Source organism: Luteibacter sp. dw_328, from assembly GCF_018449605.1.
Lineage (GTDB): Bacteria > Pseudomonadota > Gammaproteobacteria > Xanthomonadales > Rhodanobacteraceae > Luteibacter.
The window spans coordinates 346,030-458,514 of the sequence record NZ_JAAVUW010000001.1 but is presented as its reverse complement, the minus strand read 5'-3'; the positions used below and the strand labels follow the sequence as shown (position 1 = coordinate 458,514).

At 64.3% G+C, this 112,485-nt stretch carries 110 protein-coding genes and 1 pseudogene (1 of these 111 only partly in view); 49 read left to right on the top strand and 62 right to left on the bottom strand.

Annotated features, from left to right (window positions below; all coding sequences use genetic code 11):
- Positions 1-5: 5 nt before the first annotated feature.
- Together cyoB and cyoA are read right to left on the bottom strand one after the other, a co-directional pair.
- Entirely contained in the window at positions 6-2,015 is a 2,010-nt protein-coding gene (gene cyoB, locus HB634_RS02085) for a cytochrome o ubiquinol oxidase subunit I (RefSeq protein WP_213947329.1), read from the bottom strand.
- A 5-nt stretch (positions 2,016-2,020) separates the two neighbouring features.
- The gene (gene cyoA, locus HB634_RS02080) at positions 2,021-2,986 is read right to left on the bottom strand and encodes a ubiquinol oxidase subunit II (protein WP_255548317.1); all 966 of its coding nucleotides are present in this window, start codon (positions 2,984-2,986) and stop codon (positions 2,021-2,023) included.
- Positions 2,987-3,051: 65 nt separating this feature from the next.
- On the opposite strand from cyoA, the gene HB634_RS02075 reads away from it, so the two are divergent.
- The gene (locus HB634_RS02075; protein ID WP_345777450.1) at positions 3,052-4,458 is read left to right on the top strand and encodes a PLP-dependent aminotransferase family protein; all 1,407 of its coding nucleotides are present in this window, start codon (positions 3,052-3,054) and stop codon (positions 4,456-4,458) included.
- Positions 4,459-4,475: 17 nt separating this feature from the next.
- Here HB634_RS02075 and zwf read toward each other — a convergent pair whose 3' ends face one another.
- Positions 4,476-5,963, bottom strand: a complete 1,488-nt coding sequence (gene zwf, locus HB634_RS02070) for a glucose-6-phosphate dehydrogenase (RefSeq protein ID WP_213947327.1) — start codon at positions 5,961-5,963, stop codon at positions 4,476-4,478.
- A gap of 220 nt (positions 5,964-6,183) precedes the next feature.
- On the opposite strand from zwf, the gene HB634_RS02065 reads away from it, so the two are divergent.
- The gene (locus HB634_RS02065) at positions 6,184-6,930 is read left to right on the top strand and encodes a glucose 1-dehydrogenase (RefSeq protein ID WP_213947326.1); all 747 of its coding nucleotides are present in this window, start codon (positions 6,184-6,186) and stop codon (positions 6,928-6,930) included.
- 159 nt (positions 6,931-7,089) lie between these two features.
- On the opposite strand, the gene yjjX is transcribed toward HB634_RS02065, so the two are convergent.
- From yjjX to HB634_RS02045, 4 genes are all read right to left on the bottom strand, one after another.
- Positions 7,090-7,656, bottom strand: coding sequence for an inosine/xanthosine triphosphatase (gene yjjX / locus HB634_RS02060; protein ID WP_213947325.1), 567 nt, complete (start codon positions 7,654-7,656; stop codon positions 7,090-7,092).
- Positions 7,657-7,708: 52 nt separating this feature from the next.
- Positions 7,709-9,619: a methyl-accepting chemotaxis protein gene (locus tag HB634_RS23005; RefSeq protein WP_345777449.1), complete on the bottom strand. Its 1,911-nt coding sequence runs from the start codon at positions 9,617-9,619 to the stop codon at positions 7,709-7,711.
- 71 nt (positions 9,620-9,690) lie between these two features.
- On the bottom strand, positions 9,691-11,331 hold the full coding sequence (pgm, locus tag HB634_RS02050) for a phosphoglucomutase (alpha-D-glucose-1,6-bisphosphate-dependent) (protein ID WP_213947324.1): 1,641 nt from the start codon (positions 11,329-11,331) through the stop codon (positions 9,691-9,693).
- Positions 11,332-11,482: 151 nt separating this feature from the next.
- Positions 11,483-12,121 (bottom strand): response regulator transcription factor, encoded by a 639-nt coding sequence (locus HB634_RS02045; protein WP_063573082.1) that lies wholly within the window; start codon positions 12,119-12,121, stop codon positions 11,483-11,485.
- Positions 12,122-12,193: 72 nt separating this feature from the next.
- Between HB634_RS02045 and HB634_RS02040 the strand changes: the two genes are divergently transcribed.
- Together HB634_RS02040 and HB634_RS02035 are read left to right on the top strand one after the other, a co-directional pair.
- Positions 12,194-13,048 carry a hypothetical protein gene (locus HB634_RS02040; RefSeq protein ID WP_213947323.1) on the top strand — a complete coding sequence of 285 codons (855 nt, stop codon included), beginning with the start codon at positions 12,194-12,196 and terminating at the stop codon, positions 13,046-13,048.
- A 19-nt stretch (positions 13,049-13,067) separates the two neighbouring features.
- Positions 13,068-13,886, top strand: coding sequence for an NAD-dependent protein deacetylase (locus HB634_RS02035; RefSeq protein ID WP_345777462.1), 819 nt, complete (start codon positions 13,068-13,070; stop codon positions 13,884-13,886).
- Here the strand turns inward: HB634_RS02035 and tadA are convergent.
- Together tadA and HB634_RS02025 are read right to left on the bottom strand one after the other, a co-directional pair.
- Positions 13,883-14,374 (bottom strand): tRNA adenosine(34) deaminase TadA, encoded by a 492-nt coding sequence (tadA, locus tag HB634_RS02030; protein ID WP_345777461.1) that lies wholly within the window; start codon positions 14,372-14,374, stop codon positions 13,883-13,885. The two genes, HB634_RS02035 and tadA, sit on opposite strands and share 4 nt — an antisense overlap.
- A 35-nt stretch (positions 14,375-14,409) precedes the next feature.
- Positions 14,410-15,816 carry a PLP-dependent aminotransferase family protein gene (locus HB634_RS02025; RefSeq protein ID WP_213947321.1) on the bottom strand — a complete coding sequence of 469 codons (1,407 nt, stop codon included), beginning with the start codon at positions 15,814-15,816 and terminating at the stop codon, positions 14,410-14,412.
- Between the two features lie 109 nt (positions 15,817-15,925).
- On the opposite strand from HB634_RS02025, the gene HB634_RS02020 reads away from it, so the two are divergent.
- From HB634_RS02020 to HB634_RS02010, 3 genes are all read left to right on the top strand, one after another.
- Positions 15,926-16,393 (top strand): carboxymuconolactone decarboxylase family protein, encoded by a 468-nt coding sequence (locus HB634_RS02020; protein ID WP_063571905.1) that lies wholly within the window; start codon positions 15,926-15,928, stop codon positions 16,391-16,393.
- 188 nt (positions 16,394-16,581) lie between these two features.
- Positions 16,582-17,538 carry a cupin domain-containing protein gene (locus HB634_RS02015; RefSeq protein ID WP_213947320.1) on the top strand — a complete coding sequence of 319 codons (957 nt, stop codon included), beginning with the start codon at positions 16,582-16,584 and terminating at the stop codon, positions 17,536-17,538.
- Between the two features lie 438 nt (positions 17,539-17,976).
- Complete coding sequence (locus tag HB634_RS02010; protein WP_213947319.1) at positions 17,977-20,766, top strand: TonB-dependent receptor; 2,790 nt, start codon at positions 17,977-17,979, stop codon at positions 20,764-20,766.
- Between the two features lie 92 nt (positions 20,767-20,858).
- On the opposite strand, the gene HB634_RS02005 is transcribed toward HB634_RS02010, so the two are convergent.
- The 5 genes and pseudogenes from HB634_RS02005 to HB634_RS01985 all read right to left on the bottom strand — a co-directional run bounded on the left by HB634_RS02005 (position 20,859) and on the right by HB634_RS01985 (position 24,801).
- Positions 20,859-21,410 (bottom strand): DNA-3-methyladenine glycosylase I, encoded by a 552-nt coding sequence (locus HB634_RS02005; RefSeq protein ID WP_063571902.1) that lies wholly within the window; start codon positions 21,408-21,410, stop codon positions 20,859-20,861.
- An 18-nt stretch (positions 21,411-21,428) separates the two neighbouring features.
- The gene (locus HB634_RS02000) at positions 21,429-22,001 is read right to left on the bottom strand and encodes a TetR/AcrR family transcriptional regulator (RefSeq protein ID WP_063571901.1); all 573 of its coding nucleotides are present in this window, start codon (positions 21,999-22,001) and stop codon (positions 21,429-21,431) included.
- A complete protein-coding gene (locus HB634_RS01995; RefSeq protein WP_063571900.1) occupies positions 22,001-22,462 on the bottom strand; it encodes a nuclear transport factor 2 family protein in 462 nt (153 codons plus the stop codon). Before HB634_RS01995 ends, HB634_RS02000 begins: the two co-directional genes overlap by 1 nt.
- A gap of 154 nt (positions 22,463-22,616) precedes the next feature.
- Positions 22,617-23,717 (bottom strand): annotated as a pseudogene (locus HB634_RS01990) (NADH:flavin oxidoreductase/NADH oxidase); the annotation flags it as partial.
- Between the two features lie 70 nt (positions 23,718-23,787).
- Complete coding sequence (locus tag HB634_RS01985) at positions 23,788-24,801, bottom strand: aldo/keto reductase (protein WP_213947317.1); 1,014 nt, start codon at positions 24,799-24,801, stop codon at positions 23,788-23,790.
- 233 nt (positions 24,802-25,034) lie between these two features.
- Here HB634_RS01985 and HB634_RS01980 point away from each other — a divergent pair, with 233 nt between their 5' ends.
- Positions 25,035-25,925: a LysR family transcriptional regulator gene (locus HB634_RS01980; RefSeq protein ID WP_255548315.1), complete on the top strand. Its 891-nt coding sequence runs from the start codon at positions 25,035-25,037 to the stop codon at positions 25,923-25,925.
- A 14-nt stretch (positions 25,926-25,939) separates the two neighbouring features.
- Here the strand turns inward: HB634_RS01980 and HB634_RS01975 are convergent, their stop codons facing one another.
- A complete protein-coding gene (locus HB634_RS01975) occupies positions 25,940-26,386 on the bottom strand; it encodes a helix-turn-helix domain-containing protein (protein WP_345777448.1) in 447 nt (148 codons plus the stop codon).
- 100 nt (positions 26,387-26,486) lie between these two features.
- On the opposite strand from HB634_RS01975, the gene HB634_RS01970 reads away from it, so the two are divergent.
- From HB634_RS01970 to HB634_RS01960, 3 genes are read left to right on the top strand one after another with little or no spacing between them, the layout of a single operon-like run.
- Positions 26,487-27,695, top strand: coding sequence for an MFS transporter (locus HB634_RS01970; RefSeq protein WP_213947315.1), 1,209 nt, complete (start codon positions 26,487-26,489; stop codon positions 27,693-27,695).
- Positions 27,661-28,146, top strand: coding sequence for a thioredoxin TrxC (gene trxC / locus HB634_RS01965; RefSeq protein WP_345777447.1), 486 nt, complete (start codon positions 27,661-27,663; stop codon positions 28,144-28,146). Before HB634_RS01970 ends, trxC begins: the two co-directional genes overlap by 35 nt.
- Positions 28,143-29,024 carry a hypothetical protein gene (locus tag HB634_RS01960; protein ID WP_213947314.1) on the top strand — a complete coding sequence of 294 codons (882 nt, stop codon included), beginning with the start codon at positions 28,143-28,145 and terminating at the stop codon, positions 29,022-29,024. The genes trxC and HB634_RS01960 overlap by 4 nt, the downstream gene beginning before the upstream one ends.
- A 17-nt stretch (positions 29,025-29,041) precedes the next feature.
- Here HB634_RS01960 and HB634_RS01955 read toward each other — a convergent pair whose 3' ends face one another.
- Complete coding sequence (locus tag HB634_RS01955) at positions 29,042-30,367, bottom strand: type II toxin-antitoxin system HipA family toxin (protein ID WP_213947313.1); 1,326 nt, start codon at positions 30,365-30,367, stop codon at positions 29,042-29,044.
- Entirely contained in the window at positions 30,367-30,642 is a 276-nt protein-coding gene (locus tag HB634_RS01950; RefSeq protein ID WP_213947312.1) for a helix-turn-helix domain-containing protein, read from the bottom strand. Before HB634_RS01950 ends, HB634_RS01955 begins: the two co-directional genes overlap by 1 nt.
- 124 nt (positions 30,643-30,766) lie before the next feature.
- Between HB634_RS01950 and maiA the strand changes: the two genes are divergently transcribed.
- Positions 30,767-31,426, top strand: coding sequence for a maleylacetoacetate isomerase (gene maiA, locus HB634_RS01945; RefSeq protein WP_213947311.1), 660 nt, complete (start codon positions 30,767-30,769; stop codon positions 31,424-31,426).
- Positions 31,427-31,434: 8 nt separating this feature from the next.
- Here the strand turns inward: maiA and HB634_RS01940 are convergent, their stop codons facing one another.
- The 5 genes from HB634_RS01940 to folD form a co-directional block, all read right to left on the bottom strand.
- A complete protein-coding gene (locus HB634_RS01940) occupies positions 31,435-32,388 on the bottom strand; it encodes a HipA domain-containing protein (protein WP_345777446.1) in 954 nt (317 codons plus the stop codon).
- A gap of 286 nt (positions 32,389-32,674) precedes the next feature.
- Positions 32,675-33,004 (bottom strand): helix-turn-helix domain-containing protein, encoded by a 330-nt coding sequence (locus HB634_RS01935; protein WP_213947309.1) that lies wholly within the window; start codon positions 33,002-33,004, stop codon positions 32,675-32,677.
- A gap of 297 nt (positions 33,005-33,301) precedes the next feature.
- On the bottom strand, positions 33,302-34,858 hold the full coding sequence (guaA, locus tag HB634_RS01930) for a glutamine-hydrolyzing GMP synthase (RefSeq protein WP_213947308.1): 1,557 nt from the start codon (positions 34,856-34,858) through the stop codon (positions 33,302-33,304).
- A gap of 82 nt (positions 34,859-34,940) precedes the next feature.
- Entirely contained in the window at positions 34,941-36,401 is a 1,461-nt protein-coding gene (gene guaB, locus HB634_RS01925) for an IMP dehydrogenase (RefSeq protein WP_063571355.1), read from the bottom strand.
- Positions 36,402-36,459: 58 nt separating this feature from the next.
- On the bottom strand, positions 36,460-37,314 hold the full coding sequence (gene folD, locus HB634_RS01920) for a bifunctional methylenetetrahydrofolate dehydrogenase/methenyltetrahydrofolate cyclohydrolase FolD (RefSeq protein WP_213947307.1): 855 nt from the start codon (positions 37,312-37,314) through the stop codon (positions 36,460-36,462).
- 95 nt (positions 37,315-37,409) lie between these two features.
- Here folD and HB634_RS01915 point away from each other — a divergent pair, with 95 nt between their 5' ends.
- Positions 37,410-37,979, top strand: a complete 570-nt coding sequence (locus HB634_RS01915; RefSeq protein WP_213947306.1) for a GNAT family protein — start codon at positions 37,410-37,412, stop codon at positions 37,977-37,979.
- Between the two features lie 18 nt (positions 37,980-37,997).
- Here the strand turns inward: HB634_RS01915 and moeB are convergent, their stop codons facing one another.
- The 8 genes from moeB to ndk form a co-directional block, all read right to left on the bottom strand.
- Positions 37,998-39,167, bottom strand: a complete 1,170-nt coding sequence (gene moeB, locus HB634_RS01910) for a molybdopterin-synthase adenylyltransferase MoeB (RefSeq protein WP_213947305.1) — start codon at positions 39,165-39,167, stop codon at positions 37,998-38,000.
- Positions 39,168-39,193: 26 nt separating this feature from the next.
- Positions 39,194-40,591: a ribosome biogenesis GTPase Der gene (gene der / locus HB634_RS01905; RefSeq protein WP_213947304.1), complete on the bottom strand. Its 1,398-nt coding sequence runs from the start codon at positions 40,589-40,591 to the stop codon at positions 39,194-39,196.
- A gap of 23 nt (positions 40,592-40,614) precedes the next feature.
- Positions 40,615-41,814 carry an outer membrane protein assembly factor BamB gene (gene bamB / locus HB634_RS01900; RefSeq protein WP_063573538.1) on the bottom strand — a complete coding sequence of 400 codons (1,200 nt, stop codon included), beginning with the start codon at positions 41,812-41,814 and terminating at the stop codon, positions 40,615-40,617.
- A complete protein-coding gene (locus HB634_RS01895; protein WP_063573539.1) occupies positions 41,811-42,461 on the bottom strand; it encodes a tetratricopeptide repeat protein in 651 nt (216 codons plus the stop codon). Before HB634_RS01895 ends, bamB begins: the two co-directional genes overlap by 4 nt.
- Positions 42,462-42,613: 152 nt before the next feature.
- Complete coding sequence (locus HB634_RS01890; protein WP_213947303.1) at positions 42,614-43,588, bottom strand: helix-turn-helix domain-containing protein; 975 nt, start codon at positions 43,586-43,588, stop codon at positions 42,614-42,616.
- An 89-nt stretch (positions 43,589-43,677) separates the two neighbouring features.
- Positions 43,678-44,448 (bottom strand): type IV pilus biogenesis/stability protein PilW, encoded by a 771-nt coding sequence (pilW, locus tag HB634_RS01885; RefSeq protein ID WP_213947302.1) that lies wholly within the window; start codon positions 44,446-44,448, stop codon positions 43,678-43,680.
- Complete coding sequence (gene rlmN, locus HB634_RS01880) at positions 44,438-45,568, bottom strand: 23S rRNA (adenine(2503)-C(2))-methyltransferase RlmN (RefSeq protein ID WP_345777460.1); 1,131 nt, start codon at positions 45,566-45,568, stop codon at positions 44,438-44,440. The genes pilW and rlmN overlap by 11 nt, the downstream gene beginning before the upstream one ends.
- Before the next feature lie 2 nt (positions 45,569-45,570).
- A complete protein-coding gene (gene ndk / locus HB634_RS01875) occupies positions 45,571-45,996 on the bottom strand; it encodes a nucleoside-diphosphate kinase (RefSeq protein WP_063573468.1) in 426 nt (141 codons plus the stop codon).
- 242 nt (positions 45,997-46,238) lie between these two features.
- Between ndk and HB634_RS01870 the strand changes: the two genes are divergently transcribed.
- The 4 genes from HB634_RS01870 to HB634_RS01855 all read left to right on the top strand — a co-directional run bounded on the left by HB634_RS01870 (position 46,239) and on the right by HB634_RS01855 (position 52,054).
- Positions 46,239-46,901, top strand: coding sequence for a TetR/AcrR family transcriptional regulator (locus tag HB634_RS01870; RefSeq protein ID WP_063573469.1), 663 nt, complete (start codon positions 46,239-46,241; stop codon positions 46,899-46,901).
- Positions 46,902-46,935: 34 nt separating this feature from the next.
- Positions 46,936-49,305: a 3-hydroxyacyl-CoA dehydrogenase/enoyl-CoA hydratase family protein gene (locus HB634_RS01865; RefSeq protein ID WP_213947301.1), complete on the top strand. Its 2,370-nt coding sequence runs from the start codon at positions 46,936-46,938 to the stop codon at positions 49,303-49,305.
- A 52-nt stretch (positions 49,306-49,357) separates the two neighbouring features.
- Positions 49,358-50,566, top strand: coding sequence for an acetyl-CoA C-acyltransferase (locus HB634_RS01860; protein ID WP_213947300.1), 1,209 nt, complete (start codon positions 49,358-49,360; stop codon positions 50,564-50,566).
- Positions 50,567-51,130: 564 nt separating this feature from the next.
- Positions 51,131-52,054, top strand: coding sequence for an MBL fold metallo-hydrolase (locus tag HB634_RS01855; RefSeq protein ID WP_213947299.1), 924 nt, complete (start codon positions 51,131-51,133; stop codon positions 52,052-52,054).
- Between the two features lie 23 nt (positions 52,055-52,077).
- On the opposite strand, the gene HB634_RS01850 is transcribed toward HB634_RS01855, so the two are convergent.
- Positions 52,078-53,352 carry an FAD-binding oxidoreductase gene (locus HB634_RS01850; RefSeq protein WP_213947298.1) on the bottom strand — a complete coding sequence of 425 codons (1,275 nt, stop codon included), beginning with the start codon at positions 53,350-53,352 and terminating at the stop codon, positions 52,078-52,080.
- A 244-nt stretch (positions 53,353-53,596) separates the two neighbouring features.
- Between HB634_RS01850 and HB634_RS01845 the strand changes: the two genes are divergently transcribed.
- Complete coding sequence (locus HB634_RS01845) at positions 53,597-54,121, top strand: 3-hydroxyanthranilate 3,4-dioxygenase (RefSeq protein WP_063574378.1); 525 nt, start codon at positions 53,597-53,599, stop codon at positions 54,119-54,121.
- A gap of 91 nt (positions 54,122-54,212) precedes the next feature.
- On the opposite strand, the gene HB634_RS01840 is transcribed toward HB634_RS01845, so the two are convergent.
- Positions 54,213-54,782 (bottom strand): NUDIX hydrolase, encoded by a 570-nt coding sequence (locus HB634_RS01840; RefSeq protein WP_213947297.1) that lies wholly within the window; start codon positions 54,780-54,782, stop codon positions 54,213-54,215.
- A 154-nt stretch (positions 54,783-54,936) separates the two neighbouring features.
- On the opposite strand from HB634_RS01840, the gene HB634_RS01835 reads away from it, so the two are divergent.
- The 3 genes from HB634_RS01835 to HB634_RS01825 all read left to right on the top strand — a co-directional run bounded on the left by HB634_RS01835 (position 54,937) and on the right by HB634_RS01825 (position 59,131).
- Positions 54,937-55,893 (top strand): transporter, encoded by a 957-nt coding sequence (locus HB634_RS01835; RefSeq protein WP_213947296.1) that lies wholly within the window; start codon positions 54,937-54,939, stop codon positions 55,891-55,893.
- A gap of 216 nt (positions 55,894-56,109) precedes the next feature.
- The gene (locus HB634_RS01830) at positions 56,110-57,603 is read left to right on the top strand and encodes an amino acid permease (protein WP_213947295.1); all 1,494 of its coding nucleotides are present in this window, start codon (positions 56,110-56,112) and stop codon (positions 57,601-57,603) included.
- Positions 57,604-57,691: 88 nt separating this feature from the next.
- Positions 57,692-59,131: an amino acid permease gene (locus HB634_RS01825; RefSeq protein ID WP_063572904.1), complete on the top strand. Its 1,440-nt coding sequence runs from the start codon at positions 57,692-57,694 to the stop codon at positions 59,129-59,131.
- Positions 59,132-59,493: 362 nt separating this feature from the next.
- On the opposite strand, the gene HB634_RS01820 is transcribed toward HB634_RS01825, so the two are convergent.
- Entirely contained in the window at positions 59,494-59,826 is a 333-nt protein-coding gene (locus HB634_RS01820) for a high-potential iron-sulfur protein (RefSeq protein WP_213947294.1), read from the bottom strand.
- Between the two features lie 155 nt (positions 59,827-59,981).
- On the opposite strand from HB634_RS01820, the gene HB634_RS01815 reads away from it, so the two are divergent.
- Together HB634_RS01815 and HB634_RS01810 are read left to right on the top strand one after the other, a co-directional pair.
- Positions 59,982-60,626, top strand: coding sequence for a methylthioribulose 1-phosphate dehydratase (locus HB634_RS01815; RefSeq protein ID WP_213947293.1), 645 nt, complete (start codon positions 59,982-59,984; stop codon positions 60,624-60,626).
- The gene (locus tag HB634_RS01810) at positions 60,623-61,198 is read left to right on the top strand and encodes an acireductone dioxygenase (protein ID WP_213947292.1); all 576 of its coding nucleotides are present in this window, start codon (positions 60,623-60,625) and stop codon (positions 61,196-61,198) included. The genes HB634_RS01815 and HB634_RS01810 overlap by 4 nt, the downstream gene beginning before the upstream one ends.
- Before the next feature lie 15 nt (positions 61,199-61,213).
- Here HB634_RS01810 and HB634_RS01805 read toward each other — a convergent pair whose 3' ends face one another.
- Positions 61,214-61,393 (bottom strand): hypothetical protein, encoded by a 180-nt coding sequence (locus HB634_RS01805; RefSeq protein WP_213947291.1) that lies wholly within the window; start codon positions 61,391-61,393, stop codon positions 61,214-61,216.
- A gap of 315 nt (positions 61,394-61,708) precedes the next feature.
- Between HB634_RS01805 and mtnC the strand changes: the two genes are divergently transcribed.
- Together mtnC and HB634_RS01795 are read left to right on the top strand one after the other, a co-directional pair.
- A complete protein-coding gene (mtnC, locus tag HB634_RS01800; RefSeq protein WP_213947290.1) occupies positions 61,709-62,392 on the top strand; it encodes an acireductone synthase in 684 nt (227 codons plus the stop codon).
- Positions 62,376-63,425, top strand: coding sequence for a C13 family peptidase (locus tag HB634_RS01795; RefSeq protein ID WP_213947289.1), 1,050 nt, complete (start codon positions 62,376-62,378; stop codon positions 63,423-63,425). The genes mtnC and HB634_RS01795 overlap by 17 nt, the downstream gene beginning before the upstream one ends.
- Before the next feature lie 111 nt (positions 63,426-63,536).
- Here HB634_RS01795 and HB634_RS01790 read toward each other — a convergent pair whose 3' ends face one another.
- The 3 genes from HB634_RS01790 to HB634_RS01780 are packed head-to-tail and all read right to left on the bottom strand — an operon-like array spanning position 63,537 to position 66,511.
- The gene (locus HB634_RS01790; RefSeq protein WP_063573726.1) at positions 63,537-64,340 is read right to left on the bottom strand and encodes an amidohydrolase; all 804 of its coding nucleotides are present in this window, start codon (positions 64,338-64,340) and stop codon (positions 63,537-63,539) included.
- The gene (locus tag HB634_RS01785) at positions 64,328-65,473 is read right to left on the bottom strand and encodes a pyridoxal phosphate-dependent aminotransferase (protein WP_063573727.1); all 1,146 of its coding nucleotides are present in this window, start codon (positions 65,471-65,473) and stop codon (positions 64,328-64,330) included. Before HB634_RS01785 ends, HB634_RS01790 begins: the two co-directional genes overlap by 13 nt.
- Positions 65,474-65,482: 9 nt before the next feature.
- Positions 65,483-66,511 carry a LysR substrate-binding domain-containing protein gene (locus HB634_RS01780; protein ID WP_213947288.1) on the bottom strand — a complete coding sequence of 343 codons (1,029 nt, stop codon included), beginning with the start codon at positions 66,509-66,511 and terminating at the stop codon, positions 65,483-65,485.
- Between the two features lie 121 nt (positions 66,512-66,632).
- On the opposite strand from HB634_RS01780, the gene HB634_RS01775 reads away from it, so the two are divergent.
- Positions 66,633-67,220 (top strand): FMN-dependent NADH-azoreductase, encoded by a 588-nt coding sequence (locus tag HB634_RS01775; RefSeq protein WP_063573818.1) that lies wholly within the window; start codon positions 66,633-66,635, stop codon positions 67,218-67,220.
- A 121-nt stretch (positions 67,221-67,341) separates the two neighbouring features.
- On the opposite strand, the gene HB634_RS01770 is transcribed toward HB634_RS01775, so the two are convergent.
- The 6 genes from HB634_RS01770 to HB634_RS01745 form a co-directional block, all read right to left on the bottom strand.
- Positions 67,342-67,488, bottom strand: coding sequence for a hypothetical protein (locus tag HB634_RS01770; RefSeq protein ID WP_157504460.1), 147 nt, complete (start codon positions 67,486-67,488; stop codon positions 67,342-67,344).
- Between the two features lie 239 nt (positions 67,489-67,727).
- Positions 67,728-68,540, bottom strand: a complete 813-nt coding sequence (locus tag HB634_RS01765; RefSeq protein WP_255548313.1) for a ribonuclease H-like domain-containing protein — start codon at positions 68,538-68,540, stop codon at positions 67,728-67,730.
- A gap of 137 nt (positions 68,541-68,677) precedes the next feature.
- On the bottom strand, positions 68,678-71,095 hold the full coding sequence (locus tag HB634_RS01760; protein WP_213947286.1) for a DEAD/DEAH box helicase: 2,418 nt from the start codon (positions 71,093-71,095) through the stop codon (positions 68,678-68,680).
- Positions 71,096-71,184: 89 nt separating this feature from the next.
- Entirely contained in the window at positions 71,185-71,409 is a 225-nt protein-coding gene (locus HB634_RS01755; protein WP_063572613.1) for a hypothetical protein, read from the bottom strand.
- A gap of 101 nt (positions 71,410-71,510) precedes the next feature.
- Positions 71,511-71,750: a hypothetical protein gene (locus HB634_RS01750; protein ID WP_063572612.1), complete on the bottom strand. Its 240-nt coding sequence runs from the start codon at positions 71,748-71,750 to the stop codon at positions 71,511-71,513.
- A gap of 72 nt (positions 71,751-71,822) precedes the next feature.
- Positions 71,823-72,227 (bottom strand): hypothetical protein, encoded by a 405-nt coding sequence (locus tag HB634_RS01745; protein WP_213947285.1) that lies wholly within the window; start codon positions 72,225-72,227, stop codon positions 71,823-71,825.
- A 142-nt stretch (positions 72,228-72,369) separates the two neighbouring features.
- Here HB634_RS01745 and HB634_RS01740 point away from each other — a divergent pair, with 142 nt between their 5' ends.
- Genes HB634_RS01740 through HB634_RS01730 form a run of 3 tightly spaced genes read left to right on the top strand, consistent with a single transcriptional unit; the run spans position 72,370 to position 73,931 of the window.
- The gene (locus HB634_RS01740; protein ID WP_063572610.1) at positions 72,370-72,774 is read left to right on the top strand and encodes a hypothetical protein; all 405 of its coding nucleotides are present in this window, start codon (positions 72,370-72,372) and stop codon (positions 72,772-72,774) included.
- A gap of 37 nt (positions 72,775-72,811) precedes the next feature.
- The gene (locus HB634_RS01735; protein ID WP_213947284.1) at positions 72,812-73,201 is read left to right on the top strand and encodes a hypothetical protein; all 390 of its coding nucleotides are present in this window, start codon (positions 72,812-72,814) and stop codon (positions 73,199-73,201) included.
- Positions 73,158-73,931 carry an SOS response-associated peptidase gene (locus HB634_RS01730; RefSeq protein WP_213947283.1) on the top strand — a complete coding sequence of 258 codons (774 nt, stop codon included), beginning with the start codon at positions 73,158-73,160 and terminating at the stop codon, positions 73,929-73,931. The genes HB634_RS01735 and HB634_RS01730 overlap by 44 nt, the downstream gene beginning before the upstream one ends.
- Here the strand turns inward: HB634_RS01730 and HB634_RS01725 are convergent.
- Positions 73,912-74,343, bottom strand: a complete 432-nt coding sequence (locus HB634_RS01725; protein ID WP_213947282.1) for a hypothetical protein — start codon at positions 74,341-74,343, stop codon at positions 73,912-73,914. The two genes, HB634_RS01730 and HB634_RS01725, sit on opposite strands and share 20 nt — an antisense overlap.
- 52 nt (positions 74,344-74,395) lie before the next feature.
- On the bottom strand, positions 74,396-75,118 hold the full coding sequence (locus HB634_RS01720; RefSeq protein WP_213947281.1) for a murein L,D-transpeptidase catalytic domain family protein: 723 nt from the start codon (positions 75,116-75,118) through the stop codon (positions 74,396-74,398).
- Between the two features lie 134 nt (positions 75,119-75,252).
- Between HB634_RS01720 and HB634_RS01715 the strand changes: the two genes are divergently transcribed.
- The 4 genes from HB634_RS01715 to HB634_RS01700 all read left to right on the top strand — a co-directional run bounded on the left by HB634_RS01715 (position 75,253) and on the right by HB634_RS01700 (position 78,753).
- A complete protein-coding gene (locus HB634_RS01715; protein ID WP_255548312.1) occupies positions 75,253-76,989 on the top strand; it encodes a L,D-transpeptidase family protein in 1,737 nt (578 codons plus the stop codon).
- Between the two features lie 52 nt (positions 76,990-77,041).
- Positions 77,042-77,773, top strand: a complete 732-nt coding sequence (locus HB634_RS01710; protein WP_213947280.1) for a 2OG-Fe dioxygenase family protein — start codon at positions 77,042-77,044, stop codon at positions 77,771-77,773.
- A gap of 74 nt (positions 77,774-77,847) precedes the next feature.
- The gene (locus tag HB634_RS01705) at positions 77,848-78,216 is read left to right on the top strand and encodes a BON domain-containing protein (protein ID WP_197478427.1); all 369 of its coding nucleotides are present in this window, start codon (positions 77,848-77,850) and stop codon (positions 78,214-78,216) included.
- A gap of 15 nt (positions 78,217-78,231) precedes the next feature.
- Positions 78,232-78,753, top strand: coding sequence for a hypothetical protein (locus tag HB634_RS01700; protein WP_063573314.1), 522 nt, complete (start codon positions 78,232-78,234; stop codon positions 78,751-78,753).
- Positions 78,754-78,875: 122 nt separating this feature from the next.
- Here the strand turns inward: HB634_RS01700 and HB634_RS01695 are convergent, their stop codons facing one another.
- Positions 78,876-79,949 carry a dienelactone hydrolase family protein gene (locus tag HB634_RS01695; RefSeq protein ID WP_255548311.1) on the bottom strand — a complete coding sequence of 358 codons (1,074 nt, stop codon included), beginning with the start codon at positions 79,947-79,949 and terminating at the stop codon, positions 78,876-78,878.
- 35 nt (positions 79,950-79,984) lie between these two features.
- Complete coding sequence (locus HB634_RS01690; protein ID WP_213947279.1) at positions 79,985-80,812, bottom strand: AraC family transcriptional regulator; 828 nt, start codon at positions 80,810-80,812, stop codon at positions 79,985-79,987.
- A gap of 139 nt (positions 80,813-80,951) precedes the next feature.
- Here HB634_RS01690 and HB634_RS01685 point away from each other — a divergent pair, with 139 nt between their 5' ends.
- A complete protein-coding gene (locus HB634_RS01685; protein ID WP_213947278.1) occupies positions 80,952-81,323 on the top strand; it encodes a 2-hydroxyacyl-CoA dehydratase in 372 nt (123 codons plus the stop codon).
- Between the two features lie 11 nt (positions 81,324-81,334).
- Complete coding sequence (locus tag HB634_RS01680) at positions 81,335-82,231, top strand: bestrophin family protein (RefSeq protein WP_213947277.1); 897 nt, start codon at positions 81,335-81,337, stop codon at positions 82,229-82,231.
- A gap of 114 nt (positions 82,232-82,345) precedes the next feature.
- On the opposite strand, the gene HB634_RS01675 is transcribed toward HB634_RS01680, so the two are convergent.
- The 3 genes from HB634_RS01675 to HB634_RS01665 all read right to left on the bottom strand — a co-directional run bounded on the left by HB634_RS01675 (position 82,346) and on the right by HB634_RS01665 (position 85,796).
- The gene (locus HB634_RS01675) at positions 82,346-83,932 is read right to left on the bottom strand and encodes an inorganic phosphate transporter (protein WP_213947276.1); all 1,587 of its coding nucleotides are present in this window, start codon (positions 83,930-83,932) and stop codon (positions 82,346-82,348) included.
- Between the two features lie 60 nt (positions 83,933-83,992).
- Positions 83,993-84,499 carry a hypothetical protein gene (locus HB634_RS01670; RefSeq protein ID WP_213947275.1) on the bottom strand — a complete coding sequence of 169 codons (507 nt, stop codon included), beginning with the start codon at positions 84,497-84,499 and terminating at the stop codon, positions 83,993-83,995.
- A 763-nt stretch (positions 84,500-85,262) separates the two neighbouring features.
- Positions 85,263-85,796, bottom strand: a complete 534-nt coding sequence (locus HB634_RS01665; protein ID WP_213947274.1) for a hypothetical protein — start codon at positions 85,794-85,796, stop codon at positions 85,263-85,265.
- 139 nt (positions 85,797-85,935) lie between these two features.
- Here HB634_RS01665 and HB634_RS01660 point away from each other — a divergent pair, with 139 nt between their 5' ends.
- Both HB634_RS01660 and HB634_RS01655 read left to right on the top strand, forming a co-directional pair.
- A complete protein-coding gene (locus HB634_RS01660; RefSeq protein ID WP_213947273.1) occupies positions 85,936-86,748 on the top strand; it encodes a CHAD domain-containing protein in 813 nt (270 codons plus the stop codon).
- A gap of 29 nt (positions 86,749-86,777) precedes the next feature.
- Positions 86,778-87,104, top strand: coding sequence for a hypothetical protein (locus HB634_RS01655; RefSeq protein WP_213947272.1), 327 nt, complete (start codon positions 86,778-86,780; stop codon positions 87,102-87,104).
- Positions 87,105-87,134: 30 nt separating this feature from the next.
- Here HB634_RS01655 and HB634_RS01650 read toward each other — a convergent pair whose 3' ends face one another.
- Positions 87,135-87,635 carry a hypothetical protein gene (locus tag HB634_RS01650; RefSeq protein WP_213947271.1) on the bottom strand — a complete coding sequence of 167 codons (501 nt, stop codon included), beginning with the start codon at positions 87,633-87,635 and terminating at the stop codon, positions 87,135-87,137.
- Positions 87,636-87,973: 338 nt separating this feature from the next.
- On the opposite strand from HB634_RS01650, the gene HB634_RS01645 reads away from it, so the two are divergent.
- The 4 genes from HB634_RS01645 to HB634_RS01630 all read left to right on the top strand — a co-directional run bounded on the left by HB634_RS01645 (position 87,974) and on the right by HB634_RS01630 (position 93,487).
- Positions 87,974-89,278: a carbohydrate-binding protein gene (locus tag HB634_RS01645; protein WP_213947270.1), complete on the top strand. Its 1,305-nt coding sequence runs from the start codon at positions 87,974-87,976 to the stop codon at positions 89,276-89,278.
- A gap of 189 nt (positions 89,279-89,467) precedes the next feature.
- A complete protein-coding gene (locus HB634_RS01640; protein WP_213947269.1) occupies positions 89,468-90,457 on the top strand; it encodes a zinc-dependent alcohol dehydrogenase family protein in 990 nt (329 codons plus the stop codon).
- Positions 90,458-90,552: 95 nt separating this feature from the next.
- Positions 90,553-91,137: a fasciclin domain-containing protein gene (locus HB634_RS01635; RefSeq protein ID WP_063571648.1), complete on the top strand. Its 585-nt coding sequence runs from the start codon at positions 90,553-90,555 to the stop codon at positions 91,135-91,137.
- 124 nt (positions 91,138-91,261) lie between these two features.
- Positions 91,262-93,487, top strand: coding sequence for a TonB-dependent siderophore receptor (locus HB634_RS01630; protein WP_213947268.1), 2,226 nt, complete (start codon positions 91,262-91,264; stop codon positions 93,485-93,487).
- A 100-nt stretch (positions 93,488-93,587) separates the two neighbouring features.
- Here the strand turns inward: HB634_RS01630 and HB634_RS01625 are convergent, their stop codons facing one another.
- From HB634_RS01625 to HB634_RS01615, 3 genes are all read right to left on the bottom strand, one after another.
- Entirely contained in the window at positions 93,588-94,469 is an 882-nt protein-coding gene (locus tag HB634_RS01625; protein ID WP_213947267.1) for a glyoxalase, read from the bottom strand.
- Positions 94,470-94,524: 55 nt separating this feature from the next.
- On the bottom strand, positions 94,525-95,703 hold the full coding sequence (locus HB634_RS01620; RefSeq protein WP_213947266.1) for an MFS transporter: 1,179 nt from the start codon (positions 95,701-95,703) through the stop codon (positions 94,525-94,527).
- Positions 95,704-95,800: 97 nt separating this feature from the next.
- On the bottom strand, positions 95,801-96,148 hold the full coding sequence (locus HB634_RS01615; protein ID WP_063572530.1) for a hypothetical protein: 348 nt from the start codon (positions 96,146-96,148) through the stop codon (positions 95,801-95,803).
- Positions 96,149-96,318: 170 nt separating this feature from the next.
- Between HB634_RS01615 and HB634_RS01610 the strand changes: the two genes are divergently transcribed.
- From HB634_RS01610 to HB634_RS01585, 6 genes are all read left to right on the top strand, one after another.
- Complete coding sequence (locus HB634_RS01610) at positions 96,319-97,740, top strand: cytochrome ubiquinol oxidase subunit I (RefSeq protein WP_063572531.1); 1,422 nt, start codon at positions 96,319-96,321, stop codon at positions 97,738-97,740.
- Between the two features lie 7 nt (positions 97,741-97,747).
- Positions 97,748-98,755 (top strand): cytochrome d ubiquinol oxidase subunit II, encoded by a 1,008-nt coding sequence (gene cydB, locus HB634_RS01605; RefSeq protein WP_213947263.1) that lies wholly within the window; start codon positions 97,748-97,750, stop codon positions 98,753-98,755.
- Positions 98,755-98,868, top strand: a complete 114-nt coding sequence (locus HB634_RS01600; RefSeq protein ID WP_213947262.1) for a DUF2474 family protein — start codon at positions 98,755-98,757, stop codon at positions 98,866-98,868. Before cydB ends, HB634_RS01600 begins: the two co-directional genes overlap by 1 nt.
- A 19-nt stretch (positions 98,869-98,887) precedes the next feature.
- Entirely contained in the window at positions 98,888-99,649 is a 762-nt protein-coding gene (locus tag HB634_RS01595; RefSeq protein ID WP_063573353.1) for an AraC family transcriptional regulator, read from the top strand.
- 63 nt (positions 99,650-99,712) lie between these two features.
- On the top strand, positions 99,713-101,545 hold the full coding sequence (locus HB634_RS01590; RefSeq protein ID WP_213947260.1) for a M3 family metallopeptidase: 1,833 nt from the start codon (positions 99,713-99,715) through the stop codon (positions 101,543-101,545).
- Between the two features lie 89 nt (positions 101,546-101,634).
- The gene (locus tag HB634_RS01585) at positions 101,635-101,913 is read left to right on the top strand and encodes a hypothetical protein (RefSeq protein ID WP_063573355.1); all 279 of its coding nucleotides are present in this window, start codon (positions 101,635-101,637) and stop codon (positions 101,911-101,913) included.
- Positions 101,914-101,923: 10 nt separating this feature from the next.
- Here the strand turns inward: HB634_RS01585 and HB634_RS01580 are convergent, their stop codons facing one another.
- The 4 genes from HB634_RS01580 to HB634_RS01565 all read right to left on the bottom strand — a co-directional run bounded on the left by HB634_RS01580 (position 101,924) and on the right by HB634_RS01565 (position 107,053).
- On the bottom strand, positions 101,924-102,379 hold the full coding sequence (locus HB634_RS01580; protein ID WP_213947258.1) for a nuclear transport factor 2 family protein: 456 nt from the start codon (positions 102,377-102,379) through the stop codon (positions 101,924-101,926).
- A gap of 73 nt (positions 102,380-102,452) precedes the next feature.
- Positions 102,453-104,561: a catalase gene (locus HB634_RS01575; protein ID WP_213947256.1), complete on the bottom strand. Its 2,109-nt coding sequence runs from the start codon at positions 104,559-104,561 to the stop codon at positions 102,453-102,455.
- Between the two features lie 84 nt (positions 104,562-104,645).
- Positions 104,646-106,076: a GGDEF domain-containing protein gene (locus HB634_RS01570; RefSeq protein ID WP_213947254.1), complete on the bottom strand. Its 1,431-nt coding sequence runs from the start codon at positions 106,074-106,076 to the stop codon at positions 104,646-104,648.
- 23 nt (positions 106,077-106,099) lie between these two features.
- The gene (locus tag HB634_RS01565; protein WP_063573171.1) at positions 106,100-107,053 is read right to left on the bottom strand and encodes a quinone oxidoreductase; all 954 of its coding nucleotides are present in this window, start codon (positions 107,051-107,053) and stop codon (positions 106,100-106,102) included.
- A gap of 119 nt (positions 107,054-107,172) precedes the next feature.
- Here HB634_RS01565 and HB634_RS01560 point away from each other — a divergent pair, with 119 nt between their 5' ends.
- Complete coding sequence (locus tag HB634_RS01560) at positions 107,173-107,586, top strand: DUF3224 domain-containing protein (protein WP_213947252.1); 414 nt, start codon at positions 107,173-107,175, stop codon at positions 107,584-107,586.
- Here HB634_RS01560 and HB634_RS01555 read toward each other — a convergent pair.
- The 3 genes from HB634_RS01555 to HB634_RS01545 all read right to left on the bottom strand — a co-directional run bounded on the left by HB634_RS01555 (position 107,583) and on the right by HB634_RS01545 (position 110,823).
- Entirely contained in the window at positions 107,583-108,776 is a 1,194-nt protein-coding gene (locus tag HB634_RS01555; protein WP_213947250.1) for a DUF2252 family protein, read from the bottom strand. The two genes, HB634_RS01560 and HB634_RS01555, sit on opposite strands and share 4 nt — an antisense overlap.
- A 143-nt stretch (positions 108,777-108,919) precedes the next feature.
- Positions 108,920-109,705 carry a response regulator gene (locus HB634_RS01550; RefSeq protein ID WP_213947248.1) on the bottom strand — a complete coding sequence of 262 codons (786 nt, stop codon included), beginning with the start codon at positions 109,703-109,705 and terminating at the stop codon, positions 108,920-108,922.
- Positions 109,702-110,823, bottom strand: a complete 1,122-nt coding sequence (locus HB634_RS01545; protein ID WP_213947247.1) for a histidine kinase — start codon at positions 110,821-110,823, stop codon at positions 109,702-109,704. The genes HB634_RS01550 and HB634_RS01545 overlap by 4 nt, the downstream gene beginning before the upstream one ends.
- Before the next feature lie 175 nt (positions 110,824-110,998).
- Between HB634_RS01545 and HB634_RS01540 the strand changes: the two genes are divergently transcribed.
- The gene (locus tag HB634_RS01540; RefSeq protein WP_213947245.1) at positions 110,999-111,376 is read left to right on the top strand and encodes a hypothetical protein; all 378 of its coding nucleotides are present in this window, start codon (positions 110,999-111,001) and stop codon (positions 111,374-111,376) included.
- Here the strand turns inward: HB634_RS01540 and HB634_RS01535 are convergent.
- On the bottom strand, positions 111,359-112,485 hold the 3' portion of the coding sequence (locus HB634_RS01535; RefSeq protein WP_213947243.1) for a hypothetical protein. 1 nt of this gene lie beyond the right edge of the window; the window shows 1,127 of its 1,128 coding nt (coding positions 2-1,128); the start codon is cut by the window's right edge — 2 of its three bases fall inside, at positions 112,484-112,485; the stop codon is at positions 111,359-111,361. The two genes, HB634_RS01540 and HB634_RS01535, sit on opposite strands and share 18 nt — an antisense overlap.

The following is a 112,485-nucleotide window of genomic DNA, read 5'->3' as shown; positions in this document are numbered from 1 at the left end:
CATGCTCAGGCGGCCTCGTCGTAGCGTGTGGCGGCGGTAGGATGGGTCTTCGGCAGACGCGCATAGCGTGCCCGTTCGATCGCAGCGACCTCGGCGGCAGGCACGTAGTAATCCACGTCGCGGTCGTAGGTCCGCACGATGAAGGCAGCGATCATGCCGAGCAGCGAAGCGATCGCCAGCGGCCAGATGTGCCAGACCAGTGCGAAGCACAACGCGAGCGAGATGGCGGCGATGATGAAGCCCGCACCCGTGTTCCGCGGCATGTGGATGTCTTCGTACGCCGCCGGCTCGACGTACGCGGTACCCGCCTTCTTCGCATCCCAGTGCGGTTCCAGCGAGGTGATCACCGGTACGTGGGCGAAGTTGTAGAACGGCGCCGGCGAGGCGGTGGACCATTCCAGGCTACGGCCGTCCCAGGGGTCGCCCGTCATGTCGAGGTTGGCGTTCCGGTTGCGGATGCTGACGACCAGCTGGATGCCGAGCGCGGCGATGCCACAGGCAATCACCAGTGCGCCGATGAGCGCGACGACCAGCCATGGCTGCCAGGTGGGATCGTCATAGTGGTTCATGCGCCGCGTCATGCCATCCAGGCCAAGCACGTAAAGCGGCATGAAGGCGAGATAGAAACCGACCAGCCAGCACCAGAACGACACCTTGCCCCAGAGCTCGTTCAGCGTGAACCCGAACACTTTGGGGAACCAGAAGCCGATCGCGGCCAGGCAGCCGAACAGCACGCCACCGATGATCACGTTATGGAAATGCGCCACGAGGAACAGGCTGTTGTGCAGTACGAAGTCCGCGCCGGGCACGGCCAGGAGCACACCCGTCATGCCACCGATGGCGAACGTGACCATGAAGCCGATCGTCCACCAGACCGAGGAGTGGTAACGGATGCGTCCGCGGAACATGGTGAACAACCAGTTGAACAGCTTCACGCCCGTGGGTATGGAGATGATCGACGTCATGATGCCGAAGAAGGCGTTGACGTTCGCTCCCGAACCCATGGTGAAGAAGTGGTGCAGCCAGACGAAGAACGACAGCACGCCGATGGACGAGGTGGCGTATACCATCGATTTATAGCCGAACAACGGCTTGCCGGAAAACGTCGAGATGATTTCGGAGAAGGCACCGAAGCAAGGCAGGATGAGGATATAGACCTCGGGATGACCCCACACCCAGATCAGGTTGATGTACATCATCGCGTTCCCACCAAGCTCGTTGGTGAAGAAGTGCATGTCCAGGTAGCGGTCGGCGCTGAGCAGCGCGAGCGTGGCGGTCAACACGGGAAACACACCAATGATGAGGATATTGGTGATCAACGCCGTCCACGTGAATACCGGCATGCGCATCAAGGTCATGCCCGGTGCGCGCATGCGCAGGATGGTCACGACCAGGTTGATGCCGGTCAGCAGGGTGCCGAGCCCTGAAACCTGCAGCGACCATATGTAGTAATCCACACCCACCGTAGGGCTGTAACCGAGTTCCGACAGGGGCGGATACGCCACCCAGCCCGTCGCGGCGAAATCGCCCACGAACATGGACATCATCACCAGCACGGCGCCCACCGCGGACAGCCAGAAGCTAAGCGAGTTGACGAACGGAAACGCGACATCGCGCGCGCCGATCTGCAGCGGCACCACCACGTTCATCAGACCGAGGATGAGCGGCGTGGCGACGAAGAAGATCATGATCACGCCGTGGGCAGTGAAGATCTGGTCGTAATGGTGAGGTGGCAAATAGCCTGCGGAGCCGTTGGCAGCGATCGCTTGCTGTGCGCGCATCATCAGCGCGTCGGCGAAGCCGCGAAGAAGCATGACCAGCGCCAGGATGATGTACATCACCCCGATGCGCTTGTGGTCGACCGACGTCAGCCACTCGCGCCAGAGATAGGTCCACTTGCGATAGTAAGTCACGGCGGCGAGCAGGGCCGCGCCACCGAGCATCACGATAACCAGGGTACCCATGATGATGGGCTCGTGGAACGGGATGGCGGATAGATCGAGTTTGCCGAACATGGTGTTCAGTCCTTCGCCGGCGACGTTAAGGGAAGCGTTTCCGCATGCTGCGGATCGAGTACGGAGGGAATGCGGGCCACGGTGTCAGACGGGCCGCAGATTTCGCCACCGGCGGCCTTCGGCATGTATTGGTCGACCACGTGTTCGAACAAGCCGGGTTCGACCTTGCCGAACTTCCGCGCTGGCTCATGCTCGCTGGGTGCGGTGAGTGCGTGGTAGCCATCGGCAGTCAGCGCTGGCGACGACGTACGCGTGCGCTTGATCCAGTCCGCGAAGTCCGCATCGTTCACGGCGATCGTGTCGAAGCGCATGCCCGAGAAGCCGGCACCGCTATACGCTGACGACCGGCCCGCATACGTACCCACCTCATCAGCGATCAGGTGAAGCCGCGTTTCCATGCCGGCCATCGCGTAGACCTGGCTACCGAGGCGTGGAATGAAAAACGAGTTCATCAACGAGTCGGCGGTCAGGTGGAACTCGATCGGCGTGTGCGCCGGGATGACCAGTTCGTTCACCGTCGCAATGCCGTAGTCGGGATAGATGAAAAGCCACTTCCAGTTGAGCGCGACCACCTCGACCTTCACGGGCGGGCGGTCCGAAGCGAGCGCTTTGTACGGATCGAGGGCGTGCGTGCTCCGCCAGATCAGCACGGCGAGCACGGCGACGATCACGCACGGAATGGTCCACACGACCACCTCGATCGTCGTGGAGTGCGACCACTCAGGCGCATAGGTAGCCTCGGTGTTCGTCGCGCGGTATCGCCAGAAGAAGTACAGGGTCAGCGCGATCACCGGAATCACCACGAGCAACATCAGGCCCGTCGAAAGCAGGATGAGGTGACGTTCCTGGTTGCCGATGTCGCCTTTGGGATCGAACAGGGCGAGACGGCAGCCCTGAAGGAGCAGCGCGCTGCCTACGGCGGCAAGGCGCAGCGCGGGCCGGTGGATTCGGTGGAGCAGCGACGCAAACATGTATGCATCCATATAGGGATGCATCGCATACTATGCGTCTACAATATCCATACATCGGTGGCATTGTGACGCGGACAACCTCCATACAAGGGCTCGACTGGGCGGCGGCGCTCGACGAAGAGGGCCCGCGCTACCTGCAGGTGGTTCGCTTCATGGAAAGGGCCATCACCGACGGACGGCTGCGGCCGGGGGATCGCCTTCCGCCCCAACGCCAGCTGGCGACGGCACTCGGCATGGACCTGACCACGGTGACCCGGGCGTACGCGGAAGCCCGCCAACGCAAATTGCTGCACGCCAACGGCGCCATGGGAACCTTCGTCTCCGCGCCACGGTTCGATACCGCCCAGGTCGTGGACCTTGGCATGAATATCCCGCCCCCGCCCCGGGGCGTGGACCTCACGGCCTTGCTCAAGCGCGGCGTGGACCAGGTACTGACCCATACCGATTCGCACCTGTTGATGAGCTACCACCCAGGCGGCGGCAGTGATGTCGATCGCGCCGCCGGCGTCGCGTGGCTCGCCCCGATGCTGGGACGGCTGGAGAACGCGCGCGTCGTGACCTGCCCCGGCGCACAGGCGGCCCTTGCGGGGCTGCTTCTGGCCCTGAGCGATGCTGGCGACACCGTACTGACCGAACCGGTGTTGTACCCGGGCATGATCAGCGCCGCCGCGCATCTGGGCCGACGACTCGTTGCCGTGGAAAGCGACGCCGAGGGCATGCTTCCCGATGCCCTTGACGAGGCGACCCTCGCGCATAAGGCACGCGTCATCTATCTCAACCCTACCCTGCGCAATCCGACGGCGACGAGCATGCCTGCGACACGCCGCGAACAGCTCGTCGCGGTAGCGCGAAAGCGCGACCTGCGCATCATCGAAGATGACCCCTATTGGCCTTTGTGCCGGGCGGCGCCGCCACCGATCGCACGCCTCGCGCCGGAGCGGACCTGTTACATCGCCACCCTGTCGAAAGCGTTGACGCCCGGCCTGCGCACCGCTTACGTCGTGACGCCGGATGCCTCGTCGCGCTCGGCGTTCCTGGGTAGCCTGCGCGCGGTAACCCTGATGTCGACGCCGGTCATGACGTCACTGGCGACCCAATGGATTCACGACGGCACGGCTGCGACCTTGCTCGATGGCGTGCGTGCCGAAGCAGGCGAGCGGCAGTCCATGGCGGCGCGGATACTCCGCCCGGCGAACCTGCTCACCGGTGCGGAAGCCCCCGCCGCCGAAGGCATTCATCTTTGGCTACCACTGCCGGGACGGTGGACGGCACGTGCGCTGACGATGACAGCGCGCCTGGAAGGCCTCGCTGTCACACCGTCGGATGCGTTCTCGTCGGGTGCCCCGCAGGAGCAGGCGATCCGCATTTCGCTGGGCGGCGTGAAAGATCGCGTGCGTCTGAAGCAAGGGCTCGATCGGCTGATGCAGTTGATGGAGAGCGGTGATGAGGGCGCTGATTCGGTCGTTATTTAGCCGATTACATGAACCCGTCAGGCAGCGATATCCTCAACCCACACATGCCCCGCCTGCTGCAAAAGCGCACGCGCCGACTCCGGACCCCACGTGCCCGCCTCATAGCTGTCCGGACCCTTCGTATCCTGGCTCCAACCCTCGAGGATCGGCGTGACCCACTGCCAGGCGGCTTCGGTCTCGTCCTTGCGCACGAACAACGCCGGGCTACCCTTGACCGCATCGAGCATCAGGCCCTCATACGAGTCGCGGTAACGAATCCGTTCCGGCTGACCGAGCTTCGATAGCGCATCGACTTCGTCCAGGCCGAAGCTGTTGCCCGGGTGCTTGACGAACAGCGGCAGGGTGACGCTCTCGTTCGGCTGCACCCGGATGACCAGGCGGCTGCCCGGACGCGCCTCACCGAACAGACCGGGCTCACCGGCGCGGAACTGCACCACCACCTCGGTTACCTTCTCCGGCATGCGCTTGCCCGAGCGCAGATAGAACGGCACGCCCTGCCAACGCTCGTTATCGATCTCCGCCTTGAGCGCAACGAAGGTTTCCGTGTTGCTCTCGGTCTCGCCCGGCAGTTCCTCACGATATGCGGGCACCGACTTGCCGCCGGCCGTGCCCTGCACGTACTGGCCACGAGCGACATTGGCGCGCAGGTTGTTGCGATCGAGCGGCTTGAGCGACTTCAACACGCGCACCTTCTCGTCGCGCAGGGCGTCGGCATCGAGCGAGCCCGGGCGCTCCATGGCCACCACGGTCAGCACCTGCAGCAGGTGGTTCTGGATCATGTCGCGCAGGGCGCCAGAGCCGTCGTAGTAGCCGCCGCGACCCTCGAGGCCCACGGTCTCCGCGGCGGTGATCTGCACGTAGTCGATCGACTCGCGGTCCCACATGCGCTCGAGCATCGGGTTGGCGAAGCGGAGCGCGATGATGTTCTGCACCGCTTCCTTGCCCAGGTAATGATCGATGCGGAAGATGCTGTTTTCCGGGAAGTAGCGGCCGACGTTCTCGTTGACCTTGCGCGCGGTGTCCAGGTCGGTGCCGATCGGCTTCTCCAGCACGATGCGCGAGGTCTCACTGCGCAGGCCTTTCTCGGAGACATTGCGGGCGATGTCGCCGTAGAGATCCGGCGCGGTCGCCAGGTAAAACACGCGGACGCGATCGGCGCTGGCGTTGGACTCGAGAAGGCTCTTCAGGCCGTCCCAGTTACCGGTCGATTCCGCGCCATTGAGGCTTACATAGTGAACCAGGCGGAGGAACCGGTTTACCGTCGCGTCGATCAACTCGTCGGCGCGGACATGTTCACTCAACGCTTTGCGGGCGCGCTCACGGTAGGTCTCGTCATCCAGCGGCGAACGCGCCGTGCCGACGATACGCGAGTCCGCGGTGATCTGGCCTTCGGCGAAACGGCGGTACAGCGCGGGCAGCAGCTTGCGCATGGTGAGATCGCCGGTGGCGCCGAAGATCACGTAATCGAAGGAAGCGACGGGTTCGAGCTGGGTTGAAGCGGTCATGGCGAAAGATTTCCGGGGAGGCTGGAGATGGGGCGGCGCACTCGCCGTCACGGGACGGATGAATGATGCGGTGCCGCAGCGCCCTTTCAAGTGCCTCGATCTAAATGAATCTTGCGTGGGCGGCATAAGTGTTATGACCGGCCACGTATGACAGGTGGTGACATAGCGTCCCCATGCATGGCTGGAGCTATTTCATCCAACCACCAGGGAACACCGAACCATGAGCAAGCTGAAAGAGAAAGTCGCGGTCGTCACGGGCGCTTCCAAGGGCATCGGCGCCGCCATTGCCAAGTCGCTGGCTGCCGAGGGCGCCGCCGTCGTCGTCAACTACGCCTCGAGCAAGGCCGGTGCCGACAAGGTCGTCGCCGAGATCCAGGCCGCGGGTGGCAAGGCCATCGCCGTCGGTGGCGACGTGTCCAAGCAGAAAGATGCCGAGGGCATCGTCAATGCCGCCATCGAACACTTTGGCCGTCTGGACATCCTTGTGAACAACTCGGGCGTCTACGAGTTCGCCTCGATCGACACGACGACCGAAGAACTGTTCCACCGCACCTTCAACGTCAACGTGCTCGGCGTGATCCAGGTCAGCCAGGCTGCTTCGAAGCACCTCGGCAAGGGCGGCAGCATCATCAACATCGGTTCGGCCGTGACTCGCATCACGCCCGCCGAGAGCGCCGTCTACACGGGTACCAAGGGCGCCGTCGACGCTATCACCGGCGTGCTTTCCCGCGAACTGGGTCCGCGCGGCATCCGTGTGAACTCGGTCAACCCGGGCATGGTGCAGACCGAAGGCACCGAGACGGCCGGCTTCATCGGTTCGGACTTCGAGGCCTGGGCCGCCGGCCAGACCCCGCTCGGCCGCATTGGCCAGGTAGGCGACATCGCGCCGATCGTCACCTTCCTTGCCTCGGACGACGCAGGCTGGCTGACCGGCGAGCTGATCGTCGCGTCGGGTGGCATGCGCTAAGCGTCAAAAGCATCGCCGATAAATCGGCACCTACCGAGCGGGGTGTCGTTCCCCGCTTGGGTTGCGCCCCGCCTGGGCCGTGCCCTGCTTGGGCCGTGCCTGCCCGGTAGGAGCCGATTCATCGGCGAAGCTCTTCGCCTCAATCCACCTCAACCCACCTCAATCCGCCGAATCCCCCAGCCCATAAAGCTCCGGGTGCAGAAACGGAGCCATCGCCAGCACCAAGGCCTGCGTGTACGCGCCTTCGCGCGTCGCATGCCCGTTGGTGACCAGGCCGATCGCCCCGCCCTGCTGCTTGATGTTGACCGTGCCGAACAACCGGTCCATGACATGGCCGAGTTCTTCGCCGTCGAGCAAGGCTTCATACACGGCCGGTGGCAGCGGCAACCATGCGCTACAGCCGACCGACACATAGCCAAGGCTGGCTATCGCGACATAGCCGAACGTGCCGGGGCCATCCTCGGTCACATCCACGCCGCCCTCAAGGGCGACGTAGAAATCCGCGTCTCCGTGTTGCCGGCAGAAGTTCATCCGGTTGACCGCACCTTGGCGAGTCTCTGCGGCGGTCATCGGCTGGTCGGGCACGCCGGACGGTGCGTGCATACCCTCGCATTCCAATAGCCTGCCGGGAAACAGCGGCGCCAGTGCATTGCGCACAGCGCCGATCTTGACGGGGTTGCGCGAACCGACGAGTACGCGGATCGGCGCCGTAGTGTTGGCGGACATCGACGGAAACCTGTTGGGGACGGCTGCGATACTACCAGCCGCACCCAGCACTTTAGAGCCGGAAACCGCCGACTACCTCTTCCAGCCTATGCGTCTGTTCTTCCATCGCCTTGGCTGCCGCGGCAGCTTCTTCAACAAGGGCCGCGTTCTGCTGCGTCATGTCGTCCAGCTGGGTCACCGTGCGGCTGACCTCATCGATGCCCTGGCTCTGCTCCTGGCTGGCAGCCATGATCTCTTCCATGAAGGCGGCAACACGGGTGACGTTGCCCGTGAGCTCACTCATGCTCGCACCGGTGCGCTTGACCAGCTCGGCGCCAAGTGACACGTCGTCCGCCGACCCGGCAATCAGCGCCTTGATGTCACGCGCTGCCGATGCCGAACTCTGCGCGAGGCTGCGCACTTCACCGGCGACCACCGCAAAACCACGCCCCTGCTCGCCAGCGCGTGCCGCTTCCACCGCCGCGTTCAGTGCGAGCAGGTTGGTCTGGAAGGCGATGCCATCGATGACGCTGACGATATCGGCGATCTTCGCCGACGAGTCGCTGATCGCGCCCATCGTCGTGACCACCTGGGCGACGACATCGCTGCCACGATGCGCCGCGGCGGCGGCGGCGCGCGCCAGTGTATTGGCCTGCTTGGCGTTCTCGGCGTTCTGTCGCACCGTAGCGGTGAGCTCTTCCATCGAGGCCGCGGTTTCTTCCAGCGAGCTGGCCTGCTCCTCGGTGCGCTGCGAGAGATCCATGTTGCCGCTGGCGATCTGGGTGGCCGCCGACGAGATCGCCGTCGAGCTCGATTGCACGCGGCGCATCATGTCCTGCAGGCGGGCAATGAAACGGTTGAAGCTGTCGACCACGGCGTTGTACTCGCTACCGCTGCCCGCAGGCAGGCGACGTGCGAGGTCGGCTTCGCCCGAATTGAGCTCTTCGATGTTGTCCTTCAACGTGTCCAGCTGTTTCATCAGCAGGCGAATACCGAAGATGAGCGCCGCCAGCAGCAGAAGGGCGAGCGGTAGCTGCACTTCGGCCAGCTTGGTCATGATCCGGCTGCTGTCCTGTGTGAGCAGGCGCGTGGGCAGGCTCGTCGCAAGCACCCATGGTGTCCCCACGATCGGTCGCAGGAACAGCGTCTGCGATTCGCCGTCCACGTAGTCGCGCTCGACCTGCTTTGCCTTGCCCAGCTCGGGCATGGCGTCCTTGACCTGCGCGATCATCGGCGACGTCGCCGCGAGGTCGGCCAGCTTTTTCAGGACGATCTCGTCCTTGATATAGGTGGTGTTACTGACGATCGTACCGTTCGGCTCGACGATCAGGATCTGGCCATGCACCTTGCCTTCCATGTCGGCGACGAGACGATTGAAGAAGCCCAACGTGACATCCACCGTGGAGACGCCGAAGATCTCGTCGCCCTGGTAGATGGCCATGGCGCAATTCGTGCGCGGCTGCGCACTGGCGGCGTCCTTATAGGCGTCCGCCCAGAGGCAATGTCCGCGCGGCGCGGTCAGGCCGTTCTTGTACCAGCTCTGCTCCCAGTACTTCAGGGCATCGGGCTGGTTCCAGTGGGTGTTGACGACAAGCTTGCCGGTGGCGGCATCGCGCGCGAAGAACGTGCTGTCACGCTCCTTCGTGGCCTCGCGCTTGAACGGCAACGGCCAGATACCGCCGCCAAATACGTCCTGGTCGCCGTACTGGTCGACAAGGCCAGGCTGCAACCGGTCGATCGAGGCGCTGTCCATCAGCGCCACGCTCTGCGTGATGCTGCGCTGCTGCGCCTCGACCTGGTGCAGCTTGTTGGTGATGGCAAGACCAATCTCGTCCACATTGCGACCGACCAGTTCGGCCTCGCTGCGACGAAGGTCGGGCGTCACGTACAGCCGGATCACAACGAAGGTCAGGACGACGAGCGCAAGAAAATACGCCAGGACGAAGGCGGTATACCTTGTCTGGGTGGAACGAAAAAGATTCACGAAGGCGGCCGGATCGGGGATGTGGAACACCCATTTCGGCGCGACTTCGCGTTTCTTTAGGCCGAAAGCACCTAGCCGAGCGCGCCGTCGACCATCGCCTGGGCCTCTTCAAGCACCTTGGCCAGATGTTCCTTGCCACGGAAGCTCTCGCCGTAGACCTTGTAGATGTCCTCGGTTCCTGACGGCCGGGCCGCAAACCAGGCCTGATCCGACATGACCTTGATGCCGCCGATCGCCTGCCCGTTGGCCTGGTTCACGATCGCGACGATGGGGTCGCCGGCCAGCGTCTTCGAGGTGACCTGCTCGGGGGCCAACTTGGACAGGCGGCTCTTCTGGGCATGGGTGGCGGGCGCATCGATACGCGCGTTGGCGGGATCGCCCAGCGTGTCGGTGATCTGGCGGTATATCAGGCCGGGATCGCGCCCCAGCTTCGCCGTCATTTCACCCGCCAACAGTGCCGCGGCGATGCCGTCCTTGTCGGTCGACCAGGCCGCCGCGTTTCGAGTCAGGAACGAGGCACCCGCGCTTTCTTCGCAGCCGAAGCCCAGGCTGCCGTCGTAGAGGCCTGAAACGAAATACTTGAAGCCCACGGGCACCTCGAGCAACGGCCGGCGCAGATGCTTCGCGATACGATCGAGCAGCCCCGTACTCACGGCGGTCTTGCCCACGGCGGCGTCATCGCGCCAGCCCGGACGGTTCTGGAACAGGTACCACGCCGCCGTGGCGAGGTAGCTGTTCGCCTGCATGAGCCCTGCGCTGGGTGCGACGACACCGTGGCGGTCGTGGTCGGTGTCACAGGCGAAGGCGACGTCGAACTTGTCCTTGAGCCCGATGAGGCGCTGCATGGCGTACGACGACGACGGATCCATGCGAACGCGTCCGTCCCAGTCCAGCGACATGAAGGAGAACGTGGGGTCGACCACGTCACTGACGACCGTGAGATCCAGCCCGTAGCGCTCGCCGATCATCCCCCAGTAGTGCACACCGGCGCCGCCGAGTGGATCCACCCCCATGCGAACGCCGCTGCCGCGGATCACCTCGAGGTCGAGCACGTCGCCCAGGTCTTCTACGTAGCGCTCGCGGAAATCGTACTCGCGCGTCGTGGCGGCCTGCCGCGCCTGTGCGAACGTAAAGCGCTTCACGTCGCGAATATCGCCCTCGATCAGCACGTTCGCACGCGCAGCGATCCATGAGGTGGCATCGGTGTCCGCGGGACCGCCATGGGGAGGGTTGTATTTGATGCCGCCGCTTTCGGGCGGGTTATGTGACGGCGTGATCACGATGCCATCGGCCTTGCCGCGGTCGCGCCCATGATTGAACGCAAGAATGGCATGCGACACGGCAGGCGTCGGCGTGAACTCGCCGGCCGTCGACACAAGCGCCTGGACGCCGTTCGCGGCAAGCACCTCGAGGGTGCTCTCGTAGGCGGGCCCGGACAGCGCGTGGGTGTCGATGCCGACGAAGAGAGGACCGTCGATACCCGCCTGCGCCCGGTACTCGCAGATAGCCTGCACCACGGCCCAGACGTGCCACTCGTTGAACGAGCGATCGAAGGAGGAACCTCGGTGACCGGACGTTCCGAACACCACGCGCTGCTCGGGGACCGAAGGGTCCGGCCGCAGATCGTGGTAGGCGGCAAGGAGCGCAGCGATGTCGACCGACGGAACTTCTGTTGCGGGCTTGCCCGCGAACGGACTGATCTTGGCGCTCACCGATGCTATCTCCTTGGACGGTGCCCACGCGGCACCTCGACCCGACATTGTAGGCCGCGTCATGTGATGGGTTGTCAACGTTTTCAGAATTCTTCCATGGTCCGGGCGTTGTCCTGCCGCTATCGTCACGGCGGTCCCTCGCCCAGGCGTCTTAGAGTCGCAACCGATCGATGTACTCGAAGATCTCCGCGTCCGTCTCGAGTCCGAGCTTGCGCATCGCATTGGTCTTCTGCTGGCTGATGGTCGACAGGCCCCGCCCGGTTTCCCGGGCGATGTCCGTCACGCTGTTGCCGCCGGCGAACAGGCGAAGGATGGTCAACTCTCGTGGTGACAGGTCTGCCAGGGTTCCCGACTTTCCCATCGGCGTGCCCGGCGGTGCACCGAGTAACGCCCGTACCGATGATCCGAGGTAGACATGGTTCGACACGATCTCCACCAGCGCCTCCGGAATTTCCCGTGCATCGCCGGATTTGCCGATCAAGCCGCGGACACCCGTCGCAAGGATTTCGCGGTAAAGAGCCGGGTTGGCAAGCGTCGTGATGACCATCACCGGCATCTCGGGAAAGCGCGCGCGCACGTCGGCGAGCAGCGCCAGGCCGTCGCGACCCGGCGCGGGCATGCTGAAGTCGGTGATCAGTGCATCGCAAGCCACTTCACCAAGCAGCGCGAGCAGTTCGTCGGGCGATTGCGCTTCGCCGACAATGGTCGCGAGACCGTCTTTTGCCAACGCCAGGCTGAGGCCTTTAAGCACGACGGGGTGATCGTCGGCCAGGATAACGCGGTACACCATGAGTGATCCTTTCCCGATGTGCGGTCCCTACCGTGGCAAGCGTTTCCGGGGCGCCACCTACGGGGCGCGAAGTTGAGCACATCGCACCCGCGTACGCCAAGCTCGCGACACGCGTTCGCGTGCCTCTCGCGACGACTCGGACGCCTTGTTTCCCGATTCCGTCGGCACCGCGCGATCGATGACCTGCCCGCGCTACTCGCCCACCTCGGTCGTCGCTATGCCCCCCTGGCCCGCGCCCGCCAAACGACACTGGAACTGGACGTGGACCCTGCCGTGGCGCCCGATCTGACGGGTGCGATGGATGAACTGGGAGGCGTCGTCGGTTACCTGCTGGAGCGTGCGATCGATGTCGCCGCAGGTGGCTACGCCGCCCTGCAGGTCGACCTCGTGGGCGAGACGCGGACCAGCCAGACGGTGCATCTCACCGTCGCCGATGATGGCGAAGCCACGACGGCCAGCGATCCGAAATTCCTCATACCCGCCGCCACCCTCGCGCACCTTGGCGGTCGGCTCCAGATCGAGTCGGGCGCCGACTTCGGTACGCGCGTCATCGTCGAAATGACCTTTTCGATGCCACGACGCGTGCCGCACGTCGACATCGAGGCGCTCAGGTGCACCCTCGGAGGCCAGGCGGCACTGGCCGAAGTGATCGCATCGCTGGACCATGCGCTTAGCCGCGACCTCGCCGATCTCGACGGCCTGCTGGCGAAGGCTGGCAGCGACCATCTCCAGGCCTGGCTACATCGCGTGGCGGGCGTGCTCGGTATGGCCGAAGCCAGCGGCCTGGCGCAGGTCGGGTTGCTGTTGGAGCGTGATCTCGCCAACGGCCGCCACGAAGCGATCGACCGTTCGGTCCGTGACTTCGGCGATGACGCCGCGGCCATCCTGGACCTGCTACGCGAACACCGCGACAGCGATCGGCTATAGTTTCACGGCCGTGAATACCCTGCCCGCCCAAGAGACCGACGACCCGCTTCGCGCGTTCCTGCAGACGTACTCGCGCCTGTTCGTCGTCACGGGTGCGGGCATCAGCACGGACTCAGGCATTCCCGACTACCGCGATGTCCAGGGCGCCTGGAAACGCAGCCCGCCGATGACCCTGCAGATGTTCATGAGCGGTCCGCCCGCGCGGGCACGGTACTGGGCGCGGGGCATGATCGGCTGGCGACACTTTGGTAGCGTGCAGCCGAACGTGGCCCATCGAGCCCTTGCCGCCATGGAGCACACCGGGCGCATCGAGCTGTTGCTCACGCAGAATGTCGACGGCCTGCATGAGGCCGCCGGGAGCATCAACGTCGTGGATCTGCACGGGCGGCTCGACCGCGTGCGCTGCATGCAATGCGGGGATATCACCCGTCGCGACACCATGCAGTCACGACTTGAAGCCGCCAACCCAACGTGGCTGGACCTTCATGCCACCATCGCACCCGACGGCGACGCCGATCTCGACGGGGTGGACTTCTCCCACTTCGAGATTCCCGCATGCACAGTGTGTGGCGGGATCCTCAAGCCCGATGTCGTGTACTTCGGCGAGAACGTGCCGCGCGCACGTGTCGACACCGCGTGGGCTCATCTGGGCCGGGCAGATGCCATGCTCGTGGTGGGCTCATCGCTGATGGTCTATTCGGGTTACCGCTTCGTGCTCGAAGCCTCCCGGCGCGGGCTACCCATCGCGTCGGTCAACCTCGGTGTGACACGCGCCGATGCACTGCTGACGCTGAAGATCGAGCAATCGTGCGCGGAAGCGCTCGCGCCTTACGCTTAGCGTCGCGCGCGAAAGAACTGGCGCAGCATGTCACTGGCGGGTCCGGCTTCCAGACCACCCTGTACGTCCACCCGGTGGTTGTGCCGATCGGAAACCAGCGTATCGAACACACTGCCCGCCGCGCCTGTCTTGGGGTCTGTTGCCCCGAACACGACACGGCCGACGCGGGCATGCACCATGGCCATGGCACACATGGCGCAAGGCTCCAGCGTCACATACAGCGTGGACCCCGGAAAACGATAGTTCGACACCGCCTGCCCCGCCGCTCGCAAGGCCTGGATCTCCGCGTGCGCGGTCGGATCGTTGAGCGTGATATTCCGGTTCCAGCCTTCGCCGACCGCCACGCCATCCATGACCAGCACGGCGCCCACGGGCACCTCACCTTCGGCGTCGCGCGCGTGCTCGGCCAGCGCGAGTGCGCGCGCCATCCACGCACGGTCGGCGTCGGTGAAGGAGTCGGTCGGAACCGGCAGGATGTCGGGGATGATGGACAAACGATGTTTCCGTTGAAAGCGTGATTATCTCACGCGCCCTGGCGTTGCACGATCCGCCAGAGACGCTCGGCGAACGCTGCCGCGTGTTCGGGCGGCACATTGGTGACACCCAGAAGCAATCCGCTTCGCGACTCAACCCCACCCGCGTACCAGGGGGACACCGGAATCGGTGAAAGGTATTCGGCCAGTGCGTCGCGGGCCACGCTGACATCGTCCATGCCCTCGGGCAAGCGGATGTGGATCGCGAGGCCAGCGGACTCATGATCGATCCCCAACCCGTTCAACGCCGTCACCAGGGCATCCCGCCGCTCGGCATAGGCACGCTTCATACGGCGCAGGTGACGCAGGTAATGGCCGTCGCGCATGTACGCCTCCAGCGCCAGCTGGACGGAAGGGGGCGGCGCGGGATCCAGCGTGCCCACCACCTCGGTCACCTGACCGACCAGATCGAGCGGCACGACCAGATAGCCCACCCGTAGCGCGGGCGACATCGTTTTGCTGAAGGTGCCGATATGGACGACCCGCCTGGCGTCCATCGATGCCAGTGCGGGTGCCGCACGCCGGGCCAGTTGGAGCTCGCCGAGGTAGTCGTCCTCGACAATCCAGCGGTCGCCCGCGTGGGCCCAGTCCAGCAGGGCATGCCGTCGATCCAGGGAAAGCGTCACGCCCAGCGGGGCCTGCTGACCTGGCGTGACCAGGGCCACGCGCGCATCCGGGGCGCGTGCCATGCCAGCGGCCACGTCCAGGCCCTCGCCGTCCACAGGCACCGGCACGCAGGTGAGTCCGGCCCAGGCGAGGGCTGTCCGTGCGAAGGGGTAGCCGGGATCTTCGACCCACGCGTGCGCACCGTGCAGCTTGAGCGCGCGCAGGGTGATGCTCAGGGCGCCCGCGTAACCGTTGGTGACGAACACCTGGGAAGGCTGACAGGCGAAGCCACGCGCCACCGCGAGGTAACCCGCTATCTCCGCACGCAGCTTCGGCTCGCCACGTGGATCGGGATAGCCAGCCGGCATCATCGCGGCATCGCGCGCCGCCTGGGCGAGCATGCGCGACCACAACGCCGCCGGGAAAAGATCCGCCGCGGGCACCCCCACCTGAAACGGCGCCGGCAACGTCGGGCCGGACGCGAAGGCGCCGAAAGCCCGACGGGGCCGGGGAGCCTCCGGCTCCGGCCGCATGGCGGGCGGACGCCGCGCGACACGCGTTCCAGCAGCGCCCGCTGCAACGATGAACTGGCCATCGGCCAGCCGTTCGTAGGCCGTGCGCACGGTGCCCCGGGCCACGCCGAGCTGGATGGCGAGGTCGTTCCACGAAGGCAACCGCGCGCCGGGCGCCAGCCGCCCCTCGCGGATGGCCGCGCGGATACCGTCCGCGATCTGCTCGGACAGCGAGAGCCGTCCTGCGCGGTCGAGGGAAATGCCGAAGGAACCGTCCATCGCCGGATGGTACATCGAAGAAGAACATTCTTGGCTCTTTCGGATGGCCCGTTCCGATCGCAAGCTATACCCATACCGACCATCCATTTCCTCTGCCGGAGTACGCACCATGAGCAACCGCATCGACTACATGAAGATCGCTCCCGACGCCATGAAGGGCTTTGTCGCCGTCTACGGCTACCTCTCGCAGAGCGGCCTGGACAAGAACCTCGTCGACCTCGTTTTCCTTCGTGTCTCGCAGATCAACGGCTGTGCCTACTGCATCGACATGCACTCGCAAGACATGCACAAGCATGGCGTCCCCTTCGAGAAGCTGATCCTGACCGCCGCCTGGCGTGAATCAGGCGATGTCTTCAGCACGCGCGAACAGGCCGCGCTGGCCTGGGCGGAGTCGGTTGCCCTGGTCGCCGACACCGGCGTGCCGGATGCCGACTACGCTGCCGCCGCCGCTGAGTTCGGCGAAAAAGAGCTCGCCGATCTCTCCACCGCGATTGCGCTGATGAGCGCCTTCAACCGGATGGGGGTGGCCTTTCGTAATAAGCCGGTGACGGCTTCGAGGCTTGCCAGGGCGGCGTGACACCTATTCGGACATGAACAAAGGGGCCTTCGGGCCCCTTTCCGTTTTCGTGCCGGAGGCAGATCACTCCGTAGATTTACGCAATACCTTGCGGTTAGACCGTGCGCCCGATAGCGAAGCCCGCAAGTTAGTACGACGCTTCTCCTATGCCTGGCAGGGCGGCTCTGGCCATCAGGGGAGCGATCAACATGGGCGTACAGCCTCTCGACCCACAGGGATTCTCGACGCACCGGATCAACCGGCTGCGCCACGATTTCGATAAACATCCCCTGTTCCAGTTACCGGCGCTCGCACGGCTGGCGAAGGAACTCATGCCGCTGGAGAAGTGCCGGTTCGTCAAGCCCGGCATGACCCAGGCCTCGGCGTTCCGCCACGACGCACGGCATCCGGACGGACGCGATATCGACGACGTCTTCGAGCGAATCGAAGAGACCGGCTCGTGGATTGCGCTCTATAACGTGGAGGCGATACCGCGATACCGCGCGCTGCTCGAAGCCATCATCGACGGCGTACGGGCAACGATCGAGCGCGAGCAGCCGGGCATTTTCAACGTCACCGGATTCATCTTTATCTCCGCGCCGCCGTCGGTCACGCCCTTCCACATCGATCGCGAGAACAATTTCTGGCTCCAGTTGCATGGCAGGAAGGTGCTTAGCGTCTGGGAGCCAACCGACCGCGATGCCGTTACCGCCGCCCACGTCGAAGACTTCATCGTGAGCCACACGCTGCGCGATGTGAAGCTCAAGGATTCCTCGCTCGCATCGAGCCATGAGTTCGATAGCGGGCCCGGCGACGGCGTGTACTTCCCGACCACCTCCCCCCACATGACCCGAACCACCACGGACTGGGCGACACCGGGCGACGGCGTGTCCGTCTCCATCGGTGTCACCTTCTATACGAAGCACACGGTGCATCTCGCCCGTGTGCATCAGTTCAACCGCGTATGCAGGAAATACCTGCGCGTCACGCCGACGTATCCGGGTGTGTCGCCTCTACGCGATGCCCTGAAAGTGCCGCTGGGACTTGCCCTGGCGATCAGCCGGCAATGGACGCTGCGCGCGCTGACCTTCTGGCAGGGACTGAAAGCGCACAAGCGCCCCGAGGAAGGCTGGCTCGGCGAGAAGGCCCCGCCCGGCTCTTACTGAGTCACCGCCTGAATTGACCGAGCGCGTGGTCATCGACGATGTCCACTTCCTGCATTTACGCGCAGGTGACATTCGTGTCTCAGTTCAACGCCCCGTTGCCAACCATTCATTTAGCCGAAATGAAAACGAAACCAACGTGGGATTTCGAGGCGGCGGAAAAATTACATATTACGAGACGCATCGGTAACGCACGGATAAGGCTGCTGATTCGCCATCCGCTCATTCGCACACCCCTGCGATCTGCATAAAAACGAGCACTCAGCCGCAAGTCTTAGCGCGCGTGTTAATTGCTTGTATACGCCTGGTGATGATGAAAGACTCGATCTCAGACGAGGCCTTCCCCTACTAACGACCTCGTTATTACCAATGCCTTCAGCCACCTGACCACCGTGTCGGGGCGAGCTCGCATTGCCTGAAATAAGCATAAGGGTCGTGATCATGAAACGTAACAAGCTCGCGTGCGCCTTGGCCACGCTCCTTCTCACTCCGGTCGCAAGTACCGCGTGGGCACAGGCCGCCAGCACTGATGCGGCCCCGCAGGACACCAGCACCAACCCCAGCACCCTGCAGACCATTACGGTGACCGGCTCGGCCATTCCGCGTATCGATACGGAAACCGCTTCGCCGGTGACCACGATCTCGGCCAAGGACATCGCCCGCAGCGGCTACACCACCATTTCCGACGTGGTGCGTTCTATCTCCGCCGACAACAGTGGTTCCATTCCGAACGCCTTCACCAACGGCTTTGCCGCAGGCTCGTCGGGTGTGGCCCTGCGTGGCCTGACGGTGAACTCCACCCTGGTACTGATCGACGGCCATCGTGCCGCCAACTATGCCGTCGCCGACGATGGCGAGCGCTCCTTCGTCGATCTGAATACGATCCCGCTGGCCGCGGTCGACCGCATTGAAGTGCTGAAGGACGGCGCCTCCTCGCTGTACGGCGCCGATGCCATCGCCGGTGTGGTCAACGTGATCCTCAAACCTGGCTACCAGGGTGTGGAAGCGTCGGCTGACGTCGGCAACTCTGCCCACGGTGGTGGCTTTACGCGCAAGGGTACCTTCCTTGCTGGCGGCGGCGATCTGAACAAGGACGGTTACAACGCTTACTTCAGCGCGCAGTTTGAAGAGGACAACGCGATCCAGGCGGGTGACCGCAGTTTTCCTTACAACACCGAGGACCTGAGTCGCATCGGCGGCGCCAATCTCCAGGCGGGTCAGCCGGCCAACGGCTCAGGTTCGATCTACGGTTCGGTGACGCCCGGCACGCTGGGTACGCCAGGCGACGTCACGACGGGTATTCCGAACGACGGTGCCACCGCCAGCCTGCTGACGGGTGGCTGCGGCGCCAAAGGCACCCTTACCACCGATAAGTCGGGTACCTACTGCCAGCAGAACACGACGGCGCAGTACACCCAGATCCAGGCCAAGACGAAGGAAGGCGGCGTCTATGGCCGCTTCACCGTGAAGATCAACGACACCACCAAAGCGTACGTGTCGCTCAGCTACATGGAGACGAAAACGGATGCGGTCGCCGCCCCGGCCCAGATCCAGAGTTCGACGCCAAACAACACCAACAATATTGCCTTGCCGGTGTATCTGAGCAATGGCAGCCTCAACCCGAACAATCCGTTCGCGTCGAGTGGCCAGGCGGCGCTGCTCAACTACGCGTTCGGCGATATCCCCCGCGGTGGCACCTACGATAATCACAACCTTCGCATTGTTGGCGATGTCGCAGGCACATGGGGCGAATGGAACTACGACGCGGCACTCGTCCTCAACCACACCAGCCTGGATACCCAGCTGTACGGTTACCTGCAGTACGCCGGCCTGATCAACGCGATCAACACCGGCAGTTACAATTTCCTCAATCCGGCGTCGAACAGTTCGGCGGTACGTAACTCCCTGGCGCCGGGCTACAACAAGACCTCGACCTCGGACCTTGATGCCGTCGACCTCGCCGCCAATCGCAGCTTGTTCGACTTGCCCGGTGGCGCGCTGGGTGTGGCAGCGGGTATCCAACTGCGCCACGAAGCACAGAACGATCCCTCACTGAATCCGGGTAACGAGTTCCAGGGCCTGGGCAATGCGCAGACCAAGGGTAGCCGCGATGTCGAAGGCGCGTACCTCGAGTTCGACGCGCCCTTGCTCGAATCGCTGGAGGCGGACTTGTCCGGCCGCGTCGATCATTATTCGGATATCGGCACCGAGTTCGCGCCCAAGCTGGGTCTGAAGTGGAAGCCGCTCGACTGGCTGGCGGTGCGCGGCACGTTCTCCAAGGGTGTGCGTGCGCCGAGCTTCTCCGAGAACGGTTCGAGCTCCAACGAAGGTTTCGTCACGTACAACCCGCCGGCATCCTTCGCTGCGGAACATGGCAACAACGGCTACGTGCAGGCGTACCAGCTGGCCCAGTTCACCGACGCCAACAAGGCCATCAAGCCGGAGCGGGCGAAGAGCTATACGTTGGGCGTCGTCTTGCAGCCGACCTCATGGCTGAATGCGTCGTTCGACTACTATCACATCAAGAAAACCGATGTGATTACATCGACCGATCCGAGCTCGATTCTGGATGCGTACTATGCGGGGCAGGCCTTGCCCGCGGGCACGCAGGTGATCGCCGATAAGCCCGATCCGCTCAATCCCAACGCCCTGGCACGTCCGATCGAAGTGATCGGAAGCTACATCAATGCCAACTCCCTGAAGACCGATGGCCTGGATGTCGACCTGCAGGCGCATTTCACCTTCGGTAACGGTATCCAGTACATCTCCGACTTCAGCGGTACGGATATCTTTTCCTGGAGGCTGACGCTGCCCGATGGCACGGTGGAATCGTTCGCGGGCACGCACGGTCCTTACAACCTGTCTTCAGGCGCCGGTACGCCGCGATATCGTGAGTCGTGGTCGAACACCATGATCTGGAACAACCTCACCCTCACCGGGACCTTCTATCACACCAGTGGCATGAAGAACACGGCGCCGGACGTGTATGGCAGTGACTGCATCCCCGATGGCTATTCCAGCTGCACGGTCGGTTCGTTCACCGAATTCAACCTCACCAGCAGCTACCAGTTCACACCGAAGATCGCCGTAACCGCTTCGGTCATGAACGCGTTCGACCGAAAGGCGCCGCTGGACGTGGCCAACTATGCCGGCGTCAACTACAACCCGACGTATGCCCAGGACGGCGCTATCGGCCGGTTCTTCAACCTGGGTGTGAAGGTCAAGCTGTAATCAGGCTGTTCGAAGTCTGAAGTCTCAGGAAGTGGCGCGTGGGGCAACCCGCGCGTCACTTCTTTTTCCGTGAAAACGCCTGCCTTACCGACTCACCGCCGGAAACAACCGAGCGCGTGGTCGTCGACGATACCGACCGCCTGCATCCAGGCGTAGGTGATGGTCGGACCGACGAACTTGAAGCCGCGCTTCTTGAGGTCCTTCGAGATCGTCACCGACAACGGCGTCTGTGCATGCACCGTGCGTCCGTCGCCGCGCAATACCTTGCCCTCGGTAAACGACCAGCAATAGGCATCGAAGGTCTCGCCGCGCGCCTTCATCTCTTCGTAGACGCGCGCACCGTTGATGGTCGCTTCGATCTTTGCACGCGAACGGATGATGCCCGGATCCTCCAGAAGGCGCAGGATGTCTTTCTCGGTAAAACGCGCCACCTTCGCCGGGTCGAACCCCTTGAACGCCTTGCGGAAGGTTTCGCGCTTGCGCAGCACGGTGATCCACGCCAGGCCCGCCTGGAAGCCTTCCAGCATCAACTGTTCCCACAACATGCGCGAGTCGTGCAAGGGCACGCCCCATTCCTTGTCGTGGTAGTCGGTGTAAAGCGGATCACTACCGGCCCACGTGCAGCGCTTGATTTCCTTGCTCATCGATCGACCCCAGGTTTGTCACAGGTCGGCATGATGCGGTGTTCCGAGGCGGCGCGCCATCCGATGCAACGCGGCGCGAAACGATGCGGGGTCGCGTTTCGCACGCGACAGCATCAGCGCACCCTGAATGCCGAGAACGATATCCTCCGCCTGCTCGCTCGCCTCCTCCGCACTTCGGCCCAGTCGAACCAGGGCCGATGCCAACGCCTCGATCCAGCGTACGAAGTAGCCGGATATCGCCGTCGCGAAGCGATCGCGGGTCTGGTCCAGGGCGAACGCCCCGACCAGGCATACGCGGCCTCCGGACTGGAAATACCTGTCCACCTCACGCCACATGGCGGCGATGGCCCCATGCGGCTCACCCTCACGCAAGGTCACGAAGATATGTCGCTCGAACCAGTCGTCTACATCGGCCAGCACGACTGCCGCCATCTCCTCCTTGCCGCCGGGGAAGAAATGATAAAGGCTGCTTTTGCCCAGCCCGGTGCGCTCCGTGATCCGACTCATGCTCGCGCCGTCATACCCCAGCTCGCGGAAGGCATCCGCGACCAGGGGTATGACATCGGCTCGTTCGAAGACGACGCGGGCCATCAGAGTCCCAGGTCGGAAAGACCCGGGTGATCATCCGGGCGACGTCCCAGCGGCCAGTGGAACTTGCGCTCGCTCTCGGCGATGGGGAGATCGTTGATGCATGCATAGCGATGGTGCATCTCGCCCGCGGCGTCGAACTCCCAGTTCTCGTTACCGTAGGAGCGGAACCAGTTACCGCTGTCGTCGTGCCATTCATAGGCGAAGCGCACGGCGATGCGATCGCCGGTAAAGGCCCACAGCTCCTTGATCAACCGGTAATCCTGCTCTTTCTGCCACTTGCGCGTAAGGAAGGCGACGACTGCCTCGCGGCCGGTGACGAACTCGGCGCGATTCCGCCACTGGCTGTCGACGGTGTAAGCGAGGGCCACCCTTGCAGGGTCGCGACTATTCCAGCCGTCTTCGGCAAGACGGACCTTCTGCACGGCGGATTCGTGATTGAACGGAGGGACAGGCGCGGCCATCGGGAGGCACTCCAGCGTTGAGGAGTCGCCAGTGTACCGATCGGTACACTGGCGCGCTTGGCGCATCTTGTCGCAGCAGTCCGTAAGCGGGTTAAAGCAGACGACCTTCACCGTCTTCGGTCCAGCCCGCCTCGGCGGCCATATGTTCCGGCACAGCGAACAGATGCCGGAAACGCGACGGCTGTGACCGCAGGTATTGCTTCGGCGGATGGTGAATCTGCCCGCCCAACTGGGCAGCCGCGTGCCAGGGCCAGCGTGGATCGAACAGCACCGTGCGCGCCAGGGCGATCATGTCCGCGTCGCCTGTGGCCACGATGGCCTCTGCCTGCTCGGCTTCGGTGATCAGGCCGACGGCGACGACGGGCATCTTCACCGCTTGCTTCACCGCGCGGGCGAAGGGCACCTGGTAGCTGGGGCCCACGGGGATCTTCTGCGCGGCATCGAGACCGCCCGTCGACACATGGATGGCATCGCAGCCGTGGTCTTCGAGGGCACGGGCGAACACGAGGGTTTGCTCCAGGTCCCAGCCGCCCTCGACCCAATCCGTCGCCGACACGCGCATCGTGACGGGACGATCGGCGGGGAATGCCCCGCGGACGGCGTCGAATACCTCGAGGGGGAAGCGCATGCGGTTTTCCAGCGACCCGCCGTATTCGTCGGTCCGCTGGTTGGAGATCGGCGAGAGAAACTGATGCAGCAGGTAGCCATGCGCCCCGTGCAACTGGACGACATCGATATCCAGCCGCGCGGCCCGCACCGCAGCGGCGGCGAAGGCGTCGCGGACACGGGCCAGGCCATCACGGTCCAGCGCCGTGGGCGGCACATAGTCGTCGAGGAAGGCCACGGCCGACGGTGCCTCGGTTTGCCAACCATGGGCGTCATCCGGCGCCAGCTGGGCGCCGCCGACCCAGGGTGTGTCAGTCGACGCTTTGCGCCCCGCGTGGTTGAGCTGGATCGCGATGGGCACGTTGGACCACTTGCGCACGCCTTCCAGCGTGCGCCGCATGGCGGCTTCCGTCGCGTCGTCGTACAAGCCCACGTCGGCCCAGGTGATCCGCGCCTCGGGCAGCACGGCCGTGGCTTCGATCGTCACCAGGGCGGCACCCGAGTTGGCGAGCTGACCCAGGTGCATCAGGTGCCAGTCGTTCATCTGGCCGTCCACGGCCGAGTACTGGCACATCGGCGCGATCACGATCCGGTTGGTCAGGTCGAGGTTGCGTACACGGATCGGTTTGAACAGCGCGGGTTGCGCCATGGGGTGTCTCCTCGGAAACCAGATACTTGATACCCGTGTTGGGGTATCGGTTGCTTGAAAAAAAGGGCGCTCAGGCGTCGCCGGGCAACGGCGCTTCCGGCGACACCAGGCCTTGCTGGCGCATCTCGCGCCAGAAGTCGCCGGGGATGACGGCCTTGAGCGCGGCGTGGTCTTCGGCAATGCGCGATGGTTTGCTGGCACCGGGAATCACCGCCGCTACCGCAGGATGGGCCAGCACGAACTGCACCGCCGCCGCCTTCACCGGAACGTCGTGACGGGCTGCCAGCGCCTTGATCTTTTCGACGCGAGCGATGATTTCCGGCGACGCCGCCTGGTATTCAAAGTGGGCGCCACCGGCCAGGATGCCCGAGCTGTACGGGCCGCCGACGACGATGTCGACGCCCTTTGCGGCAGCCGCTGGCATCAGGCGCTGGAGCGCGTGGGCGTGATCGAGCAATGTGTAGCGCCCGGCGAGCAGCGTGGCATCCGGTCGTGCGTTGGCCAGATCCAGCAGGAGCTCCACCGGCTCGGTCTTGTTCACGCCCAGTCCCCAGCCCTTGATGACGCCTTCGTCGCGCATGCGATCCAGCGCGCGGAACGCGCCGGTGCGTGCGATCTCGAACTTGCCCAGCCACTCGTCGCCGTAGAAGTCCTGCGCGATGTCGTGCACCCAGACAAAATCGATATGACCCACGTTCATGCGCTTCAGGCTGTCCTCGATGGACTGGTAGGTGCCTTTTTCCGTGTAGTCGTCGACGACTTTGTTCGGGCGACCAAACTCGAACACGCCACCCTTCTCGCCCAGGTCCCGGGCGCCGGTTTCCAGCTCGTCCAGAACGATACGACCGACCTTGGTGCTCAGGGTGTATTCGTCACGCGGGTGCCTGGCCAGCATCTGGCCCAGACGAATCTCGGCGAGGCCGGCGCCATAGAACGGCGCGGTGTCGAAGAAGCGGGTGCCCTGCTCCCAGGCGGCCTCGACGGTGGCGGCAGCCTCGTCCTCGGGAATGTTGCGGAACATGTTGCCCAGCGGGGCGGTACCGAAGCCCAACGGGCCAGCCAGAAGTTTGTCGCGGATGGTCATGGTGTGTCTCCAGATCGAATAGGTACCGTGGCGGGATTCGTTCCGTATCATCACGAATATGACCAGGAACGACCTCACTCTCGCGTGCGCCAGCGGGCGCCACCACGGCTTACGACGAGTAATATGAAACTCGCCGGTGCCAGCGGCAAGACGGGCCCGGCTATCGACACTCATGCCCTCGATTCACGAATAGGTGACTTATGGACAACCGCGCGGGAGAAATGGAGGCCTTCATGCGGGTCGTCCAGTCCGGCAGCTTCGCGGGCGCGGCACGGAGTTTCGGCTTGTCGCCCTCGGCGATCAGCAAGCTCGTGGCGCGACTGGAAAGCCGGCTCGGCACGCGACTGATCGTGCGCACCACGCGTACCCTGCAGCTCACCCCGGAAGGCGAAACCTATTACGCGCGCGCCTTGCGGGTATTGGCCGATATCGACGAGACCGAACGTCTTGTCGCCCATGGCGGCGCGGCGGCGCCCTCGGGAAAACTTCGCGTGAATGCGTCTGTGTCATTCGGCGTGCGCAAGATCGTTCCGTTGATCCCTGAATTCCTCGCCGCCTACCCGCTGGTCGAGCTCGACCTTTCCCTCAACGACAACATTGTCGACCTGGTGGAAGACCGCGCCGACGTGGCCATACGCGTCGGTGTGCTGCCCGACTCCGGCCTGAAGGCACGCAAGATCAGCGAGGCGGGCCACGTAGTGTTTGCCTCGCCGGCGTATCTGGAACGACGTGGCATGCCGGGCAGCCCCGAGGATCTCGAAGGTCATAACTGCCTGGTCTTCAACCTGGGCCGCTCATTCAATGCGTGGCCGTTCCTGGACCCCGCGACCGGCAAGAGCCGGCCCGTGCCGATCAGCGGAAACTTCCAGGCAAACAACGGCGAGACGCTGCGGCGCATGGCCGTCGACGGACTGGGTATCGCACGGCTGTCGTCGTACCACGTGGAGCGGGACATCGCCGCAGGGCGACTGGTGCCGATCCTCGAGGCCTTCAACGCGGGTGAACGGCAGGTCACCCATGCCGTCTTCGTAGGGCACGAACACCTGGCAACCCGCGTCCGCGCCTTCGTGGATTTTCTCGCCGAAAGGGTGCCGGCATCGGAGGATTGGTATCGCCAGGACTGAACCCGGGGAACGGCTCAGACGACCTTCTTCACTCTTGTCTGTCCCGGGGAAAGCGGACTCCCTGAGGCCGTACGCGGCATCATGGCGGGCACGGGTTTGCCGGTGTCCGTGTCGATCAGGCGAGAGAATTTCTCGCCGCGGTCGAAGAGATGTTTCTCGCCCCACTGACGTAATGCGACGACGACCGGGAAGAGGCTCTCACCTTTCGGGGTGAGGACGTATTCCTGATAGGCGCTGCCATCGGCGGCTGGCTGGCTAACCAGGACCTCGGCCTCGATCAGCTTGCGCAGCCGATCGGCAAGGATGTTGCGGGCCACACCCAGTCCGCGCTGGAAGTCGCCAAAGCGACTGACGCCGTCAAACGCATCGCGAACGATAAGCAGGGACCAGCGGTCGCCGATGACGTCGAGCGAGCGGCCGACGGGACACGTTCGATCATTTGCCAGGGGTTGGTCGGACACGGGATCTCCTCCGGCGCTTCGTGGCGCACCAGTTGCATTTTGCAACCACGAATCCTAACCTTCAACTAGTTTCAATTTAAAACTTGATTGAAGGAACGCCATGTCCGGGCCACTACCCCGCAGCCTCGTCGCACTGTTCGCCTGCGCGAGTGGTCTGAGCGTCGCCAATGTCTACTATGCCCAGCCCTTGCTGGACGCTCTGGCCGACGATTTCTCGATCAGCCGTGCGGCCATCGGCAGCGTCGTACTGGCCACGCAGGTCGGCTCCGCGCTTGCCTTGCTGCTTCTCGTGCCCCTGGGCGATCTGTGGAATCGCCGACGGCTCATGCTGGCCCAGGCCCTGACCCTCGCGCTGGTGCTGATCGGCGTGACCCTCGCCTCGTCACCGTGGGCACTGCTGGCCGGCATGCTCGGCATCGGGCTGCTCGGTACGGCGATGACACAGGGCTTGATTGCCTATGCGGCCTCGGCGGCCGCAGCGGACGAACGCGGTCGTGTCGTCGGCGCGGCACAATCGGGCGTGTTCGTCGGACTGTTGCTGGCTCGCGTTCTCGCCGGCGGCATCAGTGACCTCGCGGGCTGGCGCGCGGTCTACATGAGTTCGGCCGCGACCATGGTCATCCTGGCGGGCCTGTTGTGGCGCGCACTGCCCCGCCTGCCTGCCGCTTCCGAACCGCTGTGCTATCCACGACTGCTCGCCTCCATGATCGAGTTGCTGCGCACGGAACGCGTGCTTCGCGTCCGTGGAACGCTCGCCATGCTCATGTTCGCGGCACTGAATATTTTCTGGAGCGCGCTGGTGTTGCCGCTGAGCGGGTCACCCTACGGGTACTCTCATACGGCGATCGGCGCGTTCGGACTGGTGGGCGCCCTGGGCGCACTCGCCGCCGCACGTGCCGGTCGCTGGGCGGACCGGGGGCTCGGCGAGCGCACAACGGCCGTTGCGCTGGTGCTGTTGATGACAGCATGGGTTCCGCTGTCATGGATGAGCGCTTCGCTCGGGGCGCTCCTGGTCGGGATTGTCTTGCTCGATCTGGGTGCCCAGGCGATTCATGTAACGAACCAGAGCATGATCTTCACAAGACGGCCCGACGCGCACAGTCGTATGGTGGGTGTATACATGCTCTTTTACGCGTCGGGCAGCGGCCTGGGCGCCATCGCGACGACGTCGGTCTACGCGACGAGCGGATGGTCGGGCGTCTGCCTGCTTGGCGCCGCCGTCAGCCTGGCGGCCATGATTTTCTGGATCGCAACGCTTGAACGAGGAACCGCGCGTGGCCGAACAACCTGTACCCTCCGCGGCGAATAGTCAGCCCGATTCGGTGATCGTCGCCTGCCCCGTCGACGCGGCGCTCAATCGCGTGCCGCGTGTCAGGATGGGACAAGACCCGAAGTGCGGCACGTGCCATAACAGTCTCTTTCCGGGCAGGGCCGTCGAGATGACGGCGGCGAACTTCGAGCGACATACGCTGAAAAGCGAGTTGCCGGTGGTCATCGATTTCTGGGCCGCCTGGTGCGGACCCTGTCGCACGATGAGCCCGAATTTCGAAGCCGCCGCGAAGGTGCTCGAGCCGCGCGTCCGCATGGCCAAGCTCGATACCGAAGCCATGCCGGAGGTGTCCAGCCGTTATGCCGTCCGTAGCATTCCCACCATGATCATGATTCACAAAGGACGAGAAATCGCCCGAACATCGGGCGCCATGCCGACCCAGGCCATCGTGCAGTGGATCGGTAATGCGCTCTCTCAGGCTCATTTATGAAACGCATACTTCTACAGACCACCATCGAACCGACCGCAGACGACTGGAGCATCGCGCGCTTTTCGCTGCTTCGTGAATTGCTCGGCCGTGCGCGCGCGGCGGACGGCAAACCTCTCTACGACGTGGTGGCACGAGATCGAGGGGCGCCTCCCGGGTCGACCGACCCCGTCCTGGGCAGTCTCGACAGCAGCGATTTCGACCAGCTGTGGTTGTTCGCCGTGGATGTCGGCAACGGCCTGAATGACGACGAACGCGCGGCGATCGACCGGTTTCGTCAGCGCGGCGGCGGCCTCCTGGTCGCACGCGATCACATGGATCTCGGCTGCTCCGTCTGCGACCTCCAGGGCGTGGGCAAGGCCCATCACTTCCATACCCACAATCCGGATCCGGATACGACACGCCGCGTCATCGACGACCCGTACACCACGGCCATTCTCTGGCCAAACTTCCACTCCGGCGCCAATGGCGACTTCCAGGAGATCGCGCCCGTGGGTGACGTGCACCCGATCCTGGCCGATCCCGATGCACCCGGAAGTGCGCTTCGCTACCTGCCCTCCCATCCGCACGAAGGTGACGTCACGGCGCCGCCTGACGACGCCAGCGCTCGCGTGATCGCGACGGGAAAGAGTGAAGTGACCGGAACTCCGTTTGCCATCGCCGTGGCGTTCGAGCCGCAACCTGACGGCATGGGCCCGGCCGTGGCGCAATCGACGTTTCATCACTTTGCCGACTACAACTGGGACCCGGACCATGGGAAGCCGAGTTTTGTCAGCGAGGCGCCCGGCGGCACATTGCGTGCGACACCCGCGGCGAAGCGGTCGACGGAGCTTTATGTGACGAACCTGGCGCGGTGGTTGGGGCGGAAGGTTCGCAACTAGCCTTTCACGGGCATGGTCTATCCGTTCATCGCGGCAGCCTCTGACAGAAAGAGCTGCGCTTGCTTTCTCATGCCGCGAGAAACAGGCTCCCAGATCCTGTCAGGAAAACCAGCGGGCAAGCGTGACTCGACGTCGTCAAGAGCGCCCTCAACGCGTTCGACGAAGGCAACCATGGCCTCCCACACGGCAGGGCCGCCATTTTTCCGCGCCAGCGCGCGCCAGTGACGCGCATGAATCGTGAAGACATGGTAGTGCGCGTTCTTCGACCTAAGCGCCATCGCGAGGCGAACGTCGCGTGTGTGCAGCTGCCTGCTCTTCTTGCCGATATACGGCCATATGGACAAGACGTCGTATAAGGGGGTCATGTTGTAAGCATTCCCCTGTCGCAAAAAGATAGAAAAATTCTTTGCATGCCCGTCCGGGGCAGCCATCATCCAAAATGCCAGCTGTGCCAGTTGAAAGACGAGCCGGTCTGCTTCCGCATCTGAACTGCCTGAAAGCAACGTGAGTCCATCGGACATCGATGGGCCACCGTCGTCCTCATACTTCAGTCGGGGTGGCAAGCCAAAGGCCTGGCAGAAGTCTTCCTGCGGCAAACGGACGATCCACGAGTCATCAGATGCCCATACCCGATCGAAGCGTTCGACGATCAGGGCGCGCTGGTCCCCGAATGTCGCCATATCCGTGCGGGCTGCGGGGAGTCCGAGAGAATGGATGATTTGGGCGCAAAGCCACTCATTCTCGACCGAATCGAACATTTCGATCCGACTCGCATTGGCGATCACCCCCAAAGGAAGCTTGAAAATGTGGGTACTTGGCGTGGCGCCGAGCGGCCTGCACCACCTTCCGGCGATCAGGGCAAGCGCCGTTTTTTCTTGAGCACCCGCCAGTGAAATTCGAAAAGGAGGCGTCCCGTCACGGGCAAAGGCTGCCGGATCCATGGGGACAGAGCGAAGCGTCGCAGCGACCTGGGCCTCGCTCAGTGGTTCAGATACGACACGGTTCCAGCCATCTGGCACCGAGTTGTCGGGAAGTAACTGTACGGCGCCCACGCAGTCGCGACCGATCGCCTCGAGTAGCGTAAAGGCATCGAGCGAGCGGGTGCCGAATCTCCTGCCAATACGCTCGCGAATACGATCGTTGTCGGGCAACAGGTTATCGAAGTAATTCTCGACGACAGAACCGGTGACGGTGAGCGTCGGAGTGAACGGTAATGACAGGGAAAGGGGTCGCGCCCTGTCGGATTCCAGCCAGGACGGCGCATAGGCGAAGGTGTGAGACCCGCGATCGACCCGCCACATCCCAACGTGCTCACCGTTCATCCATGCGTTCAATGTCGCCATTACCAGTCACCCTTTCGGGATGTGATGGACTCCCCTGTCGCCTGAAGGCTCGGCGGTGAACCGCCCTCACGCAATACCAGGGAGACCCGGAGCGCCGAAAGGAGCTTCATTAACTGATCGATGCTGACGACGCCCGGGTTATTCTCGATCTCCGCGATTCTGGCCTGACCTACCCCGACGAGTTGACCAAGAGCCGCCTGCGTCAGTCCGCGCTCCTTTCGGAGTGCACGTAGATACTCGCGCAGCTGGTTTGAAATCTGGATGGGATAGTCCACGGAGGCACCTCAGACGGTCGCCGCAAATTATTGGCTATAGCCATTTTTTACCAGATATTGGCTCTGGTGTATAGTATCCATTTATTGGATATAGTAAATATTCCTGCTTGCAAGGACCCATCCCATGACCATCCAACTCTACGGTTTCTGGCGCTCGAACGCGGCGTTCCGTGTCCGGGTCGCTCTTGCGTTGAAGAAACTGCCCTTCGAAGAAATCGACATCGACATCTTGTCCGGACGACAGTTCGATCCCGACTACGCCGCGGTGAATGCGGGGCATGTCGTGCCCACCCTGGTTCACGACGGACACCGCATTTTCCAGTCTCTGGCGATCATGGAGTATCTCGACGAAATCCAGGCAGAGCCGCGCATCCTGCCGGTAGATGCAAAAGAGCGAGCCTATGCCCGGTCACTCGCCCTGGTTTCCGTCGCCGATGCCCATCCGTTGATCGTGCCGCGCGTGCGCAAGCAACTCGGCGAAGCATTCGGCGCCGATACGGCAGCGATCGAGGCATGGTGCAAGCATTGGACGACGGAAGGTCTTGCCACCTACGAACGGCTTCTTACGCGACGCCCCGCTGCACCGTTCGCACTGGGTGCCACGCCAACGATCGCCGATATCTGCGTCGCCGGTCAGATCGTCCTGGCCGAGCTTTATCAACTGGACGTTACGGCGTTTCCCCAGGTGACGGCACTGGGAAAGCGCTGCTTCGAGCTGCCGGCGTTCGCCGATTCACATCCGTTGCGGCAACCTGGAGCGAAGACTGCAAAGGTGCATCACTGAGGCAGGAACTAGCCGACGCTAAGCGCTTTCTCCAGATCGTCGTGCTCGAAGGCGCTCTCCATCCGGCGGATCTCCGCTTCACGACTACCTACCTCACGAGCGACATCCCGCCATGTCTTGGTCACCTCGGCCACGCCACGAATGATCTTGCGTGCCACGGATAGCTGAAGGCCAAAGAACCCTGAAGCGCTCTCGAGCAAATCGACCGAGCACGTCGCTTCGTCGAGATCGATGTTCGTTGCCAGGACACGTGCCTTCATGTCGACTGGTGTCGGATTCAGGTCGTACGCGGGCGACAGGATCCAGCCGTCACTTCCTTGCCACAGGAAACCGTGATTGCGTAGGTGATCGTCGACGTTCGAGATGAGGACACTGAAGACGACGCGGAGGTACAACTGCTCCGCATCGGCGCGCGCTCTTGCACCGTGTGCCGCCAGGGCGTCGGCAAGCTCGGGATAGCTACCGCGCTCGCCGTCACGTGCCCCGAGCATCGACATGGCGGAAAGGAACGGCGTACGAGCCGTGCCCCGGCGATCGAATCGACGCGACAAAAGGACCGCTTTTCCCGCGATCTGGACGAGCTCGTGATGAGGCGTTTCGATACCCGCACGCTCGGCAAGACGGAGAGCCACCTCTTCCCAGGTCTCGATGCTGTATTCGTCGTTGTCCTTGGGAAACTTCGCGATCGACAGGTGGTCATGCTGATCGATCACCGAGGCCTTTGGCCTTGCGCCGCCCAGTGAGGACCCAGGGGCGAAGATCAGCCTCAGATCCTCATCGGTTTCCTCGTCTCTCAGAAGTCGTTCGGTAACCTGAAGAAGACGACCCAGCTCCACAACGGGAGGAACGCCGCGATCGGGCGCCTGGAAGATGTCTTCCCCAACCCGGCGAAAACGCATGGCGCCAAGTCGAGTTTCGTCGGAGACGCCCAGTAGATAATCCAGCTCACCCAAGGTTCGCACACGACGTCCCGCGTGCTCGGCGTTTCGCCGTTCAGCGCGTTGCATGAGACGACGGCCCCAGGCATCGGGAGCCGAATCGCCCAGGGAGCCAAAAAGCGTCAAGCCCGGCGGTGGCGCAAACAGACCCTTCGTCAACCGAAGAGCAGGCTCGACGGAAAAGCAGACGTCGCTGCCTAGCCATTCATCGGCGTACTCGAAAGTCGCGGTTTCACCGCGGCCGGATGAATGGTGCCGAAGGAGACCTACGAGCCTGTTTGTGCCCTGGAGTTCAATGTGCACTTCGACATCAGACATCGCTCTTGCCTCCGCGAGGAAGTCTCACTCGCTTGGGAAGCTGGGCTGCGCCCAGGATCTGCCCTTGCGTGTCGGCGCTGACGTCGGCTAGGGCTGCCAGCCCGTCAAGCAGCCCTAGCGCATGGAGAACGGCGGCGTAAATACCCATGCCTACGGACGGGTCGCCATCCTCGACGCGCTGGAGCGTGGCGCGGGACGTGAAGGCGCGATCCGCCACCACCGCCATCGTTAGTTGTCGGCGACGGCGGGCGTCATGAATGTCGGCGCCGAGCTTCCGAAGCGCTCGACGCGCAGCGGCGGGAGCAGCATGCGGGGTGGGCATATGTACGCTTTGCGTGACATTAAGTGGATTTAAAGTATCACGAAGATTACATATTCTACCAATCTGGATCATGCGCGAGCTCGCGCGGGGTCCGGCACCACCTCAAGCAGCTTCGCCAAAGGCAAGGCACGCTGTATATCAGCGACCGCGCTCTGGACTGCCGCATCGGCGCTTTCAGCATCACGGACACACTCCAGAGCGAGGTGACCTTGTCGACCATCCGTGGCGGGTCAACCCCTTGGAGAGACCCGACTGTTCGCGAATAGGAACCTGTCCGTCAAGTAGAGAGCGGAGCGATCACTCCCACTCAATCGTCGCCGGCGGCTTCCCCGAGATGTCATAAACCACACGAGAAATACCGCGCAACTCATTGATAATACGAGTCGAGCATGTATCAAGGAAGTCGTACGGCAGGTGCGCCCAATGTGCCGTCATGAAGTCGATCGTCTCGACGGCGCGCAGCGCGATGACCCACTCATAGGCGCGACCGTCGCCCACCACGCCCACCGAGCGCACCGGCAGGAACACAGCGAACGCCTGGCTCACCCGGTCGTACAGACCATGCTTGCGCAGCTCTTCAATGAAGATCGCATCCGCACGCTGCAGCAGGTCGACGTACTCGGGCTTCACTTCGCCAAGGACGCGCACGCCCAGGCCGGGGCCGGGGAACGGATGGCGGTAGACCATGTCGCGCGGCAGGCCGAGCTCGACACCGATGCGGCGGACTTCGTCCTTGAACAGCTCGCGCAGCGGCTCGACCAGCTTGAGCTTCATGTGCTCCGGCAGGCCACCGACGTTGTGGTGGCTCTTGATAACGTGGGCCTTGCCCGTCTTGCTGCCGGCGGACTCGATGACGTCAGGGTAGATCGTGCCCTGGGCCAGCCATTTCACGTTCTCGAGCTTCGCCGATTCCTCGTCGAAGATCTCGACGAACAGGCGGCCGATGATCTTGCGCTTGGCTTCGGGGTCTTCCACGCCGGCGAGCGCGTCGAAGTAGCGCTGCTTCGCATCGACACGGATGACGTGCACGCCCATGTGCTCGGCCATGGTCGACATGACCTGGTCGCCTTCCTGGAAACGCAGCAGGCCGGTATCGACGAAGACGCAGGTCAGCTGGTCACCGATGGCTTTCTCGAGCAAGGCGGCCACGACCGAGGAGTCGACGCCGCCGCTGAGACCCAGGAGCACGCGGTCGCTACCGACCTGCTCGCGCACGCGGGCGACGGAATCTTCGATGATGTGGGCGGCGTCCCACAGCGTGGCCGACGCGCAGATGTCGACGACGAAGCGGCGCAGCAGTTCCAGGCCGCGCTTGGTGTGGGTCACTTCCGGATGGAACTGCACGCCATAGAAGTGACGCTCGTCGTCGGCCATGGCGGCCAGCGGCAGGCTCGATGTCGACGCCGTGGCGGCAAAGCCTTCCGGCATCGCGGTGACGCGGTCGCCGTGGGACATCCAGACGCCGAGCGACTCGCCCTCCTCGACCACGGTGTCGAACAGCGCGCAGCTGGCGAAGGTAATCGTGGCCGGACCGAACTCACGATGATGACCGGCTTCCACCTTGCCGCCGAGCTGCTCGGCCATGGTCTGCATGCCGTAGCAGATGCCCAGCACCGGCACACCCAGCTCGAAGACCAGCTGCGGCGCGCGCGGGGACTCGTCCTCGGTGACGGACTCGGGGCCACCGGAGAGGATGACGCCGCGCGGGTTGAAGCCGCGGATCTCGTCGGGCGCATGATCCCAGGCCCAGACCTCACAGTAGACGCCGATCTCGCGGATGCGGCGGGCGATCAGCTGCGTGTACTGCGAACCGAAATCGAGGATGAGGATCTTGTCGCTATGGATGTCGGTCATCGGGGCAGCCTGCAGTTCGAAAGTCTGAAAAAGCAGAACGCCCACTTGCGGCGGGCGTCCTGGGTCACCTGGAGCGAGCGCCTTAAGCGTCGGTCAGGCGGTAGTTCGGCGCTTCCTTCGTGATCTGGATGTCGTGCGGATGCGCTTCGCGCACGCCGGCACCGGTCACCTTCACGAACTGGGCCTTTTCGTGGATCTCGTCGATATTGGCCGCGCCCATGTAACCCATGGAGGCACGCAGGCCGCCCATCATCTGGTGGATGATGTTGTGCAGCGGGCCACGGTACGGCACGCGACCTTCGATACCTTCCGGCACGAGCTTGTCGGCGTCGGCTTCATCCTGGAAGTAGCGATCCTTCGAGCCAAGCTGCATGGCACCGATGGAGCCCATGCCGCGGTAGCTCTTGTAGGAACGGCCCTGGAACAGCTCGACTTCGCCCGGCGCCTCTTCGGTACCGGCGAACATGGAGCCGAGCATGACCGAGGACGCGCCCGCAGCGAGCGCCTTGGGGATGTCGCCCGAATAGCGGATGCCACCATCGGCGATCAGCGGGATCTCACCCTTGAGGGCCGTGGCCACCAGGTCGATCGAGGTGATCTGCGGCACGCCGATACCGGTGACGATACGTGTGGTACAGATCGAGCCCGGACCGACGCCGACCTTGACCGCGTCGACACCGGCGCCGAGCAGCGCGCGCGCCGCCTCACCCGTGACGATGTTGCCGGCAATGACCTGGACGTGCGGGTAATGCTTCTTGACCCAGCCCGCGCGGTCGATGACCGCCTGCGAATGGCCATGGGCGGTATCGACCACAATCACGTCCACGCCGGCATCGACCAGCGCTTCGATGCGCTGTTCGGTATCGCCACCGACGCCGACGGCCGCACCGACCACCAGGCGCTCGTGGGAGTCCTTGGCGGCGTTGGGGTTGTCGCGGGCTTTCTGGATGTCCTTGACCGTGATCAGGCCGCGGAGCTGGAAGCCGTCGTTGACGACGAGGACCTTCTCGATGCGGTTGCGGTGCAGCAGTTCCAGCACTTCGTCGTGCGAAGCGCCTTCCTTCACCGTGATCAGGCGGTCTTCCCGGGTCATGATGTTGCGGACCGGGTCGTCGTGCTTGCGCTCGAAGCGCAGGTCGCGGCTGGTGACGATGCCGACGAGCTTCTCGCCGTCGACCACCGGCACACCGGAGATGTTGTGTGCGCGGGTCAGCGCCATGACTTCGCCGATCGAGGTATCCGGGCGCACCGTGATCGGGCTGCGGATGACGCCGGCTTCGAACTTCTTCACCAGGCGCACTTCAGCGGCCTGGAGCAGCGGGGTCATGTTCTTGTGGATGATGCCGATGCCGCCGTTCTGCGCCATGGTGATGGCGAGGCGGGCCTCGGTGACGGTGTCCATGGCAGCGGACACGATGGGGATATTCAGGCGCAGACCGCGCGTGAAGCGCGTCGAAGTGTCCACGTCGCGAGGCATGACCGTGGAGTGGCCGGGTACCAGAAACACGTCGTCGTAAGTGAGTGCCTCAGCAAGGATGCGCATGAGCATTAGTCCCGCGAGTAAATCGCGGCATTATACCGTGCGTTGCAACAAAACGACACTACGCGTCGATGGCCTCGGCCGCCTCGAGCGTATTCTCCATCAAGGTCGCCACGGTCATCGGGCCAACGCCGCCCGGCACGGGAGTGATCCACGACGCCCGCTCGGCGGCGGGCGCGAACTCGACGTCGCCGACCAACCGTCCGTCCTCGAGCCGATTGATACCGACATCGATGACCACGGCGCCCGGCTTGACCCACTCACCCTTGACCAGCCCCGGCTTGCCGGCCGCGACGACGAGGATGTCCGCCTGACCGACAAATCCTTCGAGATTTTGCGTGAACTTGTGACAGCAAGTCACTGTACATCCAGCAATTAGAAGCTCAAGCGCGAGCGGCCTACCGACGTGATTGGACACACCAACGATCACGGCATGGCGTCCACGGACCGGATGATCGGTATGCCCAAGCAAGGTCATGACGCCCTTGGGCGTACACGGGCGCAGACCGAAACGACGCAGCGCAAGGCGTCCCACATTCACGGCCTGGAACCCGTCGACATCCTTACCCGGGTCGATGCGATCGACCAGCGCGTCTTCGTCGATATGGTCCGGCAACGGAGACTGCACGAGGATGCCGTGGACGGCGGGGTCGGCATTGAGATTGTCGATGAGAGCGAACAGCTCTTCCTGAGTCGTCGTCGCCGGCAGGTCGTAGCCGAACGACTCAAAGCCCACCTGCTGGCAAGCCTTACGCTTGTTCTTTACATAAACCGCGGAGGCCGGGTCCTCGCCAACCAGCACCACCGCGAGACCGGGCTTCCGTCGACCCTCGGCAACGCGCTTGGCGACCCGCCGCCCGATGTGCTCGAGCAGTTCGTGGGCGATGCGCTTGCCGTCGAGGATGCGTGCGGTCATGAAGGATCTGCCCTGCGAAAACGAGACATTATCGCTGCAAAGCCGCGTGCGTAGATAGCCGGGTCCGCGGAACCGGAGGCGTGCATACTTCCCGCATGACTCTAGATACCTTGCCCTATCCGCACGACCTCACCGACGGCGTCGTCAGCCTCCGCGCACATCGCATGGCCGATGCGCCGAGCCTTGCCGACGCCGTACGTGAGTCGGTTTCGACTGTCGGTCGCTGGCAAGACTGGTGCACGAGTTCCTATGACACCCCGGCGGCCGACAACTGGATCGGTATATGTCGGCAGGCGTGGTTCCTCGGCGAGGGTTTCGAAATGCTCATCGTCGACGCCAGCACCGATGCCATCCTCGGCGGCATGGGAGTCAATCACTTCAACCGCGAGCATCGCCTGGCGAACCTCGGGTATTGGGTGAGAGAGTCAGCGCAAGGTACTGGTATTGCAGGTCATTCTGGCCGACTTGCCGCTCGCTTTGCCTTCGAAACGGTAGGCATTTCGCGCCTTGAGATCGTGGTCGCGCACGACAACCTGGCGAGTCGCAGAACAGCTGAACGCATCGGAGGTACATTCGAAGGAATGTTACGTAACCGACTTGTTTTAAAAGGTAAATCAGTAGACGCAGCCATGTACTCCGTCATTCCCAGCGACCTGCTCGTGTAGGAGCCGATGCCTCGGTTCCTACCCCGCCGCTGCACACATTCGCTCGAGGTCGACGTAACCCGTAAACCGGGCGTCGCGGCTGCATCCCGGGCATGCCGGATCGCGCTTCAACGTCAGTTCGCGAAAACGCATGCCGAGGGCGTCATACGTGAGCAACCGTCCGACGAGAGGCTGACCGATACCCAGGATCAGCTTCATCGCCTCGGTCGCCTGCACCAGCCCAACCAGGCCCGGCAGCACGCCGAGCACGCCGGCTTCGCTGCAGTTCGGCGCGTCCGCTGCGGCGGGCGGCTCGGGGAACAGGCAGCGATAACACGGCGAATCCTCGCGGCGCGGATCGAACACGCTCGCCTGCCCCGTGAATCGCTCGATCGCCGCGTAGACCATGGGGATGCCGAGCCGGCGTGTCGCGGCAGCCAGGAGGTAGCGCGTCGCGAAATTGTCGGCGCCGTCGATGACCACCTCGTGGTCACCAATCAGAGCTTCCACGTTGTTCGCGCGCAGGCGTTCGTTCACGGCGCGCACGTGGATACGGGGGTTCAACGCAGCAAGCGTCATCCGCGCGGACTCGGCCTTGCTCATGCCGACGCGGGCATCCGCATGGACGACCTGACGATGCAGGTTGGAGCGCTCGACACGATCATCGTCGATGATGGTGATATGACCGACGCCGGCCGCGGCCAGGTAGAGCAGCGCGGGCGCACCGAGTCCACCCGCTCCGATCACGGCCACGCGGGCATCGGCCAGCCTCGCCTGCCCGGCTTCGCCCACCTGCGGCAGCAAGACCTGGCGTGCGTACCGCTCGGCGGCGTCGGCATCGAGCGAACCAGCAACCACCGGCAAGCCGGCAGCCTTCCAGGCGCCAACGCCACCCGCAACGGATGAGACGCTCCGATAGCCCATGCGCTGCAGGGCTTCGGCAGCAAGCAACGAGCGCTGGCCACTGCCACAGAGAAGAAGGATATCGCGGTCGCGGTCGGGCTCGGCCTGTTCGATACGCAGTTCGAGAAAACCGCGGGAGAGACCCAATGCGCCGATTGGCATGCCGCTGGCGCGCTCATTGTCCTCGCGGACGTCGACGAGCAACGCGCCACCCGCCTGCCGGATGAGTGCCTCGGCAGGGGCGACTTCAGGAACGCGGAGGCGCAGATCCGCCAGCCAGCGTTCCCGATCCAGACTTTCAGACATGCGAGGCTCCCCGATGAGGGCGACGCTTACTTTTCGCGTCGTTTCGCGTTACGAATCATGCGCTGGCGTTTCTGCTGCTGACTATCCGACAGGACATTCTTCTTGCCTGCGTACGGATTCTCGCCATCACGGAAATCGATGCGGATCGGCGTGCCTTCCAGCTTGTACCGCTTACGGAAGAAGCCTTCCAGGTAGCGACGATACGCCGGCGCGATGTGCTTGGTACGGCTGCCGTGGATGATGATCGTCGGCGGATTGTTACCACCGGGATGCGCGTAGCGAAGCTTCGGCGCATGGCCGCGAACCAGTGGCGGCTGATAGGCCTCGTAGGCTTTCTCGAGCGTGCGCGTCAGGTCACTGGAGGTGATGACCTTCGTCGCCGCCGCGTGTGCCCGAACGACAGCCTTCATCAGTTCGCTGAGGCCGGAGCCGTTGAGCGCAGAGATGAAGACGGTCTTCGCCCACTCGACGAAGGCCAGACGGCGGCCGAGCGCAGCCATGCACTGGTCGCGAGCGTACTTGTCCATGCCGTCCCACTTGTTGACGCAAATGACCAGCGCGCGCCCTTCTTCCATGGCGCCACCGATCAGGGTGAGATCCTGGTCCGCAAGATTCTCGCGGGCATCGATCATCACCACCGTAACCTGCGAGGCAGCAATGGACTGCAACGTCTTGATAACGCTAAATTTCTCGATGGCCTCTTCAACACGGGCACGACGACGGACGCCGGCAGTGTCGATCAGCGTGAAGCGCTTGCCATCTCGCAGGAGCGGCACGCGAATGGGATCGCGCGTCGTGCCCGCCACATTGGAAACGATGAGGCGCTCCTCGCCCAGCAGGCGATTGATCAAGGTGGACTTGCCCGCGTTCGGGCGCCCCACGATAGCGACACGGATACCCTGGTCGGCAAGGGCGGGGTCGTCATCGCGCTCGTCGGGCAGATGCGTGAGCGACCGCTCGACCAGCACGTCGATGCCGCGGTTGTGCGCCGCGGACATGGGCAGCGTTTCGGCCATGCCGAACGAGGCGAACTCGCCAAGTGCTACCGCTTCGTCCACACCATCGGTCTTGTTGACGACGACCATGACCGGCTTGCCGCTACGGCGCAGCTCATTGAGGATGCTGACGTCCTGTGGCAGCACGCCGTCACGGGCATCAACGACGAAGACCAGCAGGTGGGCTTCCTCGATGGCGAGGCGGACCTGGGTTGCCGTGAGGCCTTCGATGCCCTCATCGCTACCCGACAGACCACCCGTGTCCACGACCACGAAGGGCCGCGGACCAAGACGACAGACACCGTAGTGTCTGTCGCGAGTGACGCCGGGCATGTCGGCGACGAGGGCGTCCCTGCTGCGCGTCAGCGCGTTATAGATTGTCGACTTACCGACATTGGGGCGGCCGACCAGGGCGACGACGGGCAACATGGGAGGGGCAGTATTCCTGTGGATCAGTTCGTCGCGATGCGGTAGGCGCCGATATGGCCCTCGACATCTTCGACGTATGCGGTGTCACCCACCACAACGGGCTGGGCACGAATGGCTTTGCTGGACAGACGCTCGCGGGCGACTATCTTGCCGTCGCTGCCGTCGATCCAATGGAGGTGGCCGTCGAGATCGCCGACCACGACGTACTTGCCCTGCGCGGCAGGACCGGAGAGCCAACGGTACTTGAGGTCAGCCAGCTTCCAGATGCTGGCGCCGGTCGACTTGTCGAAGGCGAACACCTGGGAGTCGTCGTCCACACCGTAGATGGCGTTTTCGTGCACATCCAGCGAGGTGAAGGTCGAGAAGCCGTGGTTCCACAACGGGCGACCGCTGGGACCGTCGATCGCGGTCAGCTGACCATGATAGGCGGCGCCGTAAATCGTCGAGCCGTCGAGGACGAGCGCGCCATCGGCGTCGCTCAGGCGATCGATCTCGGTACGGCCTTCGCCGGTGGCGAGGGTCTGCTCCCAGAGCTTCTCGCCGTTGTCCAGACGGATAGCCGTGAGCTTGCCGGCATCGGTGCCCATGAACACGACGCCGTTGGCGACGAGCAGGCGACCATTGCCACGCAGGCTGAGCAGCGGTACCACCGCCTGATCGTAGGCCCAGCGACGCTCGCCGGTGGTGGCGTCGATGCCGTAGACGCGACCGTCGTTGCAGCGGACCACAACCAGATCGCCAACGATGACCGGCGCCGTGATGACTTCCGAGGAAACCTCGGCGGCCCAGCGACGCTCGCCATCCTTCGCGTTGATGCCGTAAAGATGGCCGTCGAGCGTGCCGATGGCGACGAGGTCACCCGATGCACCGGGACCACCCGAGAAACGGGCATCTTCACGCTTGGCGTCGCCCCACCCGAACCAGCCGTGCTGGCGGATGCTCTTGGACCACAACCTCTTGCCGGTAGCGGCTTCGAATGCCGCCATCTTTCCGTCGGTGCTGGCGGCGTAGACCACGCCGTCAGAGACCGTCGGACGCATGCGCACGCCGGATTCCGCCGCACCGTCGCCGATGCTGGACTTCCAGAGGCGCTCGACCTTGACGGTCGGCACGAATTTCTTGTCAAGCGGGGTCGGCGGCTCGACGTTTTCCTTCTTGAACGAATGGCAGCCGGCCAGTACGACCAGCGACGAAGTCAACGCGATTGCCCAAAAACGTTTCATGCACCCTGCTTCCCGGCCACTGCCAGATCATCGAGCTTCGTTTGAACCACACCGCGCTGCGGTGCGCTGTCGCCCATCGCGGCGATCGCCGCCTGATAGGCTTTGCGTGCGTCGTCGTGGCGTCCAAGCTTGACCAGCGCATCGCCACGGAGTTCCTGTGCGATCGCAGCGAACGACTTGCCTTGCATGGCGTCGACCGTCGCGATGGCTTCTTCTGCCTTGCCCTGGGCGAACTTCAGCTGCGCAATGCGCAGATCGACCAGGGATTTGAGCGTTTCGTCCTTGGCATGGGCCTTGGCCCATTCCAGGTCGCCACCGACCTTGTCCAGCTGACCTGCGAGCAGGTTGCGCTGGGCGCGTTCGCTAGCAGCAAACACCGACCACGCCGTGTCCGAGTAATCCTTCAACAGGTTCTCGGTGCGCACGTCGATTTCGGTGGTTTTGTTCTGGGCGACGGCAAGCTGCAACGCCGAATACTCACCGGCGGCGGCCTGTTCGTGACCGGCGCGGTGCGACTTCCACTGCTGCCAGCCGAAGATCAGGACCAGGCCGAGCACAATCCCCACGAGGATGGACACGCCATTCTTGCGAAGCCATTGCTGGACTCGCTCGCCCTGCTCGTAATCGTCGTATACGTCGAAAGACATGCAATCACCCACTGCGCTCCGCGCAGCCAAACTTTGGAGGGAACGAGCCCACACCGGCCATCAGGGATGGAGTGGCGTGGATCAATAGGTAAGGATAACCGAAAGCGCGGGCCGGCGGGCCCGCGCGTACACGCTACGGTCGAGGGAACCGGTCAGTAGGAGACCGGTGCCGCCTTGCCGTCGTGGATATCGACGCGGAAGCGAGCCACGTTGGCACGGCGGAAGGTGTCGATCTCCACCGGCTGGCCGTCGATCGTCGCCTGGGCACCCGCGGCGTTGCCGATGCGGACGTCGAGGGTCTTGTCGCTGCGATAGGACTTCTGCGTGCCGGCCGGCAGGATGCCGTATTCCAGACGCGACCCATCCGCCGCGGTGACTTCGACCCAGCTCGCCGAAGGCAGGCTGAGCGTCAGGCCATGCGCGCCGACACCATTGGCCGCTTCCGCTGCGGGCGCGGGAGCTGCCGCTGTTGCCAGGGGCGACTTGGAAACGCTGTGATCCAGTGGCGGGAACATGGCCATGGAAGCGAGCAGCGGTTGCTGCTCCTCGGCACGCGGCTCGGCTGCCGGCGCCGGCTTGTTTTCCGCCGTGTCGGCAACCAGGCCGCTCGACGAAGCCACTGCGGGCGCGGGAGCGTCCTGCTGGGCTACCGGGGCAGCGTCCAGGGGCGCAAGGCGAGCCATGTCGCGGTCGAGCGTGCCACGCACGCCCAGCCAGACCATCGGAACGACGATCACCGCCGTCAGCACGACATAGGTCGCCGCCGTGACGTAGCGCTCGAGCAGATAGCGCGAATGCGACACCCCGCCGGTAACGACGAGGTCCGGCTGGCGGGGCGTCATGCGGGCGAGTTCGGCCTGGATGGCCTCTTCGTCGACGCCGACGTAGCGGCCGTACTTGGTCAGGTAACCGGCAAGGTAGACCTGATAGTCGATGCCGCCGTACTCGCCGGCCTCGAGCTGGCGAATCAGGCGCGTCGGCAGGCGTAATGCCTGGCCGCAGGCCTCGACGGTGTAGCCCCGTGCTTCACGGGCCGCGCGCAGGCGACTCCCGAAACCCGGATCCGCGACGTGATTGAACAGCACGCGGCCAGCCTCGTCGGCGTTTACTTCGGTCTGCGGGTCCATGGCTTCCCCCCTGGATGCATGTGGCTCGATGCCTGCGAACAAGTCCTGCTCGCGACCGTCCCGACCGGATGAATTCGAAGATACGGTAGTCATTGACGTGCAGTGGCTTCGAGTGCCCGCGCGGGTTCCGAATCCGGGAACTTTTCGCGCAAGCGTTTGGCGTAATCCTGGGCGGCCTCCCCGTCGCCCAGACGGAGCTCGATGTCGTGACCGAGCTTCAAAGCAGTCGGACTCGGCTGACCCTGCGCCTCCAGGCGCTGCAGGAAGGCACGGGCCCTGAAAGCATCGTTCTTAAGGTACAACACGTTCGCCATCTGATACAGCGCATCGGCATTGTTGGGATTACGGTCGAGCGCCTTCCGGAAGTAGACCTCGGCGCCGTCGTAGTCCTTGGAACCCAGCAGGCAAGTGCCCGCGTTGGTCATGGCAAGGTCGGGCGTCTCGTAGAACGGGTCGGCCAGTGCCCGGTCGAAGTAGACCTTCGATTCGCCCGCCCGCCCCTGTTTGCACAGGAAAACGGCCAGATTGTTGTTGACCGAACCCTTCTTCGGGTCCAGCTCCACCGCCTTGCGATAATTCAGCTCGGCGTTGGCTGGATCGTTGATCTTTTCGTAGAGCACGGCAATCACAGTACGGGCCGGCACATAGTTGGGGTCGAACTTGATGGCCTGCTGCAGTTTCTCCATGGCGCCACTGAGGTCGCCTCGCTGCATGTAACGCTGTCCGAGCTCGGTATGAACCTCGGCCCCCTTGGCCTTCTCGTCGGCAGCTGTCGTAGGCTTCAGCCCCGATTCCCCACCCATACAGCCCGCGCACGCAAACGCGAGCGCAGCCACCATCCCCCAACGCTCAAGCCGCATTCACCACTCCCTCTTCGAGTTTCTTGCGGAATTCCGCCTGACGACGGGTGCGATCCACGACCTGTCCCTTCAGCTGGCCACATGCGGCATCGATGTCGTCACCGCGCGTGCGGCGCAGCATGGTCAGAACGCCGGCATTGAGCAACTGGGTCTGGAAGTTGCGGATCTCGTCCGGCCCCGAGCGCTCGAATCGCGTCCCCGGGAACGGGTTGAACGGGATCAGGTTGACCTTGTTTACGCCCGGCAGGCGGCGCATGAACTTGATCAGCTGACGCGCATGCTCGGGCTTGTCGTTCACGCCCTTCATGAGCGTGTATTCGAAGGTGATCGTCGTACGCGGCGCGCGGTTGATGTAGCGCTCGCACGCCGCCGCCAGCTCGGCGAGCGGGTAACGCTTGTTGAGCGGGACGAGTTCGGTACGCAGCTCGTCGTTGGCCGCGTGCAGCGACACCGCAAGCGACACGTCGCTCTCGACCGACAACTTGTCGATCATCGGCACGAGGCCGGCCGTGGACAGCGTGACGCGCTTGCCGGCCAGGCCGAAGCCGAGGTCGTCACGCATCAGGCTCATGGCCTTCACCACGTTGTCGAAGTTCAGCAGCGGCTCGCCCATGCCCATCATCACCACATTGGTGATACGGCGCTGCTGGTGCGGCACGTTGCCGAGGTGTTTGGCCGCGACCCAGACCTGGCCGATGATCTCGGCGGTGGACAGGTTGCGGGAAAAACCCTGGGTTGCCGTGGAGCAGAACTGGCAGTTCAGGGCGCAACCGACCTGCGACGACACGCAAAGCGTGCCGCGGGTCGGCTCCGGGATATAGACGGTTTCGATGGCGTTACCGCCATCCATGCCGAGCAGCCACTTCTGCGTGCCGTCGACCGCGGTCTTTTCGAATGCGGTCTTCGGCGGGCCGACGTAGCAGCTGGCACTGAGCTTTTCGCGTAACGCCTTGCCGACATCGGTCATGTTCTCGAAATCGCTTTCGAGACGGTGGTAGATCCACTTCATGACCTGCTCGGCACGATACGGCTTCTCGCCGAGCTCCGCGAAGAAATCGCGCAGCCCCTTGCGATCGAAATCGAGCAGGTTGACCTTGTCAGCGGGGGTGTTCACGGCAATTCTCAGTGCGAAACGACGTCCGAGTCGTTGAAGAAGTACTTGATCTCGATGGCGGCATTCTCGAGCGAATCGGAGCCATGCACGGCATTGGCGTCGATCGAGTCGGCGAAGTCGGCACGGATCGTGCCCTTCTCGGCGTCCTTCGGATTGGTGGCACCCATGAGGTCGCGGTTCTTGAGAACGGCGCCTTCGCCTTCGAGGGCCTGGATCATCACCGGACCGGAGATCATGAAGGCGACGAGGTCGTTGAAGAAACCGCGTTCCTTATGAACGGCATAGAAGCCCTCGGCCTCTTCCTTGGTCAGCTGCTTCATCTTGGCGGCGACGATCTTGAGACCGGCCTTCTCGAAGCGGGAGAGGATTTCGCCGATGACGTTCTTCTTGACGGCGTCGGGCTTGATGATCGAAAGGGTGCGCTCCAGCGCCATACGGATGCTCCGGGAAATGAGAAAAGACAAATAAGGTTGCCAGCGCCTCTGGGGACGCCTGGTGAAAGTCTGGGGCCAAAGCCGTCACGAATGACGGACTTAGCTCACGAAATCTTGACAGATTCTAGCTCAATCGCAAGCCGTTTGCAGGGATGTGCGGTTGCAGATTGACCCGCCCAAGGGCCCAGGCGTATTCTCAAACGATCGTTTGATTCAAACCACCCGCCTCCGGAGTCGCCGACATGACGAGCGCACCCTACGCGTCCCGCGAACGCAGCACCAAGGAGCGGATCCTGGGCGCCGCCGAGGCCCTATTTGCCACCCACGGCTTCGCCGGGGCCTCGCTCCGCCAGGTCACGGCAGCGGCCCGGGTCAATCTGGCGGCGGTGAATTATCACTTCGGCTCGAAGGACAAGCTCATCGAGGAGGTGTTCCGCCGCCGACTGGATGAGCTGAATACCCGGCGCCTAGCCGCCCTGGCCAAGGTCGCGGGCCAGGAAGACACCTCCCTGGAGGACGTCCTCGACGCCTATATCCGCCCGGCGCTGGACCTGTCCCGGAACGATGGCGGCGCCGCGGCCTTTGTCAGGGTCCTGGCCCGAGCCTACGCCGAACACAACGAGACCCTGCGCAAGTTCCTGTCCGAGAACTATGGCCATGTACTGCGCCAGTTCGCCGGTGAATTCGCCCGACTGCTGCCTGGCCTGGCGAAGGACGAAATCTACTGGCGCCTGGACATCGTCACCGGCGCGCTGACGTACGCGATGGCCGACTTCGGCATCATCCAGCGCAAGAGTGACGTCGACGAGCGCGACCACCGCGAAACCGCCGCCGAGCACCTGATCCGCTTCGCCGCAGCCGGCCTGCGCAATCCTTCCGTTTCGACCTCCACGGCCACTCGCTGACCGCGGACGATCCTTTGCACCCCCGGAGATCACCATGACTGCAACACCGTTACGCATTCGCAAGGCCGCAGTACTCGGCGCCGGCGTCATGGGCGCGCAGATTGCCGCGCACCTGACGAACGCCAACGTGGAAACCGTGCTTTTCGACCTTCCCTCGAAGGAAGGCCCGAAGAGCGGCATCGCCCTCAAGGCGATCGCCAACCTCGCCAAGCTCTCACCGGCGCCGCTGGCCGAGAAAGGCCTGGCCGCCGCGATCATCCCGGCCAACTATGAGGACGACCTCGCCCTGCTGGCCGACGTCGACCTGGTGATCGAAGCGATCGCCGAGCGCATGGACTGGAAGCTCGACCTCTACCAGAAGATCGCGCCGCACGTGTCCGCGACCGCCGTGCTGGCGAGCAACACCTCGGGCCTGTCGATCAACGGCCTGGCAGAGGCATTGCCGGAAGACATGCGCCACCGTTTCACCGGCGTGCACTTCTTCAATCCGCCGCGTTACATGCACCTGGTCGAGCTGATCCCTACCCGCCTGACAGAAAAGGGCGTGCTCGAAGGCCTCGAAGCCTTCCTGACGACCACCCTGGGCAAGGGCGTGGTCTACGCCAAGGACACCCCGAACTTCATCGGTAACCGCATCGGTGTGTTCTCGATGCTCTCCACCATGCACCACACTGAGCAGTTCGGCCTGGGCTTCGACACCGCCGACGCACTGACCGGTCCGGCCATCGGCCGCCCGAAGAGCGCCACGTATCGCACGGCCGACGTCGTCGGCCTGGACACCCTCGCCCATGTGATCAAGACGATGGGCGACACCCTGCCCGACGACCCGTGGCACAAGTACTTCCAGCCGCCGGTGTGGCTGAAGGGCCTGATCGACAAGGGCGCGCTGGGCCAGAAGGCCGGTGCGGGCTTCTACCGCAAGGCCGGCAAGGACATCGTGGTGCTCGACCTGCAGAAGCAGGATTACCGCGTTTCCGAGCAGAAAGCGTCGGACGACGTGTCCGCCATTCTCGCCATCAAGGATCCCGCCGAGAAGTTCGCGAAGCTCCGCGCGTCGTCGGACCCTCAGGCACAGTTCCTCTGGTCCGTGTTCCGCGACCTGTTCCATTACACCGCCTACCACCTGGCCGACATCGCCGAGACGGCGCGTGACGTCGACTTTGCCATCCGCTGGGGCTACGGCTGGAAGCTCGGTCCCTTCGAGATCTGGCAGTCCGCCGGCTGGCAGCAGATCGCTGGCTGGATCGCCGAAGACATCGCCGCCGGCAAGACCATGAGCAGCGCACCCCTGCCCGCCTGGGTCACCGACGGCCGCACGGGCGTGCACGGCAAAGCGGGTTCGTACTCGGCCAGCGCCAACGCCGAGAAGCCGCGTTCGACGCATCCGGTGTACAAGCGCCAGGCGTTCCCGGATCCGATCCTGGGCGAGAAATTCGACCAGGGCACCACGGTCTGGGAGAACGACGGCGTACGCCTGTGGACCAGCGGCGACGACATCGGCGTGATCTCGTTCAAGACCAAGATGCACACGGTGAACGACCACGTGCTCGACGGCATTCAGCATGCGATCGGCCTTGCCGAGCAGCAGTTCCGCGGTGTCGTGCTGTGGCAGCCGTCCGAGCCGTTCTCGGCCGGTGCGGACCTCAAGGGCGCGCTGGGTCTGCTCAAGGCCGGCAAGCTCGCCGAGTTCGAAGCGATGGTGGCGAACTTCCAGGCCACCAGCATGCGCATCAAGTACTCGCTGGTGCCGGTGGTCTCCGCGGTTCGTGGCCTTGCCCTCGGTGGCGGCTGCGAGTTCCAGATGCATTCGGCGCGCACCGTCGCGGCGCTGGAGAGCTACATCGGTCTGGTCGAGGCCGGCGTGGGCCTGCTGCCCGCTGGTGGTGGCCTGAAGGAGTTCGCCGTGCGTGCGTGGCAGGCGAACCCGGAAGACCCGTTCGAATACCTGAAGAAGATCTTCGAGACCGTCGCCATGGCGAAGGTGTCGACCAGTGCGATCGAGGCCAAGTCGCTGGGCTTGCTGCGCAAGGACGACATCATCGTCTTCAACACCTATGAAGTACTGCATGTCGCCAAGGCCCAGGCGATCGCGCTGGCCGAGTCCGGCTACCGTCCGCCGATGCCGGCGCGCGCGATCACCGCTGCCGGCGACACGTCCACGGCGACCTTCAAGGCCTCGCTGGCGAACATGGCCGAGGGCTACTTCGCCTCGCCGCACGACATCGACATCGCCAGCCGCATCGCCGACACCCTCTCGGGCGGTCGGATCGAACGCGGTTCGCCGGTGGACGAAACCTGGCTGCTCGCCCTCGAGCGTCGTCACTTCGTCGAACTGGCGCAGACCGAAAAGACCCAGGCCCGTATCGCGCACACGATGACGACGGGGAAGCCGCTGCGTAACTGACGCGCCACGCGCTCTTACGCCTGACGACTTTCCCACTTAAAGGAACCACCCCATGAGCAAGCAAGTGCAAGATGCCTACATCGTCGCCGCCACCCGCACCCCGGTAGGCAAGGCGCCGCGCGGCGTGTTCCGCAATACCCGCCCGGACGACCTGCTCGCGCACGTCATCCGCGCCGTCATCGAACAAGCCCCAGGCATCGACCCGGCACTGATTACCGACGCCATCATCGGCTGTGCCATGCCCGAAGCGGAGCAAGGCATGAACGTCGCTCGCATCGGCGTGCTGCTGGCCGGTCTGCCGGAACAGGTACCGGGCGTCACGATCAACCGTTTCTGCTCGTCCGGCGTGCAGGCCATCGCCATGGCCGCCGACCGCATCCGCCTGGGTGAGGCCGACCTCATGCTCGCCGGCGGTACCGAGTCGATGAGCATGGTGCCGATGATGGGCCACAAGATCGCCATGAACCCGGCGATCTTCGAGAACGACGAAAACCGCGCGATCGCCTTCGGCATGGGCATCACCGCCGAGAAGGTCGCCGAGCGCTGGAAGGTCAGCCGCGAGGACCAGGACCGCTTTGCCCTGCAATCGCACGAGCGGGCCTTCGCGGCCATCGCCGCAGGCGAGTTCAAGGACGAGATCACGCCGTTCCAGCTCGACGACCGCTACCCGGACCTGCTCAACCACAGCATCCGCGAAGACCGTCGCATCATCGATACGGATGAGGGTCCGCGTAAGGACACCACGTTCGAGGTGCTGAGCAAGCTGCGCCCGGTGTTCCGTAACGGCCAGTTCGGCGGTTCGGTCACGGCGGGCAATTCCTCGCAGATGTCCGACGGTGCCGGCGCCCTGTTGATCGCCAGCGAGAAAGCGATCAAGGATTACGGCCTGACCCCGCTGGCACGCTTCGTCGGCTTTTCCGTAGCCGGCGTCGCGCCGGACATCATGGGCATCGGTCCGAAGGAAGCGATTCCCAAGGCACTCAAGCAGACGGGCATCACCCAGGACCAGCTGGACTGGATCGAGCTCAACGAAGCCTTCGCCGCGCAGGCGCTGGCCGTCATTCGTGACCTCGGCCTCGACCCGTCCAAGGTGAACCCGCTTGGCGGCGCGATTGCCCTCGGCCACCCGCTCGGTGCCACCGGCGCCATCCGCGCTGCCACGCTGATCCACGGCCTGCGCCGTCGCAAGCAGAAGTACGGCATGGTCACCATGTGCATCGGCACCGGCATGGGCGCCGCAGGTATTTTCGAAGCGCTGTAACAACCTCACGTCCGACAATCGGGCCCCGGCTAACGCCGGGGCTTTTTTTTGGTTCATCGTGGATTACCGGGGCCCGGGCGCCCGGCGTTCTTGCCGGGCATTCTTACGCACCTCGCGCATGGCTCGCCTTCGGCCTCGCGGGCTCGGCTTTGCCGTCGCTTCGTACACTTGGGCGGCTCGCGAGGACGATCGCGACCGGCGCGACGCGGTTGACCGTTGGACGATGGCGACGGACCAGCAGCCGAAGCGGCCTTGCTTCGTCGGCTCGACCCCACGAACCTCAGGGATGGGAAGAGTCTTCGGTGCCCACCCTCGAGGCGAGTTCCGCACAAGTGGATCGGCCGTAGGCCAAATAAGTACACGGCCGCGCAGCGGCCTTTCCGGTACGAAACGCGGAGGACGTGTCTGAGCAGCGAGGGTGGACACCGAAGGCTCTGCGCCGCGACGTCCGCGCCCGCCGCGACGTCCGCGCCCGCCGCGGCGAACGCCGCTGGTTACATCGGGCGCGTAGCGACCGGCCTTTCGCCAATGAATCGGCTCCTACAATTGGAATATGCTTGGCCGATGCACGGCATCCACACCATCGACACCGGCTTCGGCCGCCCGACGTTTGACGCCGCCTACCTCGTGGTGGAACGCGGTCGTGGGGCCTTTATCGACAGCGGCACGACGCATTCGCTGCCGCATTTTCTCGATGCGATAAAAGCGGCCGACCTCGAGGCGAAGGACATCGACTGGGTCATCCTCACGCACGTGCATCTCGACCACGCGGGTGGCGCGGGCCAGCTGATGAAGCACCTGCCCTACGCGAAGCTCGCCGTGCACCCACGCGGCGCGCGGCACATGATCGATCCCTCCGCCCTGATCGCTGGCGCAGCCGGTGTCTACGGCGAAGAGGAAGTCCGACGCAGTTACGGCGAGATCGCCGCGGTGCCGGCCGATCGGGTCGTCGAAGCGCATGACGGTTTCGTCGTCGATCTCGCGGGACGCGCACTCCTGTGCCTGGACACACCGGGACACGCACGCCACCACATAGCGATCCACGACGATCGCTCCAACGCGTTTTTTACCGGTGACATCTTCGGCCTCTCCTACCGCGAACTCGATTCGCCCGGCGGCGCCTTCATCATTCCTACCACGTCGCCCGTCCAGTTCGAACCCGACGCGGCACACCATTCCATCGACCGCATGCTTGGCTATGAGCCTGAGGCGATGTACCTCACGCACTATGGCCGCGTTACGGAAGTGGCCCGCCTCGCAGGCGATCTACATGAGACGATCGACGCCATGGTGGCGATCGCGAAACGACACGCAACGGTCGCAGACCGCGAGCAACGCATCGAAGCGGAGTTCGCCGATCTTTACGTGGACCGCGCACGGCGCCAGGGCGTGACGATGCCCAGGGACGCTATCGTCAAGCTGCTGAAAATCGATATCCGCCTGAATGCGCAAGGCATCCTGGTCTGGCTGGATCGGGGTTCGCACTGAGTTTCCCAGGCGGCCTAAGCCATTCACCCTTCCAGCCGCGACTTGAACCAGTCCGCCAGCTCCGCCTTCCAGTACGCGCCCTGCGCTGCCAGATACCCGAACGGCCGGTGCACCGGATCGAGCCCGAAGCCGGCATACGCCGCCAGCGACGTGTCCCCGCCGGCGATCGCATCCGCCAGAGCCTCGCCCGCGGCGCACGTGGGAGCCAGACCATGCCCACCGAAGGCCTGGGCGTACCACAGGCCGTTTCCATGCGTGCCGACCTGGGGCATTTCGTGGCGCGCGTAACTCATCAATCCCGACCACGCCTGCTCTATCCGAACGCCTTCGAGTGAAGGAAAGACACGCTCGAGGTCACGCTTCAGCAGACGCTTGACCGCCGCCGGAGCGCGATCGCGAATCGAAATCCGACCACCCCAGAGCAGGCGCGTGTCCTGCAGGGGACGGTAATAATCGAAAGCGAAGCGCGTGTCGTAGATTGCCGCACGCGTGCGAAGGCAGGCGGCGAGGCGGTCGCCCAGCGGCTCGGTTACCATCACGTAGGTCGCAATCGGCAGAACCGCGCGATCGATGCGTCGGTCCAGGCCAGCCAGATAGCCACCGCAGGCAAGGACCACGTTGGCCGTTTCGATCTCTGCCCCACCCACCCGCAACACCCAGCGTGGACCGTGACGTTCCAGCATGCGCACGCGCGATCCTTCGTGGATCGACACACCAGCCGCTTCCGCCGCACCTGCAAGCCCACGCGCATACGCCAGTGGATCGATGTGCAGGGCGTTTCGTTCGTAGAGACCGTCGTGATAGCGCTCACTGTGCACGAACTCATGCATGGCATCGGCAGGAATCCACTGCCAGTCGGCGCCGAAGCGCTCGGCGAGCAGCTGCTGGCGAGAACGGAGCACGCCCGCATCACGGAACCAGTTCGCCCAGACCACCCCGGCGTCGACCGCATCGCAGTCGATGGACCAGGCCGCGATGCGCTCGCGAATGAGGTTCACCGCGTCGACGGTGCGGCCATAGAGGGCCCGTGCCCGCTCGGGCCCAGCCCGCTCCAGCAACGCCTTCTCGCCGAGCGAGTACCCGGCGAAGACGAAGCCGCCGTTGCGTCCCGACGCACCGAAGCCGATCGACTTCGATTCCAGCAACACGATGTCCCGCACGCCGCGTGCGGCGAGGCCGAGCGCGGTGTTCAGCCCGGCGAAACCGCCGCCCACGATCACGACCGAGGCTTCGCGCCGGCCTTCCGGCGGGGGGCGAAGCGGCGGCACGGGAGCGCGTTCGTGGTACCACGACGGCATGGGGCGGGATCCTTCGGCAGGGAGCGTGAGTTTTACGGCAGTGAGCGGACCTGTGGAAGTACCGGAGGTGCGAAGGCCACCGCGCTCGCCACCCTGCCCGCTACTTTGCCCGCCACTTTCCCCGGCAGGAGCCGATTCATCGGCGATAGGGTGTTCGCGACGACCTGGCCCGCTGCGCGGGATCGCCGATGAATCGGCTCCTACACACGGGTAAGATGTGCGAACGTCTTGACGGTGCCCTCCCATGAGCCTGCTACCCCCCATCGACCTGAAACGCTGGATCGACGAGAACCGCGCGCTGCTCAAGCCGCCGGTGGGAAACAAATGCATCGTCGACGGCGACTTCATCATCATGATCGTCGGCGGACCGAACGCGCGCACCGACTATCACTACGACGAAGGCCCCGAGTTCTTCTACCAGCTCGAAGGCGAGATGGTGCTCAAGGTCCAGGACGACGGCGTGGCACGGGATATCCCGATCCGCGCGGGCGAGATTTTCTATCTGCCTGCACGCACACCCCATTCCCCGCAACGCATGCCCGAATCCATCGGCCTCGTGGTCGAACGGCGCCGCGTTGCCGGTGAGCGTGACGGCCTGCTGTGGTTCTGCGAGAACTGCAACCATAAGCTCTACGAGGAATACTTCGTCCTCGACAGCATCGAATCGGACTTTCCGCCGGTCTTCGAAAAGTTCTACCGCTCGCTCGACGCACGCACGTGCAAGCAGTGCGGCACGGTGCACCCGGCACCGGCGAAGTACGCCGACTGATCACCCCGCCCTATGTGGGAGCCGATTCATCGGCGAATGGGTGTTCGCGACAACCCGGCCCGCTGCCGCGGGATCGCCGATGAATCGGCTCCTACGGCAACAGCGGCTGCGTGTGCTGGCGGGTGGCCAGCCACTTGGCGGCCATCCGGCGAAGCGACGGATCCGCCGTCGGCTCGGTCGCCAGTTCCGCGATGGGCCGCCAGGCCAACGCCAGCGACTCCACGTTCACCGTAAACACCTCGCTGGCACGGGCGATGACCACGTAGCGCACGTCGTAATGCCAGTGCTCGGGCTCGTCGCGGCGTGCGGGGATCACGTGCAGGTCCATGTCGAAGATCTCGGGGAGCACCTCGAGATCGGCCAGCCCCGATTCCTCCCGCGCCTCGCGCAGGGCGACGCCCGAGAGATCCGCATCGCCGTCGGCATGCCCGCCTAACTGCAGCCAGCGCTGCAACTTGCGGTGGTGCATCAGCAGGACGCGCTCGCCGTCGGCACTCACCAGCCATGCCGATCCCGTGAAGTGTCCGCTCTGCGTCTCGCGGTGAAACGGACGTGCCTCGCCGCGCAGCCACTCGTGGAAACGTACGACATCCGACTCGCGCGGAAAACGCGCCGCATAGCGCTCGAACGCGGCTGAGAGGCTCGGGTACGGATGGTCCATGGCGGGGCTCGGGCAAACGGGCGGGAATTCTCGCACGTCTTTTTCAGACAAGTCCGATGTCGGTCGCAGCTATGACCTGCCTACGATGGACTCCGCCGCGCACGAAGCGCGTCGACGCCCCGCAGCCGCCGCTGCAAACCGCAAGGACCCGCGCATGTCGCCCCGTCGTTTCCTCATTGCCACGCTCGTTACCGCCGCCATCCCGGCCTCCGCCCTCGCTGAATCCGCCCACGGTGAGGCGAACTTCACCGGCCCCCTGGTCACGCCGGCCGTCAATACCCTGCCCGCCGGCATGGTCAACGTCGAGCCCTACCTGGTCCATACCAACAGCCGCGGCTGGTTCGACAGCACCGGCCAGCGCCACGCCGAGAAGCCAACGGCACGCCAGTGGCAGATTGCCTTGCCGATGATCTACGGTCTCACCGAAAACATTTCGGTGCAGCTCACCCTGAACGCGGCACGCACGTCGGTCGACGGCAGGCACAGCGATGGCCTGCGCATGGGCGATTCCGCCCTTCGCGTGCAGAGCCGTCTCAAGGCCCCGGAGGCCGACGGCACCGGACTGGTGCTCGCCGTCTCGGCGGCGCAGCGACTGCCCACCGGCAAATATCACCGGTTGGAGAACAATCCCCTCAACGGCACGGGCTCCGGCGCCACGCGCACGACGCTCGCCCTTGGCGCCCAACAGCTCCAGTGGCTGGACAACGGTCACGCGCTGCGCTGGCGTGGTCAACTGGCCTGGAGTCCGTCGCCCGGCCGCGTGCGTCTGCGTGGCGCGAGTGTCTACGGCACGCCGGCCGGATTCCGCGGCCACGCGACGCCCGGTCAGGCCTGGAACGCCTCGGTGGCGGCCGAATACGTACTCGATCGCCGATGGGTGCTGGTCGGCGAGGCAATCTGGAACCGCGAAAGCGGTACCCGCGTTAACGGAAAGGCAAACGGCCTTGCGGCCTACACCTTCCCTTCGGGCCATGCCTTCAGCCTCGCGCCCGCCGTGGAATACCACTTCAACCCGAAAGTCGGCCTGATCGCCGGCGTCCAGTTCACCGTCGATGGCCGCAACGCCACCGACGACGTGGCACCGCAGGTCGCGCTGAACATGGTCTTCTGAGCATCGCGCCTTGTCCGAGCACAACCGCCGCAAGTCATGGTCGACATCCGCAACTCCTGTATGCAATGCGTTGGCGTGCCTCGCAATGCAACTTGTACGGCCTTGCCCCGCTGGGCTATGGTGCCGTGCCAGCGCTTCAGGGCAGCTGCGTGTCCACCGTAACTCACGCGGCGGTCCCAATAATAAAAGGCTACATTCCGGCAGTAGGGGAGACACATGTTGAAACACCTGTTCGCGACGCATCCGATCGAGGCCGCGCCGCACGTAGACGCTGGTGAGCACATTGAAACCGGCGCACATGCAAACAATGGCGAGCTCAAGCGGGTACTCACCGCGAAGCATCTGGTTCTTCTCGGTGTCGGCGCCGTCATCGGCGCAGGTATCTTCGTTATCACCGGCCAGGCCGCCGCACTTCATGCCGGCCCTGCCCTGGTCATCAGCTTCCTCATCGCCGGTTTCGCCTGCGCCCTTGCAGGCCTGTGCTACGCCGAATTCGCGGCCATGCTTCCGGTTTCCGGCAGCGCCTACTCCTATTCCTACGCCACGCTCGGCGAGTACGTCGCCTGGTTCGTCGGCTGGAACCTCGTCCTCGAATACCTCTTTGCCGCGGCCACCGTGGCCGCGGGCTGGTCGGGCTACTTCAACGAGATGCTGGGGATGGTCGGCCATCTGGTCGGTACCAACCTCGAGCTCCCCATGCAGCTCGCCTCGGCACCGTACCAGTTCGTCGAGGGCCATATCCAGGCCACCGGCACGCTGATCAACCTGCCGGCCGTGGTCATCATCGCCGCGCTGTCAGGCCTGTGCTACGTCGGCATCACGCAGTCCGCCTTCGTCAACTCGATCATCGTGACGATCAAGGTCACGGTCATCCTGCTGTTTCTCGCCTTTGCCATCCAGGTGATCAACCCGGCTAACTGGCATCCGTTCATCCCGGCGTCCGAAGGTCCGGGCGCGTTCGGCTGGGGCGGCATCTTCCGCGCCGCGACCATCGTGTTCTTCTCGTATGTCGGCTTCGACGCGGTGTCGACCGCCGCCGGTGAAGCGAAGAACCCGCAGCGCGACATGCCCATCGGCATCCTCGGCTCGCTGGCCGTCTGCACCGTGCTCTACATCGCCGTGGCACTTGTCCTCACCGGTATCGCGCCGTTCCGCATGCTTAACACGCCGGAGCCGGTCGCCACCGCGCTGGGCCTGTACCCGCAGCTGTCGTGGCTGAAGGCGCTGGTCATCCTCGGTGCGATCACCGGCCTGTCCTCGGTCATCCTCGTGATGCTCATGGGCCTACCGCGCATCTTCTTCTCGATGGCGAAGGACGGCCTGCTCCCGAACACCATGGCCAAGGTGCATCCGAAGTTCCGCACGCCTTACATCGGTACGATCATCGTCGGCGTCTCCGCGGCTGCCATGGCCGGCCTGTTCCCGGTCAGCGTGCTCGGTGAGCTGGTCTCGATGGGTACCCTGCTCGCGTTCGCCACCGTCTGCATCGGCGTGCTGATCCTGCGCTACACCCGTCCGGACCTGAAGCGCAGCTTCCGCGTGCCGTTCGTCTGGCCGATCACCATCATCGGCGCGGTCTCCTGCGTCTACCTGTTCTGGCAGGCCTTCGAAGAGCACTGGCGCCTGATGCTCGGCTGGATCGTCATCGGCCAGCTGATCTACTTCCTGTACGGCTACGGGCACAGCAAGCTGCGCAAGTCGCTCGGCTGATAGAAACGAACCGGGAAAGGCCGGCGGTCACCCGCCGGCCTTTCCTTTTGCGACTATTCTCTCCATGACACTTCTTCCCGGGCCGTCCATGCTCAAGCAGTTACTTGCCAAGAAAGCTCCCCAGGCCGAACCCGACGACGCGCACGGCCCCGCCCTGCGCCGCACACTTGGCCCCTGGGGGCTCACCGCGCTCGGTATCGGGGCGGTCATCGGTGGCGGCATCTTCGTCATCACCGGCGTCGCGGCCGCTGACCACGCCGGCCCTGCGATCATCCTGTCGTTCATCCTCGCCGCGATCTGCAGCCTGTTCACGGCGCTGTGCTACGCCGAATTCGCCTCGATGATTCCCATCTCGGGCAGCGCTTATTCTTACGCCTACGCCACGCTCGGCGAAGGCGCCGCCTGGTTCATCGGCTGGAACCTGGTTCTCGAGTACGGTGTCTCCGCCTCGGCGGTCGCCGTCAGCTGGACCGGCTACTTCGTCAGCCTGCTGGACCATGTCGGTATCCACATCCCTCCCGCGCTGACGAATGCACCGCTCGACTACGTCGACGGACATCTCGTCCCCACCGGCGCCCTTTTCAACATGCCGGCGGTTGGCATCACGCTGGCGCTGACCTGGCTCTGCTACGTCGGCATCAAGGAATCCACCGGCATCAACATGGCCATGGTGGCGCTGAAGGTGGCGCTGATCCTTATCGTGATCATCGTCGGCGCCCAGCACATCGACACGGCCAACTGGCATCCGTTCATTCCGGAGAACCAGGGTGGCTTCAAGTACGGCTGGTCCGGCGTGCTGCGCGGCGCCGCGCTGGTGTTCTTTGCCTACATCGGCTTCGAAGCGACATCGACGGCGGCGCAGGAATCGAAGAATCCCCAACGCGACATGCCTATCGGCACGCTCGCCTCCCTCGCCATCTGCACCGTGCTCTACATCGCCATGGCTGCCGTGCTGACGGGGCTGGTGCCGTTCGCGCAGCTCGGCACCGATGAGCCCGTCGTCACGGCGATCCGCAGCCATCCGGAACTCGGTTGGCTGCGTGGCGTGGTCGAGGTCGGCGCGCTGATTGGTCTGTCGTCCGTCGTACTCGTCATGATCATCGCGCAGCCGCGCATTTTCATGATCATGGGACGCGATGGTCTGCTGCCGAAGGTCTTCACGACGATCCACCCGAAGTACCGCACGCCGCATCTGAATACGGTGATCACCGGCGTCGGCATCGCGATCCTCGCCGCGGTGTTCCCGCTCAACATCCTCGGCGATCTCGTATCGATGGGCACCCTCGTCGCGTTCTGCGCGGTATGCGGCGGCGTGTTGATCCTGCGCTTCACCGCGCCGGAATTGCCGCGCACCTTCCGCGTGCCCTGGGTGTGGTTCACGTGCATCGCGGGCATCGTCAGCTGCATCGGCCTGCTCTGCTTCATGAACTGGTACAACTGGGCACTGATGGGCGTCTGGACGGTGGTCGGCATGGCCCTTTACGCGGCCTACGGCTATCGCCACAGCCGCCTTCGACACCAGGCGTAATACCCCTCCAAAGGGCTCGTTAAAACCTCGCTAAATAGGCGAGGTTTTTTCGTTAAGCGGTTGTTTTTGCGAAATAATGCGCAGAAAGGCGAGTGTCATTTAACTGCCATTGGCCGGTCGCCCCCGGAGGGGAGTATGATCCCGGTTCCGTGGGTAAATCACTTGGCAGTGGGCCCCGGATTGCCGCTCAGCGCGTCAGGCGAGTCAGCTCCTCGGCCTGGCGCGCCTGAGCTGCATTTTGTGTCTCACATGAATATTTCGGACAAAAAAGCCAGCCTGCGGGCTGGTTTTTTTTGGCTCTTTCGCGTCTGCGGGGGGCGGCTCGCGGCAAAACGCGAGGCCGAGGGCGAGCCCTCCCAGCCTCAGATCATGACAGCGTGGGAAATGCACCAGCCCTTGCTGGCAACGGCCTTGCCCGGGAAGAGCTGGCACGGGCCCCAGGCGGCAGCGGCCTTGCCCTGGTAGAAGTTGCAGTTCATGCAGGCGTCGCTGGCGGTCTTCTTGCCCTGGGCTTTGCTGCCGTCCTCGGTGTATTTCAGGGCGGCCGCCGTGGGATCGGAGGGCGAAAGGTGGGGCAGGTCCTGGGCCCGGGCCAGGCGCGGCAGGGTGCCGAGCACGGTGGCTACGGCAACGCCGCCGGCGGCGACCTTGAGGAAACGCCGGCGCCCCTCATTATTCGTATCGTGTTCCGACATGGGTAAAACCTCCGTCGATGGTGATCCGGCCTGCATCTGGGCCGGTGCTGACCGAAATCGTACCCGTTCACGGAAAAAGGAGTGGTTCCCATTAGCGCGGGGACCGGTTTCCGGCCCGTGGTATATTCGCCCCCTGTTTGGACGTCCAAATCCCCATGCCGAAGACCCTCTCCCACGTCGATCCCGCCCTGCTGGCCGAGCGCGCCGATGCCATCGCCGACGCCGCACGCGAGTTGGCGGCTTTTGGCTGGACGCCCGCGACGAGCAGCAACTTCTCGATGCGCATCGACGACGATCTGGCCGCGATCACTATCTCGGGACGCGACAAGGGACGCCTCGGCCGCGACGACATCATGGTGGTGGACATGGAAGGCAAGGCCGTCGGCTCGGACAACCGCCCTTCGGCCGAAACCGGGCTCCATACGCAGATCTATCGGCGTTTTCCTGAAGCCAACGCGGTGCTTCACACCCATTCGCGCACGCAGAGCGTCGCCTCGCGACTCTTTGCCGCGGAAGGCCGTGTCCGGCTGGAAGGATGGGAGCTGCAGAAGGCGATTTCCGGTTACACCACGCACGAAAGCGTGCTCGACATCCCCGTTTTCCCCAACACGCAGCAGATGCCCGAGCTGGAGGCCCAGGTGGACGCCTGGATCGACGGCGGCAAGCCGCTGTATGCCTATCTGATCAATGGCCACGGCATTTATACCTGGGGCCGCGACATGGCCGAAACACGCCGCCATCTCGAGGCCCTGGAATTCCTGCTGGGCTGCGAACTCGACCTGAGGAGGCTTTCCCCATGAGCCGTCTGCGTATCTACGACGACAACCAGCACGACACCCCGGTAGTGGTCCACACCGCGCACGCCGACATCGCTGCCGCCCTGAACGCGGTAGGTGTGCGCTTCGAACAGTGGGAGGCGACGCAGGACATCGCCCCCGGCGCCACCCAGGACGAGGTCATCGCCGCCTATCGTGCGGACATCGACCGCCTGATGGCCGAGAACGGCTACCAGTCGGTAGATGTCATCAGCCTCAAGCCCGACAACCCGGACCGCGCCACCTTCCGTCAGAAGTTTCTGAACGAGCATACGCACAGCGAAGACGAAGTCCGCTTCTTCGTCGCCGGGGCCGGCCAGTTCACCCTGCATATCGACGGCCGAGTCTACGAAGTGCTCTGCGAAAAGGGCGACCTGATCGGCGTGCCCGACGGCACCCCGCACTGGTTCGACATGAGCGAATCGCCCTACTTCGTGGCTATTCGCCTGTTCACCAATACGGAAGGCTGGGTGGCAAGCTTCACCGGCGAGGACATCGCCGAGCGCTTCCCGCGCATGAGCCCGCACCCGTCCGCCAAGGCATCCACCGCCGCCTGAGTCGAATGTGCGTGCTCAGGCGCGCACCACCTCGTCAACCACCTCGCGGATCACGCGCGCGAGGTGGTGGGCGGCCTCAGGCGAGCCCGCACCGCGAACCAGCAGATGAATCCCCGTCGACGGCAAGGCCGGCAGGCCCCATGTCTCGCTGACCGGCTTCAGTGCGGGTGGCACGTGCAAGGCCGTTCGGGGCACGACCCCGAGTCCCGCCTCCGCCGCGGCCCACAGCGCCGATACGCTGCTGGCCACCCGCCGATGAAATCCCTCGCGCTCGTTCGCGTATCGAACAGGACGGCTCGCTCGCCCAGGCCTCGCTGGACTTCGTGACCCGTCGTGGCGATGACGGCAGCGTCGGCTGGAAGGTTCTGCAACTGGTGAAGACCGCCGACGGATGGAAGATCGCCAGCGAGTTCTTCACGGTGCGGAGCCTGCGCTGAGGCTCGGGCATTTCGCCTCCACGTCGCGTCGTTTATCCTGCTGAATCTCCCCGCTCCGCAGGTAAGCCCTCTCATGTCCGACATCCGCGCCGTCCTCACCGACATCGAGGGCACCACCAGTTCAATCGACTTCGTCAAGGACGTACTCTTCCCGTACGCCCGTAAGCACCTGCCGGCCTACGTCGAAACACATACCGACGAAGCCGAGGTGCAGCACTGGCTTTCGGAAGCGGCGAAGGAAGCTAACATTGTCGAGGCCTCGCGCGGCGAGATCATCGACCTGCTGATCGGCTGGATCGACGAAGACCGCAAGTCCACCGCACTGAAGGCCCTGCAGGGTCTCATCTGGCGGGAAGGCTACGAGTCCGGTGTGTTTACCTCCCACATGTATCCCGAGGTGGCCGCGCGGTTGCGCGCCTGGCACGCCCAGGGCCTCAAGCTTTACGTGTATTCGTCGGGCTCGGTCGCCGCGCAGAAGCTGCTGTTCGGCTTTACCGAGATGGGCGACCTGACCCCGCTCTTCTCCGACTACTTCGACACCCAGACCGGACACAAGCGCGAGACCGATTCGTACCGGAAGATCGCCGAAGCCATCGGCCTGCCGCCCGGCCAGGTGCTGTTCCTCTCCGATATCAAGGAAGAGCTGGACGCTGCGCGTGAGGCAGGCATGCGGACCACCCAGTTGATCCGGCCGCCACAGGCGCTGACGGATGCCGGCCACCCTGCCGTGGCGGATTTCGATGCCATCACACCTTGATCCACGGCGGCGGACGCCGATCTATGTGCTGGGCGCCTTCGTCGCCGGCGTGCTGCTCACCGTCGGCGTGCTGCACCTGGGCCCTGCCCCTGTAACGGCAACCCGCGAGCCCGTTGCGGCAACCTCGCCCACCCCTGCCGCCACGGCGCCGACCGGGGCCGCACCCGCTGCCGCGACGAGCACGGCCACCGACGATGAATCGGTGGATGTCGACTCCGGCGACTGGCCGAACGACGCGCCGACGCCGGAACAGATCTTTACCGCCCAGCCGGAAACGTTACGCAAGGCCGTCGCCGCCCTGGCCCCGCGCACGCCCGGCAAGACCAACATCTACGCTCTGGCTTTCGGCGGCGATGGGTCGGAAGACGTCTTCCGCAACGAGGCCGAGTACGTCGACACGCTGGTGAGCAAGCGCTTGGCCAGCCCCGGTCATACACTGGTGCTGGAGAACAATCCGGCGACATTGACGACGCGGCCGCTCGCAAGCTGGACCAATCTCGAAGGTGCGATCGACGGCCTCGCGAAGGTCATGGACACGCGTGAGGACATCCTCGTCGTCTATCTCGCCACGCACGGTGGAAGCGATCACTCGCTCCTCGTCGACATGGATCCCATCCCGCTCGACCAGCTCGACGCCGATGGCGTCTCCGAAATCCTCTCGCGGCACGCCTTCCGCTGGAAGGTGGTCGTGGTCAACGCCTGCTATTCCGGCGGCTTCGTCCCGAAGCTGAGTGGACCGGGCACCCTGGTGATGACCTCGGCACGCACCGACCGGACCTCGTTCGGCTGCGGCGTCGACTCGGACATCACATATTTCGGCCGCGCGTGGCTCGTCGATGGACTGAACGCGACGCCGGACTTCGTCGAAGCGTTCGGCAAGGCGAAAACGGAAATCGCTGCGTGGGAGAAGAAGGGCGCGCTCGAGGCGTCCGAGCCACAGATCGCTATCGGCGAAGGGATCGAGGACAAGCTGGCGGCGTGGCGGAAGAGCCTGAAGCCGGGCGCAGCGGTTCCGTTCGAACCCGCGAAGTAGGAGCCGATTCATCGGCGAATGGGTGCTTGCGGCAGCCTTGCCCGCCGCCGCGGGATCGCCGATGAATCGGCTCCCACGAAGAGCCGGTTATCCGGTTAACTGATTGGCCGGTCAGGCCGAGGTATCGAGGGCGAAGCGGTCGGCGTCCATCCACGCCGGGAAACGCTCGCGGTGTGCCTTTAGCGAAGCGGGGTCCAGGACCACGGTGATGACCTGCTCCTGCGCGCCCAGTTCCACCAGCGGCTCGCCGACCGTGTCGATCACGGCGCTATCGCCGGCGTAAGGCAGATCGTTGCCGTCCACGCCGACACGGTTCACGCCGATGACGTACGCGAGGTTCTCAATCGCGCGCGCCCGCAGCAAGGTCCGCCACGGATGGCGCCGCGCCGCCGGCCAGTTAGCCACGAACAGCGCCAGGTCGTAGTCCATGCCGCCGGCCGCTTCTTCGCGACGTCCGTTGCGCAGCCATACCGGAAAGCGCAGGTCGTAGCAGACCTGCGGCAGGATGCGCCAACCTTTCAGTTCCACGATGAGGCGCTCGTTACCGCCGCCGTAGCGTGTGTGCTCGCCCGCCATGCGGAACAGATGGCGCTTGTCGTAATACGCCAGCGAACCGTCCGGCGATGCCCACAGGAGCCGGTTGAAGACCGTATCGCCTTCGCGGATCACCAGGCTGCCGGTGAGTGTGGCGTTCACTTCGGTGGCCAAAGCGCGCATCCACGCCACACTGACGCCGTCCATCGTTTCGGCGTTGCCGAGCGTGTCGTTAGTGAAGCCGGAGAGGAAGGTCTCCGGAAGCACGATGAGGTCGCTGGGCGCTGCGCCGCGCACCAGCTTGCCGTAATAGTCGCGGTTGCCGGCGGCATCGTGCCAGCGCGTCGCGCCCTGGACGAGGGAAACGGTCAGAGTTTGCACAGCAGCTCCGCAGCGGCTTCCATGGTGGCGTCGTTCTTGGCGAAGCAGAGCCGGACCAGCCGCGTATCCGGCGCACTCTCGTAGAACGGGCTAAGGGGAATCGCGGCCACGCCGCCTTCGCGCACGAGCCATTCGCTGAAATTGATGTCATCGAGATCGCGGATGGCGCTGTAGTCGACCAGCTGGAAATAGCCGCCCGGAACATCGAGCAGTTTCAACCGCGATGGTGCGATCAGTTCACGGAAACGATCGCGCTTGGCCTGGTAGAACGCCGGCAGTTCGAGGTAATGCTCCGGCGTGGACTCGAGGAACTCGGCGAATGCCCACTGCGCCGGACTGAACGTGCAGAAGGTCAGGTACTGGTGAACCTTGCGGAACTCGGCCGTCAATGCCTTGGGCGCAATCGCGTAGCCGACCTTCCAGCCCGTGCAGTGGTAGGTCTTGCCGAACGACGAGACCACGATACTGCGCGTGGCCAGTTCCTCGTGGCGCAACACGCTCTGGTGTTCCGCACCGTCGAACACGATGTGTTCGTAGACTTCGTCGGACAACACGACGATGTTGGTGTCGCGCACGATGGACGCCAGCTCGTCAAGGTCGGCTCGCGAAAGCACCGCCCCCGACGGATTGTGCGGCGAGTTGATCAGGATCATGCGGGTTTTCGGCGTCACGGCCTCACGCACGCGTTGCCAGTCGATGCCGAACGCAGGCAGCGTCAACGGGATATGCACCGCGGTCGCGCCCTGGAGTTCGATGGCTGGCTCGTAGCTGTCGTAGCAGGGGTCGAAAACGATCACTTCCTCCCCTGCCCTCACCACGGCGGCGATAGCGGAGAACAAGGCTTCCGTGGCACCCGAGGTGACCGTGACCTCGGTGTCCGGGCTGACCCGATGACCGTACAGGCGCTCGGTTTTCGCGGCAATCTGCTCGCGCAGCTTTGGAATGCCGATGCCGGGGGCGTACTGGTTCTTGCCCTCGGCCATCGCCCGCGTGATCGCTTCGCGCAGGGGCTCCGGCGGCTCGAAATCAGGAAAGCCCTGGCCCAGGTTGACCGCCTTGTGTTCCAGCGCGAGCTGGCTCATCACGCTGAAAATGGTCGTGCCGACCTTGGGAAGCTTGGTTTCGAGCTGCATCGAACATCCTTACTCGTTTGGATGGCCAAACGTGGCCGAAGGGCTCGATCCTAACATGCGCGCCATCTTGATCGCTCCTGCCTGGCTGGGATCGGCCGCCACCTTGTCGCAGTCCTTGTGGAACTCGGCCTGCGCCTTGGGCAGGCGATCGGCGAGGAAGTCGACGAAGCTGCGAATGGCCGGCAGCAGGCCACGGCGGCTCGGGTAGACGAAGTGCAGCGTCCCCTGGGCCGTGGTGTACTCGGGCAGCACCCATTCCAGCTCGCCGCTGGAAATCAACGGGCCACAGTAATCCTCGGGTAACAGCGCGACGCCACAGCACTGCACGGCAGCCGCGATCAGCATCGAGAAATCGCCACTGACCAGCCGCGGTTTGACCTCGACGGCGGCCTTCTTGCCGTTGGAGTCGACCAGCTCCCACACCTGCGCGCCTTCATGCTCGTACATGGACAAGGCCGGCAGCGCGGCCAGTTCGTCGAGGGTCTTCGGGCGACCGTTGCTGTCGAGGAACTTCGGGCTGGCCACCAGCAGGTTGCGCGCGAAGCCGATGCTGCGCAGGACCAGGGTGGCGTCCGTATCGAGCTTCTCGCGCACCCGGATCGCCACGTCGAAGGCTTCGCCGATAACGTCGACCCGGCGATTGGTCGCGGTCACGCGCACCTGCACCTTGGGGTGTTCGAGCAGAAAGGCCGGCAGCATCGGACCGAGCACGTTCTGGGCGAGCGAGACGGGACAGCTCACGCGCACGATGCCCCGCGGCTCGGTGCGCAGCTCGTCCACGGCGTCCTGCGCCGCCCGTGCTTCTTCCAGAACGGCGCGGCAATGGGCGTAGAAGCGCTCACCGATTTCGGTGACGACGAAGCGACGCGTGGTCCGCTGGAGCAGCCGCACACCCAGCCGATCCTCCAGCTGGGCGATGCGCTTGCTCAAGCGGGACTTCGGGATACCCAGGGCGCGCCCGGCGGCCGAGAAGCCCCCGTGCTCGACCACGGAGGCGAAGAAGTACAGATCGTTGAGGTCCTGCAGCGCGCCTTCCATCGGAATCCGTCGTTTCTCATTCGGAACAATGAGTCTACTCCAGGCGGGCTAATCAGGCGATTGTCGCCGGCGTATCGTTTCCTCCGTCCCGCATCCTGCGGTCTACGACTGAGGAACACCCATGAAACTCCTGCATCTCGATGCCAGCGCGCTTGGCGCCTATTCTGTTTCCCGCGGTCTGACGGCGGCCGTCGTGGCGGAGTTCGTGAAGAACCACCCGGGCGTCGACGTGACCTACCGTGACCTGCACGCCGCACCGCTCGGCCATTGGGGCCTGCCGGCCGGTGAAAACGATCCGGCTGCCGCCGAGAACGCCGCGGTTCTCGAGGAATTCCTCGCCGCCGACGTCATTGTCATCGGTGCGCCGATGTACAACTTCGGCATTACGAGCTCGCTCAAGGCCTGGATCGATCGCATTGCCGTCGCGGGCAAGACCTTCCAGTACACCGCGGCCGGCCCCGAGGGCCTGGCAGGTGGCAAGCGCGTGATCATCGCGTCCTCGCGTGGCGGCGTTTACAGCCTCCCGGGTTCGCCAGCTGCCGGCATGGACTTCCAGGAGCCGTACCTGCGCGCGGTGTTCGCCTTCCTCGGTGTCACCGACATCGAGTTCGTCCGCGCCGAGGGTGTCGCCATGAGCGACGACCACAAGACGCAGGCGATCGGTGGCGCTATCGCTTCGATCGGTGGACTGCTGCGCAAGGCGGCCTGAGTCCGTTGTGGGAGCCGGCTATGCCGGCGATGGGGGTGCGGCACCCTGGCTATCGCCGCTGAAGCGGCTCCCACATTTGGCGGCTCCCACATTTGGCGGCTCCCATATTTGCCTGTCACCATCAGGAGCCCTGCTTGCCGGGCTTCTGGTTGGGATTATTCTGAGATTCCTTCGGATGGCCTTCGCCGGGCACCTTTGGCTTTCCCTGCGACGGCTTGAGATTCTCTTCGCGGTAGCCGGACGTCGGCTGTTTCTTTTCGTCGGTCATGTTGTACTCCTCGCGTATCGTCGTCAGCGCCGCTGTTGGCAGGCCGCATGGCCGCACTCGCAGGCGCCACCCACGTTCTGGCTTTCGGCCGCCATGCGGCAACTTTCGCTGCAGAAGTCACGCGACACCGGGACCTGGCAGTTGCACCCGTCGTGATCGCAGGGTTTGGTCGCCTCGCTCATGCCTTCGCCTCCTTACCGCTTTCAACGGGATTCGAGCGAGCGTGCGCGGAACCGCGTCTATTTTTCGTTACCGTGCAGCGAACCTTCCTGCGCATGCCGTGCATCCAGCGCGGCCCAACCGTGCGCCTCGACGAGCAGGCCGCTGAGGCTGCGCACGTCCTGCAGGTTGTGTGCAGCGACGCGCACGAGATCCCCTGACGACCCGCCGCGAAGATACGTGAGCCATGCCCGCGGTGCTTCCGATCCCGGCAGATCGTCTTCGCGCACGATGCGCAGCAGGTTTCGTTCCGCCGTCTGCATCTTGCAGTTCTCCCACACCTGGCGGTATCGGCGGCGCACGGGGTGCAGCAGATCGACATGCGTCAGCCCGGTGAGTGGATTCGTCATGCGAGCGAGCCGATAACGCGTCGCGAGCAGTGGCGCGTCGTAGGATTTTCCGTTGTAACTGACCAGCACCGTGTCGGCGTCGATCCAGTCGGCGAACGATCGCAACATGGCGCTTTCCGCCGCCATGGTGGTTATGTAGAGCTGGCGTACGCGCAAGCCGCCATCGTGCCAGTCGGCCGCACCGATCATGAAGGCGCGTGTGCCGGTGCCGCCGGCGAGCCCCGTGGTTTCGGTATCGAAATGCAGCACGTGTTCGCGACGCGCGCTGGTGAGGCGAGCGAACGTGAGATCGAGTTCGGACGGCGCATCGGGCCACGCGTAGCGCTGCTCGAGGTAGCGCAGACCAGGGGCGATCTCCTCGCCGGGGACGTCACGGCTAAAGGTGCGTGGTGGCATGCGCGGCTGGCCGAGGCGCTCGCGCACCCCCGCCATCCGGCGCAGGGCCGCCAGGTCGACGCCAGGCTTCTGTAGGAGCCGATTCATCGGCGATTCCGGCGGAGCGGGGCCGACCTTGTTCGGACTGAGGCCGGGTTGGTTCGCCGATGAATCGGCTCCTACAGAAGCTGGAGATCGGCCGCCGGCCTGCTTACGGAGGGCGGCCAGTCTCGAGGCGAGGTCGCTCATGCGGCGGCTCCGAGCAGGCGTAGCACGCGCGCGGCGAGTGCGCGCGGCGTCTCCTCCCGGTTCTCATCAGCGGCGAGCACGGGGCCGACGCAGGCGGGGCAGCCAGCCTTGCATTCGCAGCCTTCGATCGTGGCCAGTGCATGCGTGACAAGCTCCGGCGCACGCCGGAACAACGGCTCGCTGAGGCCGACGCCCCCGGGAAAGTTGTCGTAGAGATAGACGGTGGGCAGGAAGCGCTCGAGCGCGTCCGCCAGGGCGAGCCCGCCATCCTGCGCACGAATCTGTCCACGACCCGCGGCATCCACCTGCGCCGACCAGCCGCCGTCGCCCGAACCCACCGCCTTCTGCAGGTCGCGCGGCTCAGCCATCACCGCCACCACGGCCGCCGTGTGCAGCGCATAGGCCGCACCGAGGAATCCGTCGAGCGCGTGCTGGCGTGAGCGAAACGCTTCGTCGAGCACCGTCTGCGGCAACTGCCACCAGACGGCGGTGGAATGAAGCTCCTGGTCGGGCAGGTTCACCGGTCCATAGCCGATGTTCTCGTGCGTGTAGTAACGAATCTTCTTGTAGCCGGACACGCGACGCACGACATGCACCTCGCCATGACGTGCACTGCCCTCGCCCGCCTTGCTACCGTCGAAACACTCGAGCTCTTTCAGTTTGGTGTAGTCGATGGCATCCGTGTAGTAATCCACGCGCGTGCGCGTGCAGTACGCCTTGCGCCCGTCCCAGTCGAGTTTTTCGACCTGGTAAGGCACCGACTGGATCATGTGGATCGCTCCCTCGTACAACGTCAGCGCCGCGGCCGAGTAGTCCACCTCGGCGATGATCGTCTGCCTGCCTTCCGTACGGTCGACGACGACGAAATTGCCATCGGCCACCGAGCGAAGGCTCACGGCGTTGGCCGGGTAGCTGTCGGCAATCCATTCCCAACGCTCGCCTTCCTGGTGCAACACCTCCGCTTCGGCGAGGACCTGGAGATACGGCCCGGCATCATCGGGGCCGAACGCATCCCCCGCGACGAACGGCAGTTCGAAGGCGGCACAACGGATGTGGTCGAGCAGGATCAGCGGCTGGTCGGGCTGGATGCGCGCCTGCTCCGGGGTCGCCTCGGTAAGGAAGGCCGGATGTCGCATAAGGTACTGGTCGAGCGGCGCACTGGTGGCGACCAGCACGCCGAGCGACGGCTGCTGGCGTCGTCCGGCGCGACCGAATCGCTGCCACGTGGCGGCAATCGAGCCCGGATACCCATTGAGCACGACCGCGTCGAGGCTGCCGATGTCGACGCCGAGCTCCAGCGCGGACGTGGACACGATGCCGTCGACGTTGCCCGCGCGCATCGCACGCTCCACCTCGCGCCGCTCGGTGGGCAGGTATCCGCCACGGTACGCGCGAATGCGCGCCGGCAGTCGCGTGTCGTGATCGAAGACATCCTTCAGGTATTTGGTGAGTACCTCGACCATCAGCCGCGACTGCGCGAACACCAGTGTCTTCATCTTCGCCTTGATCGCCACACGGGCGATCAGGTTGGTCTGCGACCGTGCGGATGCGCGCAGACCGAGATCCGGGTTGATCACCGGCGGGTTCCACAAAAGGATGTGCTTGTCGCCGCTCGGCGCACCGCTGCGCGTGATGGTGGCGACCTCGTCCTCGATCAGGGCCTGGGCATGTTCGGTAGCGTTGCCGATGGTGGCCGAGCACAGGATGAACTGTGGTTTCACCCCGTAGAATGCACAGATGCGCTTCAGGCGCCGCAACACGTTGGCGAGGTGCGAGCCGAACACACCGCGATAGGTATGGATCTCGTCGATCACCACGTAACGGAGGTTTTCGAAGAACTGTGCCCACTTCGTGTGATGCGGAAGAATGGCCTGATGGAGCATGTCGGGATTGCTGACGACCACATCGCCGTGCAGGCGGATAGCCTGACGCGCGTCGCCCGGGGTGTCGCCGTCGAAAGTGAAGGCCTTGACGCCGAGGTCGCCCGCCCGGTTCAACTCGAGCAACTCGGCGACCTGGTCCTGGGCGAGTGCCTTCGTCGGGAAGAGGTACAAGGCCTTGGCGCCGGCCTCCAGCACCGAGGCGATCACCGGCAACGTGTAGCAAAGCGTCTTGCCCGAGGCGGTCGGCGTCGATACGAGGACATGACTGCCCGAGCGGGCGGCTTCCCAGGCCTCCTGCTGGTGGCTGTAAAGGCGCTCGATACCGTGGGCGGTCAGTGCCTTCGACAGGCCGGCGGGCAGATTGTCGGGCAAGGGTACGAACTGCCCTTCCCGACCGAAGACGGTGAAGGCCGTCGCGACCCGGTCGCTGTATTTGTCGCTGAGTCGCCGCGCAAGCGTGCTTCCGTCATGGTTAGTCGCCAGTGCGGAATCCGCCTCGTCGGTCAGGCGGGATGTGAGGTAGGCGGCCATGGCGGCATCCGGGAGGCAGGGACGCCTCTTATCCCGCCCGGCGATCTCAAATCGTGCGACGCCTGCCGAAACTGTTCATACCTCGAGGGTCAGGGCGTGCCCCCGTCGGCAACCCGCCAGATGCCGGCTTCATCCTCGACCTTGATCGCCACCTCATGTCCCGGCAGATTCTGGATCGAACTGGTGAGGGTCAGCGCATGGCGCATGGCATCGTCACGGGTCGCGAACTGACCGACCAGTTCGGCATTACGGCGCAGGGTCCACTGACCGTGTGCCGAGGCATTGAAGGGAACGTAGAGGATCGTGCGCTGCAAGGATGACACTCCGCCGGAGAGGGCCGGCGGCCCTCATGCAAGCGAAGCTAGGTGGCTTATCGTCGCGGAGGCGTTACGAGGAGGTCGCCGGGCCGGTCACGTCAACCGGCCGAGGTGGTGCGCGCCAGGTCGAGCCAGTCTGCATGGCTGATGCCCCGCTCCATCGCCGCATTCACCGCCACCCGTTCGTCCTCGAATTCTTCGAGCAGCGTGATCATGACGAAATCACGCGGGCCCGCATGAAGTGCGGGCTCGACGATGTACGCCGCTTTCCAGACCCCGGAGGGTGCTCTCAGCGTCCGTACTTCCACCGAATACTGGCCAACGGTTCGACGATGCACGATGCCACTCCCATTCGGGCGGTTGTGCCTGTCTCGATTCTTACGCCCTCACGGCGAAGATAACAAGCCGCTTCAGGCCTTGGGCGGAGCCTGTGCCGTCAAGCCCTCGCCGCTGGCGGGGATCGAGAAGGATTTCGTCTCGCCCTGGCCGACCGACGCGTCGACATCCAGACGATCGCCGCTGCATGCGCCATGCGTCAGGACGCTCAGCTTGCGCGTGCCGGCAGGGACATGAAGGACCAGCTGTTGCCCAATTTCCATATCGGCCACGACCTTGTCGTCGAGATAGACGGCATTGGAGCAGCCGGCGCCCCACAGGCCTTGTTCGCGGACGATATTGAGCGTCGCGTCGCCATCGGTTGTGTCCTGATTCGAGAACGTGGTGCTCGAAAGGACGTCGTGTATGCCGACGTGGCGCTGGTTCTGGGTGGCGCAGCCGGCGAGCAGCACGACGCCGGCAAGGGCGAGATAACGCATGGGAGTGGCTCCGCGGGGAATGTGAAGAGCATTGGTTTCCGCCCGTGCACGATCTGTGAATACGCACCCGCATCAGCGCCGCCACGCCGCGTAGACACCCGCCCGCCAACAATCCCGCGCCACACTCCCTAAGGAAGCGCCCATGGCCAGCCGAGACTGGATCGACATCGAATCGTTTGAAGCGATCGACGACACCGAGCAATTCGACCGTCCTGACATTCCCCGTGTCGAGGCCGTGCTCAGCGGCGCACCCGAGCGCGACTGGCAGCAGTTCTTCATCGTCCGCGCCCGTGCCCTCGAACAGACCCACCCGGGGCTGAAGATGGAAATCCTCGCCGACCGACTGGGTTTTCACACCCGCGCCAGCAACGTCGAGGAGACCTGTCGCCTGGTCAACGACGCCGTGCAGGGCACCAATCAGGACTTCGCCGCGCAAAAAGCGGCGGAGGAGCAGCGCGTCGCCGATCGCAATCAGGAGGTTCGCGAACTGATGGCGCGGGTCAAGACGATCAACGGCGCCTGGCCGCCGCGGGAACCCACGGGCTGACACCCCACGGAGAGTCTGGGAGGGATAGAATCCGCCCATGAACTCTAATCCATCAGCCATTCCCTCCGCCCTGGTCTTCGATCGGGCGAGCATGGTTGCCGAGACGGTGGCCATGGTCCTCGAGGACGCCGGCTATCAGACCCGGGCGACGGTGACCTATCGGGAGGCCCGGCGCGCGTTTCAGGAAATGAGTGAGCTGGTCCTGATGGTGGTGCACGCGGACACCCCGGGCGAGCGGCGTGGCAGGGAACTGCTCAATGCCGCGCTTCGCGATCGGCCGGACACCGCCATCGTGATCGTATCGAGCCGGTTGCCGGAAGACCTCGAGCCGGCACCGCGTTCGGCCGTGTTCCTCGTCAAGCCCTTCGACCGCGAGCAATTGCTTGACGCCGTCGAACGGGCCCGCCTGGCACGGCCGGTCGCCTGACGGACGCACCGACGCCGTCGACATGTGCGGACGCTATGCCACCTATGGCCCGGTAAGCATGTCGCGCGATGCCCGCGAGGTGCTCGAGCGCCTCGAGCTGGACCTGACCAGCGAGATCAACCAGCGCGACGATCACTTCAATATCGCACCTACCCAGCGCGCACTCGTGGTCACGGCGGAAGATGCCGAACTGCACGTGGGTCTGCACCGATGGGGGCTCATTCCTTCCTGGGCGAAGGACATGAGCATCGGAGCGAAGCTGATCAATGCACGCCGCGAAGGCATCGCCGCCAAGCCCGCCTTCCGTGCCGCCATGCGCCGTCGGCGCTGCCTCATTCCCGCATCGGGGTACTACGAGTGGCAGGGCGAGAAAGGCCACAAGCAGCCGTTCTTCATCCGGCCGCCCGACGGCAGCCTGATGTTGTTCGCGGGCTTATGGGAAACCTGGCGCGACGCGGACAACCAACCGCTGCGCACGTACACCATCATCACCGGTGAACCCGGCAAGATCGGCGGCGACATCCACGACCGGCAACCGGTGATTCTCGCGCCGGATGCCTGGGAAGACTGGCTGTTTGCAGCGCCCGACAAGGCCGTCGCGCTGCTGGACGCGGCTAACGAACCGGACCTCGTCCACTACCCCGTGACGAAGGCCGTCAGCTCGCCAAAAAACAATGGGCCCGAACTGGTCGAGCCCATCGAGCTCCCGGTTACCGGGCCGGAGGCGTAGCCGACGACGACGGAGCAGCCGGTGCCATGGGGGCAACCGGTGCCGCGGGAGCTATCGGCGCGGCGGGGGCAGCCGACGAGAGGCACGAGATCGCTTCGTCGCGATAGCTGCTGTTGTAGTCGCTCTTCGGCTTCTTCAGTTCGTACATCACGACCTGCGAACCGGATCCGTTGGCCGTGATTTCCAGGCGCTCATAAGAGCCATCCTTGCTGGCCGTGACCGTACCCTTGGCGTCCTTCGCGTCGCCCTTGGCATCGGGCGCCAGCGCCTGCCACTTGGGCAACACGCACTGCACGTAGGCCGTCACGGTCTTGTCCGACTTGCTGCTGAGCTTGGGCAAGGTGTCCTTCATGCCGCTGGTGGCACAACCGGCGAGGAGGACGGTGGCGGCGATCGCAAGAACGTGTTTCATGCTGGATTCCACGGTTAGGTCCCGGGATTCTAGCGGGTTCGGACGCTTGCCATCAGCCACCGGCGCGAGCGATCGCGTTGGCTTCGACATGTGCCAGCTGGCCGTTCGTGCATTTGAGGTAGCCGGACGAGGCCAGCCAGCGTTTGTCGGGGTAGTACGAGAACACCATCTGTCCGCCCTTGAGGGCGTCGATCAACTGGTGCGCGATCGCGATACGGACGGCCGGGCAGCCCCAGCTGCGACCGATGCGACCCGCGACCTTCGCCATGGCCTCGTTCACATAGGCAGCGCCGTGAATCACGATGGCCCGGGCCAGCGCCTGGTCGTTCACACCGGCCTCGAGCCCGGTCAGCCTCAGCGAATACCCGTTCTTTCCCATGTAGGTATCCGACGTGCGAAAGAGGCCGATGCTGGAGGCGAGGCTCTCCGGCGCGTTGGAGAATCGTGTGGCATTCGCGTCACCACTGTTCTTGCCATGGGCGACCAGCTCCTGGAACAACAGCTTCCGCTTCACGGTATCGAACACCCACAGGCGCGGCTCCGAGGACGGCTTCGAATAATCGATCACGGCCAGGCGGTCGGAGGGGGCACCACCCTGTGTCTGCGCGCATTCCGATGCCTGGACGGCAAGTCCGATCACCTTGGGGTCGGCGGAGGGCGCCAGCTTGGCCAGTGCATCGCCGAGCGTGTCGGCGGCGTGGGCCTGGGCGGGGAGGAAAAATGCGGCGCCGAGGAGCGGCGCGGACGCGATAAGCGTTCGGAGCGATCGAATCATGCGGTGAGCCGGGTGGTGTTGCGACGGGGCATCCTAACGCGCTGATCATTTATTGACCACAACACCGTCACATCGCTGCCCTTGAACTGTGTGAAAGCGTGCAGTTACACCAACGAATCTGGAATCGATAGATAATGACTATGGAAAAATACGTACACGGCAGGCTTTGCGTATCGCTCATCGCCGCCCTCCTGCCGCTTTCCGTCGCGGCGCAAGCACCGCCAAGCGCAGCCTCCGCGGCCTCGCCTCCGCCGATCGTGGCCCAGCTACCCGCCACCGCAGCCACCGTCGCGGCACCCACGCCCCCACCCGCCGACGACCTCGTGGGTACCGCGATTTATGGGCGCATCCAGCAGATGACCCCTCTGCAGGGCGGTCCCTTGAGCCGGCCCGACGCCGCACTCGGCAAGGCGGTGAGCGACTTCTATGCCCAGCGCCACTTCACCGCCGCGTGGTCCCAGCCCGCTAACGTCCAGCAGCTGCTGGCCGGCCTCGCCTCGGTCGAAGGCGACGGTCTGCTTCCGGACGATTACGGCCTGACCGCCCTGAAAGCCACCACGGAGGCGCCCGACTGGGCCACGGCTTCACCCGAGCGGCGTGCGGATTTCGATGTCGCCGCGACCGGTGCGTACATCACCGCACTGGTCCAGTTGGCACGCGGCAAGGTGGACCCCATGCGCCTGGACCCCACCTGGAACTTCGATCCCGCCTCGATCGATGCACAGCAGGGCATGTCCATGCTGCAGACCGCGATCGACGAAAGCAGCGTGGACCAGGCCTTCGCCATGGCACGTCCGCAAAACCCGCTCTATGCCCAACTGCGCGACGCACTCACGCAGCTGCGCGCCACCGCGGCCCAGGGCGGTTGGCCCCTGGTTCCCGATGGCCCGTCGTTGAAGCCGGGCATGAAGGATCCACGTGTGGGTGCACTAAGGGCGAGGCTCGTCGCCGGAGGCTACCTGGACCCTACCCTCGCCCACGGGGATCGCTATGACTCGCCCTTGACCGACGCCGTAAAGCGCTTCCAGGCCGATCAGTACATGGACGCCGACGGCAGCGTCGGTACCGATACGCTCGCGGCACTGAACGTACCGGTCGAAACACGCATCGGCCAGGTGCGTGTGAACCTTGAACGCGCGCGCTGGCTGCTGCATGCCCTGGAGGGCACCTTCGTGGTCGTCGACGTGGCCGGCTACAAGATCAGTTTCTACCGGGATGGCAAGCCCGTGTGGAAGTCACGCGTGCAGGTCGGCAAGCCTTACCGCAGCACGCCGATCTTTCGCTCGCAGATCACCTACATCACGTTCAATCCGACCTGGACCGTCCCGCCGACGATCCTCAAGAACGACATCCTGCCGAAGGTCCGCGCCAACAGCGCCTACCTGGCCAACAACCGCATCCGCGTGCTCGACAGCGCCGGCAACACGATTTCCGCATCGGGTGTGAACTGGTCGAACCCGCGCGGCATCACGCTGCGTCAGGATGCAGGCCCGGGCAATTCGCTGGGCCAGGTGGTGATCCGCTTCCCCAATTCCTTCTCCGTCTACCTGCATGACACGCCCCACCAGGACCTCTTCTCGAAGGCCAGGCGCGACACCAGTTCGGGCTGTATCCGCGTCGAGCACCCTCTCGAACTCGTGCAGTTACTTTTCAACGACGACCAGAAATGGAATCGGCAGGCCATCGACGATCGCATCGCCACGAAGAAGACGCAGAACGTGACGCTACCCACCTCTGTACCGGTGCTGCTGGCCTATTGGACCGTGGACATCGGCGAGGATGGCAAGCTGGCCTACAAGCCGGACGTATACCAGCGCGACGGCGCGCTCCTTGCCGCGCTGGATAAGCCCCAGCCGCTACGCACGCCCTGAGCGGGCCTGTTTGCCGCAGGTGGCCCGGGCGTCGGGGTCGTATACTGGGGCGATGAACGTCCCCCTCGAAGCGACCGAAACCACCCTCCACGACCAGGTTCGCGACGAGGGCTTCGCCTTCGTGCAGGGTGACGCCATGCGCCGACTGGTCGAGCACATCGCGCCGGTGACCGACTGGGAGGCATTCGCCGCCAGCTGGAATGCGCTCGAGCCGGACACGTACCTCGCGGCAACCGGGCGCTTTCGCCGACGCCGCCATGCCGTGTTCGCTGCATCGCCGTTCGGTCACGTCGAAGCCCGCCCGCACCAGGCGCACTTCCAGACACTCTCGTACAACACGCTGCAAGGCGACATCGAGCGCTGGTTCGCGCCGGTGCTGCCGGAGATCGCCCAGAGCGAGACCCTGCGCGCGATCCTCGACTTCTGCCGTGACTTTTTCGGCGGACTGTCCCCGGAGGTGGCCCAGTGGCACGTCGAGGCACACCAGTTCCGTATCGAGGCCACGGCCGGTGCGGCAGGCGAGCCGACGCCCGAAGGCAGCCACCGTGACGGCGTCGATTACGTGTTGGTGCTCCTGATCGATCGCGAAAACATCGCCAGCGGCACGACGACGATTCACGCGCCCGACGGGCGTTCGCTGGGTGAGTTCACGCTCGCCCACGCATTCGACGCAGCCCTGATCCACGATCCGCGCGTGTTCCACGGCGTCACGCCGGTCACGCCGCTGGACCAGAGCAAGGCCTCCCACCGGGATGTGCTGGTCGTGACCTTCCGCGCAGCGTGACCATCGCGCCGGCTGCACCGGCGTTTCACGGTCGCTGAGGCGTACTGCGCGCACCGCAGCCACGGAGCCTCACCGTGACCACACGATCCACTGTCCTGTTCCTCGTCACCGCCCTCGCGGCGACCGCCGCGTTTGCCCAGGACGCGCCGAAAGCCGACAACACGAAGATCAACCAGCGCGACCGGCACAGTGGACAGACCACCGCCTTCGACCAGCCGAACGACGCGGAAGACATCAAGGTCGCCGCCGCCGTACGCAAGGCCATCGTGGGTGACGATTCGCTCTCCCTGTCCGCGCACAACGTCAAGTTCATCGCCTCCGACGGCACGGTCATCCTGCGCGGCCCTGTGAAGGACGAGGCCGAGAAGGCGCGCGTCGAGTCGATCGTGAAAGGCGTGCCCGGCGTGGCGAATGTCCAGAACCAGCTCGACAGCAAACACTGACCCGCGAGGACCATCATGAAAGCATCTGTCTACTGCACGACCCGCACCGTCGAACAGGCCGAGCACATCGTCCTCGAACTCAAGCAGGCCGGCTTCACCAGCGACGACATCTCGGCGCTCCTTCCCGACCGTCGCGGCACGCGTGACTTCGCCCACGAACATCACACCAAGGCGCCCGAAGGTGCGACCACCGGGGGTGTCGTCGGCCTCGGCCTGGGTGCCGGCCTGGGCTGGTTGGCCGGCATTGGTGCGCTGGCGATCCCCGGCGTCGGTCCGTTCATCGCTGCCGGACCGATCATGGCCGCGCTTGGCGGCGCGGCAGTCGGCACGGCGACGGGCGGGATCATCGGCGCGCTCGTCGGCATGGGCATTCCCGAATTCGAAGCCAAGCGTTACGACGCCAAGGTACGCGAAGGCAGCATCCTGATTTCGGTACACACCGAAAGCAGCCAGCAGCGCGACGTGGCCAAGGATGTCTTCAAGCGCAACAACGCCGACGACATCTCCAGCGGGTCGGAAGCCAGCGTTCCTTCCTGAATAAACCACGCGCTATTTCTGTAGGAGCCGACTCATCGGCGATCCCGCGGCAGCGGGCAAGGGTGTCGCGAGCACCCAATCGCCGATGAATCGGCTCCTACACAGAAGCGCGACGGCCATGATTAGAGCGTCGCGTCGAAAAGTGCTTTCGCTTTGGCCAGCGCTTCCCCATGAGTCACACCCTGCGACACCTTCACATCCGCGCAGATCGGAACACTCGCCTTCGCCGCCTCCGTGCAGGTGCTCAGGAAGTCGTAGTGCCCCACCCCGGGCAACCGCGTGATCGTCGCGCCCGGAATCGCCTTCACTGCGATATTCGCGTTCGTGGCGGCTTCGGCCACTTTGTCATCCAGGCCGACAACGATCGCCGTGGGCACGTGTATCTGCGCAAAACTATCGGGCGCGATCGCCTGCACCAGCGCCGGCGCGAGGGTAAAGACGGCCTTCACTTCCGGAATCGAATGATCGTCCGCCGCGCGCGCGATCTGCGCCTTGATCGCGGGATCGTCGTACGCCTTATGGAAGAGCGCGGGTCCGCTGATCTCCGGCGCTTCCTTCTGCGGCTTGCACACGCCGTCGTCCGGATGGCTGTCGCAGAACGCCCTCAGGTGGGGAATATCGGTGCGCGCACCCGCCAGCAGGAACGCCGTGAATCCGCCTGCCGAAAAACCCGCCACACCCAGGCGCGCCGGATCGATATGGGCCGCGATGTCCTTATCCTTGCGAACCGCCGCGAACGCTGCCTTGAGGTCCTCGGCGCGCTCCCACCACATCGCCGCACCCGCCGCGGTCATCGGTCCCATGCCGTTGTTGCCCGGATGATTCACCCCGACCACGACATACCCGTCGCGCGCCAGCTCCGTACCGAACCAGCTCATCATGCGCGCCGTTCCGCCGAAGCCGTGCGATAGCAACACCACCGGGTGACGGCCCGGCGCGAACGGCGCTTCCTGCGCGGCACGACCGGCGAGGAATAGCGGATGACCGGGCGAGCCCATATCCAACGGCTCTTCTTTCGCCCCGTCAATGGCGGGATACCAGACCGTAATAGCCAGCGCGTCGGAATGCGACGCATCGCGCATGGCAGCGGTCGGTGTGGTCGTGGAGCGATGCGTCTCGCCGACGGTCGTCGCCGACGCTACGCCGAGGACCGAGGTAAGCGCCAGCGCCAGGCAGGCGCGGGTAATGTCATGCATGGTGGATCCCCTCTCTTGGTGACGGATGGGAGGCCTCAGGACGCCAGTGGCACCCAGATTTCGACGCCACCCATGCCAGTCAGGGGGTCGAAAGCGGCATCGTAACGTTCGAAATCCGGTGCGTCGGCTGCCACAAGTCCCGAGGCGGGAAGCCAGGTCTCGAGGAAGGCGCGCCACGTCAGCGGTATCGAGCCGATGTGCCCGTTGTGCCTGACGACCGCGTAAGGACGCCGTGCAAGGCGAAGCCGCGTGAAGTCGGTGGGCACCGCGGAGAAGTTCTGGACTTCGTAACCGCACAGGTAATCGAAGTTGCCTTCGTCGTCCTGGTTAAAGCACACCCCATAGGAATACGGTCGTTTCGAGCGCGCACGGGCGTCCTGCTCCAGGCGTTGCCACTGAGAAGGGATGCCAGCGGAGTTCGATGCGAGGTACCGCGCGCCCAGCCCGGCGATCAACAGCGGGCCGGCCTCTTCCACCCGAGGAACCTGCGCCTCGGGCACGGGCTCCTGCATCACCCGCATCGCCTCGACAACCGACAATCCTTCGAGCGAACCACGCTGGCGGACCTCTTCCGGCGTGGCCCCGAACTGTTCGCGGAACGCCCGGGTAAACGCCTCGTGCGAGCCGTAGCCCGCCGAAAGGGCCACGTCGAGAATGTCGGGGGCACCCGCCGCCAGCTCACGGGCGGCCTCGGAAAGGCGGCGCGCCCGCAGGTAGCGCACGACGGGCCAACCGGTCGCCGCCTGGAAGACACGCGTCAGGTGGAAGGGCGAAACACCCGCCGCCGCGGCGACATCGCCCAGGGCCAGCCCGGCGCCGAAATGGCTTTCGATGTACCAGAGAGCTTTCTGCGCGGCCGCCATCGTGGCTGTCCTTGTCGAAGTAGGAGTCATCCTAGCGCCGTGTCAGATAACGCACTTGATCGCGATTGCGGGCCCTGTCCGGCGCGAATCGACCAGGCCGCCGTGCGACAATGGAGCCACTTTCGACCGAAGCAGTGCCATGAATTCGTCCGGTAAATATGACTTCAAGCAGTTCCAGGACGAACTTGCCGCGCTCGACCGCCAGAATGCCGGGAACAAGCCGCCGGTAGCCGCAACGCCCGTGCCAACGCCGGTCGAAACCCGGGTCGAGCCGCCCCTCCCCGCCAAACCTGTCGAAAAGCCCCGCCGTGGCCGTCCACCCAAGGTCGATCCGCTCGCCGAAGCCCGCGCCGCGTTCAACGCGTTGCGCGTGAGTTACGGCCTCAGCGTGGCCGACGTGGTGGCCTGGTTCCCGCCGGAAGAAGGCATCGCCTACCTGCAGTCGCTGATCGCGAGTGCGGAGCCCAAGCCGCGCAAACCCCGGACCAAACCCTCGCCGGACGCCGAATAAGCCGCCGCTCGATGACCGTCCACTCTCGCACCCCGAGCGTCCGTTCCATCCTGTTCACCCTCAACGGGTCGATCATCCCGGTCATCTGGCGGCGCGTGCTGTACACCGTGCTTCTGTCGGTCGCCGTCGTCTGGGCGGATTTTCATCTGTTCACGCTGAAGGTCGGCCTGAACGCGGCGCCGCTCACCCTGATGGGCCTGACGCTGGCGATCTTCCTCGGCTTTCGCAACACGGTGGCCTATCAGCGCTGGTGGGACGCTCGCACGCTTTGGGGTGAGCTGATCGTCGCCAGCCGCAACGCGGCACGGCAGACGCTGGCCTTCCTGCCGGATGCAAGCCAGGCCACACGGCGCGAACTCGTGCATTCACTGATCGCGTTTGCCTATGCGATGAGACATCACCTGCGCGCCAAGGATCCCACGGCCGACCTGACGCCATGGCTGCCACCCCAGATGCTTGCCGCCGTCATGGCCTCGCCCAACCGGCCGAGCGCGCTGCTCGCTCACATGGGCGTTGCCTTTGCGACCGCCGCACGGGCCCAGGACACCAGCCCGATCCTGCTGGCGTCCATCGACAAGGAGCTGGGTGGGCTGTCGCACGTGCTGGGTGGCTGCGAGCGCATCCAGGGCACACCCCTGCCCTACGCTTACCTGTTGCTTCTGCACCGAACGGTGCACATCTATTGCTTCCTGCTGCCGTTCTGCCTGGTCGGGCTGGTTGGCTGGTTCACGCCGCTGCTTGTGGGCGTGCTCGCCTATACGTTCTTCGGGTTGGACGCCCTGGGCGACCAGATCGAGGACCCGTTCGACATCCTGCCGAACGATCTGCCGCTGGATGCGTACTGCCTTACGGTGAAGAACGACCTGGTTGCGCTTGTTGGCGACGGCTCGGCTGACGCCGTCGCTTAGAGATCGCCGATGAATCGGCTCCTACAAATGCAAAAGACCTGCGCAGGTCTTTTGTAACAGACGACCTGCGCAGGTCTTTTGTAGGAGCCGATTCATCGGCGATGCTCTCCCCCACTAAAACACCTTGACCAACATCCAGAACAACCCGGCCGCCAGCGCGATGGAAACCGGTAGGGTCAGCACCCAGGCCATCAGCATGCTGCGCACCGTGCCCCACTGCAGCCCCGACCCATTAGCCACCATGGAACCGGCGACACCCGACGACAGCACGTGGGTGGTACTGACCGGCAAGCCAAAACGATCCGCCGCACCGATCGTAATCATGGCCACCAACTCAGCCGAAGCACCCTGCGCATAGGTGAGATGCTCCTTGCCGATACGCTCGCCGACGGTGCGCACTATCCGTCGCCAGCCGACCATGGTGCCCAGACCCAGCGCGATCGCCACGGCGACCTTGACCCACGTCGGGATGAACTTCGTCGATTTATCGAGCAGGCCATGGTAGTTGCCGAGCACCGCCTGGTCCTCGGGCGCGAACTGCGGTTGCTTGCTCTTCTCCATCAAACGCAGCGCTTCTGAGCTGAGATACATGCTGTTACGCACGTTGTTGATCTCGCCCTGCGGCACGTCGGCGAGCGTCGGACGCTGCGCCACCTGGTCGCCGATGCGATCGGTGAGGGCAACCAGCGCAGCGAAGGTCGACGGCGTGGCCTGCTTGGTCTGGATGTAGTGCTCGATCTCGTCGCGCGGCGAGGCGACAGCCGGCGCACCGGTGGCGTACTTGGACAGCGTTTCGCTGGCGTGGTGCGCCACCGAAACGAAGGTCTGCGTTTCCCCGGGCGTCACCGCCTTGTTCAAGGCGTACGCGCTGGGCACCGTGCCGATCAGGATCAACATGATCAGGCCCATGCCCTTCTGCCCGTCGTTCGAGCCATGCGCGAACGACACGCCCGTGCAGGTGAGGATCAGCAGGCTGCGAATCCAGAACGGTGGCGGCTGGTCGCCATGCCGTTCCGCGTAGAGTTCGGGCGCTTTGACGAAGCGCTTGAGGAGCATCAGCAACGCAAAGGCCAGACCGAAGCCGATCAATGGTGAAAACAACAGCGCCTTGCCAACGCTCAGCGCCTGGCTCCAGTCGACGGCCGCATTCGCGTTACCTGAATTCATCAGCTGATTCATGAGACCCACGCCGATGATCGAACCGATCAACGTATGCGAACTCGATGAGGGAAGGCCGAGATACCAGGTGCCGAGATTCCAGATGATGGCTGCCAGCAACAAGGCGAACACCATGGCGAAGCCGACGGATGAGCCCACGTTGAGCACGAGTGCGATAGGCAGCAACTGCAGCACCGCGTAAGCCACCGCGCCGCTGGAGATCATGACGCCAACGAAGTTCCAGCCGCCCGACCAGACCACCGCGAAGGTCGCAGGCAGCGAGCGTGTGTAGATCACCGTCGCCACCGCGTTAGCGGTGTCGTGAAATCCGTTGACGAACTCGAAGCCCAGCGCGATTAGCAGAGCGATGCCGAGCAGGACGTATTCGAAAGCAGGACTGGTGGGCGCGACGTGGAGGTCGTGACCCAGTTGCGAACCGACGTAGATCGCCGCGGCGAGCAGGACGGCGGCGAACACCCCCAGGCTCAGGTAGCGGGTAAGCGGGGAGCCGGCGGTCGGCTCGCTCAAAACCGTACTGTTCATGGTGCGCCTCCGGTTAAGACAGACCAGAGGTAACAAGGGGGTGTGACCGTCTTGTGTCAGTTAGTGAAAATCGACCTGAATGGCCATCAATGCCTGGTCGCCCTGGCGGAAGGTGCACAGTCGGCCGGTTTCGACGCTGAGCATGTGGATGGCAAGATCGTGGGCCTGCTCCGGCTTATCGCCGCCGTGCTCCTGCAGGGATTTCGCCATGGCGTCCACCGCGGCGCCCTGGTCCGTGCCCGGCTGCTTAACCTGTGGAACGCAGGTCAGACTGACAGCGTTGCCCTTGTACGTGCCTGCGATGCCCCAGGTCGTCTCATCGTCGATGCCTTCGACGACCCTGGACCAGCCGATTCTTACGCTGTACTTGTCGTGGCTGAAGTTTCCGCTGGTGACGCAGAGTTTGGCGTCCACCTGCTTATCGGAAATCGTGACCGGTCGCACCTGGCATACCTCGCGGCCTGGAGCGGCGACAATTGGATCCCCGGATGCATCGGCGGAAGAGACATGACCAGACAAGGCCATGCTGATCAACGCCAGGGAGAGGTGCACTTTTTTCTTGATCATTGTTGAAATCATCCGAGACTACATCTGCTGGGAAAGTGATCGATGCTCCGCCGCGATGAAGCCCATCACGTGCGAGCGAAAGGTTTCAATGCGCTCTGGGTTCTTCGCTAGCTGTCACGCCACAATCTGACGATATAGCTTCTGCAGCGCTCTCAATGGCGCTTCCAGTGCGAACAGCTTCCCTGCGCGATGTCGTGCGGGATGAAAACACCCATACGGTGAAAACCAGGAACCCGCTACATGCGACCGCGAGCAACACAACGAACGGCGATCGGGCATAGGTGTAGAAAGCGTATATCGCACCCGGCAGTTGCTTGTGCGCCTTGCACAAAGCCCAGAAGACCACATAGAACACCGCAATCCCGCCAGCGAAGATCTGCTTATATTCGAATCGACAGAGGCATCGCGCCAAGTACGGAGGGACAACGTACAAGACCAGTACAAGTAAAAGATACGGAATCAGCAGCGATCCTACCGATGGTATGAGAGCGCCTGCGTAGTTAGCCGTCATTGACATTAAGTTCCTTCTTTCAATTCGATTCAGCGCTTTGCGCGACGAAGTCGCCAATTGCTCTGTCTTGAGCGGCCGAAATCTCCAACGAATATCTCCTTGCGTTCTACGCCCGCTTGTCGGAGCTCTGGTGTCATACATCGCGGCAGGCTCGCTAGGAAGAGCACCGCGAGATACTCCCGCTCGAACAATCCATCACGACGCCGACGACGCTTTCGCCCTTAGAGCAGCGCGCACGTGTCGTCGCGATACTCAAAGATAGGGAGGAGACGTGGGGCGCTTCGTCCTGATGCGCGAGCTGGTCAGGCTTCGCAGCACAGCATCCATGTGTTCCGGCGTACCGACAAGTTGATAAGAACGACTGACGGGCCAGCCTGTGGGACTGTCGTCGAAGATAAACATGACACCCTGATTGCTCGTTCTTTGGAGTACCCCTGAGTACCTACCTTTAGAGGTGTGAAATGTGACCCGGTCTGACGATGTAATTTTTGGATGGTTCGGAAAAAAGGTATCCATGCCACGCCAAGCGTCGATAAATTTGTCTAGGTCGTTCTTATCGACGATCTCCACGGTGCTCCCCTGAGCGATTCCACCGTCTAGCGATGTCACTTCGATCGACTCTATTTTCATTTTGGACAAGTGGTGAAAGAAGACGCTTCCATCAGCTGCGGCGGGGTTGAACAAGGCGTAGACCATCGCCGATAGCCATAACACCCCTACCCCTGCTATCAGCCAGTTCCGAATGTCCCAGCCTTCAATTCGCATGCCGGTTCCATGGCCTTTCATTTCCTCGCATCCCTGTAGATTTTCTTGTGTCGCCTGCGCTGGTCCGAGCAAGCGCCGCGCAAAACGTGCGGCATGGTAATGGACCGCCACCTGGCACACAACACGAGCTTGCCGCGGCATCTCGTGGTATTTAATCCCGATGCCACAGACCCCCGCGCCCAGCATCCAAGCCGCCCTCGCCGCTCTGGCAGGACGGGAATGTCGCGGCGCCGCTCGCGCCCTGGCCGACGTGAAGGACCGCCATCGCGGCATCCACGAGGCCCGAAAATCCCTACGGCGACTCAAGAGCCTACTTGCGCTCGGGGCGGAACCTTTCGCGAATCAACTGCCAACCCTCAATGAGCGGATCGGCAAACTGGCTACCGGACTGTCCCCGCTTCGCGATGCCCATGTAGCGGTACATACAGCGCAGACCCTGGCGGGCCCGGGACCCTCCGCCGAATGGCAGCAGGCTATCCACGCCCTGGAAAATCGCCGGGACGGGCGGCTTGCCGCGGCGCTGACCAAGGATCCGCGCTTTCTCAAGCGGCGCCACCAGGTTCGCGACCTCGGTGACGCTATCGAAGTCCTGCCCTGGAAGACGGTCACGCGTCGCGCGATCGAACAAGCCATCGCACGCTCGGAGCAACGGGTGGCTCGTGCCGAAAAGCGGGTACGCAAGGACGGCTCGGTCGCCAACCTGCACCGCTGGCGGCGGCGTGCACGGCGCCTGCGCATGCAGCTGGAATTCTGGCGCAAGGTGTTGAAAGCCAACGGTAAATCCGCCCATAAGCGCGGCCCGAAGGACAAGGCGGCGGTGCAGGCCATGACGAAACTCTCTGATGCCCTCGGCGCCAAGCAGGATCTGCGCGCGTTGCGCGCGACGTTGCGCACGCTGAAGGCCCCGCTTTCGCTGGATCCGCTGCTCGAACGCATCGCCCATGAGCTCAAGGCACGACGAAAGATCGGCTGATCGCGGCCGCGATGCCCTAAGATCGCCGGATGACCAACCTTTCCCCCGCCGCCACCACGGCCTTGATCGACGTACGTAAGGCCGCCCAGGCCATGAAGCAGGCCGCCACGGACACCGCGACGGTGGCTGATGAGCTGCGCCGCTACCAGAAGTTCGCAAAGCCCGGCCAGCCTTCGCCCCATCTCGTGCAGGTGCGGCAGAGCCAGGCGCGGGTGCGTCAGGCCTCCAACCACGCCAAGCAGTCGTTCCTCATGGCATCGACCACCTTCGTCCGCGAGGCGGCACTGAAGGTGCCGACGCGCCTTTCACTCGAGGCGTATGTCACGGCATGGCTCGCGGCGAATCCCGAAGCCTGAGCGCTTGAGCGCGAGCCCTGCAGCCATGGCTCAGGGCTTGGCCGGACCGTTGAGCGCCTGGATGACTTCCGGGTGCGACTTGGCAAGATCGAGGTCGCCAGCGAGCTTCTCTCCATGGATGGCCAGGAAACGGCAGCCGTCCAGGGGCGTGGTGCCGGCGTTCTCCCTCGCCGCGCTGTCCGACAGCGCCTGACGCACATCCGGTTCCGAGGAAGCGATCGTCGGCTGCAGTTTCGCCAACACCTTCGCCTCAGACAGACCGTGTGCCTGCAGGACCGCCAGGGCTTTGGCATAGGCTCCCGCGTTTTCGTCGACAAAGGTGCTCACGAAGACGCGGACGTCGACCGCTTGCTTGTCGCACACCTGTTTGTAGGCCAGGCGATTGAACGTATAGAACGAAACGAAGTTCTTCGCCGCCTCGAACTGGGGATCGGCGGGGGCCGGGCGGGCCGGCGCGTCGGCGGCCGACGCCACGGATAGGGCGATGCTTGCAATGAGACCGGCGACGGTCATGTTTAAACGAGACGGCATGCGTCACTGCTCCTGTGCCGGATCGGGTGCCGGGATCCGTCGCACGGTGACATATCCGGTGCTTCGCGCCTACCTGCCCTGCCGAAAAGGTGGCTTTCGTTGTCATTACGGACAGCGCGACGAGACAAGACATTTTCAGGCAGCTGCCGCGACGCATCAAACCGCTTTGATGCGCGTTCGGCGCAACAGGCGCAAACGGCGCCCTGACGCCATTGCACCGCCGCATGGGGTGTTAAAACGCTCTTCACGTCGCATGTCACATTTCGTCACATTCCAAATAGACAACGTTGTCATCGAGGACTACATCAGACGCCACCAACCCAGGCAGGAGGCGTTCGATGTTCACGAAGACGACAAGCAAGCGATCCCATGCGTTGCTCGGTGGCTGCTCCGGTACGTTGGGGGTAGCGATTGCCCTCGCCCTTTCTTCCGTCGTGCCGATGCAGACGGCCCATGCCGCCGGCGCGTGCGCGGCGCCGTGGAATGCCGGCTCGGTCTATACGGGCGGCAGCACGGCTAGCGAAAACGGGGTGAACTACAGCGCCAACTGGTGGACCCAGGGCGACGACCCCGCGACCCACAGTGGCGCGAGTGGCTCAGGACAGCCCTGGACCTCGCAAGGCTCATGTACGGGCGGCGGCACCACACCCCCGCCTGTCGATCCGCCGCCGCCGACCAATCCGCCGCCGGCCGCAGGCGATCTGTTGTTCAGTCCGTACAAGGACATCACGATCAACCTCGACTGGAACACCAACATCATGTCGACGCTGGTCACCGGGACACGCATTCCGGTCGTCGGCAGCGGCAGCCTCGTCTCCACGCAGGTGCCTAACCTTGGTGCGATTACCCTCGCCTTCGCCACCGGCGAATGCGGTAGCGAGAACTGGGGCGGCCTACCCGCCGCATCGTTCGCCGGCGCTAATATCAGCCGCCTGAACAGTGCCGGCATCAACTATGTCGTGTCCACCGGCGGCCAGGCGGGTTCCTTTACCTGCGGCAGCAACGCGGGCATGGCCAAGTTCATTTCGACCTACATGAGCCCACACATGGTCGGCGTCGATTTCGATATCGAGGCCGGACAGACACCCGCGCAGATCAACGCGTTGATCGCCGGTGCCGTCGCCGCGCAAGGCCAGTATCCCAACCTGCGCTTCTCGTTCACGCTGGCCACGCTCGCCGCGTCGGACGGTAGCTTCGGCGGCGTCAACACGACAGGCGACATGGTGGTCCGCGCGGTCAAGGCCTCCGCACTGGTGAACTACACCATCAACCTGATGGCGATGGACTATGGCTCCGGTGCGAGCTCGGGCATCTGCGTCGTCGCCAATGGCAGCTGCGACATGGGCCAGTCCGCCATCCAGGCGGTGACCAACCTGCAGCACACCTACGGCATTCCCCTGAGCAAGATCGAGATCACGCCGATGATCGGCGTAAACGATGCCTCAAGCGAAGTGGTCAGCCTTGCCAATGTCGACAAGATCACGGCCTACGCGTCGACCAACAAGCTCGCGGGCGTGCACTTCTGGTCGCTTGACCGGGACACGCCGTGTGCCGGCGGGTCCGCCTCGCCGACCTGCAATTCCGTCCCCAGCACGACGGCGCTGCAGTACACGAAGCGCTTCCTGAGCGATCTCGGTCGCTGATCGAAAACCCGGCCAACCCTCATGGCTGGCACCCGTGCCCCTGGATCCCGCAACGGGACCCAGGGGCACATCGCTTTACGGGGGGTCACCCACGCCGCCCATGTCCGAAGTGTTCGGACATCGCCGCAACTTCTCTATGCAAGCCCCGGACACATGTTTGGGTACATCCCTTCTGTCCGAGGTTTCTCCATGTCACGCATCGTCATGTTCGAAAGCTATGGCGCACCCGAAGTGCTCCAGTTCCGCGAGGTAGAGGTCGCCGCCCCGGGGCCGCGCGAAGTTCGCATCACCGTGCGTGCCATCGGCCTGAATCGCGCCGAGTCCATGTGGCGCAAAGGCAGCTATGTCGAGGAAGTCCGCCTGCCTGCGCGACTGGGGTATGAGGTCGCCGGTATCGTCGACGCGGTCGGCGCCGAGGTCTCCCACGTCAAACCGGGCGACGCCGTCACGACCATCCCTTCGTTCTCGCAGAACGACTACGGTCTCTATGGTGAAGTCGTCCTCGCGCCGGCGCATGCGGTGGTCGCGATTCCCGCCGGGCTTTCCTTCGAAGAAGCCACGGCCATCTGGAATCCGTACATCACACCGTACGGTGCGTTTGCCGAACGCCACCCGCTCACGAAAGACGACGTGGTCCTCGTCTCGTCCGCCTCGAGCAGTGTGGGCCTGGGCGCGATCGAGATGATCAACATGCTCGGCGCGACACCGATCGCCCTCACCCGCACGAGTGCGAAGCGTGAGGCGCTCCTCGCTGCGGGCGCGAAACACGTCATCGCCACGGGGGAGCAGGATCTTGTCGCCGAGGTGAAACGCCTCACCGGCGGGAAAGGCGCGACGTTCGCCTTCGAAGCGGTCGGTGGCTCCCAGTTTCCGACACTGCTCGCTGCGTTGGCCCATGGCGCAACCGTGTTCGTCTACGGCGCCTTGAGCGATGAAGTCACGCCGCTGCCATTGCTCGACGTCATTCCGAACGAGCCGGTGATTCGTGGCTATAACCTGTTCGGCACGACGACGGATCCGGAGCGCCAGGCGCGCGCCGTGAAGTTCATCAGCGAAGGCCTTGCAAGCGGCAAACTGAAGCCGCGCATCGCGCAGACCTTTGCCTTCGACGACATCGTCGAGGCGCATCGCACGCTGGAAAAGAACGAACACACCGGGCGTATTGTCGTCACCGTGTGACGATCCGGAGTGAGCGCTTGCCGCGTCCGTTGCATCCGGACGCGGCAAGGCTGCGTATCACTTGGTACCCCAATCACGGGGACCGAGGATTCGCCATGAAAAGCCGCACGCTCTCCCGCACGCTGCACATCGCTCTTGCCCTGACCGCCGCGTTCGGCGTGGCGGACCTCGCCTTTGCCGACGACGGCATGGCCATGCAGAAGTCCGTCATGGTCGGTGGCGCCGCGATGTACCCAAGCAAGAACATCATCCAGAACGCCGTCAACTCGAAGGATCACACCACCCTCGTTGCCGCCGTAAAAGCCGCTGGCCTGGTCGACACCCTCTCCGGCCCGGGCCCGTTCACCGTCTTCGCCCCCACCAATGAAGCGTTCAACGCGCTTCCGGCGGGCACCGTCGACACCCTGGTCAAGCCCGAGAACAAGGCGACGCTGACCAAGATCCTCACCTACCACGTGGTATCCGGCCGCTACACCGCTTCCGACCTCATGACTCTCGTGAGCAAGGGCAATGGCAAGGCCAGCCTGACCACGGTCGAAGGCGAGCCCCTCACTGTCAGCCAGACCGGCAAGACGCTCGACGTAACCGACGCCAAGGGTGGCGTCGCCCACGTCACCATCGGCGATGTCATGCAGTCCAACGGCGTCATCCACGTCGTCGACAAAGTCCTGATGCCGTAAAACGAAGGTCCAGACGGGCCTGGCCCGTCTGGACCTGCAGCAGGCATGACCCCTAGGCGTCCGTGACAATCTCGATCATAATACGAGCGATTCTCATTTCTATTCGCCTTTGATCGAGGCTTCCATGCCCAGGACCACCATGCATACCGCGCTCCCGGCTCGTCGCCGCCTCACTCTTTCGATCCGCGCTGCTGTGCTCGGTACCCTCCTCGTCGCCGGTGCGGCCCACGCCGCCGACGATGCCGACGACACCCAGCGCAAGCCGCAGGACAATACGACGACGCTGTCCGGCATCCAGGTGAAGGCTGACGTTGCCGCTCCCACGGCGGCTTACGCCGGTGGTCAGGTGGCCCAGGGTGGCCGCTTCGGTGTGCTGGGCAACCAGGACATGATGAACGTGCCGTTTGCCATGACGAGCTACACGGACAAGCTCATCCGCGACCAGCAGGCCCATACCCTGGGCGACGTGGTCGCGAACGACCCGGCCGTGCGCACGGGCTTCGGTTATGGCAACTACTCGCAGACGTTCGTGATTCGCGGGTTCCAGCTCAATTCCGACGACATCGGCTTCGACGGCCTCTACGGCCTGCTGCCGCGCCAGCTTCTGGCCCCGGAACTGGTCAGCCGCGTAGAAGTGTTCAAGGGTGCCAGCGCCTTCCTCAACGGCATTTCGCCGGGCGGGTCGGGTGTCGGCGGCAGCATCAACATTGCGCCTAAACGCGCCACGGTCGACCCGATCACCCGCATCGGCCTGGACTACGGTAGCGACGGCCAGATCGGTGGCACCGTGGACATCGGCCGCCGTTTCGGCGCCAACAACGAGTTCGGCATCCGCGTGAACGCCGTCTCCCGTGACGGCAGCACCGCGGTCGACGGTGAGAACCGCCGCGTCAACGCCATCGCGATCGGCTTCGACTACACCGGCGAGCGCCTTCGCATCACGACCGACCTCGGCTACCAGAAGCAGACGATCAACGGCGGCCGCTCGGTCGTCTTCGTCGGCAACGTGGTGCCGAAGGCACCCAGCGCCACCAAGAACTACACGCAGTCCTGGTCGGGCTCGTCGCTGGAGGACACCTTCGGTGTCGTACGCGCCGAATACGACATCAGCGACTGGTTGACCGCCTATGCAGCCGTCGGCGCGCATCACGGCAACGAGTTCGGTGACTACGTCAGCCCGACTGTCAGCAACGCGGCAGGTGATGCGACGGAGTCGCGTTTCACCGTGCCGTACATTGCGAATACCGGCACCGGTGAGGCCGGCTTCAATGCCCACTTCGATACCGGTGAGGTAAGCCATCGCATCACGCTCGGTTTCTCGGCGCTGGATACTAATAAGAAGGCCGCCTACGCGGGCTCGTCGACGTTCAACACGAACATCTACAATCCCGTGCAGGTCGCCCGCCCTGACTACATCTACAACGTCGGCCCGATCAGCGACCCGGGCTACACGGGCCGCACGCAGCTGCGCAGCCTTGCGTTCTCCGACACGCTCGGCTTCATGGACGACAAGCTGCAGGTCACCGTGGGCGCACGTCGGCAGAAGCTTCTTTCGCTCGGCTACGCCTATGCGGTCGACGGCGTGAATGGTGCCAGGACCTCGGAATACTCGCGGTACACCAACAGCCCGATCTTCGGTATCAACTACCGCATCAACGAACAGTTCTCGGTCTACGCCAACCACATCGAAGCGCTGACGCAGGGCGACACCGCGCCGACCCTGTTCAACGGCGCGCCGGTGACCAATGCTGGCCAGGTCTTCGCCCCGTATAAGTCAAAGCAGAACGAAGTCGGTGTGAAGTGGGATGCAGGCACCTTCGGCAGTACGTTCGGCCTGTACCAGATCAAGCAGCCCAGCGGCTATGTAGACGCGACCACGAACACCTATACGATCGCCGGCGAGCAGCGTAACCGCGGCGCCGAGTGGAGCTTCTTCGGCGAGCCCACCCAGGGCGTTCGCGTGCTCGGCGGCGCCAACTACATCCAGCCCGAGCTGACCAAGACCCAGGGTGGCCTGGACAACGGCAACGACGCCATCGGCGTGCCGCGCTTCCAGGCTAACCTCGGCGCAGAGTGGGATATTCCGAACACGCCGGACATCACCCTAAGCGCTCGCGCGGTTCGTACGGGCAAGCAGTACGTCAACGTGACCAACACGCTGAACATCCCGGCGTGGACCACGTTCGACGTGGGCGCCCGCGCTTCCAGCACGCTGGAAGGCGTGCCGGTGACGTTCCGCCTTACACTGCAGAACCTCACGAACAAGGGCTACTGGGCCTCGGCCACGGGTGGTTACCTCACCCAGGGCACGCCGCGCACGTTCCTGGTCTCGGCGACGTTCGACTTCTGATCGAACCGCGTCGCAGCGCTCTGATCTTTGTGGGAGCCGCTTCATCGGCGATGGAGGCTATTGCGAGCACCCTATCGCCGCTGAAGCGGCTCCCACAGTTTTACCGGGCGGCGTGGATCTCGGCGACGTAGCCGCCGGGAAACTGCAGCATCGCTGCATGCCGGTCGCTTTCGTCGTGCGCGGGCACGACGATCTTTGCGCCGGATTGCGTCGCGCGGGCCAGCGCGGCGTCGAGGTCGTCAACCTCGTATCCGGTGACCTCCGTGCCATACGGCCACGCGAGATGGCCATCCGTCACCAGGACCGTCGCCTTGCCGTAGCCGGACTCGAGGCGGATGCGCCGGTACGTGCCCGACGTGCCGCCAAGTTCCGTCGCCGGTGCCTTCGCGTCATCGGACACGACCTTGCCATGCGCAAACTGCGTGAATGCCTTCACGAACGTCGCCGCGCTGGCCGCCGGCAGGTAGATACGATTCTCCGGCACATGACGCAACGCCTCGTAGCTCGGCTTCTTCGTATGCCAGTAGAGCTGCATGTTCACTCCGCCGGGCCAGCTGATCACGGCATCACGACCGATCGGATCGTCGAAGGCGGTCACGACCGTGGCGGCGCCGGCCTGTTCGGCTGCCTTGATCGCCGCGTCGAGGTCAGTGACCAGATAACCCGTGCGCTCGAGTCCGAAGGGATACGGCACGGGCGTCCGGAAGCCGAACACGGACACGGCGCCGGAAGGACTCTGCACCAGCTGAGTCGACGTGCTCGACGGCGTCGGCGTCACGGTGGCGATGCCTTGCTTCGTCGATTGCCCTTCGAACGTGGCGGCGAAGCTGCGTACGAAGGCATCGACATCCTGCGGCGCGACGTAAACATGCGTGGTGTCGTACTGCGGCCCCACGGAGAAATCGGGCGTTGTCGCGGCGAAGGCGCAGTCCGGCGCGGTGATAACCAGGGCGCAACCAAGAAACAAGGCGCGAAGGCGCATAGACGTTTTCCTGCAGAGTAAAGGAGATAAATCGACGGTGCACCTGTGTGGAGCGTCAGTGCGCCGCTGGCACGCGATGCAACAAGCGCGAAACCAGCGCGATGCCAGCAAGCCCGCCGCCCAGGATGCACACGCCCAGCCAGCCGGCATGCCGCCAGGTTTCGGCAGCAACGAACGAACCCGCCGCGCCGCCGAGGAACATGGTCGTCATGAACAGGGTGTTGAGCCGACTCTTGAATTCCGGGTGCAGCCCGTAGACCAGGTGCTGGTGCGACACCAAGGCGATCTGCACGCCGAAGTCGAGCAAGATGACGCCAACGATGAGCCCCGCCAACGATGGCCACAGCGCGAAGACGGCCCAGGCAACGACGGTCGACAGCGCACCAGCGGCGATCACCAGCCAGGGTCCGCGTCGATCCGCGACGCGTCCGGCCAGCGGTGCCATCGCCACGCCGACGGCGCCGACCACGCCGAACAGGCCCGCCGACGCCGCGCCCAGATTCAGTGGCGGCTGTTCCAGGCGGAGCGCCAGCACCGTCCAGAACGCGGAAAATGAGGCGAAGATCACGGCCTGGGTCAACGACGCACGACGCAGCAAGGGCTCGCGTCGCCAAAGACCGACCAGCGAGGACATCAGTTCGCCGTAACTGACGCGCCGCGCTGGATGGTGTTCGGGCAGGCGCAGGCGCATCAGCACGGCGCCCATCAGTGCAATGGGCACGCCGAGCCAGAACATGGCCCGCCATCCTGCGGCACTGGAGACGAAACCGGCAATCGTGCGACTGAGCAGAATGCCCGTCAGCAAACCGCTCATCACGGTACCGACCGCCGCACCCCTTTTGGATGGCTCAGCAAGAAGAGTCGCGAAGGGAACGATTTGCTGCGCAGCGGTCGCCATAGCACCGATCAGTACAGAGGCAATCGCGAGTGTTGTCAGCCCGGGCGCAAGCGCGGCCCCGACCAGTGCGATGGCCAACACCGCGAACTGCCCGACGATGAGCTGACGGCGTTCCAGCGCATCGCCTAGTGGCACCAGGAAGAGCAGACCCGCTGCATAGCCGAGCTGGGTAAGCATCGGAATCCAGCGCTCCACGCCGCCGTCGTGAAGGTCGCGCCCCATGATGCCGAGCATGGGTTGGTTGTAATAGATGTTGGCGACGGCCAGGCCGGCCGCCAGCGCCATCGCATAAAGGGTGCCGCGAGTCAGGACTCGCGCCGGGGTGGGATTGTCCATCGTCAAACGGCTCCGCGGTTTGGCCGATTATGCCCGCTGCGCGGGATCGCCGATGAATCGGCTCCCACAAGGGGCGGCGCTACGGGCCGTGGGCGGGCTATTTGTCCGCGACGGTCCATAGCAGGGGGAGGTGCAGGTCGTCGCAGCCGTGCTCGCAGATGAAGGTGCCGTGCTCGCCTTTAAGGGAAAGACGGCGGCCGCCGCTCAGTTTCAGGTCCATGCTGCCGTCCCAGCCACTCGGTGCGTGCGAGACATCCTTTTTTTCCAGCGTAAAAGGCTGCGAATAGGCTTTGGGGCCCCAGCGCCAGCTCACCGTGCCGCGCTGGCCATCGACGACGATATCGGCGCCGTCCGCGGATTTACCCGAGAGGTGGAGGTCGTCTCCACGGCAGCCTGCGACAACAAGGACAAGGCAGCAGACGAGCGGCAGGAGGCGAGGCTTCACGGTGTTTCCTTGTGCAAGGTCGCAGGATCATCGGCTCCGCAACCTCAAGCTTTAGTGAGGCTGCCGAATCGGCGTGACGATAAGCCGCGCTGGCGTGCCTGATTTGCACAATCCATGGGGGCATGCGGCTTGGGATACTGGCGGCCAGCCCCCCATGCACGGACATTCGCGTGAACGTATCCGACACGGCGCTTCTTCTTGCCCGGTGGCAGTTCGCCTTCACCGTGTCCTTCCACATCATGTTCCCGGCGATCAGCATCGGCCTGGCCAGCTTCCTCGCGGTGCTGGAGGGGCTGTGGCTGAAGACCGGCAAGGTGGTCTACAAGGAGCTGTTTTTCTTCTGGTCGAAGATCTTCGCCGTGGGCTTCGGCATGGGCGTGGTCTCGGGCGTGGTGATGAGCTACGAATTCGGTACCAACTGGTCCGGCTTTTCCGCGTTCGCCGGTTCGGTCACCGGCCCCCTGCTCGCCTTCGAGGTGATGACGGCATTCTTTCTCGAAGCCGGCTTCCTCGGCATCATGCTGTTCGGCTGGACCCGGGTCGGCCCGAAGGCCCATTTCTTCGCCACGCTCATGGTGGCTACCGGCACGCTCATCTCCACCTTCTGGATCCTGTCGTCCAACAGCTGGATGCAGACGCCACAGGGTTATGAGGTGATCGGCGGCCGGATCGTACCGGTCGACTGGCTGAAAATCGTCTTCAACCCCTCGTTCCCGTACCGCCTCGTGCACATGGCACTGGCCGCCTTCATCGTGGCCGCGATGCTCGTCGGCGCCTGCGCGGCGTGGCACCTGTTGCGTGGCCGGCGCGATGCGGGCATCCGCAAGTCGTTCTCCATGGCGCTGTGGATGATCCTTGTCGTCGTGCCGATCCAGATCGCCGCCGGGGACGCGCACGGCCTCAACACGCGCGAACACCAGCCCGCAAAGATCGCCGCCATCGAAGGCCTTTGGGAAACCGAACACGGCGGCACCTCGCTCAACCTGGTCGGCTGGCCCGACATGGAGAACGAGACGACGCACTTCGCCATCAAGGTGCCCCACCTGGGCAGCCTGATCCTCACGCATAGCTGGAACGGCGAGATCCAGGGGCTGAAGTCGTTCCCGCGCGAAGACCGGCCCAACTCGACCATCGTTTTCTGGAGCTTCCGCATCATGGTCGGCATGGGCCTGCTGATGCTGTTGCTCGCCCTGCTTGGCCTGCTGCTGCGACGTAACGCGCAACTCTACGAAGCGCGCTGGTTCCAGCGCTTCGTCCTGCTCATGGGTCCGAGCGGATTGATCGCGCTACTCGCAGGCTGGATCACGACCGAAGCCGGTCGCCAGCCCTGGGTGGTCTACGGCGTGATGCGCACCCGCGACGCGGTATCGACCTCCTTGACGGTGGACCAGGTCGGCACCTCGCTGATGATTTTCATCATGGTGTACTTCCTGGTCTTCGGCACGGGCATTTACTACATGCTCAAGCTGATGGCGAAGGGTCCCGACCTCCCGCGCGACGAAGCCGAAGGCTCTTCGGGCGACACCGGCCGGGGACGCGATCGCTTCGACCATCGTCCGCTTTCCCGCCCCACCGATCCCATCGACGAGTAACCACGCCATGCATATCGACTTGCCCGTGATCTGGGCGGCCATCATCGGCTTCGGCGTGTTCCTCTACGTCATGCTAGATGGGTTCGACCTTGGCATCGGCCTGATCTTTCCGTTCTTCGATCGCGAAGGCGAGCGCGAAGTCATGCTCAACACCGTCGCCCCGGTGTGGGACGGCAACGAAACCTGGATGGTGCTGGGGGGTGCCTGCCTCTACGCGGTGTTTCCCGTGGCCTACTCGGTGCTTCTTCCGGCCACCTACCTGCCGATCATCGCGATGCTGTGCGGATTGATCTTCCGCGGCGTGGCCTTCGAAATCAGGGCGAAGGCCCGGCGCACGCAGCACCTGTGGGATCTCGCCTTCATCGCCGGCTCGGGCGTGGCGACGTTCGCCCAGGGTGTGATCCTGGGCAGCCTGCTGCAGGGTATCGACGTGCGCGACGGCAAGTTCGTCGGCGGTCCCTTCGACTGGTTCTCACCCTTCAACCTGTTCACCGGCATCGGCCTGCTACTGACCTACGCCACGCTGGGTTGTGGCTGGCTGTTGATGAAGACCGAGGGCGAGCTGCAACGTCGCATGGCGGTGCTGATGCGTCCGCTGACACTGTGCCTGGCCGCTGCCGTCGGCATCGTCAGCATCTGGACCCTGCTGGGCCAGCCCGGTGTGGCCGCCCGGTGGCTGACCATGCCCAACCTGCTTTTCTTCCTGCCGGTGCCCGTCCTGGTGCTCGCCTGCGTCATCGGCATCCTGACGAGCGTGCGGCGCGGCGCGGACCGGGCGCCCTTCCTGCTCACCCTGGCCATCGTGTTCCTTGGCTACAGCGGACTGCTGATCAGCATCTTCCCCAACATCATTCCGCCCTCGCTGAGCATCTGGGAAGCGTCCGCGCCGCGTTCCAGCCAGGTGTTCACGCTGGTCGGCGCCGCCATCGTCATTCCGATCATCCTTTCGTATACCGTCCTTGCGTACTGGGTTTTTCGCGGAAAGGTGCGGCACGGCGACGAGGGCTATCACTGATGGCGAAGCATCCACGCCTGCGCCAGGCGGCCTGGTTCGTGGCGCTTTATCTGGGAGGCGTCGCCGCGGTAGCCTGTGTCGCCGGGCTCTTCCGGCTGCTGGTACCGCACTGAGCAACGCAAGGAGCACTGGATGAGCGGCATTACCGAGCTGCACGTGTCCGACTACGTCCCCCATGGCGACATGGCCGCTCACGCCCACGACGAAGCCTGGTTCTGTCTCGTCATCGCCGGCGGCTACGAAGAGCGCATCCTCGGGCAAATCAACGAACACGAACCGGGCGACCTTCTGTTCTGCCCAGCCCATGCGACACACGCCCAGCGCTTTGGCCGCGACGGCGCGCGCAAGGTCATTTTCTCCCCCGACACCGAAACCACCGAGCTGCTCGCCGGCCAGTCGGCGCGGCTCGACGGACGCCCACTGCTTCGCCGCTCCAGGGAGCTGCTCGGGCTGGGACGGCGCATCGTCGAACAGCTTGCGCTCGGCGACGCCTTTGCGGGGCTATCCGCCCAGGGGCTGACGATGGAAGCGCTGGCGCTGGCCGCGCGTGGGCTGGACCAGCGAACGCACAACGAGCCCGCGTGGCTTCGACGCGTACGCGACTTCCTGCACGACGACCCGACGCGCGAGATGACGCTCGACCAGCTCGCGGGCATCGCCGGACGTCACCCTGTTCACCTGGCCCGCACCTTCCGCACCGTTCACGAATGCACCATCGGCGATTACGTGCGCCGCCTGCGGGTGGAGCGTGCTGCCGAGTTGCTCCGCGCCACACGGCGTCCTCTCCTGGATATCGCGCTGGAATGCGGTTTCGCCGGCGCGACGCAGTTCTCGCGCTCGTTCCGTGCCGTCCATGCCACCACGCCGACGGCATGGCGGCAGGCCGTCCGCTAAGCGCAGGCAACGCACGTTAATCCCGGTAAAGCAGCCTGCCGTCGCGGTTGCTACCGTTGGGCCATGCGCACACCTCGCCTGCTCGTTACCCTGCTCCTCTGCGTCCCCGGCCTTGCGGTCGCCGACACGTATCACATCGATCCGACGGCGTACTTCGCGTCCCCCGCCGGTGAAGCGACCGATCGGGTCGCCCTCGAAGCCGACATGACGGCCCTGCCCGTCCTGGCCGCTTCTTCGCCCGGCGACCTGCTTGCGTATCTGCGCCGCGCGGAGGCGTTGCTGGCCCGCGGCCAGCGGCATATCGCGTACCTGCACCTGCTCACCGCCCTCGATATCGACGATCACGCGGCCGCGGACGCGCTCAGCGCGGTGCAGACCGACGAGGGCAACCTCGTCATGACGGTTCGCAACACGTTGCGTGCCTTGGGTGAGCCCGGGTTCGACCAGGCGGCCCGGGAAACGCCTGAGCTGAAGCACTATGCCTATGTGCTGGATCGCGCCCTTCGCGGCCTGCCGCACGAGCTCCCGCCCGAGCAACAGACGATCATGGACGAGGTCTCGGACCAGGGTAGTACGGCGCTGCGCAACGCCTATCAGAAGACGCGCCGGGCGACCGTCTACGGCACGGTGCACACGAGCGCGGGCGACTTCGACGCGGGCAAGGACGCGGAGCGCCTCGGCACCGATCCGGATCGCGCCGTGAGGCAACAGGCGTGGCAGCAGAAACAGGCGGCCAACGCCCTCAACGCAGAAACCTACGCCTCCCTGCTGATCGGCATCGTGCGTCTCAACGACAAGACCGCGCACCTGCAGCACTTCGCCGATGCGCCCGAGGCCGTTTACTTCGGTCGCCAGTTCGACCGCGCCGACGTCGACGCGACGGCACAAGCTGTGCAGCAGCGCGCCGCCGTGCTCATGGATTACCAGCGACTGCGGGCCAGCCAAGTCAGCCGTGTGGCAAAGATCGCCGACGTGCACAGCTGGGACATGACGCTGCCGCCATCGGGCTTCACGGCGCCGGTCTTCGACTATGCGCAGATTCGTCGCATCGTTCCGGCAGCGCTCGCGCCGCTGGGACGCGATTACGTGGCGCGTTTCACGGCATTGCTGGATCCGGCGGCGCACCGTACAGACCTCGGCGACGCCAGCGGCAGTCGTGTCAACGACGCGTTCTCGATCGCTGCTCCCGGCGTACCACCGGGCCTTTTTCTCGGCCAGTGGCAGTCGGACCTGAAAGGCGCCAGTGTCGTCGCGCACGAAGGTGGCCACGCGCTGCACAGCGAGTTGATGAATGCGCACGGCGTCTCGCCGTTCTACAACCACGGCCCCAGCTGGATGCACGAGGCCATCGCCATTCTCAACGAAATGCTGTTCTACGAGCACCTCTACAAACATGCGCCCGATGCGCCCACGCGGGCGTACTACCTGCAAGCCCAGCTGGACGAGATGACCTTCGAAATCTTCACCTCCGCCGAAGAAGCCCAACTCGAGGAAGCCATCTACGACGGGGTGATGGCCGGCAAGATCCGCAAGGCGGCCGACCTGGACGCGCTCACGCTGGCTACCACCGGCCGCTTTGAGATCTGGCCCGGCATCGATCCGGAACTGAAACATGCCTGGATCGGCAAACGGCTGATGTACCAGGATCCTCTTTACCTCGCCAATTACCTGTATGCCGGGCTGTTGGCAACGAAGATGTTTGCCATGGCGACAAGCGATCCACGCGATTTCCAGAAGCGCTACGAGGCGATGATGGCGTCCGGCTTCGATGCGCCCCCGAAGGAAATCCTCAAGCGCTTCTTCGGTCACGACCTGAGCCCGTCGGACCTGGTGAACGCCGATATGGACGTAATCAAAGGCAAGATGGCCGCGCTGGGCAATATCTACGGCAATTAGCCAAAGGGCGGTCTGTTTCACATTTTGATGACGCCCGCGCCGTGCCGCCCGCTGTATGCTTCCCCCGGGTCGAATCAGGGACTTACGCCGTGCGCCGCCAGGAAACCGATAGCCTCACCATGGGCGACATCATCTTCGACGCCGTGGCCATGAACGAGGCCGCGGTGGCCGGCGACCTTGACGAAAGCCGCTTCCGTGCGCGTCGCATCGCATCCCTGGCCGCACCTGAAGGCTACGACGGTATCGCCGACGCCGCTTCGCATCTCAGCCGTCTGCTCGGACCACCCGGCAGTGAGCCTCAACCGGGGTATGGCGCCGCCATGGTGGCCATCTCCAACGAGATCGACCTGGCCTTCGGCGACGCCTGAGTACCCTACCCTAGCGGGCGGGACACGTATCCCGGCTGTTGTCCGCAATACCGGCGATCAGCCAGCGACCGTCGATACGGATGAGGTTCACCGCATCCGTTCCGCAATGTTTCACCTGGCCGTTGACCAGAAAATCGTACGGCGCCCACACGAACGCAATATCACCGTCGACCCTGACGAGCGGATCGTAGATGCGCTCCTCGATGCGATCCTTCGCGGGCTTCATGTGATCGGCGAATTCGCCCAGGGTCATGCGCACCACCTTGCCTTTACGCAACAAGGCGACGCTGCCTTCCGGCTGCACGGTGGCGCGTATGGCGGCGCTGTCGTACTTCGCCATGCCGTCGAAGAACGCCTGGACAGGTGCAAGCACCGCCTTGTTGTCAGCATCGGCGGCTGACGAGGGCATGGTGGTCGACAGACCAAGCACGGTCATGGCTAAGGTAGCGAAGGGCCTGGCGTTCATGGGCAACTCGTGACGTGGACGAACGACACCATTAGCGCCAGGCCGTGCTGCGGTCAACCCCGGAGGGGCCGATTCACGCCAGCGTACGCACCTTCGCCTCTCGCGCAAATTGCCGGGTGGATGCCAAGGTGACGAACGCATCCGCGTCCGACGCCTTGACCACACCCGCATCGGCTTCCAGTCCCGCCTTGGCAAAGAGCGCGCGTCCACCATCGTCCAGGGCCAGGGCTTTCAGGTGCCCGAAGGCATCGCGAACGAAGTCGATCGCGGCGGCTTCCTTCGTGAGTGCGGCAGCACCCTCCGCCGACAGCAGGATGGCCACGGCATCGAAGTTGATCGACGGCGTACCAGCCAGCTGCCCGTCGGCAACGAGCAGCGTGCCATCGGCCAGCTTCGCCCCGCCGACCTTCGGCGCAACGATCTTCACGGTGGCTCCCGCGCCTTCGATCGCTTTACGCAGCTTCGCCACCGCAACGCCGTCCGAGCCGTCGTTGATGAGGATACCCACGACACGTCCCTGCAGGGTCGCCTTCATCTTGCCGATGATCTGCAAGGCGGGAGAGGGCTTCATCGGCACGACGGGAGCGGCCGCTTTGGGCGCCTTCGGTAAAGGCGACATGGCCAGTCCAGCCGCGACGCGCCTGGCCAGATCCTCGTCGACATGACGGAGGTGTCCGACGATCGCTTCACGCACGTGCACCGCATCCACCTTCGACAGCTCGAACACGAAGGCCGAGGCGATGTGCGCCTGCTCGAACGCTGTCTGGCTGGTGAAGAACAAACGGGCCTGGCTGTAGTGATCGGCGAAGGTTTCGGCACGGACGCGCTCTCGCGTTCCTTCTTCCTGCACGGCGGCGCTGCGGAAACCGAGGGCGGGATCTTCGCGCGGCGAGTCGGCCTGCAACGAGCTCGGCTCATAGGCGACACGTCCCTTGGGGACCTGCGTTTGCATGTGGCCGTCGCGCTGCTGGTTGGCGAAGGGGCACTTCGGTGCGTTGATGGGCAGCTGGTGGAAGTTCGGCGAACCCAGGCGCGACAACTGCGTGTCGAGGTAGGAGAACAGGCGCCCCTGAAGCAGCGGGTCGTTGCTGAAGTCGATGCCGGGCACCAGGTGCGACGGACAGAACGCGACCTGCTCGGTCTCGGCGAAGAAGTTGTCCGGCCGGCGGTCCAGCACCATCCGGCCGATGATCTTCAGCGGGATGAGTTCTTCGGGGATGAGCTTGGTCGAGTCGAGGTGATCGAATGGGAACTTCGCCGCCTGCGCCTCCGTGAAGAGCTGCACGCCGAGCTCCCACTCGGGGAAGTTGCCCGCCTGGATCGCCTCGAACAGGTCGCGACGATGGAAGTCCGGATCGGCGCCGGCGAGTTTCACTGCCTCGTCCCACACCGTCGATTGCAGGCCAAGCTTCGGCCGCCAGTGGAACTTGACGAAGGTGGACTTGCCCTTCGCATTCAGCAGGCGGAACGAATGGATCCCAAAGCCTTCCATCATGCGCAGCGAGCGCGGAATGGTCCGATCGGACATCGCCCACTGGATCATGTGCATCGACTCGGGCGTGAGAGAGATGAAATCCCAGAACGTGTCGTGCGCGCTCGCCGCCTGCGGGAAGCCGCGGTCGGGTTCCATCTTTACGGCATGAATCAGGTCGGGAAACTTGATCGCGTCCTGGATGAAGAACACCGGGATGTTGTTGCCAACCAGGTCCCAGTTGCCCTCCTTCGTGTAGAGCTTCACGGCGAAGCCACGCACGTCGCGCGGGGTGTCCACCGAGCCCGAGCCACCGGCGACCGTGGAGAACCGCGTGAACAACGGTGTGCGCTCGCCGACCTCGGTAAGGACACGAGCGGTGGTGTACTCGGCCAGCGAGGCTGTCAGCTCGAAGAAGCCGTGCGCCGCCGAACCGCGCGCGTGCACGATCCGCTCCGGAATGCGCTCATGGTCGAAGTGGGTGATCTTCTCGCGAAGGATGAAGTCTTCCAACAGCGTGGGACCGCGGGCGTTGGCTTTCAGCGAGTTCTGGTTGTCTCCGATCACCAGGCCCTGGTTCGTTGTCAGCGATGCATGCTCGCCACCGGCCGTCTGGTGGAGTTCATCGCCTTGCCCACGTCGGTCTTTCGGGAATTCTGCAGTGTTCTTCTGAGCGGCAGCACTTGCCGCCGACGGGGCTTTCTTGGCCATGGCACACCTCGGCTTGGTCGGGCGCCTAACATGCACTACGTGCCGTCAAAGCAGCCTTCACCGGTGTGAACTCGCCGATAGCTGTCACATCGTGCGGTTGCGCCCGGCCGCTTTTGCCCGGTACACCGCCTCGTCGGCGAGGTTCAGCAACGTTTCCGCGCTCACCGGGTTCGGCGCGCAATGCGTGGCGATGCCCGCACTGATCGTTACCAGGCCGTCGATGCCGTGACGGTTGGCGATGCCTAGGGTGTAGACATCCTGCCGAACCGTTTCAATGATGCCCAACGCCTCGCTGGCATCGATGCCGGGCAACACGACCACGAACTCCTCACCGCCATACCGCGCCACGACCGAGCCTGGTACGACCGTCAGCGCCGCACGCAAGGCCTGGGCGACGAGGGTAAGGCATGCATCGCCGGCGAGGTGGCCATAGGCGTCGTTGAAGCCTTTGAACCGATCCACATCGAGCATCGCCAGGCTGACGCAGGGCTTCTCATCGTCGGTGCGATCGAGCGCACGCCTGAGCGCCAGGAACAGGCCGCGACGATTCTGCAGGCCAGTCAGCTCGTCGTGGTTGGCCGTGTACTGGAGGCCGCGCCTTAAGAGGCGCAGCTCGTCTTCCACGGCCAGGTGATAGCCGATCACGATCGCGTTGCGCGCCGCGTAGACGGTCAAGGCCACGGCGAGGATGACCATGGCAAGCACCGGCTGGGATTTCAACAGGAAGAACACCAGAGCGCATAAGGCCAGGCAGAGCACGAACGGGCTGACGCTGCCGGACAGGTAGATGGCAGTGCGTGAGGGCCGATAGCCGCGAAGCCAGCCGATACTCCTGCGGCTGACGAGCACACCGAGCACCAGGAGCGGAATCGAAAGGAGCAGTTCAGGCAGGTAGGACTCGGTGAGCGACAGCAAGCGGTTGTGCGCCGCGGCGCAGATGCCATCCACCCACGCGAACGTCGCCAGCACGAAGAAGAACCGGCGTTCGTCCTTGCGACGTGTGCCGAGCAGGCGGATGGTGGCGAACAGGGCGACGAGGGCATCGAGGCCGTCGAACAGCAGGATGAGGAACGAGGCCGAAGCAGCCGGCGAAGATGGATCGACGGCATGATGCAAGGTCACGTAAAACATCGCCGCCAGCGCGATGGCCAGCAGCGTATCCGCTGCCGTCGTCCAGCGGAACATCGGTCCCGTCGGGTTGTACGTCGCTGCCGCGATCATCAGCAGGCTCGCCATGCAGAAATAGAAGCTGGGATCGACCATCACCAGCGTGCCTTCGGCATTCAGGAGCGAATCCGCGAACAACAGGGCCAGTGCCGTCGTTTTCGCCAGGATGGCGCCAAACAGGATCCACCACAGCGGTTTGTTGTGCTCCACCGCCTGGATGCTGCGACGCCAGCAGAGGTACAACGCCAGCACGGCGATGACGAGCACCGCCGCATAACTCCAGCTCAGGGTCCGCACGGTGACGAACATCGCGATGCCCGCGTGCACACCCAGGAGCAACGCCGACACGCGGGGTGTCCAGCGCTGGGTTATCAAGTGAGCATCACCACTTTGCCGATCGCTCCGCGGCTCTCCAGGAACGCGTGTGCTTTGCCGCCATCGCGCAGGGGAAACGTGCCGGCGATCGTCGGAACCAGCGAGCCTTTGCGGATAAGAGCGAACAGTTCAGAGGCGCGCTGCCTGCGCACCTCGGCGTTGACGAGCACGTTCCATAGGTCGCCGCCGGTGAGGGTCAGCGAACGGTCCATCAGCAGGCGCGGATCGACGGGGTCCGGATCGCCGCCGGCCATGCCGTAAAAGACCACGGTACCGCCCGTGCGCGTGGCGGCGAGGCTGTCGCCTAACGTGCGCCCGACGGAATCGTAGGTGACGTGCACGCCCGCCCCCTCGGTCGCGTCCTGTACACGCTCGACGAGGTCTTCGTAGCCCATGACCATGTCGGCGCCCGCGCGCCGCGCGGCGTCACGCTTGGCGTCGGACGAGGCGACACCGACCACGAGTACGCCCTTGGCACGCAGCATCTGCACCAGCAGGAGGCCAACGCCGCCGGCGGCGGCATGCACCAGTGCCACCTGGCCCGGCTGGGGATTCGAGCTATCGGTCACCAGGTATTGCGCGGTGAGGCCCTGCAGCAGGACGGCCGCGGCCGTCTCTGCCGAAATGTCGTCCGGCAACGGAATCAGCTTGTCCACGTCGACGGCGACCAGTTCGGCGTTGGCGAACGGCATGTCGGCGAAGCCGACCCGGCTGCCTTGGGGATAGGGGCTCCCGGGCGACACGACGACACCTGCCCCTTCGTAGCCGAGGATCCAGGGCGCGGCGCCCGAGAGATGATAGGTGCCGTTGCGGCGATACACGTCTGCGAAGTTCAGGCCTACGGCTTGCGTACGGACGAGCACCTGGCCAGGGCCGGGAACCGGGTCGGCGATGGTGTCCCAGCGCAGGACGTCGGTGCCGCCGAAGCGGTCGAACAGGAGGGCTTGCATGGGCGGACCTGGGGCCTTGTGCCGGGATGTTGACCGTATGGTAGGGCAGATATCGTCCCTGGCGCCCGGGGAGCGTATAACCCGTGAAGGCAGTCACATTCGCCACGCCCGGAGATCCCATGAACAGCAACGCATCCTTGCAACAGGCCAGAGGCAACTTCAGCGTCGAGGTCAAACCGCAGACGCCGGATAACCCCGCCGCCGAGGGATCCGGGCTATCGCGCCTGTCACTGCAGAAGCAGTTCCAGGGAGACCTCGAAGGTACCGGCCAGGGCGAGATGCTTGGCGCTGGCGACGGCAAGACCTCAGGCGGTTACGTGGCGCTGGAGAAAATCAGCGGCACGCTGGGTGGTCGCAGGGGCAGCTTCGTCATGATCCACCGCGCCTTGATGGTGGGTGGTGCTCCGACGGAATGGACGATCGTCGTGGTCCCCGAATCGGGCACCGACGAACTGAGGGGGCTGAGCGGCTCGATGAAAATCATCATCGCCGACGGCAAGCACAGCTACGACTTCGCGTATTCGTTCACCTAGGCGAGCGCTCCAGCGTATTTCCGGCAATGCTCGAGGTACCCGCCCTCGTGCGCCTGAACCAGCTCCACCACGCTACGCCATAGCCACGATGGCGCCTCGATGTTCTGCGGGCGGTTGCGCGCGAGTTCGGCGAGCCAGCTCTTGCGCTGGTCGCGATTCAACTGGGCTGCGTGTGCCCTGCCCACCACGTTGCCCAGATAACGGGCGACCTCCATGGCATCGGCGGGTTCCATCTGTTCGAGGTCGATCTTCAGGTCCTGCGGACGCAGCTCGCGAATGAAAACTGTCTTGCCCTGGATGCGCGAGGCCATCATCCGTTGGCCCAGGTTGGGCGCAAGATGGAGCGCGCCCTCCTTTACGCGGAGAGCGTTGTCGCGAGGCATATCCGCCGTCGCACTTCGTGGCGCGGCCGCGCGCAGTGCCTCCTTGACGTCGACCAGGCAGAGCTCCTTGCCGCCGCTCACGCGCATCAGCAACGCGTAGCGAAGCCGTCCCAGCGAACTGCAGCCCTTGACCCAGTACTTGGCGTCGACGAGCTCGACCGTGGCATCGTCCTTGCGATGCACGAGTTGCGCGACCAGCTTCTGCATGTCGGCACCCGACGCCAATGCCTCGAGCTCGGCGCGCTCTTCATCGGTGACTGCCCAGAAGCGGCGGCCCAGCGGAATGGACGGCTTCGGGCCCGCGATGCGTTCCTCGGCCAGATGCTTCCAGCGGCGCCTGGTCGCCGCCTTCATGACCAGGCCGATGCACGAGGGACGCTCGACGAGGCGATAGTCCTTGCGTCCGCTTCCCATGGCGCGCTCATAGCCGTCGATGAGCTGCTCGACCATGCGCGCCGTAATCACGCCTGGGAGATCGGAACCACGGGCGGCGGTGGCGAGCGACACGGCCAGTCGCACGATGTCATGCGCGGGATTGCCCATGACGGTCTGGTCGAGATCGCGGATCTGGATGTCGATGCCGCCGTTGTTGTCCGCCACCGGCCCGATGTTGCTGACGTGGCAGTCACCGCATATCCAGATGTCCGGCCCCTTCGGCAGCGTACGTCCGCCATGTTCGAGCCAGTCGTAGAACTGCACCGTATTGCCGCGGACGAACGCGTGTGCCGAGCGCGCCATCTTGAGGTTACGTAGCGCCGTCAGGCGTGCTGCGCGATCTTCCGGTTCAACGGTTCCCTTGACTGGCATGGCGCGCCTCGTAAGTTCTTGCGCATCAATGGTGAGCGCGTATAACGAGGCAGCGTGTCGTGGGTCGCGTGAAGCGATTGCGAGGTGAAGGAGAACGGGCCCGCTGGCGCGGGATCGCCGATGAATCGGCTCCTACACTGGTGCTAGCCGGGGCGTGGATCGGTGCGCGTCGAGACGAGGCGGAGGAAGGCTTCGTGTTGGTAGCGGCTCATGCGTAGCTTTTGTCCGGTGTCCATGGTGACTACATGGTGGCCGTTGAACCACGGATGGATGGCCTGTACGCGCCGGACGTTGATAATCGCCGAGCGGTGGATGCGGGCGAACTGATTCGGGTTGAGCCGCTCGGCGAGGGCCGCCATGGTTTCCCGCAGTTCGTACTGCCGGTCAGCGAGATGGATCTGCACGACATTGCCGTCAGCCTTGATCCAGACGATGTCGCTCACGTCGACGAAGGCCACGTGTTCGTCGGTACGTACCGGGATGCGCTCGAGATAGTTGTCGCGCTGTTTGAGCGCGTCGAGCACCTGTTGTATGCCGGAACCGGCCGCCGCATGCACCGCAACGGCGGACAACCGCGCCTTCGCGCGCTGCAGGGTTTCAGTGAAACGCTGCCGGCTGAAGGGCTTGACGAGGTAGTCCACGGCGTTTGCCTCGAACGCCTTGACGGCGTAGTGCTCAAACGCGGTGACGAAAACGGTGGCCGGCATCCGTGCCGCGCCGATGGTCGCCACGACATCCATGCCCTGGATGCCGGGCATCTGGATATCGAGGAAAACGAGGTCCGGCGACTGGTTGCGGATAGCCTGCACGGCGGAGACGCCGTCGCCGCATTCGCCCAGTATCTCGATGTCCGGATCGTCGCGCAGCAGGCGCACGATGGCGCTGCGGGCGAGCGGCTCGTCATCGACGACCAGCGCGGTGATCGTCATGCAGTCACGACCTCGGGTGCGTCATCGATTTCCTCGATCTCACGAAACGGCAGCTGGATCCGGCAAACCACACCCTGTGGCCAGATCATGTCCAGACGGACGTGGGCGGCGTCTCCATAGAGTTCGCGCAAACGTAACTCCGTGTTGGACAAGCCAATGCCGTGCCCTGCACTCTTGCCGATGGTTTGTCCTTCCTTTTCGAGCGTGCTGTTTCGATTGCGCACCTCGATGCGAAGCGTATCGCCGTCGCGGCGACTCTCGATCTCGATACAGTCGACGCCCAGTCGTTCCCCGATACCGTGTCGAATGGCGTTCTCGACGATGGGTTGGAGGATCAGGCTGGGGACCGCACAGTCGAGCGTATCCGGCGACACATAGATTCGCGTGGTCAGGCGGTCCTTGAAGCGCATCTGCTGGATGCCGAGATAGAGGTCCAGCAACACCAGCTCGCGCCGCAAGCTTATTTCCTGGCCATCGTAGTCTTCGAGAAAGGCACGAAGCAGCTCACTCAGGCGCAGCAGCATATCTTCTGCCGAGAGTGCGTCTTCCTTGAGCAAGGTGGCGATGGCATGCAGCGTGTTGAACAGGAAATGCGGCTGCAACTGCGATTTCAGAGCCTGCAGTCGTGATTGTGCGAGCTCGGTGGCAAGACGCCCGGTCTCGACTTCGCGGCGCGTCTTCTCGTCGTGGAAGTGCATGGCTTGCTGGATCGCAAACAGCGCCCAATAGGTAAGCAATCCCGTGGCGAAGTGCTGCCCGACAAACTGACTCAGCTGCTCGCCAAGGGAGCTGCCTTCGGTGAACATCGAGATGAACGCACCGATGATCTGCGCCAGCAGCGTCACGCCAAAACTCAAGGGCAGCTGCATGCCCAGTCCGCGCAATCGCACGGGTGGGCGAATGGGATACCTCGCCGCCAGCCGGAACACCTGCGGCGCCAGTGCGGCCCAGGTGTACCACTGGATCAGCGACCAGCGCAGGTAATCGAAGATGCTCCACGTATGACCCGAGAGGTCGTCCTGCAGGTAGTGCTGCTCGGCGAACACCACGGCGACGATGGTCCACAGGCCGATGTAACGGGCGAGTCCGATCTGTGCGGTACCGAGTCGAACCTTCATGGCGATGCGTCCGATCTGGGATAGCGAGCCATGTTAGGCCGTGCCCGCGACGCCGGGAAGCGTGACGTATGGCCCACTACGATTCGTCAGCGCGCTACGACGATTCGTCCCGAATCGCTTTCCGCATGGCGCCCGAAGCGCTTCCCTGGAGCCTCGATCAGCCAAGGAGAGCCCCATGCACATGCGCCCGATTCGTTTCGCCCGTACCCTCGCGGCCCTGGCCATCCTTGCCTTGGCAGGTCCCGTCATCGCCGCCGACTTTCAGCCGCCGGCAAGCCCGGGACGCCTCTTCCGCATCGTCAATGGCAGCTTCGACAGCGTCACGGCGCTCGCGGTCACGACGGGTTCTGCCGCCAGCTACGAGCCCATCGACCTGCGTGAACCCCTCCAGGGCGGACTCACCTCGACCACGGTGCGGCTGCCCGGGGGCGCATGCCTTCGCGATGTGCAGGTCACGTTTCGCGATGGGCGAAGCCAGGTCTACCGCGATATCGATGTCTGCAAGGCCACCGGCCTTCGCCTGTCCGCGAACCGTCTACCAGCCGCGCACTAACGTGATGGTGATTTCCAGCATGATCAGCACGACGATGGAGATCTCCAGCAGCTCGGCGCGGCGGCTGGAGGCTTCCTCGTAAAGTGCCGCATAGGTGTCGCGGATGATGGCGAGCTTGCGGTCCACGGAGGCGCCCAGCGTCGGCACGCGGAACAGCCCCAGGGCGGTGCTGTAGACGCGCGCCAGGTAGACGTCCTCGGTGACCTGCAAGGCGTTGTCCACGCGCTCGGTCAGCTCGGTCACCTCAGCAACGAGCGTGTATAGCCGGCGGGCCAGGTTGGCGAAGCGGCGCGACGCGAACACCGACGCGGCGCTCCGCGCGTTCTCCACCCTGTCGTACATCCGCGGCAGCTCGTCGTCGAGCAAGGTGTCGTAGTAGCGGAATTCGACGAGCTGGGCGTTGGCCACTTCGATCACGTCGGCCACGTCGGAATCGCGGCGGGGCTCGTAGATGAAGGCACGATCCCAGGTGAGCACCACCAGGTCGTCCGCGTAGTAGGAAAAACTGCGCGACATCAGTTCCTTCCGGGCAGCAGGCGACAGGCGCCGTTTTTCGCCGGAGAGAAGGCTGGTCAGGTCGACGCGTTCCTTCAGGGCGACGGCATCCATCGGTTCGTCGAACGCATGCACCGTGCCGATCAGGTAGTCCTCTTCCAGGGAAGCATCGATCGCGGGACGGTCCAGCGCGGGTGAAATGATGTCGCGAACGCGGGCGAGCAGCTCCGTCCAGAAGTCCAGGGGACCGGCCGGGCCGAGCAGACGGTCGAGTGCGTCGAAGTCGGCGACAAACTGGCTCCATGACTGGTCCTTGACCTTGACCCGTGCCGCCAGCGCCGCCACGCCGAAGTCGTAGAGGCGCACGGAAAGCTGCACCGCGACAGGCCCCGACCCCAGCATCAACTCGACTTCGCCCAGCGCAAGCCATAACGGGGCCACGCCAAAAGCCACCGCCTTGGGCGGTGTGCTGGACAGGTACGAACGGCTGAATGCACTGCTCGCCCGCGCGGCCCAGAGCGTCTGGGCTTGCACGAGATCGATGGTGTAAGCGATATCTATCAACCGCAGCGCGGTCAGTTCACCGGAAGAGACAATCGGTTCGAGAGATGGCA

Coding starts and splice junctions, on each gene's coding strand:
- cyoB (WP_213947329.1), bottom strand. CDS start 2,015: ATGTTCGGCAAACTCGATCTATCCGCCATCCCGTTCCACGAGCCCATC.
- cyoA (WP_255548317.1), bottom strand. CDS start 2,986: ATGTTTGCGTCGCTGCTCCACCGAATCCACCGGCCCGCGCTGCGCCTT.
- zwf (WP_213947327.1), bottom strand. CDS start 5,963: ATGACCGCTTCAACCCAGCTCGAACCCGTCGCTTCCTTCGATTACGTG.
- HB634_RS02065 (WP_213947326.1), top strand. CDS start 6,184: ATGAGCAAGCTGAAAGAGAAAGTCGCGGTCGTCACGGGCGCTTCCAAG.
- yjjX (WP_213947325.1), bottom strand. CDS start 7,656: ATGTCCGCCAACACTACGGCGCCGATCCGCGTACTCGTCGGTTCGCGC.
- HB634_RS02045 (WP_063573082.1), bottom strand. CDS start 12,121: ATGGTGTACCGCGTTATCCTGGCCGACGATCACCCCGTCGTGCTTAAA.
- HB634_RS02025 (WP_213947321.1), bottom strand. CDS start 15,816: ATGGACGGTTCCTTCGGCATTTCCCTCGACCGCGCAGGACGGCTCTCG.
- HB634_RS02020 (WP_063571905.1), top strand. CDS start 15,926: ATGAGCAACCGCATCGACTACATGAAGATCGCTCCCGACGCCATGAAG.
- HB634_RS02015 (WP_213947320.1), top strand. CDS start 16,582: ATGGGCGTACAGCCTCTCGACCCACAGGGATTCTCGACGCACCGGATC.
- HB634_RS02010 (WP_213947319.1), top strand. CDS start 17,977: ATGAAACGTAACAAGCTCGCGTGCGCCTTGGCCACGCTCCTTCTCACT.
- HB634_RS02005 (WP_063571902.1), bottom strand. CDS start 21,410: ATGAGCAAGGAAATCAAGCGCTGCACGTGGGCCGGTAGTGATCCGCTT.
- HB634_RS02000 (WP_063571901.1), bottom strand. CDS start 22,001: ATGGCCCGCGTCGTCTTCGAACGAGCCGATGTCATACCCCTGGTCGCG.
- HB634_RS01995 (WP_063571900.1), bottom strand. CDS start 22,462: ATGGCCGCGCCTGTCCCTCCGTTCAATCACGAATCCGCCGTGCAGAAG.
- HB634_RS01985 (WP_213947317.1), bottom strand. CDS start 24,801: ATGACCATCCGCGACAAACTTCTGGCTGGCCCGTTGGGCTTCGGTACC.
- HB634_RS01980 (WP_255548315.1), top strand. CDS start 25,035: ATGCGGGTCGTCCAGTCCGGCAGCTTCGCGGGCGCGGCACGGAGTTTC.
- HB634_RS01970 (WP_213947315.1), top strand. CDS start 26,487: ATGTCCGGGCCACTACCCCGCAGCCTCGTCGCACTGTTCGCCTGCGCG.
- HB634_RS01960 (WP_213947314.1), top strand. CDS start 28,143: ATGAAACGCATACTTCTACAGACCACCATCGAACCGACCGCAGACGAC.
- HB634_RS01955 (WP_213947313.1), bottom strand. CDS start 30,367: ATGGCGACATTGAACGCATGGATGAACGGTGAGCACGTTGGGATGTGG.
- maiA (WP_213947311.1), top strand. CDS start 30,767: ATGACCATCCAACTCTACGGTTTCTGGCGCTCGAACGCGGCGTTCCGT.
- HB634_RS01935 (WP_213947309.1), bottom strand. CDS start 33,004: ATGCCCACCCCGCATGCTGCTCCCGCCGCTGCGCGTCGAGCGCTTCGG.
- guaA (WP_213947308.1), bottom strand. CDS start 34,858: ATGACCGACATCCATAGCGACAAGATCCTCATCCTCGATTTCGGTTCG.
- guaB (WP_063571355.1), bottom strand. CDS start 36,401: ATGCGCATCCTTGCTGAGGCACTCACTTACGACGACGTGTTTCTGGTA.
- folD (WP_213947307.1), bottom strand. CDS start 37,314: ATGACCGCACGCATCCTCGACGGCAAGCGCATCGCCCACGAACTGCTC.
- HB634_RS01915 (WP_213947306.1), top strand. CDS start 37,410: ATGACTCTAGATACCTTGCCCTATCCGCACGACCTCACCGACGGCGTC.
- moeB (WP_213947305.1), bottom strand. CDS start 39,167: ATGTCTGAAAGTCTGGATCGGGAACGCTGGCTGGCGGATCTGCGCCTC.
- der (WP_213947304.1), bottom strand. CDS start 40,591: ATGTTGCCCGTCGTCGCCCTGGTCGGCCGCCCCAATGTCGGTAAGTCG.
- bamB (WP_063573538.1), bottom strand. CDS start 41,814: ATGAAACGTTTTTGGGCAATCGCGTTGACTTCGTCGCTGGTCGTACTG.
- HB634_RS01895 (WP_063573539.1), bottom strand. CDS start 42,461: ATGTCTTTCGACGTATACGACGATTACGAGCAGGGCGAGCGAGTCCAG.
- HB634_RS01890 (WP_213947303.1), bottom strand. CDS start 43,588: ATGGACCCGCAGACCGAAGTAAACGCCGACGAGGCTGGCCGCGTGCTG.
- pilW (WP_213947302.1), bottom strand. CDS start 44,448: ATGCGGCTTGAGCGTTGGGGGATGGTGGCTGCGCTCGCGTTTGCGTGC.
- ndk (WP_063573468.1), bottom strand. CDS start 45,996: ATGGCGCTGGAGCGCACCCTTTCGATCATCAAGCCCGACGCCGTCAAG.
- HB634_RS01870 (WP_063573469.1), top strand. CDS start 46,239: ATGACGAGCGCACCCTACGCGTCCCGCGAACGCAGCACCAAGGAGCGG.
- HB634_RS01865 (WP_213947301.1), top strand. CDS start 46,936: ATGACTGCAACACCGTTACGCATTCGCAAGGCCGCAGTACTCGGCGCC.
- HB634_RS01860 (WP_213947300.1), top strand. CDS start 49,358: ATGAGCAAGCAAGTGCAAGATGCCTACATCGTCGCCGCCACCCGCACC.
- HB634_RS01855 (WP_213947299.1), top strand. CDS start 51,131: ATGCACGGCATCCACACCATCGACACCGGCTTCGGCCGCCCGACGTTT.
- HB634_RS01850 (WP_213947298.1), bottom strand. CDS start 53,352: ATGCCGTCGTGGTACCACGAACGCGCTCCCGTGCCGCCGCTTCGCCCC.
- HB634_RS01845 (WP_063574378.1), top strand. CDS start 53,597: ATGAGCCTGCTACCCCCCATCGACCTGAAACGCTGGATCGACGAGAAC.
- HB634_RS01840 (WP_213947297.1), bottom strand. CDS start 54,782: ATGGACCATCCGTACCCGAGCCTCTCAGCCGCGTTCGAGCGCTATGCG.
- HB634_RS01835 (WP_213947296.1), top strand. CDS start 54,937: ATGTCGCCCCGTCGTTTCCTCATTGCCACGCTCGTTACCGCCGCCATC.
- HB634_RS01830 (WP_213947295.1), top strand. CDS start 56,110: ATGTTGAAACACCTGTTCGCGACGCATCCGATCGAGGCCGCGCCGCAC.
- HB634_RS01825 (WP_063572904.1), top strand. CDS start 57,692: ATGCTCAAGCAGTTACTTGCCAAGAAAGCTCCCCAGGCCGAACCCGAC.
- HB634_RS01820 (WP_213947294.1), bottom strand. CDS start 59,826: ATGTCGGAACACGATACGAATAATGAGGGGCGCCGGCGTTTCCTCAAG.
- HB634_RS01815 (WP_213947293.1), top strand. CDS start 59,982: ATGCCGAAGACCCTCTCCCACGTCGATCCCGCCCTGCTGGCCGAGCGC.
- HB634_RS01810 (WP_213947292.1), top strand. CDS start 60,623: ATGAGCCGTCTGCGTATCTACGACGACAACCAGCACGACACCCCGGTA.
- mtnC (WP_213947290.1), top strand. CDS start 61,709: ATGTCCGACATCCGCGCCGTCCTCACCGACATCGAGGGCACCACCAGT.
- HB634_RS01795 (WP_213947289.1), top strand. CDS start 62,376: ATGCCATCACACCTTGATCCACGGCGGCGGACGCCGATCTATGTGCTG.
- HB634_RS01785 (WP_063573727.1), bottom strand. CDS start 65,473: ATGCAGCTCGAAACCAAGCTTCCCAAGGTCGGCACGACCATTTTCAGC.
- HB634_RS01780 (WP_213947288.1), bottom strand. CDS start 66,511: ATGGAAGGCGCGCTGCAGGACCTCAACGATCTGTACTTCTTCGCCTCC.
- HB634_RS01775 (WP_063573818.1), top strand. CDS start 66,633: ATGAAACTCCTGCATCTCGATGCCAGCGCGCTTGGCGCCTATTCTGTT.
- HB634_RS01770 (WP_157504460.1), bottom strand. CDS start 67,488: ATGACCGACGAAAAGAAACAGCCGACGTCCGGCTACCGCGAAGAGAAT.
- HB634_RS01765 (WP_255548313.1), bottom strand. CDS start 68,540: ATGAATCGGCTCCTACAGAAGCCTGGCGTCGACCTGGCGGCCCTGCGC.
- HB634_RS01760 (WP_213947286.1), bottom strand. CDS start 71,095: ATGGCCGCCTACCTCACATCCCGCCTGACCGACGAGGCGGATTCCGCA.
- HB634_RS01745 (WP_213947285.1), bottom strand. CDS start 72,227: ATGCGTTATCTCGCCCTTGCCGGCGTCGTGCTGCTCGCCGGCTGCGCC.
- HB634_RS01740 (WP_063572610.1), top strand. CDS start 72,370: ATGGCCAGCCGAGACTGGATCGACATCGAATCGTTTGAAGCGATCGAC.
- HB634_RS01735 (WP_213947284.1), top strand. CDS start 72,812: ATGAACTCTAATCCATCAGCCATTCCCTCCGCCCTGGTCTTCGATCGG.
- HB634_RS01725 (WP_213947282.1), bottom strand. CDS start 74,343: ATGAAACACGTTCTTGCGATCGCCGCCACCGTCCTCCTCGCCGGTTGT.
- HB634_RS01720 (WP_213947281.1), bottom strand. CDS start 75,118: ATGATTCGATCGCTCCGAACGCTTATCGCGTCCGCGCCGCTCCTCGGC.
- HB634_RS01715 (WP_255548312.1), top strand. CDS start 75,253: ATGACTATGGAAAAATACGTACACGGCAGGCTTTGCGTATCGCTCATC.
- HB634_RS01710 (WP_213947280.1), top strand. CDS start 77,042: ATGAACGTCCCCCTCGAAGCGACCGAAACCACCCTCCACGACCAGGTT.
- HB634_RS01700 (WP_063573314.1), top strand. CDS start 78,232: ATGAAAGCATCTGTCTACTGCACGACCCGCACCGTCGAACAGGCCGAG.
- HB634_RS01695 (WP_255548311.1), bottom strand. CDS start 79,949: ATGCATGACATTACCCGCGCCTGCCTGGCGCTGGCGCTTACCTCGGTC.
- HB634_RS01690 (WP_213947279.1), bottom strand. CDS start 80,812: ATGGCGGCCGCGCAGAAAGCTCTCTGGTACATCGAAAGCCATTTCGGC.
- HB634_RS01685 (WP_213947278.1), top strand. CDS start 80,952: ATGAATTCGTCCGGTAAATATGACTTCAAGCAGTTCCAGGACGAACTT.
- HB634_RS01680 (WP_213947277.1), top strand. CDS start 81,335: ATGACCGTCCACTCTCGCACCCCGAGCGTCCGTTCCATCCTGTTCACC.
- HB634_RS01675 (WP_213947276.1), bottom strand. CDS start 83,932: ATGAACAGTACGGTTTTGAGCGAGCCGACCGCCGGCTCCCCGCTTACC.
- HB634_RS01670 (WP_213947275.1), bottom strand. CDS start 84,499: ATGATCAAGAAAAAAGTGCACCTCTCCCTGGCGTTGATCAGCATGGCC.
- HB634_RS01665 (WP_213947274.1), bottom strand. CDS start 85,796: ATGAAAGGCCATGGAACCGGCATGCGAATTGAAGGCTGGGACATTCGG.
- HB634_RS01660 (WP_213947273.1), top strand. CDS start 85,936: ATGCCACAGACCCCCGCGCCCAGCATCCAAGCCGCCCTCGCCGCTCTG.
- HB634_RS01655 (WP_213947272.1), top strand. CDS start 86,778: ATGACCAACCTTTCCCCCGCCGCCACCACGGCCTTGATCGACGTACGT.
- HB634_RS01650 (WP_213947271.1), bottom strand. CDS start 87,635: ATGCCGTCTCGTTTAAACATGACCGTCGCCGGTCTCATTGCAAGCATC.
- HB634_RS01645 (WP_213947270.1), top strand. CDS start 87,974: ATGTTCACGAAGACGACAAGCAAGCGATCCCATGCGTTGCTCGGTGGC.
- HB634_RS01640 (WP_213947269.1), top strand. CDS start 89,468: ATGTCACGCATCGTCATGTTCGAAAGCTATGGCGCACCCGAAGTGCTC.
- HB634_RS01635 (WP_063571648.1), top strand. CDS start 90,553: ATGAAAAGCCGCACGCTCTCCCGCACGCTGCACATCGCTCTTGCCCTG.
- HB634_RS01630 (WP_213947268.1), top strand. CDS start 91,262: ATGCCCAGGACCACCATGCATACCGCGCTCCCGGCTCGTCGCCGCCTC.
- HB634_RS01625 (WP_213947267.1), bottom strand. CDS start 94,469: ATGCGCCTTCGCGCCTTGTTTCTTGGTTGCGCCCTGGTTATCACCGCG.
- HB634_RS01620 (WP_213947266.1), bottom strand. CDS start 95,703: ATGGACAATCCCACCCCGGCGCGAGTCCTGACTCGCGGCACCCTTTAT.
- cydB (WP_213947263.1), top strand. CDS start 97,748: ATGCATATCGACTTGCCCGTGATCTGGGCGGCCATCATCGGCTTCGGC.
- HB634_RS01600 (WP_213947262.1), top strand. CDS start 98,755: ATGGCGAAGCATCCACGCCTGCGCCAGGCGGCCTGGTTCGTGGCGCTT.
- HB634_RS01595 (WP_063573353.1), top strand. CDS start 98,888: ATGAGCGGCATTACCGAGCTGCACGTGTCCGACTACGTCCCCCATGGC.
- HB634_RS01590 (WP_213947260.1), top strand. CDS start 99,713: ATGCGCACACCTCGCCTGCTCGTTACCCTGCTCCTCTGCGTCCCCGGC.
- HB634_RS01580 (WP_213947258.1), bottom strand. CDS start 102,379: ATGAACGCCAGGCCCTTCGCTACCTTAGCCATGACCGTGCTTGGTCTG.
- HB634_RS01575 (WP_213947256.1), bottom strand. CDS start 104,561: ATGGCCAAGAAAGCCCCGTCGGCGGCAAGTGCTGCCGCTCAGAAGAAC.
- HB634_RS01565 (WP_063573171.1), bottom strand. CDS start 107,053: ATGCAAGCCCTCCTGTTCGACCGCTTCGGCGGCACCGACGTCCTGCGC.
- HB634_RS01560 (WP_213947252.1), top strand. CDS start 107,173: ATGAACAGCAACGCATCCTTGCAACAGGCCAGAGGCAACTTCAGCGTC.
- HB634_RS01555 (WP_213947250.1), bottom strand. CDS start 108,776: ATGCCAGTCAAGGGAACCGTTGAACCGGAAGATCGCGCAGCACGCCTG.
- HB634_RS01550 (WP_213947248.1), bottom strand. CDS start 109,705: ATGACGATCACCGCGCTGGTCGTCGATGACGAGCCGCTCGCCCGCAGC.
- HB634_RS01545 (WP_213947247.1), bottom strand. CDS start 110,823: ATGAAGGTTCGACTCGGTACCGCACAGATCGGACTCGCCCGTTACATC.
- HB634_RS01540 (WP_213947245.1), top strand. CDS start 110,999: ATGCACATGCGCCCGATTCGTTTCGCCCGTACCCTCGCGGCCCTGGCC.